The organism is Methylobacterium aerolatum (assembly GCF_022179085.1).
In the GTDB taxonomy this organism is placed as follows: domain Bacteria; phylum Pseudomonadota; class Alphaproteobacteria; order Rhizobiales; family Beijerinckiaceae; genus Methylobacterium; species Methylobacterium aerolatum.
In genome coordinates this window covers 1-113,521 of record NZ_BPQE01000020.1, presented here as the reverse complement: position 1 = coordinate 113,521, position 113,521 = coordinate 1, and the positions used below count along the sequence as shown (strand labels likewise).

Genomic DNA, 113,521 nt, shown 5'->3' with positions numbered 1-113,521 from the left:
GCCTCGCGCAGCCCCGACATGGAGCGCGTCATCCGCCTCGCAGAGCGGGCGGCGAAGTCCACGATTCCCGTGCTCATCGAGGGCGAATCGGGGGTCGGCAAAGAGGTGCTGGCCCGGGCGATCCAGGGATCCGGCGACCGCCGCGGCAAGGCCTTCGTCACGGTCAATTGCGGGGCGATCCCGGAGAACCTCGTCGAATCGACCCTGTTCGGCCATGAGAAGGGCGCCTTCACCGGCGCCACCGAGAAACACGCCGGCAAGTTCGTGGAAGCCTCCGGCGGCACCCTGTTCCTCGACGAGATCGGCGAGTTGCCCCTCGACGCGCAGGTGAAGCTGCTCCGCGCCCTGCAGGAGGGCGAGGTCGATCCCGTAGGGGCCAAGCGCTCCGTGCGGGTGGACATCCGGCTGATCTCGGCGACCAACCGGTCGCTCCTCGACCTCGTGAAGCAAGGCCGCTTCCGCGAGGACCTCTATTACCGCCTCAACGTCTTCCCGATGACCCTGCCGCCCCTGCGGGCCCGGCGGGAAGACGTCGCCGACCTCGCCCGCTCCTTCTGCGCGCGCTTCGCCGCCGAGGAGGGCAAGCGCGTCCGCGCCATCAGCCAGGAGGCCATGGCGCTGCTGACCCGCTACCCCTGGCCGGGCAACGTGCGCCAATTGGAGAATGCCCTGTTCCGGGCCGTGGTGCTGGCCGACGGCGACGAGTTGACCGTCGCCGAGTTCCCGCAGATCGCCGCCCAGGTCGAGGGCTTCGACATCCGCATTCCCCCGGCGCCGACCCAGGCCGCCCTGCCCTCCGCCATGCCGGAGCCGGTGCGCGAGATCGTCCGCGTGGAGGTCCGCGATCCGCACGCCCTGTCGCTGGTCACGGAGGAGACCGGCGAGATCAAGACCATGGACGACCTCGAAGCCGACATCATCCGTTTCGCCCTGCAATTCTACCGCGGGCGGATGTCCGAGGTGTCGCGCCGCCTCGGCATCGGCCGCTCGACCCTTTACCGCAAGCTGAAGGACCTTGGCATCGAAGGCGACGACAAAACCGAGGACGCGGCCTGAGGGACAGGCCGGACTCGCTGCCGGCCGATCCGTCCGTCCAAATCCTCTGCGCCGTCCACCGATCCGGTCGAACTCCCGGACTGCGGCGCGCGATCGGCGGCCACCCCTGCGGTTCAGGCCTCGACGACCGCGCGAATCGCCGTTGGAGCCCACAATCCCTACTTTGGTCGAAGAAAGCCGTGCGGGATGCCGTCCCACAAGGCCATCCGGCCGATTGCGACGATTGAGCCCGTGGGCTAGATAAGCTAGCAACGAAAAAAGAGTTGTGCCCGAGGGATCAGTCGAAGATGGCGGATAGTCAGACCGTGCCTGGGCACGCCTACAGCCCGGCAATGGACGGGGCCACCCACGAACAGACCTATCGTGGATTCGTCCGTTTCGTAGAAATCGCCACTGGCGTCGTGATCTGTTGGGTCCTCGCCCTGGCCATCGGTGGCATCCGCGAGGCGTGGCTGCTCGCGATCGTCGGCGTAGTCGCCTCGGGCGCGGCCGGTGCCGTCGGGGCGCTCGCCCCGGCCGTGGGCTGGCGCGCGCCCCTGGTGGTCGGCCTGCTGCTCGCGGCCTATCTCTTCTTCGCCTGAGCCCGCGCTCACGCGAATGGCGCCAGGGCCGGTCGGCTCGGCGGAGGCCCGCGCCGGCAGCGATGCCGGCGCGTTACATTTGCCTCCAAATCCCTAGACCAATTGAGAACCGTCCCTCGAAACGCGCCGTCGCTTGGCCCATTCGAGACATCGTTCGCTATCGCTGAGGTACGTCGCATGCGCATCGCTGTGCTGTCCGAAAGGGACTCCGCGGAACCGCGGGTCGCGGCGGTGCCGGAGACGGTGAAGAAGTTCAAAGCCCTCGGGGCGGACGTGGTGGTCCAGTCCGGCGCCGGGACGAAGGCCGGCATCCCGGACGGTGAGTTCGAGGCTGCGGGCGCCACCGTCGCCGGAAGCGCCGAGGAGGCGGCCCGCGAGGCCGACCTCGTGTTGAAGGTGCGCCGCCCGGCCGCCGAGGAGCTGTCCATCTTCAAGCGCGGCGCCACCGTCGTCGCCATCATGGACCCCTACGGCAACGAGCAGGCCCTGAAGGGTCTGGCCGATGCCGGCATCGACGCCTTCGCCATGGAGCTGATGCCCCGCATCACCCGTGCCCAGGTGATGGACGTGCTCTCCTCCCAGGCCAACCTCGCGGGCTACCGCGCCGTGGTGGACGGTGCCGCCGAGTACGGCCGGGCCATGCCGATGATGATGACCGCCGCCGGGACGGTGCCCGCCGCCCGCGTCTTCGTGATGGGCGTCGGCGTCGCCGGTCTCCAGGCCATCGCCACAGCCCGCCGCCTCGGCGCCGTCGTCACCGCCACGGACGTGCGCCCGGCGACGAAGGAGCAGGTCGAATCGCTCGGCGCCAAGTTCGTCGCCGTCGAGGACGAGGAGTTCAAGCAGGCCGAGACCTCCGGCGGCTACGCCAAGGAGATGTCGGCGGAGTACCAGAAGAAGCAGGCGGAGCTGGTGAAGGGCCACATCGCCAAGCAGGATATCGTCATCACCACGGCCCTGATCCCGGGCCGCCCGGCGCCGAAGCTCGTCTCCGAGGAGATGGTCGCCTCGATGAAGCCCGGCTCGGTGCTGGTGGACCTCGCGGTGGAGCGCGGCGGCAACGTGGCCGGGGCCAAGCCGGGCGAGATCGTGACCACGCCGAACGGCGCGAAGATCGTGGGCCACCTCAACGTCGCGGGCCGCCTCGCGGCCACGGCGTCGAGCCTCTACGCCCGCAACCTCTACGCCTTCATCGAAACCCTGGTCGACAAGGAGTCGAAGGCTCTGGCGATCAAGTGGGACGACGAGCTCGTGAAGGCCACGAACCTGACCCGGGACGGGTCCGTCGTCCACGCATCCTTCCAGCCGAAGACCGAGGGGGCCGCCTCCGAGGCCGGCGCCGTCGGTCTCGCGAAGGCCGAGCCGGGCAAGTCCCCGGCCACCGGCGCCGCCTGATCCGTCGAGAGGAGAACTGTCATGGCAAACGTTGTCGTCGTTCCTCCCGACCAGGCCGCCGATCAGGCCCGGGTGCTGGCCGATGCGGCCCGCGCCGCCGCCGCCGTCGCCCGTAACGCCGCCGACCAGGCGCAGGTGATCGCGGACGGCATGGGCCACGGCGTGGCCGCCGCCACGGGCGGCGCCGTCGATCCCACCGTGTTCCGGCTCGCGATCTTCGTGCTGGCGATCTTCGTCGGCTATTACGTCGTGTGGTCGGTGACCCCGGCGCTGCACACGCCGCTGATGTCGGTCACCAACGCCATCTCCTCGGTCATCATCGTCGGCGCGCTCCTCGCGGTCGGCGTGCCCCTGATCGAGAAGGGGACCGGCGTCGCCCGCTTCTTCGGCTTCATCGGCATCGTGCTCGCCAGCGTGAACATCTTCGGCGGCTTCCTCGTCACGCAGCGCATGCTCGGCATGTACAAGAAGAAGGGCTGAGCTCGTGTCCGAGAACGTCTCCTCTCTCCTCTACATCGTCGCCGGCGTCCTGTTCATCATGGCGCTGCGGGGGCTCTCGCACCCGACGACCTCCCGCCAGGGCAACATGTACGGCATGGTGGGCATGGGGCTCGCCATCCTGACCACCCTCGTCGGCCACCCGCCGGCCGGGTTCGGCGCATGGATCCTCGTGCTGCTCGGCCTCGGCATCGGCGGCGGCGCGGGTGCGGTGATCGCCAAGCGCGTGCCGATGACGGCCATGCCGCAGCTCGTCGCGGCCTTCCACTCGCTGGTTGGCCTCGCGGCGGTGTTCGTGGCGGCGGGCGCCCTCTACGCGCCCCAGGCCTTCGGGATCATCGAGAACGGCCACTTCCACAAGCAGTCGCTGTTCGAGATGGGGCTCGGCGTCGCCATCGGCGCCATCACCTTCACCGGCTCGATCATCGCCTTCGCGAAGCTCGACGGGCGGATGTCCGGCAAGCCGATCATGCTGCCGCAGCGCCACCTGATCAACGCGGCGCTCGCCGCCGGCCTCGTGCTGCTGATCGCCCTGTTCATCGGCACCGAGTCGAAGGCCCTGTTCTGGCTGATCGTCCTTGTCTCGCTGGTGCTCGGCGGCCTCATCATCATCCCGATCGGCGGCGCCGACATGCCGGTGGTCGTGTCGATGCTGAACTCCTACTCGGGCTGGGCGGCGGCCGGCATCGGCTTCACCCTGGGCAACCTCGCGCTCATCATCACGGGCTCGCTGGTCGGCTCCTCGGGCGCCATCCTGTCGTACATCATGTGCCACGCGATGAACCGCTCGTTCATCTCGGTGATCCTCGGCGGCTTCGGTGGCGACGCCGCAGCCGCGGGCGGCTCGGGCCAGGTCGAGACTCGCCCCGTGAAGCAGGGCTCCGCCGACGACGCGGCCTACATCATGAAGAACGCCGAGCGCGTGATCATCGTCCCCGGCTACGGCATGGCGGTCGCCCAGGCGCAGCACTCGCTGCGCGAGATGGCCGACATGCTGAAGAAGGAGGGCGTCGACGTGAAGTACGCCATCCATCCGGTGGCGGGCCGCATGCCGGGCCACATGAACGTGCTGCTGGCCGAGGCGAACGTGCCCTACGACGAGGTGTTCGAGCTGGAGGACATCAACGGCGAGTTCCCTCAGGCCGACGTGGCCTTCGTGATCGGCGCCAACGACGTCACCAACCCGGCTGCCAAGACCGACAAGACCTCGCCGATCTACGGCATGCCGATCCTCGACGTGGAGAAGGCCAAGACCGTGCTGTTCATCAAGCGCGGCATGGGCTCCGGCTACGCGGGCGTGGAGAACGAGGTGTTCTTCCGCGACAACACGATGATGCTGTTCGGCGACGCCAAGAAGGTGGTCGACTCGATCCTCAAATCGGTCTGATCCGGGGTATCCCGAGGGGCGTCGCGCCCTTCGGCGGGGTTTCGGGGCGGCGCCCCGATCGAGGGCAGGCGCAGGCCTGCCCTTTCTCGTTTGCAGCCCCGCCGCCACAGCATTGCCCGAACGGCCGGTGTAAGGTGGCTTCCGTGTCCGCCGCATCCGCCCTGATCGCCCCCACTTCCTTCCTCGGCGTCGAGGCCTCCGTTACGGGGCGCCGCTGGGCGATGCGCTGCGAGGGCCTCGGCTCCGACCGCGCCATCGCCCGCATGGTGCAGGCCCATGCCCTGCCGGAACTGCTCGCGCGGGTGCTCACCGGCCGCGGCGTGCGGGCCGACGAGGCGGATGCCTTCCTGAGCCCCCGCCTGCGGGACCTGATGCCGGACCCGGACCGCCTCCTCGACATGGACAAGGCCGCCACCCGCCTCGCCCGCGCGATCCGGGACGGGGAGACCGTGGCGGTGTTCGGCGATTATGACGTGGACGGCGCGGCGAGCGCGGCCATGCTGGCGGAGTACCTGCGCGGCTTCGGCTTGGCGGTGCCGGTGCACATCCCCGACCGGATCGCCGAGGGCTACGGCCCGAACGAGGGCGCCATCGCGGCGCTGGCGGCGGACGGCGCGACGCTGCTGGTCTGCGTCGATTGCGGCACGAGCGGCCACGGCCCCCTGGAGCGGGCGGCCGGCAACGGGCTCGACGTCATCGTCCTCGACCACCACGCCGCCTCGGAGGTGCTGCCGGCGGTCCACGCGGTGGTGAACCCGAACCGTCAGGACGACATCTCCGGCCTCGGGCATCTCTGCGCAGCGGGCATCGTGTTCCTCACCCTCGTCGCCCTCAATCGGGTCCTGCGCCGGGCCGGGACCTTCGGGCCGGACCGACCGGAGCCGAAGCTGACGGACGCCCTCGACCTCGTGGCGCTGGCCACCGTCGCCGATGTGGTGCCGCTGCGCGACCTCAACCGCGCCTTCGTGGTCCAGGGCCTGTCCGTAATGAGGCACCGGGGGCGCACGGGGCTCGCGGCGCTGCTCGACGCCTCGTCGCTGTCGGAGCCGCCGGAGGCATGGCACCTCGGCTTCGTCCTCGGCCCGCGCATCAATGCCGGGGGGCGGATCGGCGACGCCGCCCTCGGTGCGCGCCTTCTCGGCACCCGCGACCCGGCGGAGGCCGCCCGGATCGCCGTCGATCTCGACCGGCTGAACCGCGAGCGGCAGGCCATCGAGGCGCAGGCGGTGCTGGAGGCCGAAGCCGAGATGGACCGGATTCTCACGGAGGATCCGTCGCTGCCCGTCCTCGTCATCGGCAACGCCGAGTGGCACCCGGGCATCGTCGGGCTCGTCGCCGCGCGGCTGAAGGAGCGGTTCGGCCGCCCGGCCTTCGCCTTCGCCATCCGGCCGGACGGCAGCGCCACGGGGTCCGGCCGCTCCGTGCCGGGCGTCGATCTCGGCGCCGCCGTGCGCGCCTGCGTCGAGGCGGGTCTGGCCCGCAAGGGCGGTGGACACGCCATGGCCGCCGGCGTCACCCTCGACGGCACGGCCATCGCGGCGTTCGGACGGCATCTCGGCGAGAGCCTCGCCGCCTCCGTGGCGCAGGCCCGCGCCGTCGATGCCCTGCTCATCGACGGCGCCCTCAGCGCGGGCGGCGCCACGGCGGAGACGGTACGGCTGCTCCAGCGGGCGGGCCCCTTCGGCCAGGGCTCGCCGGAGCCGGTCTTCGCCCTGGCCCGCCACCGGATCGTGGATGCGGGGATCGTCGGCTCCGGCCATGTCCGCGCCCGGCTGCGCAGCCGCGACGGGCAGGCCGTCGGCGCCATCTGCTTCCGCGCGGCGGAGCGGCCCCTCGGCCGGGCGATCCTCGGCTCGCTCGGGCAGGAGGTCCATATCGCCGGGACGCTGTCCTGCGACCGCTGGCGTGGCGCCGAACGGGCGCAGGTGCGGATCGTCGACATGGCACCGGTGGAATAGGCGCCGCCTCCCGGAGAACGATTGCCGACCCGATGGATACCCCCCCTCCCCCGGCCATCGTCCGCCCGGCCCAGGATTGCGACGCCGCGACCCGCGCCCGGATTCTCACGGCCGCCGGGCGGGGACGGGAGCCGGTGAGACTCGCCTGCAGCCTGCGCCTCGGGCCGGGGGACCACGTCCCGCGCCTGCTCCTGGAAGGGGCGACCTCCTCCGGCGTGACGATCACCTGCGACGGGGGAACGATCGGGCCGGGCGAGGCCGGGACGGGGCTTGCGGATTTCGCCGTGGAGATCCGCTCCCGGCCGCCGGAGGCGGACCGCTCCCGTTGGGACCGGCCGACGGATGTCGCGATCCGGGGATGCGCCATCCTCGGGCATGTCCGGATCTGGGGCATGGGCCTGAACGGCCAGGGCCCGGCCGTGCGCGAGTCGTCCCACAGCCCCGGCCACACGGAGCGCGCCCAGGCCGCCGCGCCCACGCGCATCACCCTGGATCGCGTGGCGCTCACCGCCTTCGGCCGGATCCCGGTCTATGCCGGGCCGGGAGTGACCCACCTGACGCTGAGCGGATCGCGGATCGCCGGACGCTCCTCGGCGACCGCGGTCTATCTCGATGCCGAGAGCGCCGACAACGCGATCACCGGCAACGCCTTCACCATCACCACCGGGCGGGAGGTCATCGCCGTCGATGGCTCGGCGCGCAACACGATCGCCGGAAACACCTTCGACCTTCACGGCGAGGGCGCCGTGCGGCTCTACCGGAACTGCGGCGAGGGCGGCACGGTGCGCCACCAGACGCCCTCGGACAACGTGGTGACCGGCAACACCTTCCGCGGGGTCGGCTTCTTCACGGCGCCGGTCGTGGTCAATTCCCGCAACGGATGGGATATCCATTGCGGCGCCGACGACGGCTATCCCTTCGGCAGCAGCCTCGACAACCGCGACAACGGGACCGGCAACCGCGTGGAGGACAACCGGACCGAATAGCGGCGCTCAGTTTCCGGCCATCACCAGCGCCCAGAAGCGCTTGTAGCGGGTCGCGGGGGCATCGACGCGGGCGATGCCGATGCGGCGCAGTTGCGGAATCAGCATGTTGCGGTTGTGTTCCGGCGAGGCCTTCCAGCGGGCGAAGACCTGATCGAAGGTCTCCGAACCGGCGCTGAGATTCTCGGCCGCGTAGGAACGGGCGAGGCCCGCGTTGTTCATCCGCGAGGTGAAGCTGCCGCCGACGTCGTGGCTGAGTTGCCCGTGCCGGGCGTTGTTGGCGGCCTGCCACGCGGCTGCCTTCACGAGGCCGGGATCGACCACCACCGGCGTCAGGCCGTGCTGCACCCGGTAGGCCGAGATGGCCGCCGCCGCCGCGACCTCGTCGAGGATGGTGGTGCGCGTCTCGTAGGCGGCCTTCGGCTCCTCGGTGAGCGAGAGGCGGCTGCCGCAGCCCGCGAGCGGCAGGGCGACGAGGGCGAGGGCGAGGAGGCGGAAGGGAGTCACGGGGCGCGGCGCGGGGTACGATTCGGACGCGTGGTCCCTCCGGCCCGCTTGCGGCGAAAGCGCGGCACGGCGGCCGCGGGGGCGACGGTTCCGGCCCGGCGTGGCCGCCACGCCACGCCGGACGGCGCTCACGCCGGCAGCGGCTCGCAGGCCAGCATGGCGGGGGTGAAGGCCGCGAGCAGGGCCGGATCGAGATGTCCGGCGCTCTCGACCATGATCGCGAGGGCCTCGGCGGGCTTGGCCGGCGTGCGGTAGGACCGGCGTTCGGTCAGGGCCGAGAACACGTCGCAGATCGAGACGATGCGCACGAGGTCGCCGATCTGCGCCGCCTTGATGCGATGGGGATAGCCCGTCCCGTCGAGCCGCTCGTGGTGGTGGAGCACCACGTCGATCACCTCCGGGTCGAAGCCCCCCTGCCCCACCAGCAGGCTGGCGCCGATTTCCGGATGGCGGCGCATCAGGCGCTCCTCGTTGGCATCGAGGCGGCCGGGCTTGTCGAGGATCGCCTTCGGGATCCGGGACTTGCCGATGTCGTGCAGAAGCGCCGACCGGGCGAGGCGGGCGAGATCGGATTGGCCGAGGCCGATCCGGCCGCCGAAGGCCGCGCAATAACCTGCCACGCTCAACGTGTGCTCGTAGACCCCCGCATCGTGCCGCCAGAGCTCGGCGAGCCACGCGGAGATGCCGACCTCCGAGATGGCGGCGAGCACGGTCTCGGTGCCGAGGTCGAGGGCGGCATGATCGAGGTTGCCGCCGATGGCCGCGCTGTCGAACATCTCGGCGACGAGAAGCTTGGCCGCCTGCGCCTTCTCGTGGAGGCATTGCGCGCGGCCGTTGGCCGTCTGCGCCGCCTTCTCCACGAGGGCGAAGACCTGCGACAGCACCTCCTTGCGGGGCAACCCCGCCGGCAGGAAGCGCGTATGCGGGCGCGGCGGATGCGGCTCCCCCCGCACCAGGGCGAGGCGCGGCACCGGCGGCACCTGTCCGTCGAGGCGGCTCAGCCACCGCTCCATGGCGAGCGGCGTGAGATCGAGGACGGCGAAGAGCGGGCGGCCGGGCAGGGACTTCGCCTCGGGGGACACCGCGCGGCAATCGATGGCGAAGTTGATCGCGCGTTCGAGGGCGAGACGCTCCGTGGGTCTGTCCGAGACGAGGAGGACGAAGTGCCCGCCGCCCGACGCGAGCCTCGCGGGGTTCGCCACGGCGTTCCCCGTGGCGGGCCTCGTCACAGCCGACGTGGCTGCCGAGCCCGCTCCCGCGGAACCGGTGCCTGCCGGGCCTTTGGCTGAATCGTCCGCGATCGTGGTCACGCGGACTCCCAATTCTGGTCGCTGCCGCCGAGCTTTGATAGCGGACAAGTGTTCGTGATACGTTAACCTTGAGAAGGATTAAGGTTCAACCCTCGGGCCGAAGTCACAGAACGCAGGAGCGAGGGCAGCCGCGAAGGAACGGCCGTCGCTCACAGATTCGTGATCGCGCCGGAGGGCGTCAGCCGAGATGGTCGCCGTAGCGGTCGACGTGCCGCGCGAGTCCGAGGCCGTGGTCGCGCACCAGGGTCTCGGCACGGGGGGCGTCGCGCGCCTGGAGCGCGGCGATGATGGCCACATGCTCGCGGATCGACTGCTCCGCTCGCTCGCCCTGGCGCAGGGCCGCGTTGCGGATGGCGCGGACGTGGACGAGGAGGTTGCCGGTCAGTTCCGAGATCGCCTCGCAATGGCCGAGTTGAATGATGGTCTGATGGAAGCGGATGTTCGCGTCCGAATACTCGTCGATATGCGAGGCCGGCTGGCCGCCGTAGAATTCGGGGAAGGCCGCGCGGAGATCTTCGAGCTGCGCGTCGGTGGCGCGGTCGCAGGCGAGGCGCGCGGCCATGCTCTCCAGCGCCGCCCATGCGTGGATCATGCCGACGATCTCGCTCTTGCTCTTGCGGACGACGAAGATGCCGCGCCGGGCCTCGGAGCGGACGAATCCCTCCTGCTCCAGCACCGTCAGGGCCTCCCGCACGGGCGTGCGGCTGACCCCGAGGTCCTGCGAGAGTTTGCGCTCGTCGAGCCGGACCTCGTCGGGCCGGCCGTAGATGTCCATCTTGGTGATGGCCGACTTCAGCGCCTCGTATGCGAGGGTGCGCAGGCTGGTGGTCGCAGCGATCGGCTTCACGCTCAGAAGGTCGGAATTCGCCATGTCCTGTCCGGTCAGTCGCACGATCAACTTGGGCGTAACCCAAACACCTCCGAGGGAATAGGGAGGATTTTCAAGATCATGTGACCCGCGCGGGGACGGCGGCGAGAATCCACATCTTAAAGCCCCCGTCTTTACCGGCAGCGCCGCAGCCCTTACCCCGGTCGCGCCACAGGGAGGGGACCATGCAGGCGGCGGAGCGGACGGCACGGGAGAGCGTCGTCGCGGCGGCGAGGGAACTCGACGCGCTGGGCCTGAACCGGGGCACCTCCGGCAACGTCTCCCTGCGCTTCGGGAACGGGCTGCTGATCACGCCCTCCGGCGTCCCGACCCAGGCCCTCGACGCGGAGGCCATCGTGCCCCTCGCCATGGATGGGACGAGCCCCGCCGGGACGAAGCCCTCCTCGGAATGGCGCTTCCACCGCGACATCCTCGCGGCCCGGCCTGAGGTGGGCGCCGTGGTCCACGCCCACCCGATCTACTGTACGGGCTTTGCCATCTGCGGCCGGGAGATCCCGGCGGTCCACTACATGATCGCGGCCTTCGGCGGGGCGACCGTGCGCTGCGCCCCCTACGCGCCCTACGGGACGGAGGAGCTTTCCAGGCTCGCCCTCGCCGCCCTGGAGGGGCGCTCCTGCTGCCTGCTCGCCAACCACGGCATGATCGCCGCCGGGGCGGACATGGCACGGGCGATCTGGCTCGCCAGCGAGTTGGAGACGCTGTGTCACCAGTTCGCCGTGGCCCTGCAGGTGGGCACGCCCCAGATCCTGTCGGAGGCGGAGATCGCCGACACGGTGCGGCGCTTCCGGGGCTATGGCCTCAACGCCCCGGCGCGGCAATGAACCACGCGGACCGGGCCGCCGGTCTGCGCCAGAGGGCATCGAATCGGGCTCATGTCACCCTGAAACGGTCAGGAGGCCCGGTCTTCCGGTCGCCGGCGTGACTTGATCGGGAGGGGGCATCCCGCCAGAGTGCCGCCGGGTGGGCCGGCAGGCGGTTCGCCTCACCGATGGACAGGCACGATCCCCCGATGGCCGCGCGAGTGACCCGCGATCCCGAGACGAGGCCACTCTCGCAGCCGGGCATCTACCTGACGCGAATGGTGATCTTCCTCGCCCTCGTCGGCTTCCTCGCCTTCATCCTGTACCGGCAGATCGTCCCCGCCTTCTCGGCCAATCCGGGGCTGAACGGGCTGATCCTCGGGGTTTTGCTGATCGCGGTCATCGTCGCCTTCGCGCAGGTGTTCCGGCTGTCCCGCGAGGTCGCCTTCGTCAACGCCGTGGCGGCGGGCGAGGCGCCGCGCAACAACCACGACCTGCTGCGCCCCCTGCAGAACGCCGTCGTGGCACGGGCCGGCAACGTGGCGGTGCCCGGCACGACCCTGCTCCTCGACACCATCGCCGCGCGTCTGGACGAGGGGCGCGAGTTGCTGCGCTACATCGCCGGCATCCTCATCCTGCTCGGCCTGCTCGGCACCTTCTGGGGCCTGATCGACACCCTGTCGGCGGTGGGCGGCGTCATCAAGGGGATGCGCGGCGGCGGCGACGCGGGGGTGATGTTCGATGAGCTGAAATCCGGCCTCGCCGTGCCGCTCTCGGGCATCGGCCTCGCCTTCTCGGCCTCGCTGTTCGGCCTCGCCTCGTCCCTCGTGACCGGCTTCCTGGACCTGCAGGCGGGGCAGGCGCACGGACGTTTCCACAACGAATTGCAGGATTGGCTGATGGCGGTGGGCCCGGCGCCCGAAGCCACCCCGGCGGCGGCCCCGGCGGCGGCGCTGGCCCCCGCCGCCACCCTGCCCACGCAGGAACTCAAGGACGCGATCGACCGCCTCACCGCGATCGTCGCCGACGGCGGCGGCAACCGCGTCGCGACGCAGGCGATGACCAACCTCGCGGAGGGTATCCAGGGGCTCGTGCAGCACATGCGCGCCGAGCAGCAGATGATCCGCGATTGGGTCGAGGCGCAGGCGAGCCGGGAACGCGAGCTGAAGCAGGTGCTCGACCGGCTGGGCCGCGAGCGCGTCTGATGGTCTCCACCGTCGGCCGCAAGGGACGCAGCACGATCAACGTCTGGCCGGGCTACGTCGATGCCCTGGCGACGCTGCTGCTCTCGGTGGTGTTCCTGCTGACGGTCTTCGTCGTCGGCCAATTCTTCCTCGGCCAGGAACTGACCGGGCGCGACGCGACCCTGGCGCGGCTGAACCGGCAGCTCGCGGACCTCACCGACCTCCTGGCCCTCGAACGCTCGAACAGACAGACCAGCGAGACCGAGCTGCGCAGCCTGCGCTCCACCCTGGCGATGGTCGAGGCCGAGCGCGACCAAGCGAAGACCCAGGCCGAGGCGGCCACGGTGAGCGCGGGGGCCGGCGCCTCCGCCGACGCGCAGCTGGAGGCGGAACGCGGCGCCACCAAGCGCGCGCGCTCGCAGGTGGATGTCCTGAACGAGCAGATCGCGGCCATGCGGCGCCAGCTCGCCGCCCTGGAAGACGCCCTCAGCGCCTCCGAGAACCGGGACAAGGAGAGCCAGGCGCGCATCGCCGAACTCGGCAGCCGTCTGAACGTCGCCCTCGCGCAGAAGGTGCAGGAACTCGCGCGCTACCGCTCCGACTTCTTCGGGCGGCTGCGCCAGATCCTCGGCAGCCGGCCGGACATCCGCATCGTCGGCGACCGGTTCGTGCTGCAATCTGAGGTTCTCTTCCCCGCAGGCTCCGCAACCCTGAAGCCCGAGGCCGCCCCGGAACTCGACCGGATCGCCGCCGCCATCGGCGACCTCGCCAAGCAAATCCCGCCCGATCTGCCGTGGGTGCTGCGGGTGGACGGCCATACCGACGCCCGGCCGATCGCCACCAGCCAGTTCCCCTCGAACTGGGCGCTCTCGGCCGCCCGCGCCATCGCGGTGGTTCAGTACCTCGCGGGCAAGGGCATCGCGCCCCAGCACCTGCTGGCCGGGGCCTTCGGCGAGTTCCAGCCCCTCGACGGCGGCACCACCGAGGAGGCCTATGCCCGCAACCGCCGCATCGAGCTGAAGCTCACGGAGCGGTAGGCCGCCCGCCGCTCATTCCCCCGGCGTCAGCGAGGCCGCCCGGGGACGCGCGTCCTTGCCGCGGGCCGTCTCGTCCAGGGCATCGGTGAATTGCAGGCTGGCGAGCTGCGCGTAGAGCGCGCCGTAGGCCAGCAGGCTCTCGTGAGTGCCGGATTCCACGATCCGCCCGTCGTCGAGGACGAGGATGCGGTCGGCCGCGCGGATCGTCGCGAGACGGTGGGCGATCACGATGGTCGTCCGCCCGCGCATCAGCGTATCGAGGGCCGATTGCACCGCCCGCTCGGACTCCGCGTCGAGGGCCGAGGTGGCCTCGTCCAGCAGCAGGATCGGCGCGTCCTTCAGGATCGCACGGGCGATGGCGATGCGCTGGCGCTGGCCGCCGGAGAGGGTAACGCCCCGCTCGCCCACCTGCGTGGCGTAGCCCTGGGGCAGCGCCTCCACGAAGCCGTGGGCGTGGGCGAGTTCCGCCGCCCGCCGGACCTCCGCCTCGCTCGCCTCGGGGCGGCCGTAGCGGATGTTCTCGCTCACCGTGCCGGAGAACACGATCGGGTCCTGGGGAACCAGGGCGATCCGCGCCCGCAGGTCCTCGGGATCGACCGCCGACACCGCAACGCCATCGATGCGGATCTGGCCCTCCTGCGGGTCGTAGAAGCGCAGGAGCAATTGAAGCACCGTCGATTTGCCCGCCCCCGACGGTCCGACCACGGCGATCCGCTCGCCGGGCGCGGCCGTGAAGCTCAATCCCGCCAGCGCCCAATGGCCGGGCCGGGTGGGATAGGCGAAGCGCACGCCGTCGAACTCCACCGAGCCCTGCGGCGGTTGCGGCAGCGGCAGCGCGGGCACGGGCGCCTTCACGGCGGGTTCCGTGGTGAGGATTTCCGTCAGACGCTCGGCGGCGCCCGCCGACATGGCGAGGTCGCCATAGACCTCCGACAACTGCCCGAGCGCCCCGGCGCCGAACACCGCGTAGAGCACGAATTGCGAGAGCTGCCCGCCGGTCATCGTGTGGCTGAGCACCCCTTGCGCGCCGTACCACATCACGCCGACCACCGAGGACGAGATGAGGAAGATGGCGACCCCCGTGAGGAGCGCCCGCGCCTGAATCGAGGCCCGGGCCGCGCCGTAGGCCTCCTCGGAGGCCGCCCGGAACCGGGCGGCGGTGTCCGCCGAGCGGCCGAAGGCCTGCATCGTGCGAACCGCACCGACCGCCTCCGCCGCATAGGCCGACGCCTCGGCCAGGCGATCCTGAGCCGCCCGGGACCGGCGCCTCACGCCCCGTCCGGAGAAGATCAGCGGGAAGACGATGATGGGAATCGCCGCCAGCACCAGCACCGACAGGCTCGGGCTCGTGATCACCATCATCGTCACGGCGCCGATGAAGAGGAACAGGTTGCGCAGCAGGATCGAGACGGAGACGCCGAAGGCGGACTTAATCTGCGTGGCGTCGGCCGTGAGGCGCGAGACGATCTCCCCCGATTGCGCCCGGTCGAAGAAGGCCGGATCGAGGATCGTCAGCCGGGCGAAGACCGCCGACCGAAGGTCCGCCACCACCCGCTCGCCGAGGGTGACGACGGTGTAGACCCGCGCCGCGCTCGACAGGGCGAAGCAGGCGACCACGCCGAGCAGGGCGAGGAAGTAGGCATCGATGACGCCGCTGCCGTCCTCCGAGAAGCCGTGGTCGATCACCCGGCGCATGGCGATGGGCACCACCAGCGTCGAGCCGGAGGCACAGGCCAGGGCGACGAGCCCGGCGGCGATCCGCGCCCGGTAGCGCAGGGCGAAGGGAAGCAGCGGACGCAGGGCCTTGAGCGGTGCCTTGGCCCTCGCCGAGCCGGCCGACGCGTCTCTACCTTTGCGGGCCATCACGCCTCATCGTGCACTCCCCCCGACGCTTGTTCGGATCCGACGGGTGGGGTATACGCCGCCGCTTATCCGATTGTGTGTGTTGTATGGCCGCGGCCGTCACCCGGTCGGCTCCCGACGCGCGGTTGCCACGAACCCCCCGTTCGATGCAACAGCGTGGACCCGTTTTAAAGTGGCATTCGGGCCGGGCGGCGCCCTTCGCGCCTCCCGCCGTGTGCGAGAAACAAGAGGAAGAACGAGTCATGGCCAAGACACCGGCGAAGAGCCCGTCGAACACCTCGCAGAACTCCCCGGCGAACTCCGCCTCGATCAAGGTCGCGAAGGTGGCCCGCACGCCGACGGAGCATCCCGACTACCATTTCATCCGCGTCGTCATGACGGACGGTGCCGAGTACAAGACCCGCTCGACCTGGGGCAAGGAGGGCGACACCCTCAACCTCGACATCGACCCGCTGACCCACCCGGCCTGGACCGGCGGCGAGCAGAAGATGCTCGATCGCGGCGGTCGCGTCTCGCGCTTCACCTCGCGCTTCGGCAACCTCGGCGGCAAGCGCTGAGCGTCGGCCCGGCGCCGCTGCGCCGTCTCGCGATACCGATGGGCGGTCCCTTGGGGCCGCCCTTTTTCGTTTGTGCAACAGCAAACTTTTCCATACCCTGCCTCAATGCGAGGAGGCTAAACGTGAAAGTCGAAGTGAAGAAAATTGGCGAATCAACCGCTGTCATTTTGCCTGACGAGATTTTTTTTCGCTTGAATGCAACTCCAGGCGACTGCGTTCATGCAATCGCAAACGGCGATGGTTCATTCGATATCTTACCGAACGGGCCTAAAGCCGAAATCAGTGAAGAATTTCATCTATATAATCCATCAATTGAAACAGATTCAAATCTAATTTTTAGATCATTTGTCAGATCCGTCCTGCATTCTCCGCAAATTTCGGAATTCATACTTCTGGATTAAATTTAAGTCATCGCTGTGTATTCGATGAGCAGACCGACTTAATATGCGATGCGCCGAGATACTTCGGATCGATCGGTACCGCCGATGAGACGTAGGAGGTCGCAACGATTCGTGGCCTCGCCGCCGGCGAGATCGATGAGGCGGGGCTGACCCGCTGGATCCGGGACAACTGGCCGGACGCCTGACGGGCCCGCGTCCCAGCGCCCCGGTGCCCTTCTACCGGCCCACCCGAGACATATCTCGCTCCTAGGCAACCCGAGACCGCGAGACGATGTCCACTGCTGATCGAGACCGCGAAGCCAACCGCTTCTCCGCCCGGGCCGGGCGCTATGCCAGCGTCGGCGCCAATGTCGGCGGCGTCGCTGCCCGCATGGCCATGTCGCGCCTATTCGGAAAAGAGGGCACGACGAACGCTGCCGCCCTCGCCCAGGCGCTCGGCGGGCTGAAGGGGCCGATCATGAAGGTGGCGCAGCTGCTCGCCACCGTGCCCGATCTGCTGCCGCCGGAATACGCGGCCGAGTTGCAGAAGCTGCAGGCCGACGCGCCGCCCATGGGCGCGGCCTTCGTGAAGCGCCGGATGCAGGCGGAACTCGGCGCCCAATGGATGAGCCGGTTCGGTAGCTTCGACTTGAAGCCCGCCGCCGCCGCCTCCCTCGGCCAGGTCCACCGGGCCACCACAACGGACGGCCAGCCCCTCGCGTGCAAGCTGCAGTACCCGGATATGCAATCGGCCGTGGAGGCCGACCTCAAGCAGCTGGAGGTCGCCTTCGCCCTGCATCGACGCATGAACTCGTGGATCGATACCCGCGAGATCGCCAAGGAGATCGGCGCCCGGGTGCGCGAGGAGCTCGACTACGAGCGCGAGGCCAAGCACGCGCGCCTCTACGGCGCGGTTCTCAAGGACATCGACGCCGTGCGCGTGCCGACGGTGCATCCAGACCTCTCGACCGGCCGCCTCCTCAGCCTCGGCTGGCTGGAGGGTGAGAAGATCCTCGGCTTCACCGAGCAGGACGTGGAGATCCGCAACCGCATCGCACAGGCGATGTTCAAGGCGTGGTGGCACCCGTTCAGCCGGGCGGCGGTGATCCACGGCGATCCGCATCTCGGCAACTACACTGTCTTCCGCGACGGCGACGAGCCGGCGGGCATCAACCTGCTCGATTACGGCTGCGTGCGCATCTTCCATCCCCGCTTCGTCGGCGGCGTGGTGGACCTGTACCGGGGCCTGCTGACGAACGACGAGGCGCGGACGGTCCACGCCTATGAGACCTGGGGCTTCCGCGACCTCGACAAGGAGAAGATCGAGATCCTCAACATCTGGGCGCGTTTCATCTACGGGCCTCTTCTGGAGGATCGGGTGCGGACGGTGGCCGACGGGGTGAAGCCCGGCGAGTACGGGCGCAAGCAGGCGTTCCAGGTGCATCAGGCGCTCAAGGAGCGCGGGCCGGTGACCGTGCCGCAGGAATTCGTCTTCATGGACAGGGCCGCCGTCGGCCTCGGGGCTGTCTTCCTGCACTTGAAGTCCGAGCTGAACTATCACCGGCTGTTCGAGGCGGAGATCGAGCAATTCTCCATCGATGCCCTGATGAAGCGGCAGGGCAAGGCCCTCGACGCCGCCGGGCTGGCCCGGCCGACCTGACAGGGGCATCCGAGACGGCGTGCGTTGGCGCACGCCGCGTCGCGCCCGGACCGCGGCGGGTGCCGGAGCGGCGCTCTCCCGCCGATCTCTCCGCCCGCGCAAGGACTTGGCGCGATCGTCGTGATCCCGCGGAGGGATGTAACCACCTCTGGTTGCATTTCGGGACGGGGGCGACAGCCTTGCGTCCTGCGCCATTGTGAAAGCTCGGCTTAAGGCGATAGGACTAGGTCTCGTCGTGCGGCAGTTCGGCCGTGCCGAGGGAGAGTTCGATGCGAGCCCTGCGCTCCAATCAGGTCGCGCTGGCCGCCCTCCTCGCCGGGATGATGGCCGCCGCGCCGGCCCGCTCCGCGACGGAGGAGCCGTCCGTCGCTCCCGCCACCGAGACCCCTTCGGCCGCGCCGGTTGCGGCGCCCCCTTCCGTTAAGTCGCCCGATGCGGCCGCCGGTCCGGCATCGCCCTCGCCCGCCGGAACGGACGCGCCCTCCGACTACAAGGCGCCGGACCCCGCCCCCGACAGCGTCCCCGCCCCGGCGGCCGCGGCGCCGGTGAACCCGGCCGAGCCCCTGCCCGCCGCCGTTGCGGCACGGCTCGCCGATCCCGCCCCGCTCCTCGCGCGACTCGGCGGGAAGGAGCGGGAGGCGATCAAGGGTTTCTACGACGCGCGGGGCGACAAGCCCGTCTGGATCGCGGACGGCGCCTGGACCCCGGCGGCCAAGGCCGTGGCCGCGCGGCTGGCGGCGGCGGGAGAGGATGGGCTGGAGCCCCGCGCCTACCCGGTGCCGGCACTCGCCGACAAGCCCGACGACAAGGCCGTGGCCGAGGCGGACCTGCGCCTTTCCGCGGCGGCGGTGCTCTATGCCCGCGATGCCAGGGGCGGCCGGATCGCCTCCGGATCGATCTCCCGCCTGATCACGCCGACACTCGCCCTGCCCACGGGGGACGCGGTGCTCGGCCAACTCGCGGAGGCCGGAGGCGGCGCGGGCGACGCGCTGCAGCGCTTCAACCCTGCCACGAAGGGCTATCTCGCCCTCAAGGCCCGCCTCGCCGCCTTGCGCGCCCCGCGCGGTACCGCGCGCAAACCCCTCGTGCTGGCCAAGGGGCCGACCCTCAAGGAGGGCATGCGCGATCCCCGCGTGACCGATCTGCGCGGCTATTTCGGCCTGGATCGCGCCGGCGGCGACGCCACGATCTACGACGCCGCCGTCGCCGATGCGGTGAAGCGCTTCCAGAAGGACCAGGGCCTGCCCGCCAACGGCGTCCTCAACGCCCGGACGGTCCTGGCCCTCGCCGATGCCGGTCGCCCGGCCAAGGGCGGGGACGAGCCAGAACTGATCGTCAATATGGAGCGCTGGCGCTGGCTGCCCGGCGACCTGGGGAGCGACTACGTCCTCGTGAACGTGCCGGAGTTCCGCCTGCGGATCACCCGGAACGGGCAGGTGCGCGACGAGGCGCGGGTGATCGTCGGCAAGACGGAATCGCCTACCCCACTCTTCTCGGGGCTGATGGAATACGCCGTCGTCAACCCGTCCTGGTACGTCCCGCCCTCGATCCTGAAGACCATGGTGCCGAAGCTCGCGAGCTACGGCGGGAAGACCTGGGGCGGCTACGAGATCGTCCGCCGGGGCGGCCACATCTCCCTGCGCCAGCCGCCGGGCGAGAAGAACGCCCTTGGCTTCATCAAGTTCATGTTCCCCAACCAGCACGCGGTCTACCTGCACGACACGCCGAACCGCTCGCTGTTCTCGGCCGCGACCCGCGCCTTCAGCCACGGCTGCGTGCGCGTGGACGATCCCTTCCGCTTCGCCGACGCGGTGCTGCCCGACTGGAGCGAGGAGCGGCTGAAGAAGCTCATCGGCAAGGGCGAGCGCACCCTGCGCCTGCCGCAGAAGCTGCCGGTCCACATCGCCTACTTCACCACCGCAGTGGACGAGGGCGGCGCCCTCCGCCACTTCCCCGATCTCTACGGCTACGACGGGCCGATGAAGGCGGCGCTCGGCCTCCCGGGCGCGGGTGGACCGGCCATCGCCAAGCTGCCGAAGGAGCCCGCCCGCGCGGTGGCCGAGCGGCCCGCCCCGGCCGCCCATTCCAGCCACCGCACCGCCCAGGCACGGCGTCTCGCCGCCCGCCCGCACCGCTACTCCGGCGAAGGCGATGCGTTCGGCTACGGCCGCTCGGCCGGCGCGGGCGTGCGGCCGGACGACGGCGAGCCGGGCTTCTGGTCGCCGGCGCCCGCGCCCGTCACGCGCTCGTTCTGGTAGGGCGGCCGTCCACCGCCCATCGCGACCTCTACACGCTTAAGCTGTGCGCCCGGTAACGAACGGGCAAGATTTCGCCACGGTCCAGACTTAGCCGTTTCGCCTGGGAAGGCGGCGCCGGGTGCCCCGCGCCGCCGTGGATCCACGACCCGCAGGGGTTTGCGAGAGGGCTGTGCCGTGCCGTTCAGACGCGTGACCGCCGCCTCGCTGCGCCGGAGTCTCCTGGCCCTGAGCGGCCTCGCCGCCGCGCTCCTCGCCACCACCGCCGAGACCGAGAATGCGGTGGCCAACGGCGATACCCGCACCCTCACGATCTACCACACCCATACGCAGGAAAGCGCGACGATCACCTTCAAGCGGGACGGCCGCTACGACCGGGCCGCCCTCGAACAGCTCAACTGGCTGTTGCGCGACTGGCGCATGAACGAGCCGACGAAGATGGATCCGCGCCTGTTCGACACCGTATGGGAGGCCTACCGGCAGGTGGGCTCCTCGCAGCCCATCAACATCGTCTCGGCCTATCGCTCGCCGGGCACCAACGCCATGCTCCGCCGCCGCTCCCGGGCCGTCGCCGAGTTCAGCCAGCACATGCTCGGCAAGGCGATGGACTTCTACCTCCCCGACGTGCCGATCGACCGGATCCGCGAGGTTGGGTTCCTGATGTCCCGGGGCGGCGTCGGCTGGTATCCGCACGCCCACAACCCGTTCATCCATCTCGATGTCGGGTCGGTGCGCTCCTGGCCACGCATGAGCCGCGACCAGCTGGCCCGGATCTTCCCCGACGGCCGGACCGTGCACCTCCCCCAGGACGGCCATCCGATGGCCCGCTACGAGGAGGCCAAGGCCGAGATCCTGGCCCGCGGCGGCACCGTCGCCGGTATCACCACCCAACTCGCCGGGGGCGAGGAGGAGGACGGCCCGGGCCTGATGGGCTTCCTCGCGGGCCTGTTCGGCGGCGGCTCGCCCGCGCCGCAGCCGGTGGCCGCCGCCGCTCCGGCCCCGGCGCCGCGCAGGGGCAAACCGGCGCCCGTCGTCGCCGTGGCCAGCGCCGACCCCGACATGCCGCTCGGCGCGAAGGCGCCGCTGGCCTACGCCGCGCCGGATGCGGGCGCCGCCCTCGTCGCGAAGGCCCCCGCCGCCGACGCCCGGAGCCTGCTGACCGCCGAGCCGGCGCAGACCTCCGCCGCCACGGCCTCCGCCACTGCCTCCGCCACTGCCGCCGACTTGGCCGAGGCCCTGCCCTCCGTTCTGGCGCCCCTGCCGCCGCGCCGTCCGGCGGAGGCGCTGATCGTCGCCGCGGCGGCGCTGGCGATGCCCCTGCCGCCCGCCCGTCCCGTCCAGCTCGCCTCCCTCGACGGCGGGATGGCAAACCTCACGGCGTCGAACGAGCCCGTCTCCGTCGAGCCCGAGCCGTCCCTGGCATCCCCGCCGGTGGTCGAAGCTGAGCCCGTCTCCCACGCCGCCCTCGTGGCGCCGGATGCCGACGCGAAAGAGCAGCTGCAGGCCCTGTTCGATGCCGTCGCCATGGGTGCGGTCGCCGCCCCGGCCGGCCGCGAGGTGCCCGTCCATGTGGCCACGGCCCGGCCCCTGCAGACGGTGCCCCCGGAGACCATCGCCGCCGGACCCGAGACGGTGACGACGCAGTTCGTGCGCGATGCCTCGCGCTCCGAGGCGCCCCGCAACCGCTTCACCGGCTCATCCACCGCGCTGCTGCCCCTCCCGCGCTGAGCGGAGACCGCCAGGCGGGAAACCCGGCGCGGGCGGCGTCTCGGGCATCGATCCAGTCGGAGGCATCAGCCGAGACTGGAAAAATTGATGCAAAAACAATGAGCGAGTGCAGACACGCATGAACGAGTTGGGTGCGTCACAGCACTAGAGCGTTTTCGGTTTGATCCGGATCGCCTGCTTGACCGTCTTTGCGAGCGAAGCGCAGCAATCCAGGGATCCACCACGTCCGGTCACGTCCCGCCGCCCTGGATTGCTTCGCTGACGCTCGCAAAGACGGCACCGGCGTATGATCCGGGTTTCCCCGGAAACGCTTTAGTCGGCGAAGCCGTCCTCGGCCGGGCGATAGATGCGGATGGTGCGGCCGTCGGGATACTCGATCGTCCGGCGGCGCATGACGAGATAGCCCGATGGCACCGCCGTGCTCAGGCGGTCGAAGCGCTCGTCCTCCTCGTCCGGGGGAACGGTGGCGGCACTGTAGGCCGGATAGGTGCGGTAGACGACGGGCGGGCCGCCCGGCTTGACGGACACCACGGGCGCGGCGCGGCGGGAGGCCGTGACCGGGCGCGGGCGATGCTCCTTCTCGGCCAGCTGCGCCGCTCGCCGCTCGGCGCGGGACGCGGCGAGCCGTTCGCGGCGGGTCGCCGCCTTCGCGGCGTGTCGCTCGCCCTGCTTCTGCTGCGCCGCCGAGGCGGCGGCCGGAAGCGCCGGCTTGCCGGCCGCCTCGGGGGGCTTGGGCGCCTCCGTCGAGCGGGCAGGCGGATCAGACCAGGTGGAGGGCTTGCCGGGCCCCTGCTCCCCGGCGGCCATGGCCGCGCCGAGCCCCGCGCAGAGACCGGCGGCGATCAGGCTGCTTCGCATTGCGGTCGGCATGGTGAACCTCCCAAAGCGCGTCAGGGGCGGGCGTCCCGATGGTGGATACAGCTTATACGACGGCCACAGGATTCGACCTATCCGTGATTTCAGTCCGACAAACTATGTCTCGCACGATGCACCGATGTTTTGGCCGGATCGATCAATCCTGCCATGCTCGAATAAAGATCAAAGGCGGGAGGCTGATCGCCGGGAGCGTGCTTGGAAACACATCACGTCGCGGCCTTTGCGCGCCGCAACAGCGGAGGGCGGAACCGAGACGCCGCGCCCCGGTTGGCAGGCCATGCCCGATCCCGCAACACGTCCCGTGACCAACCCGCTCAGGGTCAATGTCGACCTGAATCTGTGCCAAGCCTACGCGCAATGCTGCTACGCCGCGCCGAGGCATTTTCGCATCGACGGACGGGAGGCCCTGTTCTACGACCCCGCGCCCTCCGCCGAGGCCCGTGCCGACATTGAGCGAGCCCGTATTTCCTGCCCGGTCCAGGCGATCCGGGTCGAAGATCCGGGCCTTTGAGATGCCGACGACACCCCTCCAAGGGCACGCCGTCGTCGTCGGAGCGGGACTCGCCGGCCTGCGCGGAGCCGAGGCGATGCGCGCGGCGGGGTTCGATGGCCCCCTGACCATCCTCGGCGACGAGCCGTACCGCCCCTATGACCGGCCGCCCCTGTCGAAGCATGTCCTGACCGGCCACCTTCCGGCCGATGTCACGCAACTGCCGTCGAGCCTGGGCGACGGCGTCGCGTGGCGCCTCGGTGTGGCCGCCACGGGGCTCGACCGGGATCGGAGGATCGTCCGCCTCGCGGACGGCGGCACCCTGTCCTACGACGCCCTGCTGATCGCCAGCGGCACCCGGGCGCGCCCATGGGTCCACGACGACGAGGGGCGGCTCCCCGGCGTCTTCTCCATCCGGGGGCGCGACGACGCCGCCGCCCTGCGGACCGCCCTCGCGGCGGGACCGCGGCACGTGGCGGTGATCGGGGCGGGATTCATCGGCTGCGAAGTGGCCGCCGTATGCCGCGACCTCGGCCTGCCCGTGAGCCTGATCGACCCGAGCCCGTCGCCCCTCTCGCGGGTCATCGGCCGGACGGTGGGAGACCCGATCGGCGAGGTCCACCGGAGCCGGGGCGTCGACCTCCGGATGAACTGCGAGGCCGACCGGCTGGAAGCCTCGGACGGCCGGTTCTCGGGCGTGCTCCTCAAGGACGGCACGCGAATCGCGGCGGACATCGCCGTCGTCGCGCTCGGCGCGGTGCGCAACACCGAGTGGCTCGAAGGCTCGGGGCTGTCCGCCGACGCGGGCGGGGTCGATTGCGACGAGCACGGGTTCGTCATCGACGGACGCGGCCGTCCCGACCCGTTCATCGCGGCGGCCGGCGACGTCGCGCGCTTCCCGCACCCGCTCTACGGCGGCCGGCGCGTCGCCCTGGAGCATTGGGGCCACGCGGTGGCGCAGGCCGAGCATGTGGGCCGCCTCCTCGCCGGGGAGGATCGCGGGCTGCCCTATGCGGCGGTGCCGAACTTCTGGTCCACGCAGGGCGACATGGTGGTGAAGTCCGTGGGCCTCACCGAGGGGGCGGACGCGGTCGCCATCGTCCACGGCGATCCGAAGGAGCGCCGCTTCGTCGCCGTGTACGGACGGGCGGGACGGTGCATCGCCGCCGTCGCCGTGGACAGCGCCCGATGGCTCCCGGCCTATTCCCGGCTCATCGAGACCGCCGCGCCCTTCCCGCCCGACGCTCCCGCCCTCGACCGTCCTCGCAAATCCCTCGACATCCGGGATCCGGGCTTCGCCTGAGCCGACCTTCCCCTTCGCGGACCCTTGTCTCACAGGCGAACGGAGCCCCGCCGCCATGGCCGACACCACGCTGCTGACCCAGATCAAGGATCCCGCCAACCGGCCCGATCCCTATCCGCTCTACGCACGCCTGCGGCAGAACCCGGTCTCCTGGCAGGAGGACGGCACGGAGGACGGCGTCTGGGTCGCCTCCAGCCACGGGGCGGTGTCGAGCCTGCTCGGCGATCCGCGCATCAGCTCCGAGACCCTGCCCCCCGCCGACCGTCCGAGGACGGGCAACCCGATCACGGACTTCCTGATCAAGCCGATCAAGGACCGGATCGTCGATCACCATCGCCCCTTCATCTTCCGCGATCCGCCGGACCACGACGCGCTGCGCAAGGCGGTGATGCACCAATTCACCCGCGAGCGCGTGCAGGGAATGCGCGCCCGCTCGGACAGGCTGGTGGACGAGTTGCTCGACGCCAAGCGCGACGCCCGCCGCTTCGACGCCGTGGACGACCTCGCCTATCCGCTGCCCGTCACGGTGATCTGCGAGCTGTTCGGCATTCCCCGCGAGGACGAGCCCCAGTTCCACGAATGGGCGACGCAGCTCGCCACGGCGCTGGAACCCGACAGCCTCACCGACGAGGAGACCCGCGCCAAGAACAGCCGCACCTTCGATGCCATCGGCGCCTACATGGGCGACCTCATCAAGGAGAAGCGCAAGCATCCGCAGGACGACATGCTGTCGGGGCTGGCCAACGAGACGACCCCCGACGGCGTGAAGATGGGCGATTACGACCTCATCGCCACCTCGGTGCTGATGCTGGTGGCGGGCCACGAAACGACGGTGAACCTCATCACCAACGGGCTGCTGACGCTGCTGCGATACCCCGACGAATTTGAGAAGCTGAAGGCCGATCCGGGCCGTGCGCCGCGCGTCATCGAGGAATTGCTGCGCTACGAGCCGCCCGTGCAGTTCCGCCTGCGCAAGGCCCTCAGCCCCATCGACATCGCGGGCGTCACCATCCCCGAGGGCGCCGAGGTTCTGCTCCTCCTGGCGGCCGGCAACCGCGACGCCACGGTCTTCCAGGACCCGGACCGGTTCGACCCCGACCGCGCCGGCACGCGCCATCTCGGGTTCGGCGGCTCGCTGCACTACTGCGTCGGGGCGCCCCTCGCCCGCTTCGAGGCCGAATCCGCCCTCACCGCGCTGACCCGGCGCCTCAAGGCCCCGCGCCTCGTGCAGGATCCGCCGCCCTACCGGGACGGCTCGGCCCTGCGGGGGCCGAAGCATCTGATCGTGGCGATCGACGGCATGGCGTAGGCGCAGCGATCGCGGCCCGCATCGTCATGGCGGGCGAGAGCGAAGCAATCCGGGTCTGCATGAGGTCTCAGGGCGTAGCGATCCCCTGGAACGCTTCGCGCTCTTTGCAACGACGACGGAGTGTCGGGAACGGCGGTGGGACCGAGGCCCGGCCCTGTCGTAACGGCCTGCCTACCGGAGCGGCTTGGCGAAATTGACCGCAAGCGCGGAGACGAGGGTCGTGAGGTAGGCATCATCCTGCGTCTCGGTGATGCGCTCCGCCTCGCCGCCGCTATTGGCGGCGACCGACAGCATCAGCATCAGGCCCGTGGCCAGTGCGCCCATTCCGCCGCTCACAGCCAGCCATGCCCGGACGGCGGCCCGGGGAACGAGCGCGTCGGACAGGACGAGGGGGGAAGAGGTGCGGTCGCTCATGGGAGGTTGAATCACCGGCGGCCACGATGGCAGGACGATCCGGCCAAGGGCGGAGGTTGCAGGCCTTCGCTATCATGCAACGTGTGGAAACGGCAGAGGTTCAAGACCGGCCTGCGGGCGATCCACGGATTTTCGCGATCCACGGTTGATCCAACATTTCCGGGAGGATCCGCATAGGAAAACCCCGGGGGATGAGCCCCCCGGGGTTCCCGGAACGGTCGGTCCCGGTGCGAGGACTCAGCCCTCGCCACCGTGGCTGTTGCCGAGCGCCGCCTGTGCCGCCGCGAGGCGGGCGATCGGCACCCGGTAGGGCGAGCAGGACACGTAATCGAGCCCCACCTTCTGGCAGAAATCGATGGAGGCCGGATCGCCGCCGTGCTCGCCGCAGATGCCGAGCTTGATGCCCTTGCGGGTCGCCCGGCCACGCTCGCAGCCGATCCTCACCAGCTCGCCCACGCCCTCCTGATCGATGGTGATGAAGGGGTCGGCGGGCAGGATGCCCTTCTGCGTGTAGGGGCCGAGGAAGGTCGCCGCGTCGTCGCGGGAGATACCGAGCGCCGTCTGGGTGAGGTCGTTCGTGCCGAAGGAGAAGAACTCCGCCGTCTCCGCGATCTGGCCCGCCATGAGGGCGGCGCGGGGCAGCTCGATCATCGTGCCCACCTGATAGTCGAGCTTGGCGCCCTTCTCCTCGGACACGGCCTTCGCCGTGGCGTCGATCCGGCCCTTCACGAGGTCGAACTCGGCGCGAGTGAAGACTAGGGGCACCATCACCTCCGGCGTCACCGGGCTGCCGGTCTCGGCGGCGGCCTGGATCGCCGCCTCGAAGATGGCGCGGGCCTGCATCTCGGCGATCTCGGGGAAGGCGATGGCCAGACGGCAGCCACGGAAGCCGAGCATCGGGTTGTGCTCGGAGAGTTCGCGGGTGCGCTGGCGGATCTTGTCCTCGGTCACGCCCGTGGCCTTCACCACCTCCTGCACCTCCTGGTCGGTGTGCGGCAGGAACTCGTGCAGCGGCGGATCGAGGAGGCGGATCGTCACCGGCAGGCCGGACATGATCTTGAACAGCTCGAGGAAGTCCTGCCGCTGGTAGGGCAGGATCTTCGCGAGTGCAGCCCGACGGCCCTCGGCGTCGTCCGCCAGGATCATCTCGCGCACGGCGACGATGCGGTCGCCGTCGAAGAACATGTGTTCCGTGCGGCAGAGGCCGATGCCCTCGGCGCCGAAGTTGCGGGCGGTGCGGGCGTCGGTGGGCGTGTCGGCGTTGGTGCGCACCTTCATGGTGCGGATGCCGTCGGCCCATTCCATCAGGGTGGCGAAGTCGCCGGACAGCTCCGGCTCCAGCATCGCCACCTCACCGAGGATCACCTGGCCGGTGGAGCCGTCGATGGTGATCTTGTCGCCCGCCTTCAGCGTCTGGCCGCCGACGGTCATCGTCTGCGCCTTGTAGTCGATGCGGATGGTGCCGACGCCGGAGACGCAGGGCTTGCCCATGCCGCGGGCCACCACCGCCGCGTGGCTGGTCATGCCGCCGCGGGTGGTGAGGATGCCCTCGGCGGCGTGCATGCCGTGGATGTCCTCGGGCGAGGTCTCGACGCGCACGAGGATGCACTTCCTCTCGGCCTTGCGATGGTCCTCGGCGTCCTCGGAGTTGAACACGATCTCGCCCGTGGCGGCGCCCGGAGAGGCGGGCAGGCCGTTGGCGATGACCTTGCGCTCGGCCTTCGGGTCGATGGTCGGGTGCAGCAGCTGGTCCAGGGCAGAGGGCTCCACCCGGCCGATGGCCTCGTCGCGGGAGATCAGCCCCTCGGCCGCCAGATCCACGGCGATGCGCAGGGCCGCCTTGGCGGTGCGCTTGCCGTTGCGGGTCTGGAGCATCCAGAGCTTCCCCTTCTCGATGGTGAACTCCATGTCCTGCATGTCGCGGTAATGGCCTTCCAGGATCCCGTAGATCCGGGTCAGCTCCGCGAAGCTCTCGGGCATGGCCTTCTCCATGGAAGGCTTGTCGCTCTTGGCCTCCTCACGGGCCTTCTCGGTGATGTTCTGCGGCGTGCGGATGCCCGCCACCACGTCCTCGCCCTGGGCGTTGATGAGGAACTCGCCGTAGAGCGCCTTCTCGCCGGTGGAGGGGTTGCGGGTGAAGGCGACGCCGGTCGCCGACGTGTCGCCCATGTTGCCGAACACCATGGCCTGCACGTTGACGGCGGTGCCCCAGCTCTCGGGGATGCTGTTCAGCTCGCGGTACTTCTTCGCGCGCGGAATCATCCACGAATTGAACACGGCGCCGATGGCGCCCCAGAGCTGGTCGTCAGCGCCTTGCGGGAAGTCGGAGCCGTGCTCCTTCTTCACGATCTCCTTGTAGGTCTTGATCAGGGTCTTCCAATCCTCGGCGCCGAGTTCGGTGTCGAGGTCGAAGCCCTTGGTCTCCTTGTAGTGCTCCAGCGCCTCCTCGAAGGCGTGGTGCTCCACGTTGAGAACCACGTTCGAGTACATCGTGATGAAGCGGCGGTAGGAATCGTAAGCGAAGCGCTCGTCGTCCGCCTCCTTGGCCAGCGCCAGGACGGTCTCGTCGTTGAGGCCGAGGTTGAGCACCGTGTCCATCATGCCCGGCATGGAGGCGCGGGCGCCGGAGCGCACGGAGACGAGGAGTGGGGCTTTCGCATCGCCGAAGGAGCGGCCGGTGAGCTTGCCCACCTGCGAGAGGGCGGCGGAGACCTGGTCGCGCAGCTCCGGCGGATACTGCTTGCCGTGGTCGTAGTAGTAGGTGCAGACTTCGGTGGTGATGGTGAAGCCGGGGGGCACCGGCAGCCCGAGGTTCGACATCTCGGCGAGGTTCGCACCCTTGCCGCCGAGCAGATTGCGCATCTGCGATTTGCCTTCGGCCTTGCCGTCGCCGAAGGCGTAGACCCACTTCACGTCGCCAGCCATCTCGATTCCGTTTCGTCGCCTGCAGCCGGGTCGAGTGACCCCTTCCCGGCGGGGTGAACCATCCTGTACCGCAACGCAAGATGAACGATGGGCCGGGGGCCGTTCCATTCACTGACGATCGGCGGCGGATGCATGCTTTCCGACAAATGATGAACGGCGTGATGTCTCAGGAAGGGCGGGAGACGTCGCCGTCAAGACAGGCCGCGGAACAGGCCCAGACCGATCACGCCGACCGCGATCAGGTAGATCGCGACGATATAGTTCAGGAGCCTCGGCGCCACGAGGATGAGAATACCGGCGACGATCGCGATGACCGGTTGCAAATTCGAGATCGTGATCGTCATGGATTGGTCTCCAGCCAGGTCCGAACGTCGCGGGAGCCGCTCTCGACGAGGGCGACGCGGGACGGGGCCGCGGCATCGCCGAAAAGCGCAACCCGGACGGGGCGTCGCATCCTAAACCGTTTTCAGCGAAACGTGGATCAAACGCCGCCCCCGTCCTCGGGAGCGTCAGCGAACCGATCCAGGGAAGCGGGACATCGCCGAACGTGGCGGATCCCTGGATTGTCTCGCGTCGCCCGCAAAGACCGGCAAGCAGGCGGCCCGGATCGAACCGAAGACGCTCCGACCGTCCTAGCGGGCGACGAACGGAAAGGGCCGCTCCCCTCTCGGAGAGCGGCCCCCTCGCTTACATCGGGGCCTTGACCGCCGGGGTGGTGGTGCCGGGGATCGGATCCTTGGCCTCGCCGGTGGGCAGGCTCACCTGCGTCGTGGGCTTGGCGAGCTCCGGATAGGGCTCGATCACCTTGGCACCGTTGAGCGGCTTGTTGGCGCCGTTGTGGCAGGTGGCGCAGCTGATCTTGGCCACGTCCCCCGTCGGGCCGAGGCGGGCCGCCGGGAAGGTGGTGGTCAGCGGGTACATGTAGTCCTGGTTCAGATCGCGCACCAAATGCACGCCGTGCCACGCCTGGACGCGGTTCGGGGTGCTGGTGTCCCACTGCGCCACCGAGCGGGTGTTGTGGCAGAAGGTGCAGTTCACCCCCAGCGCCTGGGACATGGTGATCATGATCGCGAAGGTGCGCTCCGCATCCTGGATCGGCTTGCTCTTCGACTCCGGCAGGGCCGTCGTCGCGTTCACCCGCACGTAGGATTCCGGCACGTCCTTCTTCGCGTAGTACTCGTCGAAGACGGCATAGGGCAGCGAGGTCAGCCCGACATTGGCCGAGGCGAGGTTCTGGCCGTTGTTGCGCGGGATGAACTTGGAGGCAGCCGAGGGCGGGGGCGTGTCGAACCAGATGTTGGCCGGCACGGGATTCCCCCGGTGGCAGGTGTAGCAGGTCACCCCGGCCTCGTGGACGTGGTTCTCCTTCCAGGCCGAGTTGATGTGCTGGGTCATCTGGAACATGCGGCGGGCGACGCGCTTCTGGTACAGCTCGTCGGAGGCCATGTTCTCGGTGCTGTGGCAGTAGGTGCAGCCCTGCTGCGGCGCCACCCACTCGGTGATCGACACCATCACGCGGTTGAACTGCTCCGCCGAGAGGTCGCCCAGGACCTGGACGTTCTCGTAGACGGCGGAGGCCTTGTCGCCGGAGGCGTCGGCGGGGTCCGCCGGCGCCGGGGCACGGTTGGCTGCGGCGAGTTCCTCGTTGCCGGCCTTGGTCCGGATGAGGTCCATGCCGGTGCCGCGGAAGCCGGTCTGCTTGTTCGCCATGGGCGGGTGGGTCCAGCCCGCGCCGCCGAACATCGCGATGGTGAGGAAGAGGGCCAGGGCGGCCCCGGCCACAGAGAGAACGATTTTCATGGCGCCCTCCTCACGGCTTCACGACGGGGTTGAGATGGGCCGGATCGACGATCGGCCCGTAGACCTGGGGATAGGCCGGCGCAACGCCGTGCTTCACCGCCCAGAGGTACCAGTTGTCCACCACGGTGCCCGTGAGCAGGATGCCGATGCCGCCGGTCAGCGTGGTCAGCACCGCGAACCACCACGCCCAGCGGTGGATCGACTCCATCGTGGCGTTGAAGCCCATCGTCCAGCGCCAGAACAGGGCGGCGCGCTCGGTGGCGGTGCCGCGGTCGACGATCTGGTCGATCTCGCGGTCCGCGCCGTAGCGGGAGCAGGCCAGGATGGTGCCGCCATGCATCGCGAAGAGCAGCACCGACCCGTAGAGGAAGGTGATCGAGAGCATGTGGAAGGGGTTGTAGAACAGGTTGCCGTAGCGCAGCGAGAAGGCCGCCGTCCAATCCAGGTGGGGGAAGATGCCGAAGGGCACCGCCTCGGACCACGAGCCCATCATGATCGGCCGGATGAAGCCCAGCACGAGGTAGAGCCAGATGGCGCTGGCGAAGGCCCACGGGACGTGGGTCCCCAGGCCGAGCGCCCGGGCGCGCCGGTAGAGGTGGACCCACCACAGCAGGATCGAGGTGGTGAGGAAGAAGCCGGCGATCAGCCACCAGCCGCCCTCCGCCAGCGGCGGCAGGATGCGCAGGCCGTATTTCGGCAGCGGTGGCTCCAGGGCGAGCCAGGGCAGTTGCCGCACGAACTGCACGGGGTTCCAGTTCACCGACGCCCACATGTTGAGGCCGATGATCTCGAAGGCGATCAGCCCGCAGACCATCGAGAGCGCCGCGATGTAGCCGATGTAGATCGGCCCCACCTGGCTGTTGCCGAGAAGGCCGAACAAGTAGCTGTTGAACGGCTTGCCGACGCGGCCCTCGACGGCCACGGGCACGCCCATTTCCGGCTCGATGGGCCGGACCTGAACGAGGGTGAAGAAATTCTGGTAGTAGGCCATCGTCCGATCCCTTCGAGGCCGTGCGGTCAACCCGGACCGGCTCGGTGCATCCGCGACATCCCCCGCGCGGAAAGCGGGATTTCAGGGCACCTTCCGCCGCCGTGGATGCCGGCGCGGCGGAAGGGAATGCGGCGCGTGAGCCGGCTCAGCGCCAGACGGGCAGGTTGAGCCACCAGCCCCACCATTCGGGCCAGCCTTGGGTCCAGAACGGACCGCTGATCACGATGCAGACCGCGCTCCAGAAGCCGGCGGCGAGCGCGAGGTACCAGCCCAGCCGGTGCACCCCGAGGGTGCCGATCGAGTAGCCGATCGTGTCGCGGAAGAAGGTGTCCTCGTGCTCGGGCGTCTTCACCACCTCGCCCTTGGGCGGGTTGGTGGAGGACAGGATCAGGCCGCCGTGCATCGCCAGCGCCAGCGTCGTGGTGAAGAAGAACGTCACCGCCAGCATGTGCGCAGGGTTATAGTGGAAGTGGAGATACTGGTATCCCGTGTTCGACACCCAATCGAGGTGCGAGAGGATGCCGTAGGGGAAGCCGTAGCCCCAGGCGCCCATCAGGAACGGGCGGATCACCACCAGGGTGAAGTAGGCGAAGATCGCCATGCTGAAGGCGATCGGCACATGGTAGCCGATGCCGAGCTTGCGGCAGATCTCGACCTCGCGCAGGGCCCAGGAGCTGAACGAGCCCAGCGCGCACATCGTGATGATCTGCCAGAGCCCGCCCTCCTTCAGGGGCGCGAGCTTGAGGCCGTAGGAAATGTCCGGCGGGGCGATGTTGATCTGCCAGATGTTCCAGGTCGGCCCCAGGGCCGCGCCGTAGATCACCAGCGCCGTGCCCAGCACGGTGAAGAACAGACCCGTCACGCCGAAGAATCCGACGAAGAACGGGCCGATCCAGAAATCGAACAGGTCGCCGCCGAGCAAGGTGCCGCCGCGGACCCGGTATTTGCGCTCGTAGCTCAGCATCGCCATGGCGAGACCTCCCGTTCCAGAGCCGTAACCGACCCGATGACATCGGCTCGGCGGCTCCGGGACCTCGTTTCGACGCGCATTCCGGCGACGGACCGGCATCCACCTCGTCGGATTGCGCTCAGGTATTCGGAGGGGCGGAGGCGTCGGCGTTCCGCCCCTCCGTGTCGTGGCCTCAGGCCGGCATCTCGGGCAGGGCGAGGGTGATGGCGTTCGCCGCCTTGTTCACCTTCGGACCTTCCAGCCAGTTGAACCGGTCGGTCGAGAGCAGGATGAAGTGGATCAGCAGCGCCAGGATGAAGAGGAAGGTGAACAGAGCCACCAACGTGCGCCGCGGATCGAACAGCAACCAAACCTTGTGCATCCGATCCTCCTCAGCCGATCATCGAGACAAGGGCGCGGGCCGTATCGGTCACGCCTTCGAGCGAGGCGTAGCCCTGCGGTCCGGGAAGCCACGGGCGCCACAGCCACACGAGGATGTGGGCGACCACGGCGATCGCCGTGAAGATGAGGAAGCTCGTCAGGAAGATCGCGTGGAACTCCTTGGCCTCCGGTTCCGTCAGCCCGGACAGGCTGCTCGGTCTTTCTGTCGTGATGGGTCCACCAGCCATGGTTTTAGACCTCCGTGTGTTGGCCGCGCCCCGGGGAGGGCGCGACGGGTGGTGCCGCTGAAGGCTGCGGCCTCACTTCCCCCGCGTCACCGGACGGAAGCGTCTCGTGTGCGGGCCGGGCCCCGTGGGGGTGTCCGGCCCAAAAGGAGTCAGCCCATGAAGGCGAAGGGGATCGCCTGGACGGCCATCGCCCGCGCCTCGCCGAAGACCGAGCGATGCTGGGCGGGGAGCCCCGCGCGGGCGGGCTCGCGACCGTGGGTGATCCGCGCCACGGCGGCGGCGGCGAGGAAGAAGGGGTAGGTCGCGGCCAGGATCAGCTTGAACTGGAGCGCTTCCTGATGCTGGCGCGCGGTCGGGGCCATCGTACGCATCCTCAGGTCTCCTTGTCGGAAGGGCGGCTCATGCGGGGGCTCCCGCGCTGAGATCGGATCGGGCACCGGCCACGTGGCCGGCGGCGACTTCGTCGGCACCGCCGGCGCGGGCGCGGCGCTCGGCGGCGTCGCGCAGCCGCTTGGCGGCGGAAATCCGGGCCAGCACCGGCTGCAGCTCGACGGCGCTGTCGAGGGCGGCGAGCGCCGCCGCATCCCAGGGCAGCTCGCGGTGGGTGCGGGCGGGCGTCGGCTCGACCTTGTCCATGTCGCGGGCGAGCGGCAGGATATGGAAGAGCGTGTCGAACAGGGCGTTGCAGACCTCTTGCACGAGGTAGGTCGCCCCGGCGTAGCCCATGAAGGGCGTGCCGGTGTGCCGCCGGATGATCGCCCCGGGGAACGAGGCCGGCACGTAGGTCGCCCGGCCGCCGGCCTCCGCGAGGTACATCCGCTCGTTGAAGGAGCCGAACAGCACCAGCGGCGGGTTCTTGGCGATGGCCTCCCTTACGGCGGCGTTGTCGGGCTTGAGCCCGGCGGACCGGCCGAAGGCGAAGTGGCAGGGCAGGCCCATCTCCTCCTCGAGGAAGTGGCGCACGCCCCGCGCGTAGGTCTCGGTGGCTACGATGCCGAAGCTCGCGGTCCCGAAGAAGTCCTGCGTCACCGACCGCCACAGGTCCCAGACCGGCTTGATGGTGGTGTGGCGCTCGCGCTCGATGAACGGCTCGGGATCGACGCCCAGGATCTCGCCCAGCGCCCGTAGGAACTTGGTGGTCGAGAGCACGCCGATGGGCGCCTGCAGGAAGGGGCGCTCCAGCGCCTCGCACAGGCCCCGGCCGAACTCCCGGTAGAGGCAGACGTTGGCGTCGGCGTTGACGAGCTTGGGCACGTCCGCGAGATGCGAGCCCAGCGGGAAGGTGAGGTTCACCTCGGCGCCGATGCCCTCCACCAGCCGCCGGATCTCGGCGAGGTCGCTCGGCATGTTGAACGTGCCGTAGGCCGGGCCGATGAGGTTCACGCGGGGGCGCTCGCCCTCCTTGCGGGCGGGCCGGGCCGGGATGCCCTTCTTGGCGAACTTCTTCGCCCCGTATTCCTGCCAGAGCCAGGTCATCGCCCGGTCGGCCGCCTGCCATTGATCCTCGTCGATGGTGCGCGGCAGGAACCGTTGCAGGCCGGTGCCCTCGGGCGTCACGCCGCCGCCGATCATCTCCGCGATGGAGCCGGTGACGACCACGCTCGGCTGGCCGGGGTCGAGGGTGGAGTGGGCGCGCTTCATCGCGCCCTCGGTGCCGTGGCGGCCGAGTTCCTCCTCCGCCAGCCCCGTCACCACGATGGGCAACTCGTGCGGCGGCAGGGCATCGGTGTAGTGCAGCACCGAGGTGACGGGCAGGTTCTCGCAGCCCACGGGGCCGTCGATGACGACCTGCAGGCCCTTGATCGCGGTGAAGACGTAGACCGCGCCCCAGTACCCACCGGCCCTGTCGTGATCGAGGATCAGCATCACGCCATCTCCCCGATCGGCTTCTTGGGACCTTCGGCCTTGGGCGACAGCTTCTTCTGGGGCACGTCCTGCCAGACGCCCGCCGCGTAGCCGGTGCCGACGCCCTCGAAGAAATCGCGCATCGCGTCGAAGCGCGGCCTGTTGCGCAGGGCGGCGTTGATGACCGTCGCGAGCGAACCGGCGCCCGCCGCGCCCATCAGCGGGCGGGCGGAAATCAGGTTCGTGAAGTAGAGGGCCGGGGTCGCGGCTTCCTTGGCCTTCTGCACCACGGGCGTCGTGCCGATGGCGAGGTCCGGCCGGAAGTGGTGGAAGGCGTAGAGGTCGTCCTCCAGGGAGGCGCGGAAGCGCACCTCGGTGCCGCGGGCTTCGAGCCACTCCCGGTCGGCATCCGACCACGGCGTGCGCGGGCAGGCTGTGCCCACGTAAGGCACCTCGGCGCCGCTCTCGATGAGCAGGCGGGCCACCAGCAGTTCCGAGCCCTCGTAGCCGGAGAGCGTGATCCGGCCCTGGATCGGCGAGGCCGACAGGGCGCCGCGGATCCCCGCGAGGATCCCGGCCTTGGCGGCGTCGATGGTGGCCGTCGGCACGTTGCAGGCGGCGCCGATGCGCTCGAGCCACGCCTCCGTGCCCTCGACGCCCACGGGGGCCGAGCCGACGATCGGGCGACCGGCCGCCTCGAACTCGCGGATGCTCGCCGTGTAGAACGGGTGGATCGCGGCCACCGCAGCGCTATCGAGGGCGCCGTAGAGTTCGCGCCATTCCCGCGTCGGCACCACCGGTCCCGCCGCGAGGCCCAGCGGCGCCAGCAGGCCGCCGATCACCATGGGGTCCGCCGGGAACATCTCGCCGAGCAGCGCTACGGTAGGGCGCTCGGACCGGCCGCCCTTCGGCGCCTGTACCGGGCCCTGCTCCACCTCGGCGCGGGCGAATTTCAGCATGGCCCCGGCCAGCACGTCCTTGGCCTCGGCATGGGTCGGCACGCCGAAGCCCGGCACGTCGATGCCGATGACGCGCACCCCGTCGATCTCCTTCGGCAGGAGGCGGAGCGGCACGCCCGAGGCGGTAGGCACGCAGAGGTTGATGACAACGACCGCGTCGTAATCCTCGGGCTTCGCGGTGGCGTGGACCGCCTCGCGGATGTCCTCGAACAGCTTGCCGGTGACGAGCGTCTCGGAGTTGAACGGCACGTAGCCGACGCTCCGGCGGGCACCGTAGAAATGCGAGGTGAAGGTCAGGCCGTAGACGCAGCAGGCCGAGCCCGAGAGGATCGTCGACGTCCGCCGCATCCGCAGGCCGACGCGCAGCGACCCGAAGGCGGGGCACATGCTCTGCGGCTGGTCGTGGGGTCCCTGCGGGTAATCCTCGCGCAGCTGCGCCAGGGTCTCCGACATCCCCGACGCCTCGGCGGCAGCGATCATCGCCACCTTGCCCGCATGGCAGCCGAGCCCGTCGCCCTGGGTGGCGGCGACGTCGATGGCCGGGGCCGCCTGGCGGGCCCGCAGTGCTGCGATGTCGAGGGAGACGGCCATGCGCGTCAGACCTCGTCGTACACGACTTCGAGGGACGGCTTCGTGACCTGCACGGTGCCGCACATGTCCTCGAAGGTGGCGGGCACCAGCACCACGTCGCGGCCGGTGGTCTCGCTGGAGAACAGGCCGAGCAGCCCGTCCTGGGAGAGCGGCGTCGGCCGGTGCGGCACGGCGTCGGCCACGTTGGCGGCGAGACCGGCGAAGAGATCGCCCCAGCGGCCGTCCGGCTTGCCGATGATCTCGTAATTCGCGCTTTTCTTGCGGATGTCGTCGTCGGCCGGGATCGAGGCCAGAACCGGGATTCCAGCGGCGGCCGCGAAGGCCTGTGCCTCGCCGGTGCCGTCGTCCTTGTTGATGACGAGCCCGCCGACGCCGACGTTGCCGCCCATCTTGCGGAAATACTCCACCGCCGAGCAGACGTTGTTGGCGACATAGAGCGATTGCAGGTCGTTCGAGCCGACGACGATGACCTTCTGGCACATGTCACGGGCGATCGGCAGGCCGAAGCCGCCGCAGACCACGTCCCCGAGGAAGTCGAGCAGGACGAAGTCGAAGCCCCATTCGTGGAAGCCGAGCTTCTCCAGCAACTCGAAGCCGTGGATGATCCCGCGCCCGCCGCAGCCGCGCCCGACCTCGGGGCCGCCGAGTTCCATGGCGTAGACGCCGTCGCGCTTGAAGCAGACGTCGCCGATGGCGACCTGCTCGCCCGCGAGCTTCTTCTTCGTTGAGGTCTCGATGATCGTCGGGCAGGCCTTGCCGCCGAACAGGAGTGAGGTGGTGTCGCTCTTCGGGTCGCAGCCGATCAGCAGCACCTTCTTGCCCTGCTGGGCCATCATGTAGCTGAGGTTCGCCAGCGTGAACGATTTGCCGATGCCGCCCTTGCCGTAGATCGCGATGATCTGCGTCTCCTTCTTCACCGGAGCGGTGGAGACGGGATCGGGCTCGATGGCGGCCTCGGCCCGGAGGCGGGCGGCGTTCGCGAGGGCGGCCTTGTCGATCTGGACGTTCATGCAGCGTCCCTCCAATCCAGGACCATCTTGAGGCAGGCCGGATCGGCGAAGGCCGTCCGGTAAGCCTCCTCGGCCCGCGCGGCGGGCGCGCGGTGGGTGATCAGGCCGTCGAGGGACAATCGCCCGGCCGCGATCAGGCGGGTCGCCGTCGCGAGGTCGTCGGGCCGAAATTCGGCGGAGATGCGCAGGCGCGCCTCCCGCATGAAGGCCGCCGGGAAGGCGAAGGAGAGCGCCGCCTCGTAGAAACCGGCGAGCACGATCTCGCCGCCGGGGGCGAGGCGCGCGATCAACCCGTCGAGGCCCGACGAGTCGCCGCTGACATCGAGGATGCGGCCGTAGTCACGACGGGCGTCGTCGTCCGGCGCGGCGACCGCATATCCCTCGGCGCCCTGCCGGCGGGCGGGGTCGGTCTCCCACACGGTCGGCTCGGCGCCCATGGCGACGGCGACGCGGGCGAGGAGGCGGCCGAGCACGCCGTGCCCCACGATCAGGGGACGCTCGCCCTCCGTCAGCCCCTTCGCCGCCCGGCAGGCAGTGGCCGCCAGCGCGAGGAGGCAGGCGCGCTCGCCGAGCGAGCCATCGACGGGAAGGAGCTTGTCGGCGGGCGTGACGAGACGCGAGGCGGCGCCGCCGAACAGGCCGCGCACGGGGCCGAAGCAGCGGGCGCCGGGGACGAACACCCATTGGCCGGCGCGGACGGCGGAGCCGGCGGGGGCCTCCGCGACGCGCCCGACGGTCTCGTAGCCGGGCACCAGCGGGTAGCCCATTCCGGGGAAGGCGGGCATCCGGCCCGACCAGAGCAGGCGCTCGGTCCCGGTGCTGATCCCGCTCCAGGCCACGTCCACCACCGCATCCCCGGCACCCGCGTCGGACAGGGGAAGGCGCCGCAGCGCCAGTCCTTCCGGTCGTTCGAGGATGACGGCGAGAGCGTCCATGGCTGGAATTCCGCCCGACTCAGAGAGAGTTCTCTTAGGGGACTCTCGTAAGTGTCATTCTAGATGGACACTTTGGAACGTCAACAACGGATGACGGTCAGCTGCCGGTTTTGTGTGCGATGAGCACCCGGGCGAGCAGCGGACGGCGCGTCGGCCGCTCGCGCACGGTGTCGAAGCCCGCCTCGCGGGCCATCTGCGTCAACTCCTGCGCCGTGCGCGGGCGGCCGGAGCCCATCGCCATGAGGTAGAAGCCGAAATACGCGTCGCCGACCGGTTCGGCGCCCGGCGTTCCGGCCATGGGTTCGGCGAGGACGAGGCGGCCGCCCTGGGGCAGCGCCGTGTGGACCGCCCGAAGCAGGGCCTGGGCCGGGGCGTCGTCGTGATCGTGGACCACCCGGACCAGGGAGATCGTGTCGGCATCCTCCGGAAGCCCCTCGTGGAAGCTCCCGCCGAGGCAGGCGATTCGCCCGCCGAGGCCGATCCGGTCGAGCCGCGCCCGCGCCCGCTCGGCCACGGCCGGCAGATCGAAGAGGCTGAGGCGCGCCGTGGGCAGGCGCCCCGCTACCGCCTGGATAAAGGCCCCCTCGCCGCCCCCGGCATCCATCCAGTGCCGGACCTTCGACAGGTCGCAGGCGTCGAGGATGTCCTGCGCGATCATCGCCTGAGAGGTGCCCATCAGGGCGCCATAGGGCGCGGCCGTCCCGGCCTCGACCGGGCCGCCCTCGGCATAGGGCCAGTAGGAGGCGAGGTGCGTGTGGTCCGCCTCGCCGCGCAGCAGCGCCACGGGGTCGGCGAGGTCGGCGTAGAGCAGTGCGTGGTGCTCGACCATCGCCGCGATGCCCGGATTACCGAGCGTCGCCGCGCCGAGGTCGGCCAGGGCATAGCGCCCGTCCCGCAGGGTCCGGATGAGGCCGAGGGACGCGGCCGCCCGCAGCAGCGTCGGCGCCCGCTCGGGCGGCAAGGCGAGGCGGCGGGCCAGGACCTCGGAAGACAGCGGCCCCTCGGCCAGGATCTCGAACAGGCGCAGACGCAGGCAGGCCGCGAGGATCTGCGCGTAGACGAAGCCGGCGCAGAGGTCGAACAGCGTCCGGGCGTTCCGCTGCGCGATGCGCCGCGTCAGGGGAAAGCCTGCGGCCCAGCGCTGGAAGCGTGAGCTCGCCACGAGGCGGTTGCGCAGGGCGAGCCACCGCTCCGGCAGGGAGCGCGCCTCGCCCGGCGACGGGTCCGACAGGGCGGTGTCCCGGCTCAGGCCGACACCGGCCGCAGGCTCGCGGGCAGGAACAGCCGCGCCTGCGCCTCGATCTCGGCGGTGAGCCTCGCGGCTCCGGGGCAATCGGGGACGGCACCGATCGCCTCGCGGGTCAGCCGGGCGAGCCGGTCGAGGGCGCCGCCGGTGCCGAGCAGTGCCGCCGCATTCGGCCGGCCCAGGGTGGCGTCGCGCCCGGCGGGCTTGCCGATCTCCTCTTGGCGGCAGGCCACGTCGCGGAGGTCGTCGGCCACCTGATAGGCCTCGCCCAGCGCCTCGCCGAGATGCCGCCAGGGCTCCGCATCGGCGCCGGCCGCGGCGGCGCCCATGACGGTGGCGGCGGCGAACAGGGCGCCGGTCTTCGCCTGCTGGTAGGCGCTGAGATCAACGTGCGCTTCCGATTCCCAAGCCTGCCCCGCCGTGATGCCGGACGGCGAACCCGCCGACTTCGCGAGCAGGCCGACGAGGCGCGCGAGCCGCGCCGGATAGCGCCGCGTGCCCCGGGCCAGGGTCTCGAAGGCCAGGACGATGAGGGCGTCGCCCGTCAGAACCGCGATGGGCGCCCCGTAGGCGATGTGGACGGCGGGTTTCTGCCTCCGCGTCGGCGCGTCGTCGAAGCAGGGCAGGTCGTCGTGGACCAGGGACGCGCAGTGCAGGAGTTCGATCGCCGCCGCCGCCGCGTCCGCCAGCGCGGGGTCGTCCTCGCCGCAGGCACGGGCGATGGAGAGGCAGAGCCGGGGACGGATGCGGTGCCCACCGGGAAACACCGCATAGCGGATGGCCTCGGCTAGCAGCGGTGGCGCGCCGGGCGCCTCCGCATGGGCCACGGCCCGGTCCAGGGCCGACTCGATTCGGGTGCCGGGCTCCATAGTGCCCTCCCTGTCAAAGCGTGTTGTCAGCACTTTGTGTCACCTTTAATTGACACTTCAGAGGAATGAGATCAATCCCGATTGCGGGAGGTCCCACACCGTGACGGGAGTGCGTGTCGTCGTGATCGGAGCCGGGATCGGCGGCCTCGCCGCCGCCCTCCGGCTCGCGCGGGACGGTTTCTCCGTCACCGTGGCGGAGCGCGGCGAGGCGCCGGGCGGCAAGATGCGCTCCGTGCCTGTGGACGGAACGCGGATCGAGGCCGGCCCCACGGTCTTCACCATGCGGTGGGTCTTCGACGAGTTGCTGGCCGAGTGCGGCGCGCGGCTGGGGGAGCGCGTCGAGCTTTCCGCCGCCGGGCTGCTGGCCCGCCACGCCTGGAGCCGCGACGAGCGCCTCGACCTCTTCGCCGACATCGACCGGTCGGCCGAGGCGGTGGCGGCCTTCGCGGGCGCCCGCGAGGCCGAGGGCTACCGCCGGTTCTGCGCCCGCTCGGCGGAGGTCTACCGCACGCTGGAGGGCAGCTTCATCCGCGCGGGCCAGACCAACCCGGCGGGCCTCGCCAAGCGGGTCGGGCTCTCGGGCATCGGCGACCTCTGGCGCATCCAGCCCTTCGCGACGCTTTGGTCGGCGCTCGGGGAGTACTTCCGCGATCCGCGCCTGATGCAGCTCTTCGGCCGCTACGCCACCTATTGCGGCGCCTCGCCTTTCACGGCGCCCGCCACCCTGATGCTGGTCGCCCATGTGGAGCAAGCGGGCGTCTGGACGGTGAAGGGCGGCTTGAGCGCCCTGGCCGCCGCCCTGGCCGACCTCGCCGTCGAGCGCGGCGTCGAGTTCCGCTACGGCGCCCATGTGGAGGAGATCGAGGTCGCCTCCAGCAGGGTCACGGGGGTGAAGCTGGCGCGCGGCGAGCGTCTCCCGGCGGAGGTCGTCGTCTGCAACGGCGACGTCTCGGCCCTCGGGGCGGGGCTCCTCGGCCGTGGGGCGGCGCCGGCCGGCGACCGGATCGGGCAATCGGAACGCTCGCTCTCGGCGGTGACGTTCTGCCTGCGGGCCGAGGCCCAGGGCTTTCCGCTCGCCCACCACACGGTGTTCTTCTCCCGCGACTACCGGACGGAGTTCGATGCCATCCTCCGGGACCGGCGCCTGCCGCCCGACCCGACCGTCTACGTCTGCGCGCAGGACCGCGCCGCCGAAGGCGGCGATCCGGCCGGGCCGGAGCGGCTGCTCCTCCTCGTCAACGCCCCGGCCGATGGGGCGGACCGTCCCCTTCCTTCCACGGAGATCGCGCGATGCGAAACGACCCTGAGAGCGCGGCTCCAGGCCTGCGGGCTGTCCCTGGCACGGGAATCGGCGATCACCACCACGACGCCGTCGGATTTCGCGGCGCTGTTCCCGGGGAGCGCGGGGGCGCTCTACGGACGGGCGCCGCAGGGCTGGACGGCGACGTTCAAGCGGCCGGGGGCGCGCACGAAGGTGCGGGGGCTCTACCTCGCGGGGGGCTCGGTCCATCCGGGGCCGGGCGTGCCGATGGCGGCGCAATCGGGGAGGCTCGCGGCGGAAGCGATCCTCGCCGACCTCGGTTCGACGGTGCCGTTGCCCGGGGCGGCTACGCGTGGTGGTATGTCGATGCGGTGAGCGACGACGGGGCCCACGGGCTCACGATCATCGCCTTCATCGGCAGCGTCTTCTCGCCCTATTACGGCTGGAGCCGCGCGCAGGACCCCTTCGACCACTGCGCCATGAACGTGGTGCTCTACGGCCGCCCCGGCCGCTTCGCCATGACGGAGCGCAAGGCCGGGAGCCTGTCGCGCAGCCAGGACCACATCGCCATCGGCCCGAGTTCCATGCACTGGGACGGGACCGAACTGACGGTCCGCATCGACGAGCGCGGCGCGCCCGTGCCCCGGCCGATCCGCGGCACGATCCGCCTGCGGCCGTCGGGCATCACGGCGGGCCCCTTCCATCTCGACGCGGGCGAGCGGCACCGCTGGTGGCCGATGGCGCCCGCCTCCCGGGTGGAGGTCGCGCTGACCGAGCCGGGCCTGTCGTGGCAGGGCAGCGGGTACTTCGACACCAACGACGGCGACGAGCCCCTGAGCGACGCCTTCACCTCCTGGACGTGGTGCCGGGCCGAACTGCCGGACGGGGCGGCGATCCTCTACGACGTGAACCATCGCAACGGCGGCGGGCGCAGCCTCTCCCTCCGGTTCGGCTTCGACGGCGCGCGGCGGGACATCCGTCCGCCGCTTCCCGCCGCCCTGCCGCCCACCGGGTTTTGGCGGATGCCCCGCGCGACCCGCAGCGACGACGGGCGCTCGCGGGTGCTCCAGACCTTCGAGGACACGCCGTTCTATTCGCGCTCGCTGCTGGCCTCGACGCTGGCGGGTGAACCGGTGCGGGCCGTACACGAAAGCCTGTCCCTCGGCCGGTTCCGCAATCCGTTGGTGCAGCTGATGCTGCCCTTCAAGATGCCGCGACCGCTGTAATCCGGCGGTCGGCCCGCCACCAGACGCAGGCGAGCGTCCCGAGGGCGAGGGCGAGCCCGAAGGAGAACCCCGTCGCCCCCGCGCCCACCCGGATCAGGGCGGCCAGGGGGCTGAGGGCGAGGAGCGCCCGCTCGTGCCGGGCGAGTCCGCCCGCCCGGTTCGCGGCGAGGACGAGGAACAGCGTCGCCGGGATCAGCGGCGCGAGGTCGTAGACCGGGACGTAGGGCGAGAGCAGCGGCGCGGCGGCGAGGAAGGCCGCCGCGCGGAGTTCCGGGGAAGCGGGACGGAGCCACGTCCGGCCCACGAGGGCGAGGGCGAGCACCGCCACCGCGGCCTGCGCCGCCCAGGCCGCCGCCATCGGGCCGCCCGCGAGCCGCACGGCCCCGAAGGCGCTGGCGTTAAGGTCGAGCCCGGCGGCCGCGTTCTGCAGGATGATGCGGTTGGTATCGCCGAGGGTGCGCACGAATCCGAGCCAGGGCTCGACCCCGAACAGGGCGAGGGAGGCGAGGCAGGAGAGGGATGCCGTGGCGAGGCAGGAGGCGAGCGCCGTCCTGCGGCCGGTGAGCAGCAGCAGCAGGGGCGCCAGCACCGCGAAATGCGGCTTGAAGGCGAGGAGCCCGAAGAACAGGCCCGCCGCGACGGGCCGCCTGTCGAGGCAGACGAGGCCCAGCGTCATCAGCCCGGCGGTGAAGAGGCCGTTCTGCCCGTAGGACAGGTTGCAGAACACCAGGGGGTGGGCGAAGGCGATGAAGGCCGCGTCCCAGCGCCCCCCCGCGAGGCGCATGGCCCACAGGAACAGCGCGGCGGAGAGGACGCACCAGAGGAGGTAGCCCACCTGGGGGTCGAGGAGTGCCATCGCCGCCGAGGGCAGCAGGAAGACCGGCGGGTAATGCCACGCGAAGCGGCACTCGGGGCCGAACGCCGCCTTCAGGTTGTCGAGGTGCTTGGCGAGGTCGTAGGGCTCGGCCGCCCTCCCCTCCAGGGCGGCACGGCCGGCCACCCAGACCTGCGTGAAGTCGTTGCCGAGGAAGTCGCCGTACCAGTTTCGCCGGGGCTCCGGCCCAGTGCCGAAAAGAACGACGACGATCCCGACGATCAACGGCACGAGCACCCAGGCGGCCCGGCGGCCGAAGGCCAGGAGGCGGGCATCGCTGCCGAAGAGGTCCGCGAGATCCGCCCGCAGGGCATCGAGGCGGCCCGGCGCGAGGCGCGTGTCGGAGGCGATCATGGGGCCCTGGCGCTGATCGAGGCGAGGTGAGCCTAGGTGGGAAGGGTTTGGGCGCCGTTAACGCTCACGGATCGTCTCCGCCGGACTTGTGCGGTGCGGTCGCGGCTGCGATGCTCCCGCCCTGTGCGCGCGAAGGCGAGCCCGGCCGGGCTCGTGCCGCGGGGGCGTCACCGGGCAGGGGAATGCGGTCATCGTCCTTTCAAGCCCGTGCCGTAGGCCGGCCGACCGATGCGCGGGCGACGGCTCCCGCCGGCGGGAGACTCGCGTGACCACGCCCGAGGACGAGACCTCCGCTCTGCGCGTCCTGATCTACAGCCACGACACCTTCGGGCTGGGCCACCTGCGCCGCTCGCGGGCCATCGCCCACGCCATCGTCGCGGGCTGCCCCGGCGCGCGGGCGGTGATCGTCTCGGGCTCGCCCGTGGCCGACCGGTACGCCTTCGTCCGGGGCGTGCGGACCGTGCGCCTACCCCCCGTGAACAAGCTGGCGGACGGCAGCTACGTCAGCGGCGGGCAAACCTCCCTCACCGACACCGTCGCGGAGCGCAAGGCCGCGCTCCTGCGGACGGCGGAGACCTTCCGGCCACATGTGATGATCGTCGACAAGGAGCCGGCGGGATTCCACGGCGAGATGCTGCCGCTCCTCGAACGGGAGTCGGCGCGGGGCACCAAGCTAGTGCTCGGCCTGCGCGACGTCTTGGACGAGGCCGAGCGCCTCGCGCCGGAATGGGAGCGCAAGGGCGCCGTCGAGGCCATGGACCGGTTCTACGACGAGATCTGGGTCTACGGCCTCGACCGGATCCACGAGCCCCTGTCCGGCCTCCCCCTCCCGCCGGAGGTCGCGGACAGGATCGGCGGGCGCCTGACCTACACCGGCTATCTCCGGCGGGGACTGCCGCAGGCGAGGGCCGGGCGGCGGGAGCCGTCCATCGCCACCGGCCCGTTCCTCCTGGCCACGCCAGGCGGCGGAGGCGACGGCGCCGGGCTGATCGATTGGGTGATTGCGGCCTACGAGGCCGACCCGGCCCTCCCGCTCCCCTGTCTGGTCGCCTTCGGGCCGTTCCTCGACGCGGGCCTGCGCGCAGGGTTCGACGCCCGCATCGCCGCCCTGCCGGGGCGGATCGCGGCCATCACCTTCGACAGCGAGATCGAGTTCCTGATGTGCAAGGCGGCGGGCGTCGTCGCCATGGGCGGGTACAACACCTTCTGTGAGATCCTGTCCTTCGACCGGCCCGCCATCCTCGTGCCGCGCACGGAGCCCCGGCGGGAGCAGGCGATCCGGGCCCTCGCCGCCGAACGCCTCGGCCTCGTCCGGGTCCTGATGGAGGAGGACGGGCGCGCGCCGGCGCGGATGGCGGCGGCCCTGCGCGCCCTGCCCTCCCAGCCGGAACCGTCGCGCGTGGTCGTGCCGGGCCTCCTCGACGGGCTCGACACAGTGGTGGACCGGGTGCGCGCGCTCGCACCGTGCCGGGACGCCGTGCCGATCCGGGCCTGCTCGTGAGCGCTCCCCGGATCGTGGACGATCCTCGGATCGCGGTGGTGCTGAAGGGCTACCCGCGCCTGTCGGAAACCTTCATCGCCCAGGAAATCCTGGCCCTGGAGCGCCGTGGCCTGTCCCTCGACATCTGGTCGCTGAGGCGGCCGACGGACCGGTTCCGGCACCCGATGCACGAGGCGATCGCGGCGCCGGTCGCCTACCTGCCGGAATACCTGCGCGACGATCCCTGGCGGGTCCTGCGTGCCGCGCTGCGGGCGTCGCGCAGGCCGGCCTTTTGGGCGGTGCTCCGCCTCTTCCTGCGCGACCTCCGCCGCGACCCGACCGCCTCCCGCCTGCGCCGCCTAGGGCAGGCCCTCGTTCTCGCGGACGAGATCACCCCCGCGACCACGCATCTCCACGTTCACTTCCTCCACACACCGGGCAGCGTCGTCCGCTACGCGGCCCGTCTCGCGGGGCTGAGCTGGAGCTTCTCGGCCCATGCCAAGGACATCTGGACGACGCCCGATTGGGAGCTCGTCGAGAAGCTCGCCGAGGCGGCCTGGGGCGTGACCTGCACCCGCGACGGCCTCGCCCGCCTCGACGCCCTGGCGCCCGGCCGGACGCGGCTCGCCTATCACGGGCTGGACCTCACGCGCTTCCCGCCGCCGCCGGAGTGGCGCGAGCCCCGCGACGGTGTGAATCCCGACGCGCCGCTGCGGCTCCTCTGCGTCGGACGCCTCGTCGCCAAGAAGGGGCACGACGACCTCTTCGCGGCGCTGAAGGCCCTGCCCCCGGACCTTCACTGGCGTCTCGACCTGATCGGCGGCGGCGAGTTGCGGGCCGGGCTGGAGGCGCTCGCCTCCGAACTCGGCATCGCCGACCGGTTGCTGTTCCGGGGCGCCCTGCCGCAGCCGACCATCATCGCCGCCATGCGGGAGGCCGACCTGTTCGTGCTGCCGACGAAGCCTGCGCCGGGCGGCGACCGCGACGGGCTGCCCAACGTGCTGATGGAGGCGGCGAGCCAGGAGCTTCCGATCCTCGCGACGGCCTTCGGCGGGACGCCCGAGTTCCTCGCCGACGACGTCCACGCCCTCCTCGTCCCGCCCGGCGCCCCCGATGCCCTGGCGCAGGCGCTGTCGCGGCTCGCGGCCGACCCGTCCCTGCGGCGGCGCCTCGGCCGCGCCGCCCGCTGGCGGCTGGTGCAGGACTTCTCCGAGGATGCGGGCATCGCCCTGATCGGCGGGGCGCTGGCGCGGAGCGCCGGGGCCGCGTCCGGCCCGGAGGCGGCGGCATGAGGATCCTCGTCGCCGTCACCCATCTCCTCGGGGCGGGCCACCTCACCCGCGCGGCGGCCCTCGCCCGCGCCTTCGCCGCCGCCGGCCACGAGACCGTTCTGGTCTCGGGCGGGATGCCCTCGCCGCTGGTCCGCCCCGGCGGGGCCCGGCTGGTCCAGTTGCCGCCCGTGCGCAGCGCGGGATTCGATTTCGGGCGCCTCGTCGGCAAGGACGGCAATCCCGCCGACACCGCGCTGCTCGCCGCCCGCCAGAGCGCGCTCCTCGATGCGCTGGAGCGCGCGAGGCCGGACGTGGTGGTGAGCGAACTCTTCCCCTTCGGACGCCGGATCCTGGCGGACGAGTTCATGGCCCTGGTGACGGCCGCCCGCGCCCGGCCGGAGAGCCCGCTGATCCTCGCCTCGGTGCGCGACATCCTCGTGCCGCCCGACCGGCCCGCCAAGGTGGCGGACGCCCACGCCCGGATCGCCGCGCTCTACGACGCGGTGCTGGTCCACGGCGACCCGGCCTTCATGCCCCTCGGCGCCTCCTGGCCCGTCGATGCCGCGCTGGCGCCCGCGTTGCGCTACACCGGCTACGTCGATGAGGGCGATCCGGTGCGCCCGGCGCGGCACCGGGAGGGCATCCTCGTCGCCGCCGGATCGAGCAGCGCCGGGCTCGGCCTGTTCCGCGCCGCCATCGGCGCCGCCCGGCGGCGTCCCGACCTCGGCTGGCGCCTCCTCGTCGGCCACGGCGTGCCGGAGGCGGAACTGGCCGACCTGTCGAAGGGGCTGGCCCCCGGCACGGTGATGCGGGCGCGGCCCGATTATCGCGCGCTGATGGCGCAGTCCGCCGTCTCGGTCAGCCAGTGCGGCTACAACACCGCCGTCGATCTCCTGGCGACCGGCACGCCCGCCGTGCTCGTGCCCTTCGAGGCCGGGCGGGAGACCGAGCAGCGCCTGCGGGCGGAGGGGCTCGCCGCCCTTGGCCTCGCCCGGATCCTGGGAGAGGCGGAGCTGTCACCGGAAGCCCTCATCGCGGCCGTCCACGACGCCGCCCGGCCCCCCGGCGGGGGCGCCGCCCAGCGCACCATCGCCCTCGACGGCAGCGCCCGCACCGTGGACATCGTGGAGGAGATGGTGGCGTCGCGCCGCCCCCGGCCGCGCCCGGACCCCGTCGCGGGGCTGCGGGACGCCCTCGACCGGGCGGCGGCGCGGGGCCGCCGCATGCCCGTCTGGTGGCGCGACGACGACGCCGTCGCCGCGACCCCAGCCCTCGACCGGCTCCTCGCCCTCGCGAAGGGAGCGCCCCTCCTGATCGCGGCGATCACCGGCCGCACGGAGTCCTCGCTGCGCGAGCGGCTGACCGACGCTCCCGGCGTCAGCCTCGCGGTCCACGGCCTCGCCCACGCCAACCATGCGCCGCCCGGCGACAAGGCGGCCGAGTTCGGCCCCCATCGCCCCCTCGCCGCCCAGCGCGACGACGCGGCGCGCGCCCTGGCCCTCGCCCGCGAGCGCTTGGCCCTGCCGGGCCTCCTGCCGGTCTTCGTGCCGCCGTGGAACCGGGTGTCGGACGACCTCGCGCGGGCGCTGCCCGGCCTCGGCTATCGCGGCCTCTCGGCGGCGGGCGGACCGGCCATCGACGGGCTCGTCCGCGCCGACGCGCCCTGGGACGTGATCGACTGGCGCGGCACCCGCTCGCTCCGCGACCCCGGCGCGCTCCTCGCCACGGCGATCGCCCACGCCGAGGGCGAAAGCGCGGTCCCGCTCGGGCTCCTTACCCATCACCTCGCCCATGACGAAGCGGTCTGGGATTTCCTCGAAAGGCTGATCCCCCTGCTCGCCGCGCATCCGGCGGTGCGGTTTCACGATCCCCGCGACCTGTTCGGCGGAACGGTGGACGTGCGGGCGCGCCAACCTATCTCCCCCCTCCACGAACGCCCGAGGGCCGTGTGAGCGCGCTCCTGTCGATCCGCGACCTTGCCGTCGCCTTCCGCACCGAAGCGGGCCGGTTCGAGGCCCTGCACGGCCTGTCCCTCGACATCCCCCGCGGCCGGACCCTGGCGCTGGTGGGCGAATCCGGCTCCGGCAAGTCGGTGACGGCGCAGGCCATCCTGCGCATCCTGCCCCGGTCGGCGGAGATCACCCGCGGACAGATGCTGTTCGGCGCCGACGGCGAAACCGTCGACCTCGCCCGCCTGCCCGAGGAAGGCCCGGCGATCCAGGCGATCCGGGGCCGGAAGATCGCGATGATCTTCCAGGAGCCCATGACCTGCCTCTCGCCCCTCCACACGGTGGGCGACCAGATCGGCGAGGCCCTGCGCATCCATACCGGCGCCGACCGGCGCGAGAGCGACGCCCGGACCGAGGAAGCGCTGGCGCGCGTCGGCTTCCCCGATCCGAAGCGGGCGCTCAAGACCTACCCGTTCGAGCTGTCCGGCGGCCTGCGCCAGCGGGCGATGATCGCCATGGCCCTGATCCTGAAGCCCGCCCTCCTCGTCGCCGACGAGCCGACCACCGCCCTCGACGTGACGACCCAGGCGCAGATCCTCGCCCTGCTCAACCGGTTGCAGGACGAGACCGGCATGGCGATCCTGCTCATCACCCACGACCTCGGCGTCGTCGCCAACATCGCCCACGAGGTCGCCGTGCTCTACCGGGGTCGGCTCGTGGAGGCTGGCCCGAAAGACGTGGTGATGCGCCACCCCGGTCATCCCTACCTCAAGGCCCTGATCGAGGCGGTGCCGCGCTTCGACATGGCGCCCGGCGAGCGCCTGACGCCGATCCGCCCGGCGAAGGCCGAGATCCCGCCGCAGCGGGAGGCGCCGCGCCTCGCCGGGCCGATCCTCGCCGTCGAGGGCGTGAGCAAGACCTTCACGCTGCGCGCCGGGCGCCTCTTCGCCAAGCCCCGTACGGTGCGGGCGGTGGCGGACGTGTCGCTGCGCCTCGAAGGCGGACGGACGCTGGGCCTCGTCGGCGAATCGGGCTCGGGCAAGACCACTGTCTCGAAGATGGTCATGCGGGCGCTGGCCCCCGATGCGGGCCGCATCCTGTTCGACGGCGGCGCCGGCCCGCAGGATGTCCACGCCTTCTCCGGCGAGGCACTGTTCGCCTACCGCCGCACGGTGCAGTTCGTCTTCCAGGACCCCTACGCCTCCCTCGATCCCCGCATGACCGTGCGGCAGATCCTGTCGGAGCCGATGGAGATCCACGGCGTGGCGCACGAGGAGCGCCGCCGCCGCTGCCGCGAGCTGATGGCGATGGTCGGGCTGGAGGCGGGCGCCCTGTCCCGCTATCCGCACGCCTTCTCCGGCGGCCAGCGCCAGCGCATCGGCATCGCCCGCGCCCTGGCGCTGGAGCCCCGCCTCCTCGTGCTCGACGAGCCGGTCTCGGCGCTGGACGTCTCGGTCCAGGCGCAGATCCTCAACCTGTTGAAGGATCTGCAGACGGCGCTCGGCCTGTCCTACCTCATCGTGTCCCACAACCTCGCGGTGATCGACTACATGGCGGATACGATCAGCGTGATGTGCCGGGGCCGGATCGTGGAGGAGGCGCCCCGGGCCGCCCTGTTCCGGCACCCGGTCCATCCCTACACGCGGGCGCTCCTCGCCGCCGTGCCCGACCCTAGCCTCGACCACCCCCTCGACATGGCGGCGGTGACGGGCGAGGCGTCCGATCCCTCCCGCTGGGAGGCGCCTTTCCGCCTCGCCCCCGACGAGACCGGCGCGATGGTGGAGATCGAGGGGGGGCATTGGGTCCGCCACACGGCGGCCGACGCCCGGAGGGCCGCCTGATGCAGCCGCGCCCGCCCGTCGTCCTCGAACGCTTGCGCCGGAAGGTGCTCGGGCCGCTCTTCGACCGTCTCGGCTACGATCTCGTCCCCGCCGCGCCGGACTGGACCCACCGCCCGACCTCCCCGCGCGAGGTGGCCCGCCTCCTCGACGCGGCGGCGGACAGCCTCTCGGCCGACCTCGCGGCGAGCGGGCTGACACCGGACGCGGACATCCGCGCGCTCACCGAGACCTTCTGGCACCTGATTCCCACCGCGCCCGTGCGCCAGCGCCGGGGCGGCAGCGGCTTCAACGGCGCGCTGCAACTCTACGTTGCGATGCGGGTGCTGAAGCCGCGTTTCGTGATCGAGTCCGGCGTGTTCCGCGGCCTCACGACCTGGATCATCCGGCAGGCGTGTCCCGAGGCGGCGATCTTCTGCCACGACCCGGACCTGTCCGGCCTGCAATACCGCGACGCCCGCGCCCGCTACAGCCGGGAGGACTGGTCGCGGGCCGACTGGTCGAGGCTCGATCCCGCCGCGACGGTGGCCTTCTTCGACGACCACGTCTCCCAGGCCCGGCGCGTGGTGGAGGCGCACGGGCGCGGGATCACGCGGCTGCTGTTCGACGACGACGTGCCCGCCCACCGCATCCATTCCCACGGCGGTCCGGCTCATCCGACCATCGCGATGATCACATCCCTCGACGGCGACCCCGAGCCGATCCGCTGGACCCGCAACGGCCGCCCCTTCGAGCAGCCCGCCGGCGACGAACTGGCCCGGCGGGCTGCCTCGCTCATCGCCCGCTCGCACCCCTTCGACGACCTGCACCGCGCCACCGGCTACTCGCCGGCCCGGCTGACCTACGTGGCGTTGCAGGAGGGTGGGCCGTGACGGACAAGGAGCGCGACCTGCCCTCCTCCCCCTTGTGGAGAGGAGCCGGAGGTGGGGGTGATTCAGGATGGGGCGTGGCGGTGCCTCCTGCACCACCCCTACCCATCCCCACACGGGTGAGGGAGGCGACCGTCATCTCCCGCCGCGCGCTCCTGGCGGCCCTCGCGGCCACGCCTCTCCTCCCCCGCCGGGCGCTCGCCGAGGACGCCCCCGCGCCGCCGACCACGCCCTTCGTCGCCGACCTCGCCGCCCACGGGCGCCGCGTCGGCAAGGCCGGAGGGACGATCCGCACGCTGATCGCGAAGGCGCGGGACGTGCGCTACCTCTCCGTCTACGGGTACACCCGCCTCGTCGGCTACGACGCCTCCCTCGCCCTGCAGGCCGACGTGCTGGAGCGCTACGAGGTCGAGGGCGGGCGCTTCACCTTCACCCTGCGAGAGGGACACCGCTGGTCGGACGGGCATCCTTTCACCAGCGAGGATTTCCGCTACTGGTGGGAGGACGTCGCCAACCAGAAGGAGCTGAGCCCCGAGGGGCCGCCGATGTTCCTGCTGGTGGACGGCAAGCCGCCCAGGGTCGAGTTCCCCGACGCGCGCACGATCCGCTACAGCTGGGACCGCCCGAACCCGATGTTCCTGCCGGCGCTCGCCGCCCCCCGCGATCCGCTGATCTATCGGCCGGCGCATTACCTGAAGCCGTACCATCCCCGCTACGTCGGCAAGGAGGCCGCCGAGGCCAAGGCGAAGGCCGCCAAGGTCCGCAGCTGGGCGGCCCTGCACAACAAGCTCGACGACAACTACGAGCTGATGAACCCCGATTGCCCGACCCTCCAGGGCTGGGTTCCCAGAACCCGCTCCCCGGCGACGCGCTTCGCCTTCGAGCGCAACCACTCCTACCACCGCGTCGACACGGCCGGGACGCAGCTGCCCTACATCGACCGCATCGTCATGGACGTGGCCTCGACCGGGCTCCTCGTGGCCAAGACCAACGCGGGCGAGGCCGACCTGATGTTCCGGGGACTGACCATGCCGGACATCCCGAGCCTCAAGGAGGGCGAGAAGGTCCACCACTACCGCACCAACCTCTGGCCGCTGGGCCGCGGGTCGGAGGTGGCCCTCTACCCGAACCTGACGACGCTGGACCCCGCGTGGCGCGTCCTTAACCGGGACATCCGGTTCCGTCACGCGCTGTCCAGGGCGATCGACCGGCGCACCCTCAACAACACGCTGCTCTTCGGGCTCGGCGCGGAGGGCAACAACACGATCCTGCCCGAGAGCCCCCTGTTCGCCCCCGAGTACCGCACCCTCAACGCCGCCTACGATCTCGCGGAAGCGTCCCGCCTCCTCGACGCCATCGGGCTCACCAACCGTGACGGCTCGGGCATCCGCCTGATGGCCGACGGGCGACCCCTGGAGATCGTGGTGGAGAGCGACGGCGAGGCGGGTGAGATCCTCGACGCGCTGACCCTCATCGGCGAGTTCTGGCGGGAGGTCGGCATCCGCCTCGTCACCAAGCCGCAGGAGCGCACCAACCTGGGGCGCCGCTCACTGGCGGGGCTGACGGTGATGGTGGCCGCGCAGGGGCTCGACCTCGCGGTGCCCACCGCGATCATGCCGCCGACGGGCCTGAGCCCGGCCCAGCCGGACCATTATTCCTGGCCGCGCTGGTCCATGAACGCCACGAGCCGCGGCAAGAGCGGTGAGCCCTGCGACATGCCGGAGGCGCAGCGCCTCCTCGACCTCGACCGAGAGTGGCGCGCGACGGACGATGCCGCCCGACAGGGCGAGATCTGGCGCGAGATGCTGATGAACCACGCCCGCAACACCTGGACCATCGGCACCGTGGCGGGCGCGCTGCAGCCGGTCGTCGCCGCCGACCGGCTCGTCAATCTTCCCGTCCGCGCCCTCTATTCCTGGGAACCCACGGCGATGATCGGCGTCCAGCGCCTCGACGAACTCTTCTGGGGCGAGGCGCCCGAAGCCCGGGCGGAGGCCCGATGATCCCCGCGATCCTCCGGCGCGTGCTGACGATGGCGGTGACGCTGCTCGTCATCTCCGCCCTGGTCTTCTTCGTCATCAAGCTGCCGCCGGGCGACTACCTGACCAACCGGATCATGGAACTGCGCGCCACGGGCGATGCGGGCTCCATCGCCAAGGCCGAGTTGCTGATCCGCCAATACGGGATCGACCGGCCGGTCTGGCAGCAATACCTGATGTGGGTCGGGCTGATGCCTGGGCCGGGGGGCTTCTCCGGCCTGCTCCAGGGCGATTGGGGCTGGTCCTTCGAGTACGACAAGCCGGTGGCCGACGTGGTCGGCGACGCCCTATGGCTGACGTTGCTCGTCAACCTCACGGCGGTGATCTTCGTCCACCTCGTGGCCATCCCGGCGGCGATCTACTCCGCCACCCACCGGCACACGGCAGGCGACGCGGTGGTGACCCTGCTCGGCTATGTCGGCCTCGCCGTGCCGGGCTTCCTGCTGGCGCTGATCCTGCTCTTCTACGCCAACCGCTGGTTCGGCCTCTCCATCGGCGGGCTCTACGAATCGAGCCTCACCAACCGGCCCTGGGACGGGGAGAAGATCCGCTCCCTGCTGGCCCACCTCGTTGTGCCGACGCTTGTGATCGGGCTCGGCGGCACCGCCGCGATGATTCGCCGGATGCGGGCGAACCTCCTCGACGAGTTGGCCAAGCCCTACACCGTCACCGCCCGCGCCAAGGGCCTGCCGCCGACCCGCGCCCTGCTAAAATACCCGTTCCGGATGTCCCTGAACCCCTTCGTGGCGGATATCGGCAACCTGTTGCCGCACCTCGTCTCGGGCTCGGTGCTGGTCTCGCTGGTGCTGAGCCTGCCGACGGTCGGCCCGCTGCTGCTGGAGGCCCTGCGCAACCAGGACCAGTTCATGGCGGGCTTCATCCTGATGTTCGTCGCCTCCCTGACCGTCGTCGGGATGCTGATCTCCGATCTCACCTTGGTCTGGCTTGATCCGCGCATCCGCATGGGCCTGCGATGAACCGCCCGGCCTTCGAAACGGGCGAACCGCGCCACTTCGTCGATCCCTCGCCCTTCGTGCCGGACGAGGTGAGGGACACCCCCGCCGGCTCCGCCTCGGCGTGGCGCCTCATCGGCCGGAAGTTCCTGAAGCATCGCCTCGCCACGGTCTTCGCGGCGATTCTCCTCGGCCTCTACGCCCTCATCCCCTTCGTTGAGATGATCGCCCCCTACGGACAGGCGCGGCGCGACGGCGACTTCCTCTACGCCCCGCCGCAGGGCGTCCACCTGTTCCACGAGGGGCGTTTCGCCGGTCTCTTCGTCTATCCGTACAAGTCGCACCTCGACATGGACACGTTCCGGCGGGACTACCGGAGCGACACCGGCGCCCCGCAGCCCCTGCGCTTCCTGTGCCGGGGCGACGGTTACGACTGGATGGGTCTCATCCATTCCGACATCCACCTCGTCTGTCCGCCGGAGGGCGGCACGCTGTTCCTCCTCGGAACCGACCGGCTGGGCCGGGACCTGTTCTCGCGGATCGTCTACGGCACGCGCATCTCCCTCACGATCGGGCTCGTGGGGGTGGCGATCTCCTTCGTGCTGGGGATGCTCTTCGGCGGCATCGCCGGCTATTTCGGCGGCTGGGCGGACGCCGCCGTGCAGCGCCTGATCGAACTGGTCCGCTCGATTCCAGAGTTGCCCCTGTGGCTCGCCCTGTCGGCCGCCCTGCCGCCGAACTGGAGCCCGTTGCTGATCTTCTTCGGGATCACGGTGATCCTCGGCCTCCTCGACTGGCCCGGGCTGGCGCGGGCGGTGCGCGGCAAGCTGCTCGCCCTGCGCGAGGAGGATTTCGTCCAGGCGGCCGAACTGATGGGGGCCTCGCCGTCCCGTCTGATCGCCCGCCACCTGATCCCCAACTTCATGAGCCACCTGATCGCCTCGGCGACCCTGTCGATCCCGACGATGATCCTCGGCGAGACCGCCCTCTCCTTCCTCGGCCTCGGCCTGCGCCCGCCCGTGACGAGTTGGGGCGTGCTCCTCAACGACGCGCAGAATCTCGCAGCCGTGCAGCTCTATCCCTGGCTGCTCCTGCCGGTTGTGCCTGTGCTCGTGACGGTGCTGGCCTTCAACTTCGTCGGCGACGGTCTGCGGGACGCGGCGGACCCGTATCACTGAAGCGAGTAGCGAGTCTGACATTGCTGGGCATGTGAACCCCAAACGATTCGCTGTTCGCCACTCCCTCTTCGCTAAACATCCTACCCCGCCAGCGGCAGCGGCGCGATGCGCGTGGGCGCGGCGGCGGTCTTGCGCTCCAGCAGGCCCGGCGGCGGCACGGGCGCGTCGATGGTGCAGACGACCCCGCCCGGCTCGTAGGACAGGACGACCTCGCCCGCGAGTTCGCGCGCCAAGCTGCGCTCGATCAGGCGGGAGCCGAAGCCGGTGCGGGTCGGCTTCTTCACCGGGGGGCCTCCGCGCTCTTCCCAGCGGAGGTTGAGGGTGGTCTGTTCGCCGCGGCGGATCGACCAGGCGATGACGATGGTCCCCGCCTCGTTGGAGAGGGCGCCGTACTTCACGGCGTTCGTCCCCAACTCGTGCAGCGCCATGGCGATGGACAGCGCGAGCCGCGGCGACAGCCGCAGGGGCGGTCCCTCAACCCGGAAACGGGAGGGCGCGTCGCCGGCCGCGTCGAGGGGGCGGATCGCGTCGGCCACCACGGCGGAGAGCTCCGCCCCGTCCCAGCTTTCCCTGGTCAGCACGTCGTGGACGCGGGCGAGGGCCAGCAGCCGCGCCTCGAAGGCGGACCGGGCGATCTCCGCCTCGGGCCCGTCGAGCCCGCGCAGGGACTGGACGGCGATGGACTGCACAGTCGCCAGGGTGTTTTTCACCCGATGATTCAACTCGTGGATGAGCAGGAGCAGGTGCTCCTCCGCCAGCTTCGCATCGGTGATGTCGACGTTGCAGCCGGTGTAGCCGAGGAAGCGCTGGTCGTCGTCGAGGCGCGGCACGCCCTCGCAGCGCAGCCAGCGCACGGCGCCCGTCCGGTCGATGACCCGCGTCTCGGTGCGGAACGGCCCCCGCGCGGCGAAGGCCCGGTCGAAGGTGGCGCGGAAGGCGTCGAGGTCGTCCGGGTGGACGATCCGCTCCCAGCCCGCGTCTGCGAGCGCCTCCGCCGGCATCCCGAAGAGATGGTCGAAATGGAGATTCGCGAAGCTGACCTCGCCGGTCTCGTCCGTCATCCAGATCAGCGCCGGGGCGGAATCGGCCATGTGCCGGAACCGCGCCTCGCTCTCCTTCAGGGCCGAGAGGCCGCGCTTGGTCTCGGCCAGGGCCCGGTCGCGCTCGCCCTCGCGGGTGCGGATGCGCAGCGACGCGTCGGAGAGCACCGTGCCGAGGCGCTGGATCTCGTGGACCGGCGACGGCACCGGCGGGATCGCCTCGCCCCGTGCCAGCGCCGGGCCGGAGGCGGCGAGCAGCCGCAGGGGGCGCGTGACCCGCGCCCACAGGCTCACCGCCAGGACCGACGAGGTGGCGAGGACGAGGAGGCCGAAGCCGCAGAAGGCCCAGATCCAACGCCGGACCCGCGCATCCACGATGGTCTGGGGGATGCTCGTCGCCACCGTCCACCCGGTCAGCCGTGAGCGGGCCTCCACCACCACGACGGGCCGCCGCTGCCTGTCGATCCCCTCCCACACGCCGGGCGTGCCCAGTTGCGACTGGCGCAGGCTGGCGAGGCGCGGCTTGCCGACCACCGCGCTCGGATCGGGCAGCCGCGCCATCACAATTCCGTTGCGGTCGGACATGCCGGTGGTCCAGCCCTGGACGACCTCGCGGGCGAGGATGCCCTGGAGGCGGGCGACGGGCACGGTGAAGCTGAGGATGTAGGCGACCTCGCCCTCGACGATCACCGGCACGCCCACGGCGTAGGTGGCCTCCTCGCTCGACATGCCTGGAACGTAGCCGCTGACGAGCGCCTTGAGCTGCCCCCGGGCCAGTTCCTGATCGAAGGGCAGGCCGATCACGGGCAGCGGGCCGCCGCGCGGCACGCCGGTGTTGACGAGTTCCTGGCCGTTGGGCCGCCGGAGCATCACATCGAGGTCGATGGAGGCGCGCACCAGCCGGGCCTGGGCATCGAAGGCGGCGAAATCCCCGTCGCGCAGGCGGGGCGAGGTCGCCAGCGTCTGCAGGACGGAGACCAGCCCGGCCACGTCCCGGTCGAGGGACAGGCTGATGCCGCGCACGTTCTCCCGGGCATCCTGCTCGAACCGCGCGCGTTCGGCGGAGGCGTAGCGCATCAGCAGGATCGCCGTGAACAGAAGGCCGGGGCCGATCAGGGCCACCACCAGGGCGACGAGATAGACCTGCGTCGAGAAGCCGTTCCGGCCGAAGCGGCGGTATCGGCGCGCGAACCACGACCGGCTCGGGGATGCCGGAGGCGGGCCTTCCTCTGTGTCGTCTCGTCGACTCACCGGCCATACGCTCCGGGATGCGGGCAGCCGACGCGCCCGAGGGCGTTCCGGTCCATCCTCATCGGTCGATATGGCCGAGATCGCGGGCCGGGTCGAGCCGGTCGCGGACGCGCTGTTTCAGCGCCTTCACGTCGGGGAAGCCCCCGTCGCGCACCCGCTCCCACAGGAGCGCACCGTCGGCCTCGATGCGGAAGGCGCCGCCCGTGGCGGGGATGAGGGCGACCTCCCCGAGATCGTCCTTGAAGGTCGAGAGCAGTTCCTGCGCCATCCAGGCCGAGCGGAGCAGCCAGTTGCACTGGACGCAATACGTGATCGCGATGCGCAGCCGCCGCTGCGCTTCCCCGATGGCCTGTTCCGGCACCGGGCTCGCCTTCGCTTCGCTCATGGGCGCAAGAGCGCACCGCCGGGCGTCGATTGTCAACCGCTCGGCGAGTTCGTGGCCCCGCCCCGCTTGACGGCGCGGGGCCGCCGGCCCTAGAAGCCCCGTCATCCGGTCGCCGGGCGGCTCAGCCCCCCGCTTCCGCTTCGCGTCCGCGCCCAGCGCGGGCCGCGGGTACGGACGGTTAGCACAGCGGTAGTGCGTTCCCTTCACACGGGAAAGGTCGCAGGTTCGATCCCTGCACCGTCCACCAACTCCCCTCCTCCACAACCCCCCGTCGGATCGGTTTGCCGGTGCTTACGCCCGTGCTAAGGCCGCTTCGACAGGAAACGCTCAAGCTCGACCCGGCCGAAGCAGGGAGAGCAGGGCTGGCTAGGGGCGGACGACCATGAAGGACATCCTCGACACGCTTGCCGAGCGCCGCGACAAGGCGCGCCTTGGCGGCGGCGAAAAGCGCATCGAGGCGCAGCACAACCGCGGGAAACTCACCGCCCGCGAGCGCATCGAACTCCTCCTCGACCATGGGTCGTTCGAAGAGTTCGACATGTTCGTGCAGCACCGCTCCACCGATTTCGGCATGGAGAACCAGAAGATCCCCGGCGACGGCGTCGTGACCGGCTGGGGCACCATCAACGGCCGCACGGTGTTCCTGTTCTCGAAGGACTTCACGGTGTTCGGCGGCTCGCTCTCCGAGGCGCATGCCCAGAAGATGGTGAAGGTGCAGGACATGGCGCTGAAGATGCGCGCCCCGATCATCGGCATCTTCGATGCCGGCGGCGCGCGCATCCAGGAGGGCGTGGCGGCGCTGGGCGGCTACGGCGAGGTGTTCCGCCGCAACGTCATGGCCTCGGGCGTCATCCCGCAAATCTCCGTAATCATGGGACCCTGCGCGGGCGGCGACGTCTACTCCCCCGCGATGACCGACTTCATCTTCATGGTCCGCGATACGAGCTACATGTTCGTGACCGGGCCCGACGTCGTGAAGACCGTGACCAACGAAGTCGTGACCGCCGAGGAACTCGGCGGCGCCAAGGTCCATACCAGCAAGTCCTCGATCGCCGACGGCTCCTTTGAGAACGACGTGGAGGCCATCCTCCAAATCCGCCGCCTGCTCGACTTCCTGCCCGCGAACAACATCGAGGGCGTGCCGGAGATCGAATCCTTCGACGACGTGAACCGCCTGGACATGTCGCTCGATACGCTGATCCCCGACAACCCGAACAAGCCCTACGACATGGGCGAACTGATCCGCCGGGTGGTGGACGAGGGCGACTTCTTCGAGATCCAGTCGGCCTACGCCCGCAACATCATCACCGGCTTCGGCCGGATCGAGGGCCGCACCGTCGGCTTCGTCGCCAACCAGCCCCTGGTTCTGGCGGGCGTGCTCGATTCGGACGCCTCGCGGAAGGCCGCCCGCTTCGTGCGGTTCTGCGACGCCTTCTCTATCCCGATCGTGACCTTCGTCGACGTGCCGGGCTTCCTGCCGGGCACGGCGCAGGAATACGGCGGCCTGATCAAGCACGGCGCCAAGCTGCTCTTCGCCTACACCCAGGCCACCGTGCCGCTGGTGACGATCATCACCCGCAAGGCCTTCGGCGGCGCCTACGACGTGATGGCCTCGAAGCACGTGGGCGCGGACGTGAACTACGCGTGGCCCACCGCCCAGATCGCGGTGATGGGCGCCAAGGGCGCGGTGGAGATCATCTTCCGCAACGAACTCGGCGATCCCGACAAGATCGCCGCCCGCACCGCCGAGTACGAGGGCCGCTTCCTCTCACCCTTCGTGGCGGCCGAGCGCGGCTACATCGACGAGGTGATCATGCCCCACTCGACCCGGCGTCGCATCGCCCGGGCGCTCGGGATGCTGCGCACCAAGAAGATGGAGCAGCCCTGGAAGAAGCACGACAACATCCCGTTGTAAGCCTCGACCGTTCAGGCCGCGCGAAGCGATCCGGCAGCGTCACGGCGGGAACCGTGCCGCTGCCCTGGATCGCTTCGCGCCGCTCGGAATGGCGGGGAGCCGTCTTCCGCGCTCCACTTAACTCCGGTTGCTGTTCTCGATCACCGCGCAGAGCGTGAGGGGGCCCTTGTCGGGGGAAACCATCGCCGAGCAGGTGACCCGCGCCCCGCCGAGATCGACGTTGCTGTGGCGCATCCGCGTGGCAGTCTCCTGGGCGCGGTGGGCGGCCTCGGTGATGGTGGTGGCGTCGATGCCCGTCACCGCGTGGCCGGCCCGGCCGAAGAGCGCGTAGTAGCGCTCCGGCGGGCTGGCGCCGCGGAACTGGGCGCCCACGGAAGAAAAGTTCGGCGCGCTGCAGGCCAGGGTGAGGGTCATGTCCTCGCCGGAGGTGAAGCTGGCGTAGTCGCTGCGTTGCTGGTCCACCTTGGCGCCCGTCTCCGAGGCGACCTTCTCGACGAGGTCGCCGCACTCGTCGGCCATGGCCGACCCGGCGGTCAGGCCGATGAGGGAAAGGGCGAGGAGAAGCGCGCGCATCCTATCGATGTAGCGCGGATATTCCGGCGAGGGAGGTCCGCGTCGTTGAGGCGCGATCGAATTCCCGCGTCCATCCGTCGGCCCGCCGGGCATCGCCCGGTTGACGGCGGCCCTCCGGTGCCGCTTCTGGGCATCGCAGCCCGCCCCGCCGCCCTGTAAGGTGCGGCGTCCGATCCGCCTCCGAGAAGCGACGCACCGATCCCATGCTGAACCGGCCCCTGCGCATCGGCACCCGCGGCAGCCCCATGGCGCTGGCTCAGACGGGCATGGTCCGCGACCGCATCGTCGCCGCCAATCCGGGCCTCGAAACGGAACTCGTGGTGGTCACCACGGTGGCCGACAAGATCCTCGACCGGCCGCTGTCGGAGATCGGTGGCAAGGGTCTGTTCACGAAGGAGCTGGAACAGGCGCTCTACGCCAACGAGGTCGATGTCGCCGTCCACTCGATGAAGGATGTGGAGACGTGGCTGCCCGAGGGGCTCGTCATCGCCTGCATCCTGGAGCGGGACGACCCGCGCGACGCCTTCCTCTCCCCCCATGCCGAGACCCTGCTCGCCCTGCCCGAGGGCGCCCGCGTGGGCACCTCCTCCCTGCGCCGCGCGGCGCAGGTGCTGATGCACCGGCCCGACCTGAAGGTCGTGCCCCTGCGGGGCAACGCCAACACGCGGATGCGCAAGCTCGAGGCGGGGGAATGCGACGCGACGCTCCTCGCCCTCGCCGGGCTCCAGCGCCTCAACCTGCAAGACATTGCCCGCAGCGTCCTGCCCGTGGAGACCATGCTGCCGGCGGTCGCACAGGGGGCGCTGGGCATCGAGTGCCGGGCCGGGGATTCGGAGGTCCGCGCGCTGCTCGCCCCCATCGCCTGCGCGACGACGACGACCGCCATCTCGGCCGAGCGGGCGCTGCTGGCGGAACTCGACGGGTCCTGCCGCACGCCCATCGCGGCGCTGGCGCGGATCGACGGAGACCGCCTGCGCCTCGACGGCCTGCTGTTCCTCCCCGACGGCAGCCGCCACTGGGCGGCCTCGGGTGAAGGCCCCATCGCCGATGCGGAACGGATCGGCCGGGAAGCCGGCGCGGCGCTAAAGGCGCAGGCAGGCGAGACCTATACCGCGCGGCTCCAGTAGGCGCGCTCCTCGATACGCCTCGCGTCATTGCGAGCACAGCGAAGCGATCCAGGGCAGCGGGCCGTTTCCGACCGTGGCCTATCCCGGATTACTTCGCTGCGCTCGTTAAGACGGCGAGGGAACGAGGACGGGCGGTTACCCGGCGATCTCCGATTGCGCGGCGCGGGCGAAGCTTTCCCGTTCGCGCAGTCGCTCGATGAGATCGAGGACGTGGAGCACCCGGCCGCGCAGGTCCCACCAAGAGGGCAGCCCCCGCTCCGGCCTCGCCACCGGCAGGGCCGTCACCGCCGCCACGAGGAAAGCGGTCTCCGGCAGCGGCGGCGCGCCGAGGCGGCCGAAGGTGTAGCTCGGGAAGGCCGACAGACCGGCCAGCGCCAGCTTGGCGCCCCCGCCGACCCGCGCCCGGCGGGTGACGGAATCGTAGCCGTTGCGGGCGACCTCGCGCCCGATGGCGGCGTAGATCCGCGAGGCCGCGCGGATCGCCGGGCGGCAGCGGGCGGGGAGCGCCGCGATGCCGGCTTCGGCCCGCCAATAGAGCCGGTCGGCCTCCTCCAGCAGGCGAGCGACGACGCCTGCCAGGGCGGGGCTCGGTTGCGGGTCCGCTAGGAAGGCGTCGGGATCGATGCCGGCCTCGGCCAACCATTCGAGGGGCAGGTAGAGGCGGCCCATCCGGGCATCCTCCCCGACATCGCGGGCGATGTTGGTGAACTGCATCGCGGCGCCGAGGTCGCAGGCGCGGGCGAGCGCCTCGGGTTCGCGCACGCCCATGACGAGGGTCATCATCGCCCCGACCGTGCCGGCCACGCGGGCGGCATAGGCCTGCAACTCGCCGACATCCCGGTAGAACCGTCCTTGCGCGTCCCATTCGAGCCCCTCGACCAGGGCAAGGGGCAGCGTCTCGGGGATGGCATGGACGGTGACGATCTCGGCGAAGGCGCGGTCGGCGGCGGCGTCCACCGGATGGCCGTCGTAGGCCCGGCGGATCCGCTCCCGCAACCGGGCCACGGCGGCCACGCGGCCGGCGGCGTCGTGGGTCTCGTCCACGAGGTCGTCCGCGAGGCGGCAGAAGGCGTAGAGCCCGTGGGCGGGCTCGCGCACCGCCCGGGGCAGCAGAAGCCCGGCGGCGTGGAAGCTCTTCGAGCCCGCACGGATCGCCGAGCGGCAGGCGGCGTGATCGCCGGGACGGAGGTTTTCAGGCCGTGACACGGGCATCCGGCACCACGCGATCGAGAACCTTGGCGGAGGACAGCACGCCCGGCAGGCCGGCCCCGGGATGGGTGCCGGCGCCGACGAGGTACAGGTTGGCGATGGCCGACCGGTTGTGCGGCCGGAACCACGCCGATTGCGTCAGGATCGGCTCCAGGCCGAAGCCGGAGCCGCGATAGCTCAGGAAGTCGTCCTGGAAGTCCTGCGGCGTGGTCACGAAGCTCGTGGCGATCTCCGCGCCGAGGCCGGGCATCACACTGTCCTCCAGCATGGCCTGGATCCGGAGCCGGTAGGGCTCGGCGAGCGTCGCCCAATCCTGCCCGCCCGCGAGGTTCGGGACGGGAGCCAGCACGTAGAAGCAATCCTGCCCCGGAGGGGCGAGGCTGTCGTCCGTCGCCGTCGGGCGGTGAAGGTAGAGGCTCGCATCCTCCGCAAGGACCTTGCGGTCGAAGATGTCCGCGAGCAATTCGCGGTAGCGCGGCCCCAGCAGGATGGTGTGGTGGGCCACATCCGGGAAGCGCCGCTTGGTCCCGAAATACCAGACGAACAGCCCCATGGAGGAGCGCGCCCGGCGCAGGCGGCCTGGGCTCCACCGCCGGGATTCCGGCAGGAGCTGCGCCTGGGTCAACGCCGAATCGGCGTTGGAGACCACGATGTCGGCGGGAATCGTCTCGCCGCTGGCGAGGGTGACGCCCGTCGCCGCGCCGCCCTCGACGCGGATCCGCGCAACCTCGGCGCCGAGCCGCACCCGTCCGCCCTGCCCCCGGATCAACCGGACGAGACCGTCCACCAAGCGGCCGGTGCCGCCCATGGCGAAATGCACGCCCCAGCGCCGTTCGAGGTCGGCGATCAGGCAATAGACGCCGCTGGCGCGAAAGGGGTTTCCGCCGATCAGCAGGGGGTGGAAGCTGAACACGGTGCGCAGCTTCTCGTCGCGGATGAAGCGCGAGACGACCGAATGCACGCTCCGGTGCCCCGACAGGCGCAGGAGATCGGGGGCGATCTTCACCATGGCGCCGATCGAGCCGAAGGGCACGTCGCCCAGGCGCTCGAAGCCCAGCGCGCAGACGGCGCGGGCGTGGGCCATGAAGCGCTCGTAGCCCGCGACGTCGCCGGGCGAGAACCGGGCGACCTCGGCGCGCATCCGCTCGGGATCGCCGGTGTAATCGAAGGTGGAGCCGTCGGCGAAGCGGATGCGGTAGAACGGATCCATCGGCACGAGGGTCACGTCGTCCGACAGCTGCTTCCCGGCGAGTTGCCACAACTCCTCGAAGAGGAAGGGCGCGGTGACGATGGTCGGCCCCGCATCGAAGGTGAAGCCGTCCCGGCGGTGGACGCGGGCGCGCCCGCCCGGCTGCTCCAGCCGCTCCAGCACCGTCACCCGGTAGCCGCGGGCTCCGAGCCTGACCGCCGCCGCCAGACCGCCGAAGCCGGACCCGATCACCACGGCATGGGGCCGTGGATCGCTCGCCTCCCTCGCCTGCGGTTGCGCCGCCAGTGTCAACATAGCTTGACACTACCGGCGAATTTCCGGCGCGCAAGGGCAAAATCCGACCCGGCAGATTTGGTCACACCGGGTCGCTGCGCCGGGAGGCGGGATGCCACGGGTCGCCCCCGATGAGGCCCTGCATAAGAGCACTGCGGAATTTACATTGCGCACAATCTATATTGCCGTTATGACAGCGACGTCCGCTGTTCATGGGGCTTTCCGAACCTCTCCAGCCCCGGCGTGTTGTAAGTCCGATTCTACGAAGGGGGCTATCGGAAGCCCCCCGCAACTTCTCCGGAGTGATCGATGTCCGTTGACGTGAAGTATCGCACCTCCGCCACCGCCACCGGCGGTCGCGACGGGTCCGCCAAGACCGAGGACGGCGCCCTGTCCGTGAAGCTTTCGACCCCCAAGGAGTTGGGCGGCGCGGGGGGCGAGGGCAACAATCCCGAGCAGCTCTTCGCGGCCGGCTATTCCGCCTGCTTCCTCGGCGCCATGAAGTTCGTCGCGCCGCAGCTCTCGCTGAAGGTCCCGAACGACACCACCGTGACCGCCAAGGTCGGCATCGGCCCGCGCTCCGAGGGCGGCTTCGGCATCACCACCGACCTCACGGTCAGCCTGCCGGGCCTCGACAAGGCGGATGCGGAGCGCCTGGTGCAGGAGGCCCACAAGGTGTGCCCCTACTCCAACGCCACCCGCGGCAACGTCGATGTCGGCCTGACCGTCGCCTGAGCGGCGCCGTCTGAGCTGGCGCGGACCCCTCCTTCCTCACGGAAGCGAGGGGTTTTCCGTGCGCCAACGCCATCACCGCCGGACCAGAGCCACCATCCCGCTGCCCTGGCGCTCGATCCGCCCGTCGAGTTCGAGTTCGAGCAGGATCGTCTGCACCGTCCGCACGCCGATCTCGGCGCCGCGGGCCAACTCGTCCGTCGCCACCGGGCCGGGGCCGAGCAAGGCGAGGATCCGGCTGCGCTCGTCGAGAACGGCAGGCTGCGCGACCGGCGCCTCGGGCGGTGCCGGGAGCGGAGCGTCTCCGTCGAGGTCGAGTTCCTCCCAATAATCGCCGCCGACATCCGCCACCTCATCGGCCAGATCGGGCTTGAGCCGGGCGGGCGCGGCCTCGGCATCCGGGCCTCGCTCGATGATCGGACCGAGGACATCGAGGACGTGTGCCGCGTCGGCCACGAGCGTCGCGCCCTGGCGGATCAGGTCGTTGGTGCCCTCGGCGCGCGGATCGAGGGGCGAGCCGGGCACCGCGAAAACTTCGCGGTTCTGTTCCAGGGCGAAGCGTGCGGTGATGAGGGAGCCCGAGCGCCGGGCGGCCTCGACCACGACGCTGCCGTAGCCGATGCCGGAGATGATCCGGTTGCGGCGGGGAAAATCCCTGCCGCGCGGCTCCCATCCCATCGGCATCTCGGCGAGCACCGCGCCGCCCGCCCCGACGATCTCGTCCGCGAGGGCCTTGTGGTTGGCGGGATAGATCCGGTCCTGCCCGCCAGCCATCACGGCGACCGTCCCCGTGGCGAGGCTCGCCTTGTGCGCCCGGGCGTCGATGCCCCGCGCGAGCCCGGAAACGATCACGAGGCCGGCCTCGCCCAGCCCCCGCGCCAGTTTCTCGGTGAAGGCGCCGCCCGCCGCCGAGGCGTTTCGGGAGCCCACGAGGGCCACGGCCGGCCGGGCGAGCACGGCGGCATCGCCCCGCAGGGCGATGAGCGGTGGGGCCGCATCGATGTGGCGCAGCAGCGTGGGATAGGCCGCGTCGCCCGTGGCGATCAGGCGTCCGCCGAGGCGGGCCAGGGCCGCGATCTCATCCTCGGCCTGCGCCTTCGTCGGCGGGATGATCGCCCGCCCTTTGCGCCGGGTGAGTTCGGGCAGTGCCTCCAGGGCCGCCGCCGCGCCGCCGAAGCGATTGATGAGTTGCCGGAAGGTGCGCGGACCGATGCCCTCGGTGCGGATCAGACGCAGCCACTCGATCCGCTGACTGTCGGAGAGGTCCATCGTCCTCTCAGCCCTTCTGGCCGATCCGCCCCTCGGTGCCGGCCGCGAGGCGTTGGATGTTGGGGGTGTGCTTCCACCACAGCAGCAGGCCGAGGATCACGAACAGCAGGGCGGCGGCGGGCAGGCCGAGATACCAGAGCACGACCGGCGTGACCGCCGAGGCCGCCAGGGCGGAGAGCGACGAGTACTTGAAGGCGAAGGCGAGGCCGAGCCACACCACGGCGAAGGCCAGTAGCGCCAGCGGGCTGAAGGCGAGGAGCAGGCCGATCAGTGTGGCCACGCCCTTGCCGCCCTTGAACCCGAGCCAGACCGGGAAGAGATGCCCGAGGAAGGCGCCGAGGCCGGCGGCCAGGGCCGGACCTTCCCCGAGTTGCGCCGCGATGAGCACGGCGGCGGTACCCTTGAGGGCGTCGCCGAGGAGGGTGGCGAAGGCCAGCCCCTTCCGGCCGGTGCGCAGCACGTTCGTCGCGCCGATATTGCCCGAGCCGATCGCCCGCACGTCGCCGAGCCCGGCGATCCGCGTGAAGATCAGGCCGAAGGGGATCGCGCCGAGGGCGTAGCCGAGGCCGAGGCCGGCGAGGGTTGGCAGGGTGGCGAGGTCGGAGGGGAGCATGTCAGGTCCAGGAAATCCTTGCGGCACGCGTGCGCGCCGTCGTCGCGTCGCGCCGCGCCCTTCCCCGGTGAGTGCGCAGGCTCATGCCGCCGCCGCGAGGTCGTCGACCGCGTGGACGATGCGGCCGCCTGCGAGGGTCAGCACCGCCGCGCCCTGGAGACGGGCCTCGTCGAAGGGCGAGTTCTTCGAGCGCGACTTCAGATGCCGCTTGTCGAGGACGTAGGGCAGGTCCGGGTCGATCAGCACGAGGTCGGCGGGAGCGCCCGCCGCGAGGCGGCCCGAGGGCTGGCCGAGCAACCGGGCCGGGCCGATGGTCAGCGCAGCGAGGAGCCGCTCCAGCGTCAGGTCGCCCGTGTGGACGAGGCGCATCGCCGCCCCGAGCAGGGTCTCGATGCCCAGCGCTCCGTTCGCGGCCTCGGCGAAGGGAAGGCGCTTGGTGTCCGCGTCCTGCGGATTGTGATCGGAGACCACCACGTCGATCACGCCCTCCGCGAGGGCCGCCACCACCGCCTGCCGGTCGGCCTCGTCGCGCAGGGGCGGCGAGAGGCGGCAGAAGGTGCGATAGTGGCCGATGTCGTTCTCGTTCAGAACGAGGTTGTTCACCGAGACGCCGCACGAGACGGGAAGCCCGTCCTGCTTCGCCCTCCGCACGATTTCCACCGAATCGGCGCAGGAGATCATCGCCGCGTGGTAGCGCGCTCCGGTGAGCCGGGCGAGACGGATATCCCGCTCCAGCATCAGCGTCTCGGCCTCGCGGGGCACGCCCATCAAGCCGAGGCGCGAGGCGAGTTCGCCCTCGTTCATCACGCCCTCGGCGGCGAGGCTCGGCTCCTCCACGTGCTGCATCAGCAGGGCGCCGAAATCCCGGGCATAGGTCAGCGCCCGGCGCATGACCTGCGCATCGGTCACGGCCCGCAGCCCGTCGGTGAAGGCGACGGCGCCGGCCTCCTGCAACAGGCCGAATTCGGTCATCTCGCGCCCGGCGAGGCCCTTGGTGATCGCCGCCGCCGGGAGGACGGTGACGCAGGCCGTATCCCGCGCCCGGCGCAGCACGAAATCGACGATGGCCGGCCCGTCCATGACGGGGTTCGTGTCGGGCATGCAGACGAGGGTGGTGACGCCGCCCGCCGCCGCCGCCGCGCTGGCGGAGGCCAGGGTCTCCCGGTGCTCGGCGCCGGGCTCGCCGACGAAGGCCCGCATGTCGATCAGGCCGGGCGCGAGGATCCGGCCGGCGCAGTCGATCCGCTTCGCGCCGCCGGGTACCCCCGGCGCCGCACCCTCGGCGATGTCGGCGATCCGCCCATCGCGGACGAGGACGGCGCCGGGCCGGCGGGTGCCCCTGGCGGGGTCGAGGAGCGTCGCGTCGGCGAGGAGGAGGTCGGTCACGGGCGCGGCTCCGCGAGGGCGTCGAGGCGCATGGCGAGGCCGGCGGCGGCCATGTGCGCCTTGGCCTCGCCGACAGTGGCTTGGCCGAAATGGAAGATCGAGGCGGCGAGCACGGCGCTCGCTCCGCCCTCGGCCACGCCGGCCACGAGGTCGTCGAGCCCGCCGACGCCGCCCGAAGCGATCACGGGCACGCTGACCGAATCGGAGATGGCCCGCGTGAGGGCGAGGTCGTAGCCCGAGCGCGTCCCGTCGCGGTCCATGGAGGTGACGAGGAGTTCGCCCGCGCCCTTCCCGGCCACGAGGCGGGCGAAGGCGATGGCGTCGATGCCGGTCGGATCGCGGCCTCCATGGGTGAAGATCTCCCACCGCGCGGGCTCGCCCTGTGCCGAGACCCGCTTCGCGTCGATCGCCACCACGATGCACTGCGCGCCGAACTTCTCCGCCGCGCGGGCGACGAGATCCGGGTCCTTCACGGCCGATGTGTTGATCGCGACCTTGTCGGCTCCCGCCAGCAGCAGCGCCCGCACATCCTCCACCGCGCGGACGCCACCGCCCACGGTGAGGGGCATGAAGCAGGCCTCGGCCGTCCGGCTCACCACGTCGAGCAGCGTGCCGCGGGCCTCGCGGCTGGCGGTGATGTCGAGGAAGCAGAGTTCGTCCGCCCCGGCGGCATCGTAGGCCTTGGCGGCCTCCACCGGGTCCCCGGCGTCGCGCAGGCCCTCGAAGCGCACGCCCTTCACGACGCGCCCGTCTTTCACGTCGAGGCAGGGGATGATGCGGGTCTTGAGCACGGGGGGTTCGCTCTCCGGTCAGACGTCGGGGTCGGTCGCGAACGGCCGGTTCATGATCTCGTGCAAGCTGTAGGGGCAAACCTCGGGAAAAGCATCCAGCGGAAGCCCGGTCTCGCCGTAGGCCTCAAGTCGTGCGCGGCGGTAGGCCTTGCCGATAGCCTCGTTCAAACGATTCTTCAGTCCCGGACTTTCCTCCAACTCTTCGGCCGCGTGATCGCGGTGGGTCGCGATGGAGACGATCCAGCTCCGGCTCCGCCGCTCCGGCTGATGATCGAACTTCAGCATGTGGAGCAGCACGATCCGCAGCGCGCTCACCAGACTGGCGAACTGGCTCTTGCCCAAGCTCTCGATCTCCTCGGCGAGGTTCTCCAGGTCGAGGCCGTCGAGGTTCCCCGCCCGCAGGCGCGCGCCCTGCTCCTGGGTCCAAGTGTAGAAGTCGTCCCCGTACGCCGTCGGCGGCGAATCGGGGCGGTTCACGGCCTTGGCGACACCCATCGCGCCCTCCCGGGAAGCGTCCATCGCCGCGATCCTATCACGACGAGGCGGCCCGCGCCGCCGCAATGGCCGCCAGCGCCGCCACGGGGTCGATCCGCCCGTCGTAGAGCGCGCGGCCGGTGATGGCCCCGGCGATCAGGGCGCAATCGGGCTCCAGCAGGCGGTGCACGTCGGCGATGGAGGCGAGGCCGCCGGAGGCGATGACGGGCACCTTCACCGCTTCGGCGAGCGCCAGCGTCATCTCGACGTTGAGCCCCTTCAGGATGCCGTCCCGGGCGATATCGGTGTAGATGATCGCCGCGACGCCGGCATCCTCGAAGCGGCGCCCCAGCTCCTCGGCGGTCATGCTGGAGGTCTGCGCCCAGCCCTCGACGGCGACCCGGCCGTCCTTGGCGTCGATGCCCACCGCGACCTTGCCGGGATGGAGCCGGGCGGCCTCCCGGACGAAGCCCGGATCGCGCACCGCCGCCGTGCCGATGATGACGCGGGCGACGCCCTTGGCGATCCAGCCCTCAAGGGTCTTCATGTCCCGGATGCCGCCGCCGAGTTGCACGGGGATGTCGACGCTCGCGAGGATGGAATCGACAGCCTCGGCGTTGCGCGGCGCGCCAGCGAAGGCGCCGTCGAGATCGACCACGTGAAGCCACGAGAATCCCTGAGCGGCGAAGACCGCCGCCTGCCCCGCCGGGTCGTCGCCGAACACCGTCGCCCGGTCCATGTCCCCCTGGACGAGGCGCACGCACCGGCCGCCCTTCAGGTCGATCGCGGGGTAAAGGATCACCGAACCGTCTTTCGTGTTGGCACCGCCGGCACCGCTCAGGGGCGCCAGCGGAGGAAGTTGGCGATGAGGGCGAGGCCGAGGTGCTGGCTCTTCTCGGGGTGGAACTGCGTGCCGGCGACGTTGTCCCGCGCGACCGCCGCCGTCACCGGGCCGCCATACTCGGCCACCGCCACGGTGTCATCGGGCCGCGCCGGAGTGAGGGCGAAGCTGTGCACGAAATAGGCGTGCAACCCGCCCTCCCCAGTCGGAATGCCCTCGAACAGTGCATGGGGCCGGGCGAGGTGCAGGGTGTTCCACCCCATATGCGGGACCTTGAGGGCCGGATCGGAGGGGCGGATCGGTCCGACATCGCCGGGGATCCAGCCGAGGCCGGGGGTCTCGGCATATTCGAGGCCGCGGCTGGCGAGCAGTTGCATGCCCACGCAGATGCCGAGGAAGGGGCGGCCCTTCCCGGAGACCGCGCCCGCCATGGCCTCGACCATGCCCGGCACGGCATCGAGCCCAGAGCGGCAATCCGCGTAGGCGCCGACGCCGGGCAGGACGATCCGGTCCGCCGCGGCCACGATCGCGGGGTCGGCGGTGAGCGCGATCCGGGTGCCTTCGAGGCCGGCCTCGCGGGCCGCGCGCTCGAAGGCCTTCACCGCCGAATGGAGGTTGCCCGAGCCGTAATCGATGATGGCGACGGTCTGTCCGCTCATGGCCGTGGCTCCGCCGTCACCGTGCGCCTTCGCGCGCCGGGAACAGGCCGATCACCGGCTCGGGCCGCCGGACGGGTCCGCCCGGGAACGGCGGGCGCGGCGGCACCGCCGCCGTGGCCGGATCGAGCCAGCGGGCGATGAGCCGGGCCTCGGCCTCCGCCTCGTCGCGGGCGACGATTACGTCCCGCGCCGGGCGACCCCGCCGGGCCAGCGTCCAGCGGCGCAGGCTCGACGCCTCCAGGCCGATCAGGACAGAGGCCAGCAGGGTGACGAGCGTCCCCGCCGAGCGCGACAGGCCGAGGGCGAAGCCCGCCCCGGCGAGCGCCGCGAGGCCCAGTCCGACGACCAGGGCCGCGAGCCAGAGGCGGTGGTAGAGGAACCACAGCACCGAGAAGGCGAAGGCCGGGCGGGAGAAGCCGTCCGGCACCAGGACCGCCTTGTCGAGGGCATCCGGTTCGCCGGGCCGCGCCTCGGCCGGCAGGTGGAGCGTGTAGCTGCGCATCGCCATCAGGTCGGGCCCCTACAGCGTTCCCTTGGTGGACGGCACCCGGCCGCCCTCGCGCGGATCGACCGTCACCGCGTGCCGCAAGGCGCGGGCCAGCCCCTTGAAGCAGGATTCCGCGATGTGGTGCGCGTTGTCGCCGTAGAACGTCTCGACGTGCAGGGTAATCCCGGCATTCATGGCGAAGGCCTGGAACCACTCCCGCACCAGCTCGGTGTCGAAGGTACCGATCTTCTCGACCTTGAACTGCGTGCGGAACACGAGGAACGGGCGACCCGAGATGTCGACGCAGACCCGCGTCAGGGCCTCGTCCATCGGCAGGTGGATGTCGGCGTAGCGGTTCACGCCCTTCTTGTCGCCCAGCGCCTTGGCGAAGGCCTGACCCAGCGCGATGCCGCAATCCTCGGCGGAATGGTGCTGATCGACGTGCAGGTCGCCATCGACCTTCACGTCGAGGTCGAACAAGGCGTGCCGGGCGAGCAGGTCCAGCATGTGGTCGAGGAAGCCGATGCCGGTGGCGATGGTCGATGTCCCGGTGCCGTCGAGGGCGACGCTGACCGCGACGTCCGTCTCGGCGGTCTTCCGGCTGATACTCGCGCTGCGCATGGTGTCCGTACGGAGGTGATCGCGGCCGGGGGCCGCCGACTGCTTCTAGATGACGGGGCCGTGGGAAGGAACTCGCCCCACGGGAAGGGGCCTACACGCCGAGCACTCGCCCCGCCACGGCGTCGAGCTTGGCGAGCAACGCGGGATCGCGCACGGACGGCGCCGTCATGATCGCGCCGTCGAGCGCCGTGTGGGAGCCGACCGGACAGGGCTGACGCTCGGCCGGGAAGTCGCGGGCGAGGCGCGCCACGACACGCGCCGCCTTGTCGGCGTTGGCGCGGGCGACGGCGACCACAGCGGCCACGTCCACGGCGTCGTGGCCCGGGTGCCAGCAATCGAAATCCGTCACCATGGCGATGGTGGCGTAGGTGATCTCCGCCTCACGGGCGAGCTTCGCCTCGGGCATGTTGGTCATGCCGATCACGTCGAACCCCTGCGCCTTGTAGGCCCGGGATTCGGCGAGCGAGGAGAATTGCGGCCCCTCCATGCAGACATAGGTGCCGCCGCGATGGACGGTGACGCCCTCCGCCTTGGCGGCGGCGGCGATGCGGTCCTGCAGGGCCGGTCCGACCGGATGGGCGAGGGAGACGTGGGCGACGCAGCCGTTGCCGAAGAAGGAGGAGGCGCGCCCGTGGGTGCGATCCACGAACTGATCGACCAGCACGAACAGGCCGGGCGGCAATTCCTCGCGGAAGGAGCCGCAGGCCGAGAGGGACACGATGTCGGTGACGCCCGCCCGCTTCATCGCGTCGATGTTGGCGCGGTAGTCGATGCCCGAGGGCGACAGGCGGTGGCCCCGGCCGTGGCGGGCGAGGAAGACGACCTTGGTGTCGCCGATCCGGCCGATCCGCAGGGCGTCGGACGGCTCGCCCCAGGGGGACGCGACGCGCTCCTCGCGCAGATCCTCAAGGCCCGGCAGGTCGTAGACCCCCGATCCCCCGATCACTCCCAAGACCGCTGCCGTCATGCCGATAGTCCCGCGCCTCGCTCCGGCCGCGGTAGCATGCCCCCGGCGCCCAAAAAAGATGGGCCTCCCCGGAGGGGGAGGCCCACGACACGTTCACGCTCGGGTGGCTCTCACCACGCCTTGTGCAGTTCCGGCTGAAGCCCGTGGACCTCGCCGCCGGCCTGCGCCCAGATCTTCTTCTTCACGTAGTAGAGAAGGCCGGATAGGACGATGAGGAAGAGGATCACCCGGAATCCGAGGGCCTTGCGGTCCATCATGTGCGGCTCGGCGGCCCACATCAGGAAGGCCGAAACGTCCTTGGCGTACTGATCCTTCGTCTCAGGAGCGACGGGGTTGCCCTTGTCGTCCTTCGCGTAGGTCACCTGCCCGTCCGAGATCGGCGGCGGCATCGCGATGACGTGGCCGGGGTAATACTTGTTGTAGTAACCGCTCTCCGGCATCTGGAACCCCTTCGGCGGGTCCTCGTACCCGTTGAGGAGGCCGTGGATGTAGTCCGGGCCCTGCTCCGAGTAGCCGACGAAGGGCAGCCAATCGTAGAGGAAGGTGAGGTTGCCGCGCGAGAAAGTCCGCGCCTTGGCGATCACCGAGAAGTCCGGCGGCGCCTTGCCGCCATTGGCCGCCGCGGCGGCCTGATCGTTCGGGAAGGGCGGCGGGAAGGAATCGGCCGGGCGGCCCGGCCGCTCGAACATCTCGCCCGCGTCGTTCGGGCCGTCCTTGACCTGATAGGTCGCGGCGAGTGCCTTCACCTGAGCCGCGGAGAAATCGGGCCCGCCGTCCTGCGCGAGGTTGCGGAAGGAGACGAGCTTCATCGAGTGGCAGCTGGCGCAGACCTCCTTGTAGACTTGGAAGCCCCGCTGCAGCTGCGCGGTGTCGAAGCGGCCGAACATGCCGGCGAAGCTCCAACTCACCCGCGGCGGCACCGGGCCGCCGTGGGCGTCCTCAGCCCGCGCGGGGGCGCCGAGGAGGATGGACGCCAGGGCGGCCGCGAGGGCCGCCGAGGTCAGGCGGGTCGTAGACAGGCGGGTCATGGTCATCACAATCCGTCGTCCCTCAGCCCTTGGTCGGTGGTGCGGCGGCGGCACCCGCCGGCATGCCCGGCCCACCCTGCACTTGCTTGCCCGGACCCGTCACGCTCTCGAGGATCGATCCCGGCAGCGGGCTCGGCGTCTCGAACAGGCCGCAGAGCGGCATCACCAGCAGGAAGTGCGCGAAGTAGTAGGCCGTGCAGACCTGCGAGGCGATGACGTAGCCACCCTCCGGCGGCTGCGAGCCGAGCCAGCCCAGCAGCAGGACCACGCCGAGGAACACCCACATGAACTGCCGGTAGATCGGCCGGTAGTTGCACGAGCGGATGCGCGACGTGTCGAGCCACGGCGCGAAGGCCAGGATGATCACCGCCGAGAACATCAGGATGACGCCGCCGAGCTTGCTCGGGACCGCGCGAAGGATCGCGTAGAAGGGCAGGAAGTACCATTCCGGCACGATGTGCGCGGGCGTCACCGCCGGGTTCGCCTGGATGTAGTTGTCCGCGTGGCCGAGGTAGTTCGGCATGAAGAACAGGAACCACGCGAACAGGATCATGAACACCACGACGGCGAAGGCGTCCTTGATCGTGGCATAGGGCGTGAAGGGAACCACGTCCTTGCCCGACTTCACCGGGATGCCGGTCGGGTTGTTCTGGCCGGTGACGTGCAGCGCCCAGACGTGGAGGACGACGACGCCGGCGATCATCCACGGAAGGAGATAATGCAGCGAGAAGAAGCGATTAACGGTCGGGTTACCCACGGAGTAACCGCCCCAGAGGAGGCTCTGGATGGTGTCGCCCACCACCGGGATCGCCGCCAGGATGTTGGTGATGACTGTGGCGCCCCAGAAGCTCATCTGGCCCCACGGCAGCGTATATCCGAGGAAGGCGGTGGCCATCATCAGCAGGTAGATCACGACGCCGAGGATATAGAGCACCTCACGGGGCGCCTTGTATGACCCATAGTAGAGCGCGCGGAACATGTGGACGTAGACCGCCACGAAGAACATCGAGGCGCCGTTGGCATGGGCGTAGCGCAACAGCCAGCCGTAGTTGACGTCGCGCATGATCTTCTCGACGGAGGTGAAGGCCCCCGTGGCGGACGGCTCGTAATGCATCGCCAGCCACACGCCGGTGATGATCTGGATGCCGAGGAAGGCCGCGAGGATCGCGCCGAAGGTCCAGAAGTAGTTCAGGTTCCGGGGCACCGGATACGCAATGAACGACGAATGGACGAGACCGACGATGGGCAGCCGGGCCTCGAACCATTTCGCGACGCGTCCCTTGGGGACGTAGGTGCTGGCGGTACCGCTCATCTCAAGCCTCGACTTCTCAGGCCTCGCCCCTGCCGCCAGCCGGTTCGCCGATGCGAATCTTGGAATCCGACTGGAAGGCGTAGGGCGGAATCGGAAGGTTGATCGGCGCGGGGCCCTGGCGGACGCGGCCGACGGCATCGAACTGGGACCCGTGACACGGGCAGGCCCAGCCCTCGTAATTGCCCTGGTGGCCGATCGGCACGCAGCCCAGGTGGGTGCAGTTGCCGTAGACCACGAGCCATTGGTCATGGCCGCTCTTCACGCGGCTGTCGAAAGCGGCGGGATCGATCATCGCAGACAGCGCGATCCCCTTCATGTCCGTGACCTCCTTGGAGGTCAGCTTGCGCACGAAGATCAGCTTGCCGCGCCAGAAGACGTTGACGATCTGCCCGTCTTGGATCGGCGCGAGGTCCACCTCGATCGGGGCGCCGGCGGCGATCACGTCGGCGTCCGGCGCCATGGAGGCGACGAAGGGCCATGCGACGGCGCCCGCGCCCACGGCAAGGCCGGCCCCTGTGGCGAGGAACAGGAAATCGCGGCGATTGCCGTCGTGAGACGCATCGGCGGGAGCGGCGGTGCTGTTCGCCAAGGGCTCATCTCTCCGAGGTCGCGGGTCGCGGGTCAGGTTTCGCCGGCGGCGAACCCCCACGACCACAGCATTATGGTTCTAAACTGTGCAATGCGACCGGCCGTCGCCTCAAGTCAAGACGCCTTCGCGCCCCGTCTCCGAGAACGGCGAAGACTCCCGGTGAAATGTGAGGCGGCCGCGCTCGCCAGGCCGTTGGCGACGACGCCGCGCTCCTCCCTAAGACACTGCGGAGGATGCAGAAACTCCATCGGTGCGCCGGTCCTGTTGCCGGCAGGACAAAGGTGCCCGGCCATGGGCGTCCCGCCGCCCGTTGCGCGAGGGGCGATATCGCAGGTGCGAAGCCCTGCGCTGTCGGGTCACCCGGCCGTGCCCTACTCGGCAGCGTCTTCGAAGGGCGCGGTGCGGTCGGGCAGGAAGCCGCCCGATTGCCGCTCCCACAGGCCCGCATAGATCCCGCCCTGGGCGACGAGTTCGGCATGGGTGCCCTCCTCGACGATGCGACCGGCCTCGATCACCACCAAGCGGTCCATCGCGGCGATGGTCGAGAGGCGGTGGGCGATGGCCAGCACCGTCTTCCCGGCCATCAGCGTGTCGAGGGATTGCTGGATCGCCGCCTCGACTTGGCTGTCGAGGGCGGAGGTCGCCTCGTCGAGAATCAGGATCGGCGCGTCCTTCAGCATCACCCGAGCGATGGCGATGCGCTGGCGCTGACCGCCGGAGAGCTTCACGCCGCGCTCGCCCACATGGGCCTCCAGCCCCCGCCGCCCCTTGTGGTCCACGAGGTCGGCGATGAACCCGTCGGCATGGGCGAGGCGCGCCGCCCGCATCACCTCGGCGTCGGTGGCCTGCGGGCGGCCGTAGGCGATGTTGTCGCGGATCGAGCGGTGGAGCAGCGAGGTGTCCTGGCTCACCATCGCCACCGCCTCGCGCAGGGACGATTGCGTCACCGTCGCGATGTCCTGGCCGTCGATCAGGATTCGCCCACTCTCGACGTCGTGGAGGCGCAGCAGCAAGGAGGCCAGGGTGGATTTGCCCGCCCCGCTCACGCCAACCAGTCCGACACGCTCCCCGGCCCGCACGGTGAGGGTGAAATCCTCGATAATCGAGGCATCGCCCCGGCCGTAGTGGAAGCCGACGCCGTCGTATCGGATCTCCCCACCCCGGACGGCCAGCGCCGTAGCGCCGGGGGCATCGACGAGGCCGTGGGGGCGGCTGATCGTCTGCATGCTTTCCTGGATCACCCCGACATTTTCGAAGACGCCGCGCACCGTCTGCATCACCCAGCCGGACATGGCGATAAGGCGAAGCACCAGCGCGAGGCCCGCCGACGCCTCGCCCGTGGTCATGCCGCCCTTCTGCCAGAGCAGGAGGCAGCAGGCCGCCGTCGCGAGCAGCAGCGCGCTGTTCAGGATTCCGAGCAGGCTCGTGGTGGCGGTCACGAGCCGGAACTGGTGGAGATAGGTGTCGGTGTTGAGCCGCACCGCATCGCGCACCGCCGCCCGCTCCTCCCGGTCCCGGGCGAAGAGCTTGACGGTGAGGATGTTGGTGTAGCTGTCGACCACCCGGCCGATCAGGGCCGAGCGCGTCTCGGCAGTGGCGTGCGAGCGCGTCCGGGCGCGGGGCACGAACCACGTCGTGAGGGCGGCGTAGCAGCCGAGCCAGACCACCACCGGAAGCGCCAGCCAGGGCGAGATCGAGCCGAACAGCCCGACCGCCGTCAGCGCGTAGATCGCGACGTAGAGCAGCGTGTCGATGAAGACGACGGCGAGTTCCCGCACCGCCGGGCCGACCTGCACGATCCTGTTGGCGAGGCGCCCCGCGAAGTCGCCCTGGAAGTAAGAGAGCGAGTGACCGAGCGTGTAGAGATGGGCGCGCCAGCGGATCAGGTTGGTGGTCTGCGGCACCACGAGCTGGTTCGACAGCACCTCGTGCGCCCAGATCGACAGGGGCCGCACCACCGCGACGAGCAGCACAGCGAGGCCGATGGCGGTTCCGTGATCGGTGAGGACGTTCGCCCGGTCCGCCGTCGCGAGCAGATCGATGAACCACCGCATCACGAGGTAGAGGGACGCCTCGACGGTGCCCGCGATGACCGCAATGACGAACAGCGCGACGAGGGCGCCCCGGACGGGACGCAGGTAGAAGGCGACAAACCCACCCACCGTCTTCGGGGGCATCCGCGTCTCATCGAAGGGCGCGAAGGGGTCGATTCGCCGTTCGAGCCAATCGAGAAACATGCTGTACCGGCTGCTGGTGTCGGCCCCTTCATGTAAGGGGCGCGGCGCCGCGGCCAAGCGACCGCGACGCTGTGCCGGTGAGGCGGGCGCCCGCGCGGGGCGCCGAAGCTCAGCGATTGAGGGCCAGCGAAGCGCCGGACTTCGTGAGCGCGCCGTCCAGACCCACGCCGCCCTGGCGCAGGCGGGCGGCCACCGTGCCGCCGGGCTGGTAGAGGTAGACCTCGCCGTCGCGGTAATCCCAGGCCGAGATGCGGCTGAGTTCCTTGTTCTGGCAGCCCGAGGTGGAGGCCTTGTACAGGTCGAGGGAGGGCGAGCTCGACAGGGTGACACGGCAGGTCGCGCCGGTGGCGTCGCGGGCATCCCACCCGCCGACGACGCCCGCACGGCCCGTGTTGACCACCGGGCGCGGCGCGGGCGGCGGCGCCACCGGCTCGGCGATGACGGTGGAGGCACCCGGGTTGGCGGCGGCGACCGGCCCCGGCGCGGGGATCACATCGGGGCTGGCGGAGGCGCCCGGCGGGGGCGCCAGGGGTTCCGCCGTCACCGTACCGGAGGGGATCGCTGCTACGGGCGCCTCGAAATCGGCCCGGGGGCCGGGAGCGCGGGTGCGCGGGCCTTCCAGACGGTCCGAGGCGCAGGCGCCGAGGCCCGCGCTGAGGCAGAGGGCGGCAATCGTCGAGAAACGCGGGCGCAGCATCGTTCCACCAGGCTGGAGCTTGGGGTCACCACGCATCCTCCGGAGGGCGGGGAACGCCCTCGGACGATGCCCCGCCTGCCTTCCCGGTAATTGCGCTCGCCACAAGGCGGGCTCGGCCGCCGGGCCGCGATCGGGCGGGATGGACGGGCTTTTCCCCGGGGTGTTGCGAGCGCGCCTCACTGCCGGGCGGCGGCCCGCTCCGCGCCAACGAAAAAAGCGATGCGGCGGGATCACCGCCGCATCGCTTCGGAAACGCGTGAGGGACCTGCGGTCCGTCCGTCAGACGGCGCGCTCGACCATCATCTTCTTGATCTCGGCGATGGCCTTCGCCGGGTTCAAGCCCTTCGGGCAGGTGTTGGCGCAGTTCATGATCGTGTGGCAGCGATACAGCCGGAACGGGTCATGCAGGTTGTCGAGCCGCGCGCCGGTGTTCTCGTCCCGGGAATCGATCAGCCAGCGATAGGCCTGGAGCAGGGCCGCCGGTCCTAAGAACTTCTCGCCGTTCCACCAGTAGCTCGGGCACGAGGTCGAACAGCAGGCGCAGAGGATGCATTCGTACAGGCCGTCGAGGCGGGCACGGTCCTCCGGCGTCTGGCGCCACTCCTTCTCCGGCGACGGCGTGTCGGTCTGGAGCCAGGGCTCGATGGCGGCGTGCTGCGCGTAGAAGTTGGTCAGGTCCGGCACCAGATCCTTCAGCACCGGCATGTGCGGCAGCGGATAGATGCGGATGGCGCCGTCCTTGTCCTTGCGGGTCAGGATCGGGAGGGCGTTGTCGGGGCTCTTGCACTCGTCGATGCCCATGGTGCAGGCGAGCGCGTTCTGCCCCTCGATGTTCATGGCGCAGGAGCCGCAGATGCCCTCGCGGCAGGAGCGGCGGAAGACCAGTGTCGAATCGACCTTGTTCTTGATCCACAGCAGGGCGTCGAGCACCATCGGGCCGCAATCGTCCCGATCGACGAGATAGGTGTCGACCCGCGGGTTCTGGCCGTCATCCGGGTTCCAGCGGTAGATCCGGAAGGTTTGGAGGTTCTTCGCCCCCGCCGGCGCCGGCCAGGACTTGCCCGCCGTGATCTGCGAGTTCTTCGGAAGGTTGAACTGGGCCATGGGCTTGATCGAGTCCGCAAAGGCAGGTCGCAAGGGTATTGCGAGGGAGCGGATCGCCGAGGAACCCGCTCCCGAGAGATGTCATGCGATGGAGCGGATCAGTACACGCGCGCCTTCGGCTCGATGTACTGGATCTCGTTCGACATCGTGTAGGTATGCACCGGGCGATAATCGATGGTGACGCCGCCGCCATCGCCGATCCAGGCGAGGGTGTGCTTCATCCAATCCTTGTCGTCGCGGTCCGGGAAGTCCTCGCGGGCGTGGGCCCCGCGCGATTCCTTGCGGTTGGCCGCCGATTCCATGGTCACGACGGCCTGACCGATGAGGTTGTCGAACTCCAGGGTCTCCAGGAGGTCGGTGTTCCACACCAGCGAGCGGTCGGTGATCTTCACGTCGGAGGCGGCGTCGTGGACCTTGTGGATCAGGCCGCGGCCCTCTTCCAGCACCTCGCCGGTACGGAAGACGGCGCAGTTGTTCTGCATGGTCTTCTGCATCTCGGCGCGCAGTTCGGCGGTGGCCGTGTTGCCGTTGGCGTAGCGGAAGCGGTCGAGGCGGGCGAGCGCCTTGTCGGTGGCGCCCTTCGGCAGTTCCATCGCCCGCCCGTTGGGCTCGACGATCTCGGCGCAGCGCTTGCCGGCGGCGCGGCCGAACACCACGAGGTCGATGAGCGAGTTGGAGCCGAGGCGGTTCGCCCCGTGCACCGACACGCAGGCCGCCTCGCCGATGGCCATCAGGCCCGGCACCACCGTATCGGGGTTGCCGTCCTTCAAGGTCAGTACCTCCCCGTGATAGTTCGTGGGGATGCCGCCCATGTTGTAGTGCACGGTCGGGATGACCGGGATCGGCTCCTTGGTCACGTCGACGCCCGCGAAGATCTTCGCGCTCTCCGAGATGCCGGGCAGGCGCTCGTGCAGGATCTTCGGGTCGAGGTGGTCGAGGTGCAGATAGATGTGGTCCTTGTTCTTGCCGACGCCGCGGCCGTCGCGGATCTCCATGGTCATGGAGCGCGAGACGACGTCGCGGGAGGCCAGGTCCTTCGCGGACGGCGCATACCGCTCCATGAAGCGCTCGCCCTCGGAATTCGTGAGGTAGCCGCCCTCGCCGCGCGACCCTTCCGTGATGAGGCAGCCCGCGCCGTAGATGCCGGTGGGGTGGAACTGCACGAACTCCATGTCCTGCAGGGGCAGGCCGGCGCGCAGCACCATGGCGTTGCCGTCACCCGTGCAGGTGTGGGCGGATGTCGCCGAGAAGTAGGCGCGGCCGTAACCGCCCGTGGCCAAGATGGTCTGCTGGGCGCGGAAGCGGTGGATCTCGCCGGTCGCCTGATCGAGGGCGATGACGCCCCGGCAGCGGCCCTCCTCGTCCATGATGAGGTCGAGGGCGAAGTACTCGATGAAGAAGTCGGTCTTGTTCTTCACCGCCTGCCCGTAGAGGGTGTGCAGCATGGCGTGGCCGGTGCGGTCGGCCGCCGCGCAGGTGCGCTGGGCAGTGCCCTTGCCGTAGTCGGTGGTCATGCCGCCGAAGGGCCGCTGGTAGATCTTGCCCTCCTCCGTGCGGGAGAACGGCACGCCCCAGTGCTCCAGCTCATAGACCGCCGCCGGGGCGTTGCGCACGAGGTACTCGATGGCGTCCTGGTCGCCGAGCCAGTCCGACCCCTTCACGGTGTCGTACATGTGCCAGCGCCAATCGTCCGGCCCCATGTTGCCGAGGGAGGCCGAGATGCCGCCCTGGGCCGCCACGGTGTGGGAGCGCGTCGGGAACACCTTGGTGATGCAGGCGGTGCGCAGGCCGGCCTGGGAGCAGCCGACCGTGGCGCGCAGGCCCGCGCCGCCGGCGCCGACGATCACCACGTCGAAGGCGTGGTCGTGGATGGTGTAGGCGGGGGCACCGCCGTTCTGTCCGTTCGCGGCCATGATCGGCTCCGAGGCTGGAGTGCTTGCCGCCGGGGCGACCGCCGGTCGGGCAGCAAGCACTGTCGATGGACGGGTGGGAGCCGGATCCGGCTCCCGCAACTCACACGGGCGGCTGGCCGAAGCTCACGCGCAGGATCGCGTACAGGCAGGCCACGGCCACGACGACCGCGTAGAAATTGTTGGCGAAGACCGCCGCGATCTTCGTCGCGGGCGCGTGAACATAGTCATCGATGACCACTTGCATCCCCAGACGCATGTGGATCGTCACCGACAGCACCGCCAGGATCAGGATGAGCGAGACGAAGGGACTACCGACGAGGCGGATTGCCTCAGGGTAGGGCCGCCCGGCCATGCGGGCGATGATCACCACGAAGGCGAGCATCAGCACGACGTTGGCGACGGCGGTGAGCCGCTGCAGCCACCAATGGCCGACGCCGTGGTGGGAGACGCCGAGGCCCCGGACCCGGGCGCGGGGCGTGCGGATCGAGACGGAGGGGTTCTGGCGGGTTGCTTCCTTGGCCATGTCCGTACCTTCCTAGCGGGCCAACAGGCCGACGGCCCACACGATCACGGTCAGCGCGGCGGAGGCGATCAAAGTCAGACGGGCGAGGCCGAGGCGCTGAGTCTTGTCGAAGCCGATGCCCGCATCCCACACGAAGTGGCGGATGCCGCCGAGCATGTGGTGCAGCAGGATCCAGGTGTAGGCGAACAGGATCAGCTTGCCGACGAACGAGCCGAAGAAGCCCGCGACCCACCCATAGGCCGCCGGGCCGGAGGCCAGCGCCACGAGCCAGATCGCCACGAGGGCCGTGCCGCCGTACAGGGCGGTGCCGGTGATGCGGTGGGCCACCGACATCGCCATCGTCCACGTCCAGCGGTAGATCTGGAGGTGCGGCGAGAGCGGCTGGGCCGTCGTCGGTCGGGCAGTGGGAGCCATCGGCGGGGGAACCTCGCGGTTTCGAACTGGACCGTCTCTAATGTGGTACCGCTAGTGTCTGGGGTCTCGGATCGCAAGGCGGCATGGTGCGGCGCAATGCATCGAACCCGATGACAGATCGTCAATTCTGTCATTCCAGCCGTCCCAGCAGCCACCACCATCCGTAATCCAGCGGCGCGGCGACGAGCAGCGAGACGAGACCGAAGGGGACCGTCAGCCGCGCGGCGCGCGCCAGAGTCACCCGGCCGAGTTCGCAGGCGACGACGATCGGCGGCGCTTGGTAGGGAAAGAACAGGGTCGAGTAGCCGATCACCTGGATCGAGACGACGGCGAGCGCCGAGAGGCCGCTCGCCTGCGCCATCTCCTTCGCGAGGGCCGTGTAGAGCGCGGGCGCCCCGTTCGCGGTGACGAGGAGCGCCAACACCGTGCTGATGCCGGTCAGCACGGCGAAGTTCTGCGTCGGCGCACCGGGCGAGAGCGGGGCGACGGCGAGGAGCGCGTGGCCGAGGCGATCCCCCAGGCCGGTGGCGTTCACCGTGGCCACGAGGCCGAGCAACGCGGCGATGTAGAAGCAGGTCCGCAGGCTGACCTGCCCGAAAGCGTCGGCGGGCATCACGCCGATCCCCGGCAGCAGGCAGAGCACCGCCGCCGCGAGCCCGACCCAGGCGGGGGGCAGGCCGTGCAGGCTGTCGGTCATCCACAGGGCCAGCGTGCCGAGCAGGACGACGGCGAGCCGCCGCTCCGCCCCCGAGGCGGGCGGCAGGGCCGGAAGGTCGCCGGCCGGGGCGCTGAGCCGGTCCGGGAACAGCCGCAGGATCAGGCCGACGAGCATCGCCCCCTTGGCCAGGGCTAGTACGGGGAAGTGCAGCACGAGGTAGGACAGATAGGAGAGGTGCAGGCCGAGCAGCCGCTCGGCCGAGCCCGCCATCACGAGATTCGGCACGTTGGCCGGCAGGATGGCCGCCGAGAGGATCGGCGTCGCGACGCCGACGGCGAGCACCGCGCCGTCCCGACCCAGCCGCCCGGCCCCCAGGCCGAAGGCATCGCACAGGGCGAGTGTCACCGGAATCATCAGGGCGATGCGGCCGAGATTGGAGGGCATCACCAGGGCGAGCAGGAAGCTCAAGGTCACGAGCCCGGCGATGAGCCGGCCATAGGAGCCGCCGAGGCGGCGGGCGAGGAGGCGGGCCATCCGCGCGCCGAGGCCGGTGCGGGTCATCCCCTGCCCGACGATCATCCCCGCCAGGACGAGCCAGAACGCCTGGGACGCGAAGCCGGAAAAGACGGTCTCGGCCGGGGCGAGCTTGAACAGCATCGCGAGCGCGAAGAAGGCGAGCGCCGTGACGATCTCGGGCAGGAGCGCGCTCGCCCAGAGCCCCATGCAGAGCACGAGCAGGACCGCCGTGCCCCACAAGGCGCCCTGTCCCTCCACGACCCGAGCCCTCCCCGGCACGCCTTCGATACACCGGATCCTGCGCAGTTCGGAATCGTTCGCAATGCGGCTGTCGTGCACCCAGCCTTCGCGGTTGGCGAAGGCACACACCGCTTCCCCCACGGGAGGACATTGAGGCGGCCGTCGACGATGCGAGACCCGGCGTTGAACCATGGCCCCGGTGTCGGGTCGCCCCGCCCTCGAGAACGCACGTGAATTGCCGTGCAGCGCTCAACTTACCGCTGCAATATCTAGCTAAAAAGCTGGCATAAATGCGATCTAAACATCTTCATTGAAACATATCTAAAACATAACTGGCGATATCAAGCTGCATTGACGTTGATTTTACCGAAGCGCTGTGCGCGATTAGGCACCGTTCGGCGACTCAACGCCCCAACTCCGCGCGAATAACGCTCGGCAATCCAACCAAGACAGACTCGATGACCCGACTTCTTTGCCGCGCGCCCCGGCGCGCCTCTACGTCCGTTTTGCTCGGCCTCCTGCTCAGCCTGGGTGGGATCGGCCATCCCCATGCGGAGGATGCGCCCGCCACGGAGGTTCGGCTCGACGCCCTGACAGTGGAGGCTCCGGCCGGTCCGCGCGGCGTCGTTCCCGCCTATGCCGGAGGGCAGGTAGCGGCGGGGGGCCGGCTCGGTCTCCTCGGCAACGTCGAGGCCGCGAAGTCACCCTTCAGCGTCGCGAGCTACACGGAGACGTTCATCCAGAATCGGCACGCCGCGACGGCCTCGGAAGCCCTGGCGCTCGACCCCTCCGTCCGCGCCACGCAGACGACGGGCGCGCCCTTCGATTCCCTGTACATCCGGGGCTTCCCCAGCAACGAAGGCGTCAGCGGCGAGACCGCCTTCGATGGCCTCTACGGGATTGCCCCGAATTTCCGGGTCTTCGCCGATTACGCCGAGCGGATCGAGGTCCTGAAGGGGCCTTCGGCGGCCCTGTCGGGCATCGCCCCCGCCGGTGGCGTAGGCGGCACCATCAACATCGTGCCGAAGCGGGCGGGGGAGGATTTGACCCGCCTCACGCTCGATTTCGGCTCCCGCGCCCGGGGCGGCGGACAGATCGATATCGCCCGCCGGGGCGGCGAGAATCGCGAGTGGGGCGTGCGCTTCGTCGGCAGCGTCCACGGCGGCGACACCGCCTTCGACCATCAATCCGAGACGACGGGGGTCGGCGCGCTGGCCCTCGATTACCAGGGTGAGCGGTTCCGGGCGTGGCTCTACCTCGTCACGCAAACCGACCGGTTCGATGCGCCGCTTCGACCCTTCCTGCTCAAGACCGGGGTCCCGGTCCCGAAGGCGCCGGATGGCCGCCGGAACCTGACGCAACCCTGGGAAACCTACGCCGGGGATGACCGGGGCGGCCTGCTCCGCCTGGAATACGACCTCGCGCCCTCGCTCACGCTGTTCGGCGATGTCGGCGGTTCGCAAACGGAACTCTCGCGGATCTTCGCCTCAGCGCCGACCATCACGAACCTGCGCGGCGACACGCTCACCGCGCCGCAATTCTACGGCTACGACTCCGATCGCCTCACCGCCGATGGCGGCCTGCGAGCCGGCTTCGACACCGGCTTCGTCCACCACGCCCTCACGGTTCAGGCTTCCTATTACCAGGAAGCGATCGGCCGCTGGCTCTCGCCCGCCGGGCGGAGCTACCGCTCCAATATTGACGATCCCGTTCTCATCCCGGCCTTCCCCGTGCCGGTGAGCGCCGCACGTCCGCGCTTCTACGACAGCACCCTCACGGGCCTGTCGGTCGCCGACACGCTCTCCGTCCTCGACGAGCGTGTGCTGCTCACCCTCGGCGTCAGGCGGCAGACGGTGGAGGCGCGCAACTATGCGGTGAATGTTCCCATCCTTACGAACCGCTACGATCGGAGCGCCCTGAGCCCGTTCGTCGGCGTCGTGCTGCGCGCCACGGACACGCTCTCCGTCTACGGCAACTACATCGAGGGTCTGAGCCGGGGCGAAGTGGCCCCCGCCGTCGCGGCCAATACCGGCACGGCGCTCGCACCTTACGTGGCGCATCAGGTCGAGATTGGCGTGAAGGCGGATTGGGGTACCTTCACCACCACGCTGGCCGCCTTCCGCATCACGAAACCCAGCGGCGAACTCGGCCCCGGCCGAATTTTCGCGCAGACTGGCGAAACGCAGGTCGAGGGCCTTGAATTCGGGGCCTATGGCGAGATCACACCCGGCCTGCGCGCCCTCGGCGGCGTGACCCTGCTCGAAGGCACGCTCACGCGGACCGCCGTCGCCGCGAATGTCGGGCACACGCCCATCGGCGTGCCGCGAGTCCAGCTCAACCTCGGGGCGGAATGGGACATTCCCGGTGCGTCCGGCCTCACCCTCGACGGGGCGGTCGTCCACACTGGGCGGCAGTTCCTCGACGCCGCGAACCTTCAGGCTGTACCGGCCTGGACCCGGCTCGACCTCGGCGCCCGCTACGCGACGCTGGTCGGCGGACGCCGCACGGTGTTCCGCGCCGGCGTGCAGAACGTGACCGGCGCCCGCTACTGGACCGGCGTCGCCTCCTACGGGACCTTCTTCCAGGGCGCGCCGCGCACCTATCTGCTGTCGATGTCGGTGGACCTGTAAACCCCTACCGGAAGGGCGGCTCGTCGAAGCTGCGGAGCTTGCGCGAGTGCAGCCCCGCCCGGTCGGCGCGCAGGTGATCGAGGGCGGCGAGGCCGACCTTGAGGTGTTCCGAGACCGCCCGGTCGTAGAAGGCGTTCGCCGCGCCCGGCAGCTTGATCTCGCCGTGGAGCGGCTTGTCCGAGACGCAGAGGAGCGCGCCGTAGGGCACCCGCAGGCGGTAGCCCTGGGCCGCCACCGTACCGCTTTCCATGTCGACGGCGATGGCCCGCGACTGGTTGATCCGCCGCCGCTCCTGTGTGAACCGCAACTCCCAGTTCCGGTCGTCGTAGGTGACGACGGTCCCGGTGCGCAGGCGCTGCTTCAGGGCGTCGGCGCGCTCCCCCGTCACCTGCGCGGCGGCGGATTGCAGGGCGAGCTGAACCTCGGCCAGGGCCGGCACGGGCACGTCCGGCGGGACCAGTTCGTCGAGGATGCGGTCGCGCCGGAAATAGGCGTGGGCCAGCACGTAGTCGCCGATGGTCTGCGACTGCCGCAGGCCGCCGCAATGGCCGACCATCAGCCAGCAATCCGGGCGCAGCACGGCGAGGTGATCGGTGATCGTCTTGGCGTTCGAGGGGCCGACGCCGATGTTGACCAGCGTCGTGCCCTGGGCCGAGCCGTCGGCGGCCCGCGCGACGAGGTGGTAGGCGGGCATCTGGTGGCGGTGCCAGGGTGAGGCGGCGAGCACCGCCGCCGGGTCGGCCCCGGCCGCCTCCTCCCGCCGGACCACGACGCCGCCGGGCAGCACCATCCGCTCGAAGCCCTCCTCGCCCGAGGCGAGCCGTTCGAGGCCGTGGCGGACGAACTGGTCCACGTAGCGATGGTAGTTGGTGAGCAGGATCCAGGGCTGGACCTCGCGCCAGTCGCAGCCCGTGTAGTGGACGAGGCGGCGCAGCGAATAATCGACCCGCACCCCGTCGAACAGGGCGAGCGGGCGCGGCTCACCCTCCACCATGTCGAAGGTCCCGTCCGCGATCTCATCGCCGACGACCGAGAGCAACGGGACGGGGAAGAAGGTCGCGAGTTCGGCCGCCTCCACCGACCGCGCGCCCGGCTCCAGCCCGGCTTCCAGCACGTAGGGGTAGGGAATCTCCTGGGCGCTGAGGCCCACCTCCAGGGCGACGCCGTAATCGGCCACCAGGGGCTCGATTTGCCGTCGCAGGTAGTCGCGGAAGAAATGGGGGTGGGTGACCGTGGTGGCGTAGGTCCCGCCCGCCTGGAGCTTGGCCGTAGCCCGGCGCAGGCGCGGCAGCGGCCCCTCGGGCGAGTAGGTCACGCGCAGTTCCGGGTAACGGAAGGCCAGCCGCTCGGCGGCGTCCGGCGGCGGGCCGCCGTCGAGGTAGCGTTCCAGCGCCTCCCGCAGCGCCGTGGTGGCGCCGTCGTAGAGGGCGATGAGCTGGCCGATGGCTTCGGCCGCGTCCGTGACGGCCTGCATCGGCCGCAATTCGCGTTCGATCATGTCACCTCCGCTGGCTCCGGGCCATACACCGGCGCGGCCCCCGGCGCGAGACGAGCCCCGCGCCGCGGCCCTTGCGCGCCGCGCCCGCATGGCCGACACGGCGACCGGCAACGGCGGGGACAGCGATGGCGGACGGGGCATTCGGCGTGCGGCCGGGGGAGATCGCGGCGGACCTGCCCGCCACCTTCGACGCCGGCCTGCACTTCATCGGCCGCCTGCGCACGCCCTGGCACGAGCGCGCCGCCTGCCCGAAGAACGGCCTCCAGACGCAGGAGACCTGCACCGTCGAGGTCGATCCGGCCTACGCGCCGGCCCTGAGCCACGTTACCGGCTGCACGCATCTCATCCTGCTCTACTGGATGGACAGGGCCACCCGCGGCCTCCTCGTGCAACGGCCCCGCCACGCGGACGGCCCCCGCGGCACCTTCTCCCTGCGCTCCCCCGCCCGGCCCAACCCGATCGCCCTTTCGGTGGTCGAACTCCTCGGCCGCGACGGCGACCGCCTGAGCGTGCGCGGGCTGGACTGCCTCGACGGCACGCCGCTCCTCGACATCAAACCCTACTACGCCTCGACGGATTCCCGGCCGGACGCGCAGGTCGACCGCGCGGGCGCCGCCCGATGAGAAGGATCGTGCTGCTCGGCCTCGCGGCCGCGATCCTCGCCGGCCTCGGGGGCGTGGTGGGCTGGCGGCTGCACAAGCCCGGCGCCGATTCCCGGGCCTACGCGACCATGCGACTGATCGCGGTGCAGGTCGCCCTCGACGAGGCGCCGGCCGGATACGTGTTCCTGGCGGGCGATTCGCAATCCGAGTTGCAGCCCGCCGACCAGCGGCCCTGCGGCCTGCCCCTCGTCAACGGCGGCGTCAGCGGCGCGACCACCTCCGCCTACGCGGATGACCTCGCCCGCCTGACTTTCGCGACGCGCCCGCAGGCGGCCTCGCTGACCATCGGTACCAACGATCTGCTGCTGAAGAACCGTCCCCGCGGCGAGGACGCGGCAATCCGGTTCGAGGCGGCGGCCGAACGGATCGTCCGGCGCCTCCAGGCGGTGACCGACCGGGTCGTCGTCACCGCCCTCCCCCCGGTGGGGCGGGGAATCGCCAGCCTGGTCGATGCGGGGGCCGTGGCCGACTACTCGGCGCGGCTGAAGGCCCTCTGCGGCCGCCTCGGCTGCACCTTCGCCGACCCCTATGCCGACCTGCGCGACGGCGACACCGGCTTCGCTGAGCCCGGCGCGTTGCGCGACGGACTGCACCTCGCCCGGTTCAGGGCGGCACTCGCGAAGCTGTCTCCAGCGCTGTGCGGGGGGTGATGCTGGTGAGCCCGCCGCCGTCGTTGCTGGCGCGCCTCTTCCCAGCTACATCACCGGGCACATCGGGGAGCGACGACGGAAAAAGCCCAGCAGCGTGCGATGCGGAACTACCGCTCTCGGCTCGGGGAGCGGGGCTTGGCCCGTTTCGAGGTGCTGGGCCGTGACACTGATCGCGAACTGATCCGCTCGCTGGCGCGCCGGCTGGCCGAGGATACGCCCGAGGCGCAGGAATTGCGGGCCTCGGTCGGCCGGTCGATGGCGGGCTCGCCTTCGCGTCAAGGCGGCATCCTCGCCGCCCTGCGGCGCTCGCCCCTGGTGGGGGCCGATCTCGATCTGGAGCGGTCGCGGGGGGATGGCCGCGCGATCGACCTCTGATGCGCTTCCTGCTCGATACGACAATCATCAGCCACGTCATCGAGCCGAGGCCGTCCGAGGCGTTGCTCGATTGGCTCGGCCGGCAGGCCGATCAGGACCTCGCCATCGCCTCCCTGACGGTGGCCGAGATCCGCCGGGGCATCCTCGACATGCCGCACGGAAAGCGGCGCGAAAATCTCGAAGCGTGGTTCTCAGGACCCGAGGGGCCGCAGGCCCTCTTCGGGGGCCGGGTGCTCGCCTTCGATGAGAAGGCCGCCCTGGCCTGGGCCGCGCTCATGGCAGACGGCAAGGCGCGGGGGCGACCGCGGAGCGCATTGGACACGATCATCGCCGCCGTCGCGCAGGTCCACGGCTGCGTCGTCGTCACCGACAACGAGCGGGACTTCGACGGTGTCGAAACCCTCAATCCCCTCAAGCCGACGGCCTGAAGGGGCTTGCACCTACTCCCACTCGATCGTGCCCGGCGGCTTCGACGTGATGTCGTAGGTCACCCGGTTGATGCCTTTCACCTCGTTAATGATCCGCGTCGCCACGCGGCCGAGGAAGGCCATGTCGAAGGGGTAGAAGTCGGCGGTCATGCCGTCGACGGAGGTCACGGCGCGCAGCGCGCAGACGTGGTCGTAGGTGCGCCCGTCGCCCATCACGCCCACGGTCTTCACCGGCAGGATCACCGCGAAGGCCTGCCAAATCGTGTCGTAGAGGCCCGCCTGCCGGATCTCGTCGAGATAGATCGCATCCGCCTTGCGCAGGGCGTCGAGCTTCTCGCCCGTGATCGTGCCGGGGCAGCGGATGGCGAGGCCGGGACCGGGGAACGGGTGGCGGCCGACGAAGGCGTCCGGCAGGCCGAGCTCCTTGCCGAGCACCCGAACCTCGTCCTTGAACAGCTCGCGGAGCGGCTCCACGAGCTTCATGTTCATACGCTCGGGCAGGCCGCCGACGTTGTGGTGGCTCTTGATCGTCACCGAGGGGCCGCCGGTGAAGGACACGCTCTCGATCACGTCCGGGTAGAGCGTCCCTTGCGCCAGGAACGCCGCCCCGCCGATTTTTTTGGATTCGGCTTCGAAGACGTCGATGAACAGGCGGCCGATGGTCTTCCTTTTGATCTCCGGGTCACTCACGCCCTCAAGCGCAGACAGGAACATCTCCGAAGCTTCGACGTGGACCAGCGGGATGTTGTAGTGATCCCGGAACAGCGCCACGACCTGCTCGGCCTCGCCGAGGCGCAGCAGCCCGTGATCCACGAACACGCAGGTGAGCTGATCGCCGATGGCCTCGTGGATCAGCACCGCGGCAACCGCCGAGTCGACGCCGCCGGACAGGCCGCAGATCACCTTCTCGTTGCCGACCTGCTCGCGGATCTTGGCGATGGCCTCCTCGCGGTAGGCGCCCATGGTCCAGTCGCCGGAGCAACCGGCGATGTCGCGCACGAAGTTGCGGATCAGCAGGGCACCGTGGGGCGTGTGCGCCACCTCCGGGTGGAACTGCACCGCGTAGTAGCGCCGGGCCTCGTCCGCGACGGCCGCGAATGGCGCGTTCTTTGAGATCGCCACCGTGGTGAAGCCGTCCGGCAGCTTCGTCACCCGGTCGCCGTGGCTCATCCAGACGGGGTACTTTTCACCCTTGTGCCAGACGCCCTTGAACAGGGGACAATCGGCCAGGACCTCGATCTCGGCGCGGCCGAACTCCGCGTGGTGGCCGCCCTCGACCGCACCGCCGAGCTGCGCCGCCATGGTCTGCTGGCCGTAGCAGATACCGAAGACCGGCACGCCTGATTCGAACACCAGTTGCGGGGCGCGGGGACTGGCCTCGACGGTCACCGATTCGGGGCCGCCGGAGAGGATCACGCCCTTGGGCTTCTGCTCGCGGAAGGCGGCCTCGGCCTTGGTGAAGGGCACGATCTCGCAATAGACGCCCTCCTCCCGCACCCGGCGGGCGATGAGCTGCGTCACCTGAGAGCCGAAATCGACGATCAGGATCTTATCGTGGTCGGTATTCATCGGCGGCAGTTAAACGAGCCGGAACGGGCACGCAACGCGCGTGCCCGTTCGGTCTGGGGAAGGCTGGCATCCGGAATCCGCATGGTCCCGGCGCGACGCGCATTTCAGCGTCTCGCCCGCCGCGCGGGAGGTCAGTCGAAGTTGCGGATCTTGGCCGAGCCGCCGAGGCTGATGGCGGGCTTCGGGGCGCCCTTGGCGGCGCCCGCCAAGCTCACCTTCTTCTGGCCGGGCAACGGCTTGTGCTTCGTCAGCTCCGCCGCCACGTCCACGGCGGGCTTACCCGGCTTGAGGTGGGCCTGCCCGTGAATCACCGAACCGATCTCGCCCGCCACGCGGATCAGGTCCTCGCGGTCGCAGGCGCGGGCGACCTTCAGGCCGAGCTGGTGCATGTGGCTCTTGCCGTAGAGGTAGGTGGCGAGCTGGGCGCGCTTGATCGCCGGGATCCGGGCCAGGATCTCCGGCAGGTCGTACTCGTCCGCACGGTAGACCGAACCGAGCACCTCGAGGCTCACGGGGCAATCGATCTCGGGCTCGGCGCCACTGGTCGGGTGCGCTTGCGTCATGGTCGCCTCTCGGGGAACGATGGATCGGAGGTCGGCTCGGATGCCCCAAGGGGCGGGTCGGATTCAACCCCCAATGGGTCAGGAATCGTGGCGACGGCCAGGGCGGGCGCCTGCCCCCCGGACGACGACGCCGCGGCCGGAGGCATCGCAGCCGGGTTCGCGGCGGCGGTCACGAGGCGCGGCGCGGGCGTGTCCCACGGCCGCAGGCATCCCGTGCAGACCGACTCGATGATGGTCCGCGCCCGGGCGTTGCTGCGCTCCCAAATCGCCTCGCGGGCGGCGAGCGCGGCCTCGGCGCCGCCCGCCGTTCCCAGCGCCGCGGGATCGGGCCGGGGCCTGATCCGCAGGAACAGCGCCTCCTGCGCGTGGGCGGGGCCGGACGGGCAGAGACCAGCGAGACCGAGGACGACACGCAGCACCGGGCCGAGACCCGGACGCCGCGGCCGACGCCCCGCCGCTATCGTGACCCCCGAGACCATGAGCCGCCCCATCCCCGCATTGCGCCAGCGGTGCGGGGCCGTGGTAAATGCTTCGTTAAGGGACGGGCTGGCGGGAGACGCGTTAACGACACGTTAACCGGCGGCGCCTCACCCTCCCCTTTCTGGTTCGGAGGTCACATCATGACGATCCTGAACATCGCGTTGCCGAGCTTCGCCGCCTTGGCCGCGATCCTGTCCGTCCTCCACCGCGCGCTCCAGCCAAAGGCGATCCCGGTCAGGGTCCGGCGGCGGACCGGGCGCTGATCCCGGGCCGACCCGCCTCCGGCTTCACCCGGCCGGCTTTTCCTCGCGGATGCGGTAGCAGCCCACGTAAAGGGCCGGCAGGAAGATGAGCGTGAGCATGGTCGCGGCCAGGATGCCGCCGATCATCGCGTAGGCCATCGGCCCCCAGAACACTTCCCGGGCGATCGGGATGAGGCCGAGGCTCGCCGCCGCGGCCGTCAGCAGGATCGGCCGCATCCGGTGGTGCGTCGCCTCGAAGACGGCATCCCAGGGCGTGCGGCCCTCCGCCCGGAACTCCTCGATCTGGGTTACGAGGATCACCGCGTTGCGGATGATGATCCCGATCAGGGCGAGGATGCCGAGGATCGCGACGAAGCCCATCGGCTTGTCGGAGAGCAGCAGGGCCGGCACCACGCCGATCAGGCCGAGCGGCGCGACGGTGAAGACGAGGAACATCCGCCCGAAGCTCTGGAGCTGGATCATCAGCAGCGTCGCCATGGTGAGAAGCATCACCGGCACGACCCTGCCGATGGGGCCCTGGCCCTTGCCCGCCTCCTCCACGGCGCCGCCGGTCTCCAGCGTATACCCGGCCGGCAGGGCCTTGGCGAAGGCGTCGATGCCGGGCTTCAGGGCATCGACGATCGTCGCGGGCTGGGTGGTGTCGCGGATGGTGGCGCGGACCGTGACGGTGGGCAGCCGATTGCGTCGCCAGACGATGGGTTGCTCCAGATCGTAGCCGATCCGGGCGAAGGCGAGGAGCGGCACCACCGAGCCGTTGGCGAGGCCGACCTGCAGGCTCTCCAGCGTGTCGAGGGAGCTGCGCTCCGTCGCCTGCGCCCGGCCGACCACGTCCACGAGGTAGATCGAATCGCGCACCGAGGTGATCGACTGCCCGCCCTCGATCCCGTTGAGGATCCCGGCGATGTCCTGGCTCGTCACGCCGAGCTGACGGGCCTTGTCCTGGAGAATCTCCACCCGGAGCACCTTGCCGGGCTCGTTCCAATCGAAGGTCGGCACGTCGAGCCGGGTATCGCCCGCCACCACGTTGGCGAGGTCGAGGGCGCGGCGGCGCACCTCCTGCAGGTCCGGCCCGCTCAGGCGGTACTGGATCGGGCGCCCCACCGGCGGGCCAAGGCTCAGGGGCTGGACAAGGATGTCCGTGCCCACGAAATCCCGCCGCCCGCGCTCGGCCAAGCGCGCCATCACCTTGTCGCGGGTTTCCAGCGACTTCGTGACGATCACGATCTGCGCGTAGAACGCGTTGGCGAGCTGCTGGTCGAGGGGCAGGTAGAAGCGCACGGCGCCCTGGCCGACATAGGACGACCACGCGGCGATGTCGGGATCACCCTTCAGCGACGCCTCGAACCGGTCGGCCTGCGCCTTCGTCTCGGCGATGGTGGCGTTCTGCGGCAGGGTCAGATCGACGAGGATCTCCGGCCGGTCGGACGAGGGGAAGAACTGCTGCTGCACATGGCCCATCCCGACGATGGCGGCCGCCATGAGGGCGACGCAGGCGACCACCGTCGTCCACCGCCAGCGCATGGCCACGCGCAGCGCCGCCAGGAAGAAGCGCGTGAAGAGGCCGCGCTTCTCGGCGTGGTGCTTCACGGTCTTCGGCAGGAGGGTGACGCCGATCAGTGGGGCGAACAGCACCGCCACCACCCAGGAGACGAGGAGCGAGGCCGCGATCACCACGAAGAGCGAATAGGTGTATTCGCCCGCGCCCGAGCCGTTGAACCCGATGGGCAGGAAGCCCGCCACCGTCACGAGGGTGCCGGTGAGCATCGGAAAGGCCGTGGAGGTGTAGGCGTAGGTGGCGGCCTTCTTCAGGCTCTCCCCGAGTTCGAGCCGGGCCACCATCATCTCGACGGTGATCATGGCGTCGTCCACGAGCAGGCCCAGCGCGATGATGAGGGCGCCGAGGGAGATCCGCTGCAGCGTGACGTCCATCACCTGCATGATGACGAAGACGATGGCGAGCACGAGGGGGATCGACACCGACACCACGAGCCCCGCCCGGACGCCGAGGCTCACGAAGCTCACGCCGAGCACGATCACCACCGCCTCCACCAGCGCCTCCGTGAAGCCGCCCACCGCCTCCTCGACGATCTTCGGCTGGTCGGAGACGAGGTGGACCTCGACGCCGAGGGGCAGGTTGCCCTCGATCGTGTGCATCCGCTCCTTCAGCGCCTCGCCGAAATGCAGCAGGTTCGCGCCCGGCCGCATGGCGATGGCGAGGCCGAGGGCGGGCTTGCCGTTCACCCGGAACATCGGAGCGGGCGGATCCTCGTAGCCCCGGCTGATCTGCGCGATGTCGGCGAGGCGGAAGAAGCGATCGTTCACCCGCAGGTTCACGTCCTGCAACGACGCCTCCGAGGTGAAGGAGCCGCTGACCCGCAGGGAGATGCGCTCCGGCCCGGCCTGCACCACGCCGGAGGCCGAGACGGCGTTCTGCGCCTGGAGCGCCTTGACCAGCGCCTGGAGGTCGATGCCGTAGCCCGCGAGCTTGCGGGAGGAGAAGTCGAGGTAGATCACCTCGTCCTGCGCGCCGATGATCTGCGTCTTGCCGATATCGGGCACCTTCAGGACCTCGGTGCGCACCCGCTCCAGGTAGTCGCGCAACTGGCGGTAGCTCAGGCCGTCCGAGGTGAAGGCGTAGATGTTGCCGTAGACGTCGCCGAACTCGTCGTTGAAGAACGGTCCCTGCACGCCTGCCGGGAACTGGCCCTTGATGTCGCCCAGCCGCTTGCGGGTCTGGTAGAAGGCGGGCTGGACCTCGGAGGGCTTCGTGGTGTCGCGGAACTGGACGAAGACCGTCGCCTGTCCAGGCGTCGTGTAGCTGCGGACGTAATCGAGCCCGTTGAGCTGCTGCAGCTCCTTCTCAATCCTGTCGGTGACCTGATCGAGGGTCTCGCTGATCGTGGCGCCCGGCCACATCGCCTGCACGACCATGGTCTTGATGGTGAAGGGCGGGTCCTCCTCGCGGCCGAGGCGGCCGTAGGCCATCACCCCGGCCAGCAGGCACACGCCCATCAGGAACCAGATCATCGACCGGTGGCGCAGCGCCCAATCGGAAAGGTTGAAATCACTCACGTGCGTCGGGTCCCGGACCGTCACTCGGCGGAGGCGGCGAGCCGCACGGGCTGCCCCTCGCGGATGGAATGGATGCCCGCCGTCACGACGTGCTCGCCGGGCTTCAGCCCGTCCGTCACGGCGATCGTGCCGGGGGGCCGCGCGACCTCGGCGAGCGTCACGTCCCGGCGGGAGGCGGAGCGGCCGTCCGGCGCGACCACCCAGACCGAGCGCCGCCCGTCCTCGGTGAGGAGGGCGGTCTCGGGCAGCAGGAAGTGCCGGGGGATGCTCCGGCTGAGGGACACGGTGATCATCGCACCGAGCCGGAAGGCGGATTGCGGGTTCTCCAGCGTCATGCGGATGCGGCGCGTACGCGTGTTGGCGTCCGCGAAGGGGCCGACCTCGCGCACCCTCGCCCGCACCGTCAGGTCCGGCGCCGAGAGGAGCGCCACGGTGAAGACCCCGTCCTTGGGCATGGCCCCGATTAGGGTTTCCGGAATGTCCACCACCGCGTCGCGCGCCTCGGGCCGCGCCACCGTGACGACGCCCTGACCGGCGCTGAGCACCTGTCCGATCTCGGCGAGGCGCTGGGTGACGACGCCGTCGAACTCCGCCTTCAGCTCCGTGTAGCCCATCTGGTCGCGGGCCTTCTGCAGGCTCGCCTCCGCCTGGGCGAGGCGGGCCTGGGCGGTGTCCCGGCGGGCGATCGCCTGATCGAGGGTCGCCTGGCTGACGGCGTTGCCCGCCATCAGGCGGCGGGAACGGGCCTCCGCGGCAGTGGCGTTCTCCGATTGCGCCTTGGCATCGGCCAAGTCCGCCTCGGCGCGGGTGAGATCGAAGCGGGACACGACCGGATCGAGGGCGGCGAGGCGCTGCCCCGCCTTCACCAGATCGCCCACGGTCACGTCCCGGGCGACCATGCGGCCGGGGATCTGGAAGCCGAGTTGCGACTGGTAGCGCGGCTCGACGGTACCGGCGAAGGGGCCGAACATCTCGCCGTCGCGCGGTTCCGCGACGACGGTGAGCACCGGCCGCACGGGGGCGGCCTCGTGCTTCTCCTCCGGCTTGCAGGCGCCGAGGGTGAGGGCGAGTGCGGCGAGGGCCGCACCGGGCAGGATGCGTGGGCGGGTCCGGAGGAAGAGCATCGTCACTGCCTCGCCGCCGGGGCTGCGGCTCCCTGGAAGGTGGGTTGGCCGAGGTCGATGGCCGCCACGGCCTGGCCCGGCCGCAGGAACTGGATGCCGGCGACGACCACGCTCTCACCGGGCTCGACGCCGGATTTCAGCACGATGATGTTCGGCCCATACCGGGCGATCACCACCGGCCGGACGGACACGGTGCCCTTGTCCCGGTCGTGGATCCACACGGCGGGCTCGTTGCCGTAGCGGTAGAGCGCCGACCACGGCAGCACGACCGCCTCCTCGCGCGCGAACTGCGCCCGGCCCACCACCACCGCGCCGAGCCCCATGGCGGGCGGCGTCGAGGCGAGGCCGATCTTGACCCGCACCGTGCCCGTCGAGGCGTCCACGGTGGGCGAGATCTCGCGCACGCGGCCCACCGCCTTCACGGACGGGTCGGCCTGGAGGGTGATGTCCACCGTATGGTCCGAGGGCGGCCGGGCGGTGAGCGCCTCGAAAACGTTGAACACCGCGTCGCGCGCGCCGTCCTGCGCGACGGCCAGCACGGTCTGGCCCGCCTGCACCACCTGCCCGACCTCGAAGGTCCGGGTGGTCACGATGCCCGCCACGCCCGCGCGCAGCTCCGTGAAGGAAAACTGCTCGTTGGCCGTGCCGAGCGCCGCCTTGGCCGATTCCACGGCGGCCTGCGCGGAGCGCAACTCCTGCTCGGCGTTGTCGTAGGACGAGCGGGTGGTGTACCCGCCGCCGAGGAGCTGCTTCTGCCGCTCGAAGGTCAGCTTGGCCTGGGTCAGCTGCGCCTCGGACGACGAGAGCGCGGCGCGGGCGTTGTCGAGGTTGGCGCGCTGGGTCAGCGGTTCCAGCTCGGCCAGCACCTGATCCGCCTCCACATGGTCGCCGACCTCCACCTGCCGCTTCGCCACCTTGCCATTGGTCCGGAAGGACACGTTCACCTGTGCCTGCGCCTGGATGTCGCCGCTGAGGACGACGTCCTCCGGCACCACCGTGCGCCGCGCCTCAATGACCCGCACTCGCAGCAGGTTCGGATCGGCGGCGAGGCTCGGGCCGCAAGCCGCGATCGCCGTGACGGCCAGAAGGGGGACGACCAGGAAGGATCGGTTCCGGTGGCGTGCGGCCATGGGTCAGTCGACGGAGAGAAAAGGGTTCGGACCGGGCTTTCGCCCGTGACAAACCGATACCCCGCCTGTTACCGACCGTCCAGACGGTTTTTAAAAATCGGAGCAGGGCGATGAAGCGTCGGTTGGCCGACCGTGCCGAGACGATCCTCGATGCCGCGCATACCGTCCTGCGCGAACGCGGGGCCGGCGGCCTCACGATGGACGCCGTCGCCGCCGCCGCGGGGCTCAGCAAGGGCGGCGTCCTGCATCATTACGCCTCCAAGGACGCGCTGGTGGCCGCCCTGGTGGCCCGCAAGTTCGCCTCGCTCCGGGCCGGCATCGCACAGTCCGAAGCGGCGGAGGCGGAGGGCCCTCAACGGCTGGCGAGGGCGATGGTCGACCACTTCTGCGAGACCTGCCGGGACGAAGACGAATTCTCCCGCGCCCTGATCACGGCCTCGATCGAGAATCCGGCTGCGCTCGCGGACTACCGGAGTTTCGTCGTGGAGCGGCTGACCCGCCTGTCCGAGGCCGAGGCAGGGACCGGCTCCGGATCCGTGGTGTTCTTCGCGATCCTCGGCCTCGCCCTGGGCCGGGCGCTCGGCTTCTACGACATGCCGCAGGACGAGATCGAGACGTGGAGGAAGGCCCTCACCGCCGTGGCGGACACATCCCAGAAGTGAGATGATCTCGCGTCGCAGGCGGGACACGGCCCTTGGACCGTACGCGGATCCCCCTGGCCTTCGCGGCCCGTTGCGCGCAAAGACCGGCGGCGGATTCCTGACCCGCCGGAGACTTCGATGGATAGCGCCGCCCTTGCCCCCTACGCCCGGCAGGTCCTCGACGACGCCACGCTGCCGGACCTGCCGAACCATTACCGCGGCAAGGTGCGGGATAACTACGACCTGCCCGATGGGCGGCGGATCCTCATCACCTCGGACCGGATCAGCGCCTTCGACCGGGCGCTCGCCGCGATTCCCTTCAAGGGGCAGGTGCTGACGCAGACCGCGAGGTTCTGGTTCGAGCGCACCGCCGACATCTGCCCGAACCACGTGATCGCCTATCCCGACCCGAACGTGGTGGTGGGCCAGCGCCTGTCGATCCTGCCCGTGGAGATCGTGGTGCGCGGCTACCTCGCCGGCACCACCTCGACCTCTATCCTCACCCGCTACAAGGCGGGCGAGCGCGCGATGTACGGCCACCGCCTTCCGGACGGCCTGCGCCCGAACCAAGCCCTGGACGGGCCGATCATCACCCCCACCACCAAGGCCGACCACGGCGGCCACGATGAGCCGCTCACCGAGGCGGAGATCCTGGGCCGGAATCTGCTCACCCCCGAGCAGTGGCGCACCGTCAGCGGGGCGGCGCTCGCCCTCTTCGCCCGCGGCCAGGAGCTGGCGGCCGCCCGCGGTCTGATTCTCGCCGACACGAAGTACGAGTTCGGCCTCGACCCACAGGGCCGCGTCGTCCTCGCCGACGAGATCCACACCCCCGACAGCAGCCGCTACTGGTTCGCGCAGAGCTACCCGGCCCGCTTCGAGGCGGGGCAGGCACCCGAGAGCTTCGACAAGGATTTCGTCCGCAACTGGGTCGTCGCCCGCTGCGATCCCTACAAGGACCCGATCCCCGAGATCCCGGCCGACATCGTGCTGGAGACCGCCGCCGTCTACATCCGTGCCTTCGAGACCATCACGGGGCAGCGCTTCGATCTGCCGGATCCGTCCGTCACCCCGCTGGAGCGGATCCGGCGGAACATCGCGGCCTATCTCGGGACGGGCTGACACGGGAGACGGCGGACGTCCTCGCCGCTTCGTGACAGGCGGCGCGGCTCCACGCGGGAGGCGGCGGAACCGAAGGCGGCGCCACGACTTGAGCCGCCAGGCTTGGCCGGAGACGGCGCTCGCCCCCGCCCCGCCGGGACCGTCCGCCATGCCCCCAGCCGACCACCCAGACACGGCCCGCCGACGCTTCGTCGCCGGTCTCTCCGTCGCATGGGCCGTGCTGTTCGGGCTCTACCTCCTGTTCTCCGGATCCGTCGGCATCGACGAGCTCATCGCCGGCAGCGGCTCGGCCCTCGTCGGCTGCGTGTGGTGGGCCCGCGCCGGGCGGATCGGTGGCAAGCGGTTCGACCATTGGTTCCCGGCGCTGCGGCCGCTGGGCGGCGCCCTCCTGATGCTGCCCGGCGCGACCGTGCGAGTCGGCGCCCAGCTTCTTTCCGTCGTCGTCCGCGGCACGCCCGAGGGCTCCGTCGCCTACCGGCGCGGGACCGACAGCGACTGGGCGACGGCAGACCGGCCGGCCGAGCGCGCCTACGGCCTGATCGCGGCCTCCCTGTCGCCGGACACCTTCATCCTGCGGGACGACGGCGGCGACGGCGGCATCGTCGATCACGCCCTCGCCCGGAAGGACGCCACCGCATGAGCCTCTGGACCGCCGCGATCCTCGCCCTCCTACCGCCCCTGACCCTCGCCGCCGTGCTGACGTGGCGCGGCACGCCGGGCCAGCGCTTCGCCGCCTACCAGCTCGCCGCCACCATCGCGGTGAGCGTGCTGACACTGCTGACCTTCGCCACCGACCAAGCCTCGGTCATCGATCTCGCCCTGACCCTGGCGATCCTCAATTTGCCCGGCACGCTGCTCATGTCGGTGTTCCTGGAGCGTTGGATATGACCGCGCTCGTCGCCCTGCCCCTGGCGCTGGCCGTCGCCGCGACCTGGCTCGCGGCCCTCGCGCTGCTGCGCCAGCCCCGCGCCCTCGACCGGTTGCACGCGGTCTCCTTCCTGAACGTGGCCGCCGGGCTGTTCGTCACGGCGGCGGGCTTCGCGGCGGACGGAGTCTCCGTGCGCTCGCTGAAGATCCTCTTCCTCATGGCGCTCCTCGTGGGCTCCGGCGCGGTGCTGTCCCACGCCGCCGGGCGGGCGCTGCTGATGCGGGAGGGCCGCTCGGCGTGAGCGCGATCCTCGGCGTCCTCCTTTTGCTCACCGCCGCCTCCGGCACCGCCGTGGTGCTGGTGCGCGATCCCTCGCGGCAGATCTTCGTGCTCGCGGCCAACGGGATCGTGCTGACGATCCTGTTCACCGCCCTCCAGGCGCCGGACGTCGCCCTGTCCGAGCTCGCGGTGGGGGCGGTGGCGGTGCCGCTGCTCTTCCTCGTGGCGCTGATGGCCGTACGCACCGGCCACCGCGAGGAGAATTCCGGCGAGGGCGACGCCCGATGAGCCCGCGCCTCCGCCTCGCCATTCTCGGCCTCGCGCTTCTCGCGCTCCTCCCCGGCGCGGCGGCCACGATCGGGCACCTGCCGGATTTCGGATCCACGATCGCGGCCTACGGCGAGACGATCAACGCCATCGCGCCGGGCGAGCGGCACGTCGCCAACATGGTGAGCTTCATCAACTTCGACATCCGCGGGCTCGATACCCTCGGTGAGGAGTTCATGCTGCTCGCGGCCATCACCGGCACCGTCGTGCTGCTGCGGGGCAAGCGGGGCGAGGGCAACACCGACCGGGCGATGCGCCTGCACGGCCGGGCGATGCTGCCGCGCTCCGAGGCGGTGCAGCTCGCCTGCCGCCTCACCGGCCCCCTCCTGATGATGTTCGGCCTCTACGTCGTGCTCCACGCCACCGTGACGCCGGGCGGCGGGTTCCAGGGCGGCGTGATCCTCGCCTCCGGCACCATGCTCGCCTATCTCGGCGAGGGCTATGCCGGGTGGCGCGACGCGGTGCGCAGCCACTGGCTCGACGCGATGGAGGGCGGCGGCGCCCTGCTCTTCGCCCTGTGCGGCCTCGCCCCCATGCTGGTCGGCGCCGCCTTCATGCAGAACGTCCTGCCCTACGGCACCTTCAAGGACGTGTTCTCCGGCGGGCTGATGCTCGTCGAGAATGCCGGCGTGGCGCTCGCCGTCTGCGGCGGATTCACCCAACTCTTCCTCGAATTCATGGAGGAGACGCGGGTGCCGGACGGCCCCGAGGAGCCCGGAGAGGACAGCGCGTGACCGGGGTTTCCCTATGACCTGGCTTCCCTATGCCGTCGCGGCGTGGCTGTTCGCGATCGGGCTCTACGGCCTCGCCTCCAGCCGGAACCTCATCCATCTCGTCGGCTGCCTCTCGGTCTGCCAGTCGGCGACCTACGTGCTGCTGCTCGGTCTCGGCTTCCGCTGGGGCAGCATCGCACCGATCTTCTACGATCACCCACCCGGCACGCCCGCCGTCGATCCGGTGATGCAGGCCCTGGTGCTGACGGACATCGTCGTCGGCGCGACGCTCACCGCCCTCCTCCTCGTCCTGACGGTGCAGGTCTACAAGCGGACGGGGACCCTCGACCCCGAGCAACTGAGACCCCTGCGGAAGCGCCGCGGCGCGGCTTCGAGCCAGGATCGCGCCCACCCGGGGCGGGCCGCATGATGATCGCCCCCCTCCTCCCGGATTGGCCGGCCGAGATTCTCGCCCCCCTGCCCGTGGCGCTGCCCCTTGTCGCCTGCGCAACGATGCTGGCGGTCGCCCACTACCTGCCGCCCCGCCTGTTCGACATCGTCAGCACCCTCACGGCCCTGATCTGCGCCGCCCTGAGCGCGCTGATCGCCCATCGCGCCGGAGACGGGACGGTGGATTACTGGTTCGGCGGCTGGACGCCCCGGAACGGGATGGCGCTCGGCATCGGCTTCTCGATCGACGCGGCGAGCGGCTGGATCGCGGCCTTCATCGCCTTCCTCTACGCCTGTACCTTCGTCTTCGCCTGGGGCTTCTTCGGCCGCACCCACGGGCATTTCCACATCCTGATGATGCTCTTCCTCGCGGCGATGACGGGCTTCTGCTTCACCCGCGACCTGTTCAACCTCTTCGTGTGGTTCGAGGTGATGAGCGTGGCGGCCTTCGCCCTGACCGCCTACCACCTGGAGGAGTCCTCGATCACCGGCGCCCTGAACTTCACGGTCATCAACAGCCTCGCCGGCTTCCTCATGCTCGGCGGCATCGGGCTGCTCTACGCCCGCACCGAGACCCTCGACTTCGCCGGGATCGCGGCCGGCGTCGCCAAGGCGGGCCGCGATCCCGTTGTGCTCGGCGGCTTCTGCCTCGTGGCGGCGGCCCTGATGATCAAGGGCGCGACGGTGCCGTTCCAATTCTGGCTCGCCGACGCCCATGCCGTGGCGCCGAGCCCGGTCTCGGTGATCTTTTCCGGGGCGATGGTCTCCCTCGGGATCCTCGGCCTCGCCAAGCTCACCGCCGCCGTCTTCCTCGGATCCGAACAGATCCGCGGGGCGGTGCCGACGCTGCTCGTCAGCCTCGGGGCGGTGAGCGCGGTCCTCGGCGGCTGGATGGCCCTGCTCCAGCGCCACCTGAAGCGGCTCTTGGCCTTCTCCACCATCTCGCATGCCGGCATCATGCTCATCGGCATCGGCACGCTGTCGGCCGGGGGCACCGGCGGCCTGCTCGTCTACGTAGTGGGGCACGGGCTGGTGAAGGGCGGCCTGTTCATGCTCGCGGGCATCCTGCTCGCCACGCGGGCGAGCATCGACGAGATCGCCCTGCGCGGCCTCGGCCGGGGCATCGGGCCCGCCGGGATCGCGATGGCCTCGGCCGGGCTGCTGCTGGCGGGTCTGCCCGTGGGTGTCCTCGACCAGGGCGCGCGCCTGCTGCACGGGGCCATGGAGCACGAGCATCCCCTGGCGCTCACCGCGACGGTGGTCGGCGGCGCCCTCACCGGAGCGGCGGTGCTGCGGGCGGCGGGGCGCATCTTCCTCGGCCTCGGCGAGGATCCCGGCGACGAGGCCGGCGCGCCGAGCGAGGAGGAACGGGAGAAGGCCGACCGGCCGCTCTGGCTGATGCTCGCTCCCTGCTGCGCGATGCTGGCGCTGGACGTCGCCCTGCCCTCCGAATGGGTGCGCGACGTCGTCCAGAGCGCGGTGCCGGCCTTCAGCCGCAACACCCTCGCGGGACCGCTCACCGACGGTTCGAGCCTGCCCGCCTGGACCTCCGTCGGCGGCGCCGTGGCGCTGGCGGGCTACGCCCTCTTCCGCCATCGCTTGCCCCGCCCGGTGACCCGGCCGCTGAGCGCGACGCAGTCGCAACCCGCCCGGCTTCTGGAGGCGTGGCACAGCGGGCTCATCGGCGATTACGTCGCGTGGCTCGCGGTGGGCCTCGCCGTCATCGCCGGGTGTCTCGCCCTCGCCTGAGGCGCGCGGCTCGGAGGCGGCCCGCCCTCCCCTCAGGCCGGGCGGCCGTCCACGAGGGCAAAGATCAGATCGTCGTAGGTGTCGATCAGGGCCGGGCTCTCCGCGTGGTATCGCTGAATCCGCGCCCGCTGGCTGGCCGTGTACTCCGCCCAGGTCTCGTCGTGGCGGGACAGCGCCGCGACGAGTTGGTGGGTCGCGGCCTGGAGGTCGTTCCCGGGATAGTAATAGCCGAGGTCGGCTATCGCCTCCGAATTGTGGATCAGCGGATACCCCTGCCAGCAGCATTCGAGGTACATGTAGTTCAGCGGCAATTCCCACTGATGGGAAATGACGATGTCGGTATGCCCGCTGAGGAATTCCGGCGTGGTCATGCGGCCGATGAAGCTCGCCCGCCCGGCCTTCACGAGATCGAGCTGGTTCATCAGCAGGATGAATTCCGTGCTCGTGCTGGCGAGGGCCTGGGCGTTGGTGACGTGCAGGAAGGCGATGCGGTCCGGCACCTCCCGGAAGGCGCGCTCGGCGATGAAGATCGGGTAGAGGCAGAACTTCAGGACATCGACATTCGGCTCCATGACCGAGAGCCGCTTGGGGCCGAGCCGCGGGCGATACGCGCCCCCCTCGGGCAGGTGCCGGGCGCTCGCTTCGAGGGCGGCGGGATCCCAGACAAAGGGCACCTGTCGGGTCGGGCAACGCCGGAGCGTCTCGAAGAAGCCGCGGTTCAGCGTCCAGAGTTGCGGGATGATCCAGACTTCGTCGTATCGCGGATTGATGAAGACGAAGTCGTAGAGACGCCGCCCGAAGATCATGGCCTCCATGTTTTGGACGTACTCGGCCCCGCAGCAATAGCTGACGATCTTCGTGCCCTGACGCTTCAGCAGGTCGGTCTGGTCGGGGTCGATCTGTCCGCCCAGTTCGAAGAGCACGTCGAGCCCCTGCCACCCATCCGCGAAGCGCCTGGTCTCGAAGATCGTGAGGTCCCAGGGCAGATCGGCCGTGAGCGGAACGTCGGTCGTGTTCAACAGCAGAACGTGGTGGCCGTGCGGCGAGCCCTTGAACAGCTTCGCCAGCGCCAGGGCGTTCTGCTTGATCCCATTGAGCCACAGGCTCTCGGCCGTGCTGCCGAGGCCGAGGGTGATGCCGATCCGGAGGGGGCGACCAGCCATGGATCGCCCCTCAGGCCGCCGACGGGATCGTGGGCAGGTCGGAGGGCAACGAGCCGTCCGGGTCGCCCGTATAGGCGCGCCAGATCGCTTCGCTGTAGGACCGGATGTTCCGCTCGGAGGCCGGATCGGTGGTGGCGATCAGGCGCCGGCCATCGGCCTTATAGGCTTCTAGATTGAGGTCGTGCTGCTGCTTGGCCTGGATCAGGGCGCGCCCGCCATCCTGCGGATCGAAATCCGCGTAGCGGTAGCCACATCCCTCGAGCATGTCCGAATTGTGGATGAGCGGGTAGCCGTAATACAGCGCTTCGTAATAGACGTAGTTCTGCGCGTTCTCCCAATGATGCGAGACGATGGCATCGGCGTATTGGCCGAGGATCGTGTAGATCGGGAAGCGCGCCTCGAAGGTGGCGACACCATCCTGAACCATCTGCGTCGCCTGCGCGAAGTTGATGAAAATCCCGTTGTCGCGCAGCGGGATGGTATTGAAGATGCGGATGTGATCGAAGGCGCCCGGGCGCAGGCGATAGGCGACTTCGCTGGCCAGGATGGGGATATGGCAGGTCTTCACCGAACAGATGTTCGGTTCGATGATCCCGACGCTCCAGCGGGTCTTGCCGGGCTTGTAGTGCAGGCTCGCGCCCCCGAGCTTCTCGGCCACGGTCCGCTCCACCAGGGAGGGCGACCAGAGGTGCTGCATCACCCTGACTGGCGCCCGATAGCCGGTCTCGTAATAGCTGCGGCAGGTGCGGGCGAAGGCCGGCAGGGTCCAGATCTCGGCATAGGGCGCGCCCGAGATCAGCAGCGCCGGCGGCAGCTCGAAGGCCATCCGCTCGCAATCGATGATGAAATCGTTCGCCACCCGCATGGCGATCACGCGCCCGCCGCCCTCGGCGAAGCCCTTGACCCAGGCGGCGTCGAGCTGGGCGCTCAGCTCGATGACGAGGTCGAGGGTGTCCTTGGCCTCGGCCATCGTGACGACATCGACGTCGGCGAAGGCCAGAAGCTCCTTTGCCGCCTTAGGGTCGCCGTCCCCACCGGCCACGATGCAGCAGCCCTCGACCACGGGCGAGCGCTTCAGCAGATCGAGGAGGAAGAACGAGTTCTGGAAGATACCGTTCTCCCAGAGGGTCTGGTTCTCGTCGCGGATGTAGAGGGTCACGCCGACCCGCAGCCGCGTCTTGCCTCGGCCCTTCGCGGAGGCACCATCGAGTGTCTTCGCAGCTTTCACGCGAATCTCCGCCGGTCGCCAGAGGATACGAGGGTGGTGAGCAGGCGCGCGTAGGTGTCGATGTTGTTGCGCCCGGTGGGGGAGAGGGCGTCGATCGCGTGGCGCGCGCGGCGGCGATACTCGACCAGCCCATGGTCGTGCTGGTCGATCGCCCGGGCCAGCGCCTCGGCGCCGGCGGCCACCTCGCAATCCGGGTAATAATAGCCGAGTTCTTTGAACATCGGTGAATTGTGGATAAGCGGATAGCCGCCATGCAGCGCGTCGAGATAGAGGTAATTCTGCGGGCAGTTGATCTGATGGCTGACGACGACGTTCTTGCCCCGGCCCATGGCATGCGCAAAGTAATCCCGCGCAACCAGCTCGCACTTACCTTTCTGGTAGACGTCCATGTTCTGCATCAGATGGACGAATGACGCGTGCGACATCATCCTGTCGGTGTTGTGGAAGATCAGGCGGCCGATCGCGTCGGGCCGCTGCCGCTCGAGCGCCTCGCAGATCATGATCGGGACGAGGCCCATCTTGATCGGCGACAGATTCGGCTCGAAGATCGCCGGATTGACGTTGCCGGGGCGCAGGGAGCCGGGGGTATACCCGAAGAGTGGCCGCCCCTCGTCGTCGCGCAGGAAGGTCTCCTCCAGGAAGCGCGGCGACCAGAGGTAGGGGACCTCGCGGATCGGACAGCGATACATCGTCTCCATCATCGGAGCGAAGATCATGTCCTTGGCCAGCACCCACACCTCGTCGAAGCGCTCCGGGTTGAGGAAGAAGCCTTCACGCTTGAATACGGTCGGCTCGACGAGGGCCACGTAGGGCTGGCCGCAGAGGTGCAGGATGGCCTTCCCGCCGCGACGGCGGATCCGCCGCATCCACTCCATGCTAACGGCGCCGCCCAACTCGATGGCGATATCGATCGAGTCGGTGACCTCGGCGGGCCAGACCAGGGGAATCGCCCGCCCTTCAGCGTCGAGACCCGCGGGGTGATCCTCCTTGTTGCCGCAGTTCAGCAGATAGACGGCCTCGACGAAGGGGATGTTCTGCAGCGTCTTCGCGAAATGGTAGATGTTCTGAACGAGACCGTTGCTCCAGACATGCTGGTGCTCCCCGGTCATGATCGAGACGCCGATGCGCATCGCTCACCCCCTCCCCTCGGCCGACGGCTTGGCTACTGGGCCCGCAGGAATTCGAGCGCCGGCCGGGCGCCGGTGGTCGCGAACGCGACCTTGGCTTGGCCGACGCTGAGGCTGGTCCACGCGACGCTCACCTGGGGTACGTTGAGCAGCTCGTCGAGGAGCGGGTTGTCGAGCGGCGCCGAGACCGTGCACAGGGCGGGCTCACAGCTGCCGAAGTCGAAATGGCGGGGCGCCCGGCCCTCGAACTGGATCTCGACACCCGACTTGATATCCACCCCCGTCGGCGTGTGCGTGAAGAAGGTGAAGGCGTCGCCGCGCTTGGTCACGCCCATGATGACGATCTTGCGCTGATCGGTCTTGTCCCGGGCGACCGGAATGAGGGCCACGCAGTTCGACGGATCGGTCGGTTGCTGCTTCTTGGCACAATTCACCGTCCAGTTCTCGAACCGCGTGGTGACGTCCCGCGGCGGCTCGGCCGGAGCCTGTTGGGCGGCCTTGGCCGGCTCGGCCTTCTTGTCCGCCGCAGGCTTCTGGGCGGCGTGCTTGACCGCCGCAGGCTTGGCCGGGGCACTATGATGACCTCCCGCGGCGGGGGCGGGCGTGGGTGCAGGTGCCTGCGCAAAAGCATCCACGGTCGTCACGCCGTAGCCCAGCAGAAGGGCGCAGAAACCGGTCGCGATTGCAGTCGAAGTCCTCATGGCTGATCCATTCCGTTTTCATTGCAGAGGGAAGACGGCGGCGGAAATCCACGACCGCGACGGCTGACTGATTTTGACGAGATCTTTTCTGGGTAAGACACAATGGCCGCCCTCGCGCCATTCTCGCCATCCATTCGAATATCGAAACTCTGTTCGAGCTCGAATGATCGCAAGACAACGAGGGCGTTATTGCCCGAATATCACGCGATAGCTCGCGCCTTTACTGGCATCGTTGATCTCACCGGCCTTCGGATCGATCCGGATGCATTTATGGATCCGCCCCTGTGCATCACCGCAATCGATGACTTCGTAGTTTTGCGCCTGTGGAATGGCCTTCATGACCGACGCGATGTGAATGCCCGTCAAAGCCATGATATTGGCGGCAAGGCATATGAAGATGAGAAAGAGTATATTCTGCTTCAAACTGCCAAGCATTTTCCACTCCGCCGCATTGATGAGGTGTCAAAAGCATCCGAAGGCGCATCCGCAAAACACGAGTTGGCCCGCCTTCAATTTCAAAAGGTTGTGATGCTCGCCGATCGCCAGATCGGCGTCCTTTACTCTTGGAACTATCGCGACCTTGACCGTTCAAATCACGGAATACTTCGCGTGCGACGCCGGGTATTCGACCGACGACGGCTGGCCCGCCGACGAGCCGGAGGAACGACGCACCGAACCCTGAGCTCACCAACCCTGGGTGCTGGCCTTGAGGGCGTCCGCGAACCCGTCTCCCAAGATCGTGTAGAGGGGCGCCGCCGCCTTCTCCACTTTCTCGTTCTTCTCGGCTTTGTGTTTTTGCTTCCTGGACTTCGCCTTCGGATCAGGGGGTGGCGCCGGCTCTTCGGCCGGGACGAAGATCGAAGCCGGCTCGCCGGCGTTCAAGGTGAAGACCAAACGAGAATCCAAGGGAAACATGTATTTGCATGTCGCGTCGCATTGCTGGCTCGTGGCGACCGTATTGTATTCGACCTTGACGGCCCTCCCGTCGATCTGCGCGATATTACTGGACTTGACCGAAATAGGACGCCCCTCCGCGACGTCCTTCGCCAACACGATCATGACGGCCGGAACACCGGCATCGGTCGTCGCGATCAGGATGGATCCATCGGGTCGCCCATCCGTGCCCGGCAGAGTCGAGAGAAGATTGCACACGCGCTTTTTGATTTTGATGATTTCCTGGCACTTCGCGTACCAAGCCTTCGAATTGAATTCACGCAGTTGAATTGAGCCCTCCTTGAAGAGAGATTCGTCGATTGCAGGCGTGGCGATTGGATTCTGTGCGAAAGCCGGGATGGCCAAGACACAAAATCCGCCGACCAGGGCGGCTGTCAGTTCGAATCGCCAGTGCATATCCGGACCAGTAGCATGTCGTTTCCGATCAGTACAGCCAAGATATCGTGATTTTATTATCAAATGATGTAGATACTACTGGTTGTAAATTCAATATCGATTTCAATTGCTACTAATTATTGTCGTCGTTCGCTCCGTAGACCGTTCCACCATTGCCTCAAGCTGCGGCTTGCCGGCAGCCCCCCGTGCCGACGGCCACACGGAAGGGATGCTGGGCTCGCTCGGAGCGGCCGTGCGAGCGGTGAGCAGTGCCTCAGGCGCGTCCTTCGCTAATGCCGATTTCGTCGTGCCTCGTTGAACCCATTCGGGAACAACTATGCCTTCGCGTGGCCGGCCAGCTGCCGTCACGCGAAATGCGCCGCATGTCGGGTGACACGCGACGCGGGAGGACCGCGAGGATCAAGCCGCCGGGACGCTCCAAAAGCGTCCCGGCGAAGGGCGATCACCAGCTGTAGGTGAAGCCGCCGGAGACACCCATCTTGTTGACACCGGGAGCGTAGGACAGCGAGGCGGTGCCGCGCCATGCGCCATCCTCGGAGGTGAAGCCGTAGCCTACCGCCATGGCGCCCTGACCGTCATAGAAGCCGCCGCCCATGCCCAGGCTCTGAGACCCGGGCCTGTCGCTGAACCGCATCTGGCTCATCGCGAAGGCCGAAGCAGTACCGCCGGAGGCAATATTGCGATTCTTCGTGATCTGCTGCTGCAACGCGGCCGTGACGACGTTCAGGTTGTTCTGCATCGAGGTCAACCCTGTATCGAGGGCGTTGATGGCGCCACCAACACTGGAATAGTTCTGCCCCTGGACACGATACGAGGGGGCCGTGATCGTGCCGGTGGCGGAGTTAAAGGTTGCACCGCCGCCCAGGGCCGAAGCCAGGTTGTTGCCCAGAGTGTAGATCTGACCACCGTTGATGGCATCGGTCGAACTCGCCGCCAAGCTTCCGGCGCCCACGTTATGCAGGACGACCGGCCCCGTTCCCGAATTGGGCTTGAGGTAGAGGTCGTTCGGCGTGGTGCTGGCAGAGCCCGGCGAGGCCACCCCCGTTCCGTAGCGGATCGGGCTCTGAACCCCGCCGTTGGCGACGGCCGTGGACAGGGCCGCCACGGAGCTGTTGGTCGAGTCGAGCCCGGTCGAGAGGGAAACCACGCCGGTCGACAGGCTGCCGATCGACACAGTGGTCGAACTCAGGCCGGTCGAAAGCGAGGTGATCGAGCTCGTATAGCCTCCGATGCTGCTGGAGAGGGCATTGACCGTGCTGTTGGTCGTGCTCAGACCCGTCGAGAGAGACGCGACCGAACTGTTCGTGTTGCTCAACCCGACGGTCAGCGAGCTGACCCCGGTCGAGAGGCCCGCCACCGTGGTGGTGAGGCTTGACAGGCCCGTCGACAGGGAGCCGTTGGATCCCGCCCCCGAGGCGGCGAAGGCCGTCGACAGGGAGGCGAGTGAGCTGTTCGTCGCGTAGAGCTGCGAACCGTTCACCGCATCCGTCGACGTTGCGCTGACCGTCCCCACCCCGACGTTGGTGATCCGCTGAGCGACACCCGTCCCATGGCTTGCATCATAGGCGTTGAGGGTCGAGTTCCACTGCAGCGCATCTTGCCTCAGCGAGGTGAACCCGGTCGACAGCGACGCCACGTTGCTCACCGTCGTGCTGGCCCCGGTCGAGAGCGACGCGATGTTGCTCGACGTGGTGCTGTAGCCAGTCGAGATCGCCGCGACCGTGCTGGTCGTGGTGCTCAAACCCGTCGACAGGGACGCCGTGGCACTCACCTGATTGCTCAGCCCCGAAGACAGCGTCGCCACCGAGCTGTTGGTGTTACTCAGCCCCGTCGAGAGAGACGCCACC

At 70.1% G+C, this 113,521-nt stretch carries 107 protein-coding genes, 1 tRNA gene and 1 pseudogene (1 of these 109 cut by a window edge); 49 read left to right on the top strand and 60 right to left on the bottom strand.

Features of this window, described 5'->3' with window-relative positions; all coding sequences use genetic code 11:
• The 7 genes from MFF06_RS13965 to MFF06_RS13935 all read left to right on the top strand — a co-directional run.
• Positions 1-1,056: the 3' portion of a sigma-54-dependent transcriptional regulator gene (locus MFF06_RS13965; RefSeq protein WP_238204823.1), read on the top strand. It extends 429 nt beyond the left edge of the window; only the last 1,056 of its 1,485 coding nucleotides appear in the window; the start codon falls outside the window, past its left edge; its stop codon occupies positions 1,054-1,056.
• Positions 1,057-1,343: 287 nt separating this feature from the next.
• Positions 1,344-1,637, top strand: a complete 294-nt coding sequence (locus MFF06_RS13960) for an aa3-type cytochrome c oxidase subunit IV (protein WP_238204821.1) — start codon at positions 1,344-1,346, stop codon at positions 1,635-1,637.
• A 177-nt stretch (positions 1,638-1,814) separates the two neighbouring features.
• Complete coding sequence (locus MFF06_RS13955; RefSeq protein ID WP_238204819.1) at positions 1,815-3,032, top strand: Re/Si-specific NAD(P)(+) transhydrogenase subunit alpha; 1,218 nt, start codon at positions 1,815-1,817, stop codon at positions 3,030-3,032.
• A 21-nt stretch (positions 3,033-3,053) separates the two neighbouring features.
• A complete protein-coding gene (locus MFF06_RS13950; protein WP_238204817.1) occupies positions 3,054-3,512 on the top strand; it encodes a proton-translocating transhydrogenase family protein in 459 nt (152 codons plus the stop codon).
• A 4-nt stretch (positions 3,513-3,516) separates the two neighbouring features.
• A complete protein-coding gene (locus tag MFF06_RS13945; protein ID WP_238204815.1) occupies positions 3,517-4,917 on the top strand; it encodes an NAD(P)(+) transhydrogenase (Re/Si-specific) subunit beta in 1,401 nt (466 codons plus the stop codon).
• Positions 4,918-5,138: 221 nt separating this feature from the next.
• Entirely contained in the window at positions 5,139-6,875 is a 1,737-nt protein-coding gene (gene recJ, locus MFF06_RS13940; RefSeq protein ID WP_238205117.1) for a single-stranded-DNA-specific exonuclease RecJ, read from the top strand.
• A gap of 32 nt (positions 6,876-6,907) precedes the next feature.
• Complete coding sequence (locus MFF06_RS13935) at positions 6,908-7,861, top strand: right-handed parallel beta-helix repeat-containing protein (protein ID WP_238204813.1); 954 nt, start codon at positions 6,908-6,910, stop codon at positions 7,859-7,861.
• Between the two features lie 6 nt (positions 7,862-7,867).
• Here MFF06_RS13935 and MFF06_RS13930 read toward each other — a convergent pair whose 3' ends face one another.
• The 3 genes from MFF06_RS13930 to MFF06_RS13920 all read right to left on the bottom strand — a co-directional run bounded on the left by MFF06_RS13930 (position 7,868) and on the right by MFF06_RS13920 (position 10,546).
• Entirely contained in the window at positions 7,868-8,365 is a 498-nt protein-coding gene (locus tag MFF06_RS13930; RefSeq protein ID WP_238204811.1) for a CAP domain-containing protein, read from the bottom strand.
• A 128-nt stretch (positions 8,366-8,493) separates the two neighbouring features.
• Positions 8,494-9,567 carry an HD-GYP domain-containing protein gene (locus tag MFF06_RS13925; protein ID WP_238204809.1) on the bottom strand — a complete coding sequence of 358 codons (1,074 nt, stop codon included), beginning with the start codon at positions 9,565-9,567 and terminating at the stop codon, positions 8,494-8,496.
• 286 nt (positions 9,568-9,853) lie between these two features.
• On the bottom strand, positions 9,854-10,546 hold the full coding sequence (locus MFF06_RS13920; protein WP_238204807.1) for a GntR family transcriptional regulator: 693 nt from the start codon (positions 10,544-10,546) through the stop codon (positions 9,854-9,856).
• 182 nt (positions 10,547-10,728) lie between these two features.
• On the opposite strand from MFF06_RS13920, the gene MFF06_RS13915 reads away from it, so the two are divergent.
• The 3 genes from MFF06_RS13915 to MFF06_RS13905 all read left to right on the top strand — a co-directional run bounded on the left by MFF06_RS13915 (position 10,729) and on the right by MFF06_RS13905 (position 13,585).
• The gene (locus MFF06_RS13915; RefSeq protein WP_238204805.1) at positions 10,729-11,385 is read left to right on the top strand and encodes a class II aldolase/adducin family protein; all 657 of its coding nucleotides are present in this window, start codon (positions 10,729-10,731) and stop codon (positions 11,383-11,385) included.
• 188 nt (positions 11,386-11,573) lie between these two features.
• Positions 11,574-12,569, top strand: a complete 996-nt coding sequence (locus MFF06_RS13910) for a MotA/TolQ/ExbB proton channel family protein (RefSeq protein WP_238204803.1) — start codon at positions 11,574-11,576, stop codon at positions 12,567-12,569.
• Positions 12,569-13,585 (top strand): peptidoglycan -binding protein, encoded by a 1,017-nt coding sequence (locus MFF06_RS13905; protein WP_238204800.1) that lies wholly within the window; start codon positions 12,569-12,571, stop codon positions 13,583-13,585. Before MFF06_RS13910 ends, MFF06_RS13905 begins: the two co-directional genes overlap by 1 nt.
• 12 nt (positions 13,586-13,597) lie before the next feature.
• Here the strand turns inward: MFF06_RS13905 and MFF06_RS13900 are convergent, their stop codons facing one another.
• The gene (locus MFF06_RS13900; RefSeq protein WP_238204798.1) at positions 13,598-15,448 is read right to left on the bottom strand and encodes an ABC transporter transmembrane domain-containing protein; all 1,851 of its coding nucleotides are present in this window, start codon (positions 15,446-15,448) and stop codon (positions 13,598-13,600) included.
• A gap of 323 nt (positions 15,449-15,771) precedes the next feature.
• On the opposite strand from MFF06_RS13900, the gene rpmE reads away from it, so the two are divergent.
• The 6 genes and pseudogenes from rpmE (at position 15,772) to MFF06_RS13870 (ending at position 22,028) form a co-directional block, all read left to right on the top strand.
• The gene (rpmE, locus tag MFF06_RS13895) at positions 15,772-16,005 is read left to right on the top strand and encodes a 50S ribosomal protein L31 (RefSeq protein ID WP_283207277.1); all 234 of its coding nucleotides are present in this window, start codon (positions 15,772-15,774) and stop codon (positions 16,003-16,005) included.
• A gap of 122 nt (positions 16,006-16,127) precedes the next feature.
• Positions 16,128-16,406 (top strand): AbrB/MazE/SpoVT family DNA-binding domain-containing protein, encoded by a 279-nt coding sequence (locus tag MFF06_RS13890; RefSeq protein ID WP_238204796.1) that lies wholly within the window; start codon positions 16,128-16,130, stop codon positions 16,404-16,406.
• Positions 16,407-16,504: 98 nt separating this feature from the next.
• Positions 16,505-16,591, top strand: a pseudogene (locus tag MFF06_RS13885) (type II toxin-antitoxin system death-on-curing family toxin); the annotation flags it as partial.
• A gap of 86 nt (positions 16,592-16,677) precedes the next feature.
• Positions 16,678-18,045 (top strand): ABC1 kinase family protein, encoded by a 1,368-nt coding sequence (locus MFF06_RS13880; RefSeq protein ID WP_238204795.1) that lies wholly within the window; start codon positions 16,678-16,680, stop codon positions 18,043-18,045.
• Positions 18,046-18,314: 269 nt separating this feature from the next.
• On the top strand, positions 18,315-20,303 hold the full coding sequence (locus MFF06_RS13875; protein ID WP_238204793.1) for a L,D-transpeptidase family protein: 1,989 nt from the start codon (positions 18,315-18,317) through the stop codon (positions 20,301-20,303).
• Positions 20,304-20,477: 174 nt separating this feature from the next.
• Positions 20,478-22,028 carry a peptidoglycan L,D-endopeptidase MepK gene (locus MFF06_RS13870; protein WP_238204791.1) on the top strand — a complete coding sequence of 517 codons (1,551 nt, stop codon included), beginning with the start codon at positions 20,478-20,480 and terminating at the stop codon, positions 22,026-22,028.
• Positions 22,029-22,340: 312 nt separating this feature from the next.
• On the opposite strand, the gene MFF06_RS13865 is transcribed toward MFF06_RS13870, so the two are convergent.
• Entirely contained in the window at positions 22,341-22,898 is a 558-nt protein-coding gene (locus MFF06_RS13865) for a hypothetical protein (protein WP_238204790.1), read from the bottom strand.
• Between the two features lie 283 nt (positions 22,899-23,181).
• Between MFF06_RS13865 and MFF06_RS13860 the strand changes: the two genes are divergently transcribed.
• From MFF06_RS13860 to MFF06_RS13850, 3 genes are read left to right on the top strand one after another with little or no spacing between them, the layout of a single operon-like run.
• Positions 23,182-23,415 carry a ferredoxin gene (locus MFF06_RS13860; RefSeq protein ID WP_238204787.1) on the top strand — a complete coding sequence of 78 codons (234 nt, stop codon included), beginning with the start codon at positions 23,182-23,184 and terminating at the stop codon, positions 23,413-23,415.
• A gap of 1 nt (position 23,416) precedes the next feature.
• Complete coding sequence (locus MFF06_RS13855; RefSeq protein WP_238204785.1) at positions 23,417-24,697, top strand: NAD(P)/FAD-dependent oxidoreductase; 1,281 nt, start codon at positions 23,417-23,419, stop codon at positions 24,695-24,697.
• Between the two features lie 55 nt (positions 24,698-24,752).
• Positions 24,753-26,006, top strand: a complete 1,254-nt coding sequence (locus MFF06_RS13850) for a cytochrome P450 (RefSeq protein WP_238204783.1) — start codon at positions 24,753-24,755, stop codon at positions 26,004-26,006.
• A gap of 171 nt (positions 26,007-26,177) precedes the next feature.
• Here the strand turns inward: MFF06_RS13850 and MFF06_RS13845 are convergent, their stop codons facing one another.
• The 15 genes from MFF06_RS13845 to MFF06_RS13775 form a co-directional block, all read right to left on the bottom strand.
• Positions 26,178-26,420: a hypothetical protein gene (locus tag MFF06_RS13845; RefSeq protein WP_238204781.1), complete on the bottom strand. Its 243-nt coding sequence runs from the start codon at positions 26,418-26,420 to the stop codon at positions 26,178-26,180.
• 237 nt (positions 26,421-26,657) lie between these two features.
• Positions 26,658-29,345 carry a pyruvate, phosphate dikinase gene (gene ppdK / locus MFF06_RS13840; protein ID WP_238204779.1) on the bottom strand — a complete coding sequence of 896 codons (2,688 nt, stop codon included), beginning with the start codon at positions 29,343-29,345 and terminating at the stop codon, positions 26,658-26,660.
• A 191-nt stretch (positions 29,346-29,536) separates the two neighbouring features.
• The gene (locus MFF06_RS13835; protein WP_238204770.1) at positions 29,537-29,689 is read right to left on the bottom strand and encodes a DUF3096 domain-containing protein; all 153 of its coding nucleotides are present in this window, start codon (positions 29,687-29,689) and stop codon (positions 29,537-29,539) included.
• A gap of 343 nt (positions 29,690-30,032) precedes the next feature.
• Positions 30,033-31,145, bottom strand: a complete 1,113-nt coding sequence (gene pufC / locus MFF06_RS13830; protein ID WP_238204768.1) for a photosynthetic reaction center cytochrome PufC — start codon at positions 31,143-31,145, stop codon at positions 30,033-30,035.
• Positions 31,146-31,155: 10 nt separating this feature from the next.
• Positions 31,156-32,136 carry a photosynthetic reaction center subunit M gene (pufM, locus tag MFF06_RS13825; RefSeq protein ID WP_238204766.1) on the bottom strand — a complete coding sequence of 327 codons (981 nt, stop codon included), beginning with the start codon at positions 32,134-32,136 and terminating at the stop codon, positions 31,156-31,158.
• A gap of 145 nt (positions 32,137-32,281) precedes the next feature.
• A complete protein-coding gene (gene pufL, locus MFF06_RS13820; protein WP_238204763.1) occupies positions 32,282-33,106 on the bottom strand; it encodes a photosynthetic reaction center subunit L in 825 nt (274 codons plus the stop codon).
• 172 nt (positions 33,107-33,278) lie between these two features.
• Positions 33,279-33,467: a light-harvesting antenna LH1, alpha subunit gene (gene pufA / locus MFF06_RS13815; RefSeq protein ID WP_238204761.1), complete on the bottom strand. Its 189-nt coding sequence runs from the start codon at positions 33,465-33,467 to the stop codon at positions 33,279-33,281.
• A gap of 10 nt (positions 33,468-33,477) precedes the next feature.
• A complete protein-coding gene (gene pufB, locus MFF06_RS13810; RefSeq protein WP_238204760.1) occupies positions 33,478-33,714 on the bottom strand; it encodes a light-harvesting antenna LH1, beta subunit in 237 nt (78 codons plus the stop codon).
• Between the two features lie 149 nt (positions 33,715-33,863).
• A complete protein-coding gene (locus tag MFF06_RS13805) occupies positions 33,864-34,085 on the bottom strand; it encodes a hypothetical protein (protein WP_238204759.1) in 222 nt (73 codons plus the stop codon).
• A 28-nt stretch (positions 34,086-34,113) separates the two neighbouring features.
• Positions 34,114-35,580 (bottom strand): chlorophyllide a reductase subunit Z, encoded by a 1,467-nt coding sequence (gene bchZ, locus MFF06_RS13800; protein ID WP_238204758.1) that lies wholly within the window; start codon positions 35,578-35,580, stop codon positions 34,114-34,116.
• Positions 35,580-37,109, bottom strand: coding sequence for a chlorophyllide a reductase subunit Y (gene bchY / locus MFF06_RS13795; RefSeq protein WP_238204752.1), 1,530 nt, complete (start codon positions 37,107-37,109; stop codon positions 35,580-35,582). Before bchY ends, bchZ begins: the two co-directional genes overlap by 1 nt.
• Before the next feature lie 5 nt (positions 37,110-37,114).
• Positions 37,115-38,119: a chlorophyllide a reductase iron protein subunit X gene (locus MFF06_RS13790; RefSeq protein ID WP_238204750.1), complete on the bottom strand. Its 1,005-nt coding sequence runs from the start codon at positions 38,117-38,119 to the stop codon at positions 37,115-37,117.
• Positions 38,116-39,054, bottom strand: a complete 939-nt coding sequence (gene bchC, locus MFF06_RS13785) for a chlorophyll synthesis pathway protein BchC (RefSeq protein ID WP_238204748.1) — start codon at positions 39,052-39,054, stop codon at positions 38,116-38,118. Before bchC ends, MFF06_RS13790 begins: the two co-directional genes overlap by 4 nt.
• Positions 39,055-39,151: 97 nt before the next feature.
• Positions 39,152-40,285, bottom strand: a complete 1,134-nt coding sequence (locus tag MFF06_RS13780; protein ID WP_238205112.1) for a methyltransferase — start codon at positions 40,283-40,285, stop codon at positions 39,152-39,154.
• Positions 40,286-40,299: 14 nt separating this feature from the next.
• Positions 40,300-41,169 carry a polyprenyl synthetase family protein gene (locus tag MFF06_RS13775; protein ID WP_238204746.1) on the bottom strand — a complete coding sequence of 290 codons (870 nt, stop codon included), beginning with the start codon at positions 41,167-41,169 and terminating at the stop codon, positions 40,300-40,302.
• Between the two features lie 100 nt (positions 41,170-41,269).
• Between MFF06_RS13775 and crtD the strand changes: the two genes are divergently transcribed.
• A complete protein-coding gene (gene crtD, locus MFF06_RS13770; protein WP_238204744.1) occupies positions 41,270-42,805 on the top strand; it encodes a 1-hydroxycarotenoid 3,4-desaturase CrtD in 1,536 nt (511 codons plus the stop codon).
• Positions 42,802-43,656 (top strand): carotenoid 1,2-hydratase family protein, encoded by an 855-nt coding sequence (locus MFF06_RS13765; RefSeq protein WP_238204742.1) that lies wholly within the window; start codon positions 42,802-42,804, stop codon positions 43,654-43,656. Before crtD ends, MFF06_RS13765 begins: the two co-directional genes overlap by 4 nt.
• Here MFF06_RS13765 and MFF06_RS13760 read toward each other — a convergent pair.
• On the bottom strand, positions 43,634-44,884 hold the full coding sequence (locus MFF06_RS13760) for a glycosyltransferase family 87 protein (RefSeq protein ID WP_238204739.1): 1,251 nt from the start codon (positions 44,882-44,884) through the stop codon (positions 43,634-43,636). The genes MFF06_RS13765 and MFF06_RS13760 overlap by 23 nt on opposite strands.
• Before the next feature lie 265 nt (positions 44,885-45,149).
• On the opposite strand from MFF06_RS13760, the gene MFF06_RS13755 reads away from it, so the two are divergent.
• From MFF06_RS13755 to MFF06_RS13720, 8 genes are all read left to right on the top strand, one after another.
• Entirely contained in the window at positions 45,150-46,385 is a 1,236-nt protein-coding gene (locus MFF06_RS13755) for a glycosyltransferase family protein (protein WP_238204737.1), read from the top strand.
• A 14-nt stretch (positions 46,386-46,399) separates the two neighbouring features.
• Complete coding sequence (locus MFF06_RS13750; RefSeq protein WP_238205111.1) at positions 46,400-47,656, top strand: glycosyltransferase; 1,257 nt, start codon at positions 46,400-46,402, stop codon at positions 47,654-47,656.
• On the top strand, positions 47,653-49,587 hold the full coding sequence (locus MFF06_RS13745) for a glycosyltransferase (protein ID WP_238204735.1): 1,935 nt from the start codon (positions 47,653-47,655) through the stop codon (positions 49,585-49,587). The genes MFF06_RS13750 and MFF06_RS13745 overlap by 4 nt, the downstream gene beginning before the upstream one ends.
• A complete protein-coding gene (locus tag MFF06_RS13740; protein WP_238204733.1) occupies positions 49,584-51,425 on the top strand; it encodes an ABC transporter ATP-binding protein in 1,842 nt (613 codons plus the stop codon). The genes MFF06_RS13745 and MFF06_RS13740 overlap by 4 nt, the downstream gene beginning before the upstream one ends.
• Positions 51,425-52,294: a hypothetical protein gene (locus MFF06_RS13735; protein ID WP_238204731.1), complete on the top strand. Its 870-nt coding sequence runs from the start codon at positions 51,425-51,427 to the stop codon at positions 52,292-52,294. Before MFF06_RS13740 ends, MFF06_RS13735 begins: the two co-directional genes overlap by 1 nt.
• 74 nt (positions 52,295-52,368) lie before the next feature.
• A complete protein-coding gene (locus MFF06_RS13730) occupies positions 52,369-54,294 on the top strand; it encodes an ABC transporter substrate-binding protein (RefSeq protein WP_238204729.1) in 1,926 nt (641 codons plus the stop codon).
• Complete coding sequence (locus MFF06_RS13725) at positions 54,291-55,307, top strand: ABC transporter permease (RefSeq protein ID WP_238204727.1); 1,017 nt, start codon at positions 54,291-54,293, stop codon at positions 55,305-55,307. Before MFF06_RS13730 ends, MFF06_RS13725 begins: the two co-directional genes overlap by 4 nt.
• Positions 55,304-56,461, top strand: coding sequence for an ABC transporter permease (locus MFF06_RS13720; protein ID WP_238204725.1), 1,158 nt, complete (start codon positions 55,304-55,306; stop codon positions 56,459-56,461). The genes MFF06_RS13725 and MFF06_RS13720 overlap by 4 nt, the downstream gene beginning before the upstream one ends.
• A gap of 80 nt (positions 56,462-56,541) precedes the next feature.
• Here the strand turns inward: MFF06_RS13720 and MFF06_RS13715 are convergent, their stop codons facing one another.
• A complete protein-coding gene (locus tag MFF06_RS13715) occupies positions 56,542-58,752 on the bottom strand; it encodes a sensor histidine kinase (RefSeq protein WP_238204723.1) in 2,211 nt (736 codons plus the stop codon).
• Between the two features lie 58 nt (positions 58,753-58,810).
• Positions 58,811-59,137 carry an Rdx family protein gene (locus MFF06_RS13710; RefSeq protein ID WP_238204722.1) on the bottom strand — a complete coding sequence of 109 codons (327 nt, stop codon included), beginning with the start codon at positions 59,135-59,137 and terminating at the stop codon, positions 58,811-58,813.
• A 172-nt stretch (positions 59,138-59,309) separates the two neighbouring features.
• On the opposite strand from MFF06_RS13710, the gene MFF06_RS13705 reads away from it, so the two are divergent.
• Positions 59,310-59,384, top strand: a tRNA-Val gene (locus MFF06_RS13705).
• Between the two features lie 135 nt (positions 59,385-59,519).
• On the top strand, positions 59,520-61,052 hold the full coding sequence (locus MFF06_RS13700) for an acyl-CoA carboxylase subunit beta (protein ID WP_238204720.1): 1,533 nt from the start codon (positions 59,520-59,522) through the stop codon (positions 61,050-61,052).
• Between the two features lie 117 nt (positions 61,053-61,169).
• On the opposite strand, the gene MFF06_RS13695 is transcribed toward MFF06_RS13700, so the two are convergent.
• Positions 61,170-61,625, bottom strand: coding sequence for an ABC transporter ATPase (locus MFF06_RS13695; protein WP_238204718.1), 456 nt, complete (start codon positions 61,623-61,625; stop codon positions 61,170-61,172).
• 203 nt (positions 61,626-61,828) lie between these two features.
• Between MFF06_RS13695 and hemC the strand changes: the two genes are divergently transcribed.
• Entirely contained in the window at positions 61,829-62,752 is a 924-nt protein-coding gene (hemC, locus tag MFF06_RS13690; RefSeq protein WP_238204716.1) for a hydroxymethylbilane synthase, read from the top strand.
• 135 nt (positions 62,753-62,887) lie between these two features.
• Here the strand turns inward: hemC and MFF06_RS13685 are convergent, their stop codons facing one another.
• Both MFF06_RS13685 and MFF06_RS13680 read right to left on the bottom strand, forming a co-directional pair.
• Positions 62,888-63,964: a phytoene/squalene synthase family protein gene (locus MFF06_RS13685; RefSeq protein WP_238204714.1), complete on the bottom strand. Its 1,077-nt coding sequence runs from the start codon at positions 63,962-63,964 to the stop codon at positions 62,888-62,890.
• Positions 63,945-65,465, bottom strand: a complete 1,521-nt coding sequence (locus MFF06_RS13680) for a phytoene desaturase (RefSeq protein WP_238204712.1) — start codon at positions 65,463-65,465, stop codon at positions 63,945-63,947. Before MFF06_RS13680 ends, MFF06_RS13685 begins: the two co-directional genes overlap by 20 nt.
• 288 nt (positions 65,466-65,753) lie before the next feature.
• Here MFF06_RS13680 and MFF06_RS13675 point away from each other — a divergent pair, with 288 nt between their 5' ends.
• A complete protein-coding gene (locus MFF06_RS13675; protein WP_238204710.1) occupies positions 65,754-66,179 on the top strand; it encodes an organic hydroperoxide resistance protein in 426 nt (141 codons plus the stop codon).
• Between the two features lie 72 nt (positions 66,180-66,251).
• Here the strand turns inward: MFF06_RS13675 and dprA are convergent, their stop codons facing one another.
• The 20 genes from dprA to MFF06_RS13575 form a co-directional block, all read right to left on the bottom strand.
• Entirely contained in the window at positions 66,252-67,445 is a 1,194-nt protein-coding gene (dprA, locus tag MFF06_RS13670; RefSeq protein ID WP_238204708.1) for a DNA-processing protein DprA, read from the bottom strand.
• Between the two features lie 7 nt (positions 67,446-67,452).
• Positions 67,453-68,058, bottom strand: coding sequence for a glycerol-3-phosphate 1-O-acyltransferase PlsY (plsY, locus tag MFF06_RS13665; RefSeq protein ID WP_238204706.1), 606 nt, complete (start codon positions 68,056-68,058; stop codon positions 67,453-67,455).
• A gap of 81 nt (positions 68,059-68,139) precedes the next feature.
• Positions 68,140-69,444, bottom strand: a complete 1,305-nt coding sequence (locus MFF06_RS13660; RefSeq protein ID WP_238204703.1) for a dihydroorotase — start codon at positions 69,442-69,444, stop codon at positions 68,140-68,142.
• The gene (gene hisF / locus MFF06_RS13655) at positions 69,441-70,235 is read right to left on the bottom strand and encodes an imidazole glycerol phosphate synthase subunit HisF (RefSeq protein ID WP_238204702.1); all 795 of its coding nucleotides are present in this window, start codon (positions 70,233-70,235) and stop codon (positions 69,441-69,443) included. The genes MFF06_RS13660 and hisF overlap by 4 nt, the downstream gene beginning before the upstream one ends.
• 18 nt (positions 70,236-70,253) lie before the next feature.
• On the bottom strand, positions 70,254-70,754 hold the full coding sequence (locus tag MFF06_RS13650) for a DUF29 domain-containing protein (protein WP_238204701.1): 501 nt from the start codon (positions 70,752-70,754) through the stop codon (positions 70,254-70,256).
• A gap of 13 nt (positions 70,755-70,767) precedes the next feature.
• Positions 70,768-71,511 (bottom strand): 1-(5-phosphoribosyl)-5-[(5-phosphoribosylamino)methylideneamino]imidazole-4-carboxamide isomerase, encoded by a 744-nt coding sequence (gene hisA / locus MFF06_RS13645; RefSeq protein ID WP_238204700.1) that lies wholly within the window; start codon positions 71,509-71,511, stop codon positions 70,768-70,770.
• A gap of 35 nt (positions 71,512-71,546) precedes the next feature.
• Positions 71,547-72,209 (bottom strand): imidazole glycerol phosphate synthase subunit HisH, encoded by a 663-nt coding sequence (gene hisH / locus MFF06_RS13640; protein ID WP_238204699.1) that lies wholly within the window; start codon positions 72,207-72,209, stop codon positions 71,547-71,549.
• A gap of 16 nt (positions 72,210-72,225) precedes the next feature.
• Positions 72,226-72,711, bottom strand: coding sequence for a DUF2628 domain-containing protein (locus tag MFF06_RS13635; protein WP_238205110.1), 486 nt, complete (start codon positions 72,709-72,711; stop codon positions 72,226-72,228).
• 18 nt (positions 72,712-72,729) lie between these two features.
• Positions 72,730-73,317, bottom strand: coding sequence for an imidazoleglycerol-phosphate dehydratase HisB (gene hisB, locus MFF06_RS13630; RefSeq protein WP_238204697.1), 588 nt, complete (start codon positions 73,315-73,317; stop codon positions 72,730-72,732).
• Between the two features lie 91 nt (positions 73,318-73,408).
• Positions 73,409-74,284, bottom strand: a complete 876-nt coding sequence (locus MFF06_RS13625; protein ID WP_238204695.1) for an S-methyl-5'-thioadenosine phosphorylase — start codon at positions 74,282-74,284, stop codon at positions 73,409-73,411.
• Between the two features lie 110 nt (positions 74,285-74,394).
• Positions 74,395-75,312: a cytochrome c1 gene (locus MFF06_RS13620; RefSeq protein WP_238204694.1), complete on the bottom strand. Its 918-nt coding sequence runs from the start codon at positions 75,310-75,312 to the stop codon at positions 74,395-74,397.
• Positions 75,313-75,334: 22 nt separating this feature from the next.
• Complete coding sequence (locus tag MFF06_RS13615; protein ID WP_238204692.1) at positions 75,335-76,624, bottom strand: cytochrome b; 1,290 nt, start codon at positions 76,622-76,624, stop codon at positions 75,335-75,337.
• A gap of 16 nt (positions 76,625-76,640) precedes the next feature.
• Entirely contained in the window at positions 76,641-77,213 is a 573-nt protein-coding gene (gene petA / locus MFF06_RS13610) for a ubiquinol-cytochrome c reductase iron-sulfur subunit (protein ID WP_238204690.1), read from the bottom strand.
• A gap of 371 nt (positions 77,214-77,584) precedes the next feature.
• Entirely contained in the window at positions 77,585-79,450 is a 1,866-nt protein-coding gene (locus MFF06_RS13605) for an ABC transporter ATP-binding protein (protein WP_238204688.1), read from the bottom strand.
• A 109-nt stretch (positions 79,451-79,559) separates the two neighbouring features.
• Positions 79,560-80,147: an AprI/Inh family metalloprotease inhibitor gene (locus tag MFF06_RS13600; protein ID WP_238204686.1), complete on the bottom strand. Its 588-nt coding sequence runs from the start codon at positions 80,145-80,147 to the stop codon at positions 79,560-79,562.
• Positions 80,148-80,426: 279 nt separating this feature from the next.
• Positions 80,427-81,251, bottom strand: a complete 825-nt coding sequence (locus MFF06_RS13595; protein WP_238204684.1) for a succinate dehydrogenase iron-sulfur subunit — start codon at positions 81,249-81,251, stop codon at positions 80,427-80,429.
• 98 nt (positions 81,252-81,349) lie between these two features.
• On the bottom strand, positions 81,350-83,164 hold the full coding sequence (gene sdhA / locus MFF06_RS13590; RefSeq protein WP_238204682.1) for a succinate dehydrogenase flavoprotein subunit: 1,815 nt from the start codon (positions 83,162-83,164) through the stop codon (positions 81,350-81,352).
• 100 nt (positions 83,165-83,264) lie between these two features.
• Positions 83,265-83,687 (bottom strand): succinate dehydrogenase, hydrophobic membrane anchor protein, encoded by a 423-nt coding sequence (gene sdhD / locus MFF06_RS13585; protein WP_238204680.1) that lies wholly within the window; start codon positions 83,685-83,687, stop codon positions 83,265-83,267.
• A 12-nt stretch (positions 83,688-83,699) separates the two neighbouring features.
• A complete protein-coding gene (gene sdhC, locus MFF06_RS13580) occupies positions 83,700-84,101 on the bottom strand; it encodes a succinate dehydrogenase, cytochrome b556 subunit (RefSeq protein ID WP_238204678.1) in 402 nt (133 codons plus the stop codon).
• A gap of 130 nt (positions 84,102-84,231) precedes the next feature.
• Positions 84,232-85,533 (bottom strand): SLC13 family permease, encoded by a 1,302-nt coding sequence (locus tag MFF06_RS13575; protein WP_283207274.1) that lies wholly within the window; start codon positions 85,531-85,533, stop codon positions 84,232-84,234.
• A 440-nt stretch (positions 85,534-85,973) separates the two neighbouring features.
• Between MFF06_RS13575 and MFF06_RS13570 the strand changes: the two genes are divergently transcribed.
• Positions 85,974-88,145 (top strand): TonB-dependent receptor, encoded by a 2,172-nt coding sequence (locus tag MFF06_RS13570; protein WP_238204676.1) that lies wholly within the window; start codon positions 85,974-85,976, stop codon positions 88,143-88,145.
• Positions 88,146-88,149: 4 nt separating this feature from the next.
• Here MFF06_RS13570 and MFF06_RS13565 read toward each other — a convergent pair whose 3' ends face one another.
• On the bottom strand, positions 88,150-89,643 hold the full coding sequence (locus MFF06_RS13565; protein ID WP_238204674.1) for an AMP nucleosidase: 1,494 nt from the start codon (positions 89,641-89,643) through the stop codon (positions 88,150-88,152).
• 125 nt (positions 89,644-89,768) lie between these two features.
• Between MFF06_RS13565 and tsaA the strand changes: the two genes are divergently transcribed.
• From tsaA to MFF06_RS13545, 4 genes are all read left to right on the top strand, one after another.
• On the top strand, positions 89,769-90,266 hold the full coding sequence (tsaA, locus tag MFF06_RS13560) for a tRNA (N6-threonylcarbamoyladenosine(37)-N6)-methyltransferase TrmO (protein ID WP_238204672.1): 498 nt from the start codon (positions 89,769-89,771) through the stop codon (positions 90,264-90,266).
• A complete protein-coding gene (locus MFF06_RS13555) occupies positions 90,263-90,955 on the top strand; it encodes an SGNH/GDSL hydrolase family protein (RefSeq protein WP_238204670.1) in 693 nt (230 codons plus the stop codon). The genes tsaA and MFF06_RS13555 overlap by 4 nt, the downstream gene beginning before the upstream one ends.
• Positions 90,956-91,054: 99 nt before the next feature.
• Positions 91,055-91,330 carry a hypothetical protein gene (locus tag MFF06_RS13550; RefSeq protein ID WP_238204668.1) on the top strand — a complete coding sequence of 92 codons (276 nt, stop codon included), beginning with the start codon at positions 91,055-91,057 and terminating at the stop codon, positions 91,328-91,330.
• Positions 91,327-91,758, top strand: a complete 432-nt coding sequence (locus tag MFF06_RS13545; RefSeq protein WP_238205108.1) for a PIN domain-containing protein — start codon at positions 91,327-91,329, stop codon at positions 91,756-91,758. The genes MFF06_RS13550 and MFF06_RS13545 overlap by 4 nt, the downstream gene beginning before the upstream one ends.
• Before the next feature lie 12 nt (positions 91,759-91,770).
• Here MFF06_RS13545 and guaA read toward each other — a convergent pair whose 3' ends face one another.
• The 3 genes from guaA to MFF06_RS13530 all read right to left on the bottom strand — a co-directional run bounded on the left by guaA (position 91,771) and on the right by MFF06_RS13530 (position 94,309).
• Complete coding sequence (gene guaA / locus MFF06_RS13540) at positions 91,771-93,327, bottom strand: glutamine-hydrolyzing GMP synthase (protein ID WP_238204666.1); 1,557 nt, start codon at positions 93,325-93,327, stop codon at positions 91,771-91,773.
• A 131-nt stretch (positions 93,328-93,458) separates the two neighbouring features.
• Positions 93,459-93,890, bottom strand: a complete 432-nt coding sequence (locus MFF06_RS13535) for a hypothetical protein (RefSeq protein WP_238204664.1) — start codon at positions 93,888-93,890, stop codon at positions 93,459-93,461.
• Positions 93,887-94,309 (bottom strand): hypothetical protein, encoded by a 423-nt coding sequence (locus MFF06_RS13530; RefSeq protein WP_238204662.1) that lies wholly within the window; start codon positions 94,307-94,309, stop codon positions 93,887-93,889. Before MFF06_RS13530 ends, MFF06_RS13535 begins: the two co-directional genes overlap by 4 nt.
• A 201-nt stretch (positions 94,310-94,510) precedes the next feature.
• On the opposite strand from MFF06_RS13530, the gene MFF06_RS22675 reads away from it, so the two are divergent.
• A complete protein-coding gene (locus tag MFF06_RS22675; RefSeq protein ID WP_283207273.1) occupies positions 94,511-94,633 on the top strand; it encodes a hypothetical protein in 123 nt (40 codons plus the stop codon).
• 24 nt (positions 94,634-94,657) lie between these two features.
• Here the strand turns inward: MFF06_RS22675 and MFF06_RS13525 are convergent, their stop codons facing one another.
• From MFF06_RS13525 to MFF06_RS13515, 3 genes are read right to left on the bottom strand one after another with little or no spacing between them, the layout of a single operon-like run.
• Positions 94,658-97,705 carry an efflux RND transporter permease subunit gene (locus MFF06_RS13525; protein ID WP_283207272.1) on the bottom strand — a complete coding sequence of 1,016 codons (3,048 nt, stop codon included), beginning with the start codon at positions 97,703-97,705 and terminating at the stop codon, positions 94,658-94,660.
• A 20-nt stretch (positions 97,706-97,725) separates the two neighbouring features.
• Positions 97,726-98,829: an efflux RND transporter periplasmic adaptor subunit gene (locus tag MFF06_RS13520; RefSeq protein ID WP_238204660.1), complete on the bottom strand. Its 1,104-nt coding sequence runs from the start codon at positions 98,827-98,829 to the stop codon at positions 97,726-97,728.
• A 2-nt stretch (positions 98,830-98,831) separates the two neighbouring features.
• Positions 98,832-99,959, bottom strand: coding sequence for an efflux RND transporter periplasmic adaptor subunit (locus MFF06_RS13515; RefSeq protein ID WP_238204658.1), 1,128 nt, complete (start codon positions 99,957-99,959; stop codon positions 98,832-98,834).
• A gap of 110 nt (positions 99,960-100,069) precedes the next feature.
• On the opposite strand from MFF06_RS13515, the gene MFF06_RS13510 reads away from it, so the two are divergent.
• The 9 genes from MFF06_RS13510 to MFF06_RS13470 all read left to right on the top strand — a co-directional run bounded on the left by MFF06_RS13510 (position 100,070) and on the right by MFF06_RS13470 (position 106,105).
• Complete coding sequence (locus MFF06_RS13510) at positions 100,070-100,621, top strand: TetR/AcrR family transcriptional regulator (protein WP_238204656.1); 552 nt, start codon at positions 100,070-100,072, stop codon at positions 100,619-100,621.
• 117 nt (positions 100,622-100,738) lie between these two features.
• Positions 100,739-101,719, top strand: coding sequence for a phosphoribosylaminoimidazolesuccinocarboxamide synthase (locus MFF06_RS13505; RefSeq protein ID WP_238204653.1), 981 nt, complete (start codon positions 100,739-100,741; stop codon positions 101,717-101,719).
• Between the two features lie 148 nt (positions 101,720-101,867).
• Positions 101,868-102,359, top strand: coding sequence for a hypothetical protein (locus MFF06_RS13500; RefSeq protein WP_238204651.1), 492 nt, complete (start codon positions 101,868-101,870; stop codon positions 102,357-102,359).
• Positions 102,356-102,607, top strand: a complete 252-nt coding sequence (locus MFF06_RS13495; protein ID WP_238204649.1) for a monovalent cation/H+ antiporter complex subunit F — start codon at positions 102,356-102,358, stop codon at positions 102,605-102,607. The genes MFF06_RS13500 and MFF06_RS13495 overlap by 4 nt, the downstream gene beginning before the upstream one ends.
• A complete protein-coding gene (locus MFF06_RS13490; RefSeq protein ID WP_238204647.1) occupies positions 102,604-102,888 on the top strand; it encodes a monovalent cation/H(+) antiporter subunit G in 285 nt (94 codons plus the stop codon). Before MFF06_RS13495 ends, MFF06_RS13490 begins: the two co-directional genes overlap by 4 nt.
• Entirely contained in the window at positions 102,885-103,154 is a 270-nt protein-coding gene (locus MFF06_RS13485; RefSeq protein ID WP_238204645.1) for a Na(+)/H(+) antiporter subunit B, read from the top strand. The genes MFF06_RS13490 and MFF06_RS13485 overlap by 4 nt, the downstream gene beginning before the upstream one ends.
• The gene (locus MFF06_RS13480) at positions 103,151-103,927 is read left to right on the top strand and encodes an MnhB domain-containing protein (protein WP_238204643.1); all 777 of its coding nucleotides are present in this window, start codon (positions 103,151-103,153) and stop codon (positions 103,925-103,927) included. The genes MFF06_RS13485 and MFF06_RS13480 overlap by 4 nt, the downstream gene beginning before the upstream one ends.
• A 13-nt stretch (positions 103,928-103,940) precedes the next feature.
• Entirely contained in the window at positions 103,941-104,336 is a 396-nt protein-coding gene (locus MFF06_RS13475) for a sodium:proton antiporter (protein ID WP_238204641.1), read from the top strand.
• Entirely contained in the window at positions 104,333-106,105 is a 1,773-nt protein-coding gene (locus tag MFF06_RS13470) for a complex I subunit 5 family protein (RefSeq protein WP_238204639.1), read from the top strand. Before MFF06_RS13475 ends, MFF06_RS13470 begins: the two co-directional genes overlap by 4 nt.
• A gap of 32 nt (positions 106,106-106,137) precedes the next feature.
• On the opposite strand, the gene MFF06_RS13465 is transcribed toward MFF06_RS13470, so the two are convergent.
• From MFF06_RS13465 to MFF06_RS13440, 6 genes are all read right to left on the bottom strand, one after another.
• A complete protein-coding gene (locus MFF06_RS13465; protein WP_238204636.1) occupies positions 106,138-107,268 on the bottom strand; it encodes a DUF2827 domain-containing protein in 1,131 nt (376 codons plus the stop codon).
• 10 nt (positions 107,269-107,278) lie between these two features.
• Positions 107,279-108,496 (bottom strand): DUF2827 domain-containing protein, encoded by a 1,218-nt coding sequence (locus MFF06_RS13460; protein ID WP_238204633.1) that lies wholly within the window; start codon positions 108,494-108,496, stop codon positions 107,279-107,281.
• Entirely contained in the window at positions 108,493-109,626 is a 1,134-nt protein-coding gene (locus tag MFF06_RS13455; RefSeq protein WP_238204632.1) for a DUF2827 family protein, read from the bottom strand. Before MFF06_RS13455 ends, MFF06_RS13460 begins: the two co-directional genes overlap by 4 nt.
• 32 nt (positions 109,627-109,658) lie before the next feature.
• Positions 109,659-110,324: an invasion associated locus B family protein gene (locus tag MFF06_RS13450; protein WP_238204630.1), complete on the bottom strand. Its 666-nt coding sequence runs from the start codon at positions 110,322-110,324 to the stop codon at positions 109,659-109,661.
• 186 nt (positions 110,325-110,510) lie between these two features.
• Positions 110,511-110,759: a hypothetical protein gene (locus MFF06_RS13445; RefSeq protein ID WP_238204628.1), complete on the bottom strand. Its 249-nt coding sequence runs from the start codon at positions 110,757-110,759 to the stop codon at positions 110,511-110,513.
• Positions 110,760-111,008: 249 nt separating this feature from the next.
• Positions 111,009-111,623 (bottom strand): hypothetical protein, encoded by a 615-nt coding sequence (locus MFF06_RS13440; protein ID WP_238204626.1) that lies wholly within the window; start codon positions 111,621-111,623, stop codon positions 111,009-111,011.
• A 420-nt stretch (positions 111,624-112,043) separates the two neighbouring features.
• Between MFF06_RS13440 and MFF06_RS22805 the strand changes: the two genes are divergently transcribed.
• Positions 112,044-112,133 (top strand): hypothetical protein, encoded by a 90-nt coding sequence (locus MFF06_RS22805; RefSeq protein WP_370876507.1) that lies wholly within the window; start codon positions 112,044-112,046, stop codon positions 112,131-112,133.
• Here the strand turns inward: MFF06_RS22805 and MFF06_RS13435 are convergent.
• Positions 112,117-113,521: YadA-like family protein (locus MFF06_RS13435; protein WP_238204625.1), on the bottom strand; the 1,405-nt coding region annotated here is incomplete at its 5' end. The two genes, MFF06_RS22805 and MFF06_RS13435, sit on opposite strands and share 17 nt — an antisense overlap.

Coding starts and splice junctions, on each gene's coding strand:
- MFF06_RS13875 (WP_238204793.1), top strand. CDS start 18,315: ATGCGAGCCCTGCGCTCCAATCAGGTCGCGCTGGCCGCCCTCCTCGCC.
- MFF06_RS13745 (WP_238204735.1), top strand. CDS start 47,653: ATGAGGATCCTCGTCGCCGTCACCCATCTCCTCGGGGCGGGCCACCTC.
- MFF06_RS13495 (WP_238204649.1), top strand. CDS start 102,356: ATGAGCCTCTGGACCGCCGCGATCCTCGCCCTCCTACCGCCCCTGACC.
- MFF06_RS13535 (WP_238204664.1), bottom strand. CDS start 93,890: ATGACGCAAGCGCACCCGACCAGTGGCGCCGAGCCCGAGATCGATTGC.
- MFF06_RS13500 (WP_238204651.1), top strand. CDS start 101,868: ATGCCCCCAGCCGACCACCCAGACACGGCCCGCCGACGCTTCGTCGCC.
- MFF06_RS13905 (WP_238204800.1), top strand. CDS start 12,569: ATGGTCTCCACCGTCGGCCGCAAGGGACGCAGCACGATCAACGTCTGG.
- guaA (WP_238204666.1), bottom strand. CDS start 93,327: ATGAATACCGACCACGATAAGATCCTGATCGTCGATTTCGGCTCTCAG.
- recJ (WP_238205117.1), top strand. CDS start 5,139: ATGCGCTGCGAGGGCCTCGGCTCCGACCGCGCCATCGCCCGCATGGTG.
- MFF06_RS13550 (WP_238204668.1), top strand. CDS start 91,055: ATGCGGAACTACCGCTCTCGGCTCGGGGAGCGGGGCTTGGCCCGTTTC.
- MFF06_RS13845 (WP_238204781.1), bottom strand. CDS start 26,420: ATGAGCGACCGCACCTCTTCCCCCCTCGTCCTGTCCGACGCGCTCGTT.
- MFF06_RS13805 (WP_238204759.1), bottom strand. CDS start 34,085: ATGCGTACGATGGCCCCGACCGCGCGCCAGCATCAGGAAGCGCTCCAG.
- MFF06_RS13455 (WP_238204632.1), bottom strand. CDS start 109,626: ATGCGCATCGGCGTCTCGATCATGACCGGGGAGCACCAGCATGTCTGG.
- pufL (WP_238204763.1), bottom strand. CDS start 33,106: ATGGCGATGCTGAGCTACGAGCGCAAATACCGGGTCCGCGGCGGCACC.
- MFF06_RS13915 (WP_238204805.1), top strand. CDS start 10,729: ATGCAGGCGGCGGAGCGGACGGCACGGGAGAGCGTCGTCGCGGCGGCG.
- MFF06_RS13725 (WP_238204727.1), top strand. CDS start 54,291: ATGATCCCCGCGATCCTCCGGCGCGTGCTGACGATGGCGGTGACGCTG.
- MFF06_RS13600 (WP_238204686.1), bottom strand. CDS start 80,147: ATGCTGCGCCCGCGTTTCTCGACGATTGCCGCCCTCTGCCTCAGCGCG.
- sdhA (WP_238204682.1), bottom strand. CDS start 83,164: ATGGCCGCGAACGGACAGAACGGCGGTGCCCCCGCCTACACCATCCAC.
- bchY (WP_238204752.1), bottom strand. CDS start 37,109: ATGGCCGTCTCCCTCGACATCGCAGCACTGCGGGCCCGCCAGGCGGCC.
- pufA (WP_238204761.1), bottom strand. CDS start 33,467: ATGCACAAGGTTTGGTTGCTGTTCGATCCGCGGCGCACGTTGGTGGCT.
- MFF06_RS13555 (WP_238204670.1), top strand. CDS start 90,263: ATGAGAAGGATCGTGCTGCTCGGCCTCGCGGCCGCGATCCTCGCCGGC.
- MFF06_RS13625 (WP_238204695.1), bottom strand. CDS start 74,284: ATGACGGCAGCGGTCTTGGGAGTGATCGGGGGATCGGGGGTCTACGAC.
- MFF06_RS13675 (WP_238204710.1), top strand. CDS start 65,754: ATGTCCGTTGACGTGAAGTATCGCACCTCCGCCACCGCCACCGGCGGT.
- MFF06_RS13520 (WP_238204660.1), bottom strand. CDS start 98,829: ATGCTCTTCCTCCGGACCCGCCCACGCATCCTGCCCGGTGCGGCCCTC.
- MFF06_RS13760 (WP_238204739.1), bottom strand. CDS start 44,884: ATGATCGCCTCCGACACGCGCCTCGCGCCGGGCCGCCTCGATGCCCTG.
- MFF06_RS13860 (WP_238204787.1), top strand. CDS start 23,182: ATGCCCGATCCCGCAACACGTCCCGTGACCAACCCGCTCAGGGTCAAT.
- MFF06_RS13695 (WP_238204718.1), bottom strand. CDS start 61,625: ATGCGCGCGCTTCTCCTCGCCCTTTCCCTCATCGGCCTGACCGCCGGG.
- MFF06_RS13490 (WP_238204647.1), top strand. CDS start 102,604: ATGACCGCGCTCGTCGCCCTGCCCCTGGCGCTGGCCGTCGCCGCGACC.
- MFF06_RS13445 (WP_238204628.1), bottom strand. CDS start 110,759: ATGCTTGGCAGTTTGAAGCAGAATATACTCTTTCTCATCTTCATATGC.
- MFF06_RS13620 (WP_238204694.1), bottom strand. CDS start 75,312: ATGACCCGCCTGTCTACGACCCGCCTGACCTCGGCGGCCCTCGCGGCC.
- MFF06_RS13910 (WP_238204803.1), top strand. CDS start 11,574: ATGGCCGCGCGAGTGACCCGCGATCCCGAGACGAGGCCACTCTCGCAG.
- MFF06_RS13920 (WP_238204807.1), bottom strand. CDS start 10,546: ATGGCGAATTCCGACCTTCTGAGCGTGAAGCCGATCGCTGCGACCACC.
- MFF06_RS13880 (WP_238204795.1), top strand. CDS start 16,678: ATGTCCACTGCTGATCGAGACCGCGAAGCCAACCGCTTCTCCGCCCGG.
- pufC (WP_238204768.1), bottom strand. CDS start 31,145: ATGAAAATCGTTCTCTCTGTGGCCGGGGCCGCCCTGGCCCTCTTCCTC.
- MFF06_RS13505 (WP_238204653.1), top strand. CDS start 100,739: ATGGATAGCGCCGCCCTTGCCCCCTACGCCCGGCAGGTCCTCGACGAC.
- MFF06_RS13775 (WP_238204746.1), bottom strand. CDS start 41,169: ATGGAGCCCGGCACCCGAATCGAGTCGGCCCTGGACCGGGCCGTGGCC.
- tsaA (WP_238204672.1), top strand. CDS start 89,769: ATGGCGGACGGGGCATTCGGCGTGCGGCCGGGGGAGATCGCGGCGGAC.
- MFF06_RS13480 (WP_238204643.1), top strand. CDS start 103,151: ATGAGCCCGCGCCTCCGCCTCGCCATTCTCGGCCTCGCGCTTCTCGCG.
- MFF06_RS13790 (WP_238204750.1), bottom strand. CDS start 38,119: ATGAACGTCCAGATCGACAAGGCCGCCCTCGCGAACGCCGCCCGCCTC.
- MFF06_RS13685 (WP_238204714.1), bottom strand. CDS start 63,964: ATGCCCGTGTCACGGCCTGAAAACCTCCGTCCCGGCGATCACGCCGCC.
- MFF06_RS13475 (WP_238204641.1), top strand. CDS start 103,941: ATGACCTGGCTTCCCTATGCCGTCGCGGCGTGGCTGTTCGCGATCGGG.
- pufB (WP_238204760.1), bottom strand. CDS start 33,714: ATGGCTGGTGGACCCATCACGACAGAAAGACCGAGCAGCCTGTCCGGG.
- MFF06_RS13470 (WP_238204639.1), top strand. CDS start 104,333: ATGATGATCGCCCCCCTCCTCCCGGATTGGCCGGCCGAGATTCTCGCC.
- ppdK (WP_238204779.1), bottom strand. CDS start 29,345: ATGGCTGGCGACGTGAAGTGGGTCTACGCCTTCGGCGACGGCAAGGCC.
- MFF06_RS13515 (WP_238204658.1), bottom strand. CDS start 99,959: ATGGCCGCACGCCACCGGAACCGATCCTTCCTGGTCGTCCCCCTTCTG.
- MFF06_RS13595 (WP_238204684.1), bottom strand. CDS start 81,251: ATGGCCCAGTTCAACCTTCCGAAGAACTCGCAGATCACGGCGGGCAAG.
- MFF06_RS13565 (WP_238204674.1), bottom strand. CDS start 89,643: ATGATCGAACGCGAATTGCGGCCGATGCAGGCCGTCACGGACGCGGCC.
- MFF06_RS13680 (WP_238204712.1), bottom strand. CDS start 65,465: ATGTTGACACTGGCGGCGCAACCGCAGGCGAGGGAGGCGAGCGATCCA.
- dprA (WP_238204708.1), bottom strand. CDS start 67,445: ATGGACCTCTCCGACAGTCAGCGGATCGAGTGGCTGCGTCTGATCCGC.
- MFF06_RS13650 (WP_238204701.1), bottom strand. CDS start 70,754: ATGGACGCTTCCCGGGAGGGCGCGATGGGTGTCGCCAAGGCCGTGAAC.
- MFF06_RS13835 (WP_238204770.1), bottom strand. CDS start 29,689: ATGACGATCACGATCTCGAATTTGCAACCGGTCATCGCGATCGTCGCC.
- MFF06_RS13635 (WP_238205110.1), bottom strand. CDS start 72,711: ATGCGCAGCTACACGCTCCACCTGCCGGCCGAGGCGCGGCCCGGCGAA.
- hisH (WP_238204699.1), bottom strand. CDS start 72,209: ATGAGCGGACAGACCGTCGCCATCATCGATTACGGCTCGGGCAACCTC.
- MFF06_RS13510 (WP_238204656.1), top strand. CDS start 100,070: ATGAAGCGTCGGTTGGCCGACCGTGCCGAGACGATCCTCGATGCCGCG.
- MFF06_RS13960 (WP_238204821.1), top strand. CDS start 1,344: ATGGCGGATAGTCAGACCGTGCCTGGGCACGCCTACAGCCCGGCAATG.
- MFF06_RS13900 (WP_238204798.1), bottom strand. CDS start 15,448: ATGGCCCGCAAAGGTAGAGACGCGTCGGCCGGCTCGGCGAGGGCCAAG.
- MFF06_RS13935 (WP_238204813.1), top strand. CDS start 6,908: ATGGATACCCCCCCTCCCCCGGCCATCGTCCGCCCGGCCCAGGATTGC.
- MFF06_RS13570 (WP_238204676.1), top strand. CDS start 85,974: ATGACCCGACTTCTTTGCCGCGCGCCCCGGCGCGCCTCTACGTCCGTT.
- MFF06_RS13735 (WP_238204731.1), top strand. CDS start 51,425: ATGCAGCCGCGCCCGCCCGTCGTCCTCGAACGCTTGCGCCGGAAGGTG.
- MFF06_RS13855 (WP_238204785.1), top strand. CDS start 23,417: ATGCCGACGACACCCCTCCAAGGGCACGCCGTCGTCGTCGGAGCGGGA.
- pufM (WP_238204766.1), bottom strand. CDS start 32,136: ATGGCCTACTACCAGAATTTCTTCACCCTCGTTCAGGTCCGGCCCATC.
- bchZ (WP_238204758.1), bottom strand. CDS start 35,580: ATGCTGATCCTCGATCACGACAGGGCCGGTGGGTACTGGGGCGCGGTC.
- plsY (WP_238204706.1), bottom strand. CDS start 68,058: ATGCTCCCCTCCGACCTCGCCACCCTGCCAACCCTCGCCGGCCTCGGC.
- bchC (WP_238204748.1), bottom strand. CDS start 39,054: ATGGACGCTCTCGCCGTCATCCTCGAACGACCGGAAGGACTGGCGCTG.
- sdhD (WP_238204680.1), bottom strand. CDS start 83,687: ATGGCCAAGGAAGCAACCCGCCAGAACCCCTCCGTCTCGATCCGCACG.
- MFF06_RS13950 (WP_238204817.1), top strand. CDS start 3,054: ATGGCAAACGTTGTCGTCGTTCCTCCCGACCAGGCCGCCGATCAGGCC.
- hisB (WP_238204697.1), bottom strand. CDS start 73,317: ATGCGCAGCGCGAGTATCAGCCGGAAGACCGCCGAGACGGACGTCGCG.
- MFF06_RS13700 (WP_238204720.1), top strand. CDS start 59,520: ATGAAGGACATCCTCGACACGCTTGCCGAGCGCCGCGACAAGGCGCGC.
- sdhC (WP_238204678.1), bottom strand. CDS start 84,101: ATGGCTCCCACTGCCCGACCGACGACGGCCCAGCCGCTCTCGCCGCAC.
- MFF06_RS13955 (WP_238204819.1), top strand. CDS start 1,815: ATGCGCATCGCTGTGCTGTCCGAAAGGGACTCCGCGGAACCGCGGGTC.
- MFF06_RS22675 (WP_283207273.1), top strand. CDS start 94,511: ATGACGATCCTGAACATCGCGTTGCCGAGCTTCGCCGCCTTGGCCGCG.
- MFF06_RS13615 (WP_238204692.1), bottom strand. CDS start 76,624: ATGAGCGGTACCGCCAGCACCTACGTCCCCAAGGGACGCGTCGCGAAA.
- MFF06_RS13450 (WP_238204630.1), bottom strand. CDS start 110,324: ATGAGGACTTCGACTGCAATCGCGACCGGTTTCTGCGCCCTTCTGCTG.
- MFF06_RS13850 (WP_238204783.1), top strand. CDS start 24,753: ATGGCCGACACCACGCTGCTGACCCAGATCAAGGATCCCGCCAACCGG.
- hemC (WP_238204716.1), top strand. CDS start 61,829: ATGCTGAACCGGCCCCTGCGCATCGGCACCCGCGGCAGCCCCATGGCG.
- MFF06_RS13605 (WP_238204688.1), bottom strand. CDS start 79,450: ATGTTTCTCGATTGGCTCGAACGGCGAATCGACCCCTTCGCGCCCTTC.
- MFF06_RS13465 (WP_238204636.1), bottom strand. CDS start 107,268: ATGGCTGGTCGCCCCCTCCGGATCGGCATCACCCTCGGCCTCGGCAGC.
- MFF06_RS13865 (WP_238204790.1), bottom strand. CDS start 22,898: ATGCCGACCGCAATGCGAAGCAGCCTGATCGCCGCCGGTCTCTGCGCG.
- MFF06_RS13710 (WP_238204722.1), bottom strand. CDS start 59,137: ATGAGCGAAGCGAAGGCGAGCCCGGTGCCGGAACAGGCCATCGGGGAA.
- MFF06_RS13720 (WP_238204725.1), top strand. CDS start 55,304: ATGAACCGCCCGGCCTTCGAAACGGGCGAACCGCGCCACTTCGTCGAT.